Below are 109,276 nucleotides of genomic sequence, written 5' to 3' on the forward strand. Positions count from 1 at the left end.
AGAGCGAGTCAAGGGTGGCCGCGGTCATCGCGGTCATCGCGGGGGTACGCGCCGGGATCTGGAGGATCGCCGAGCCGACGTCGATCCGTTCGGTGCGGGAGGCGACCCAGGACAGGACGGTGGGGGCGTCGGATCCGTACGCCTCGGCGGCCCAGCAGACCGCGTAGCCGAGCCGGTCCGCCTCCTGCGCCACGGCGAGGTTGTCGCCGTCCATCCCGGCGCCCCAGTACCCGAGGTTGATGCCAAGCCTCATGCCGCTCCCCTTACCGATCAGTAACGTCACGTTCCGGGGACTCTAGCGCGCACCGCGGCCCGCCGTCATGAGCGGGTTGTCCACAGGCCCCCCGCGCACGGCCCGCGGCACCTAGCCTCGGGCGGTATGGGGAGCCTCGTGGAGCGGTGGCCTGTGCCGGAGCGCGCCGCCGTACGGCCTGCGCCGGCCGGTCTTCGGATGGCCGCCCAGGGACGGAGGACGCCGGCGCAGCGTACGGCGGCGTTGTCAGTGGCGGCGCTTACGCTTCCTGACGAGATCATCCGGGCGCCGGACGGCGTCCCGGCCCGGCCCACCACCATTTCCGATCACCACTGGAGCACGCTGTGAGCACCGACCGCCCCGCCGGCGAGACCGCGCCCGAGCAGAAGGCCGCGCCCGGCACCCCGCCCGCCCCCGCGGAGGCGGCCCCGGAGCCGGCCGCGTCCGGCGGCCCGGCGGAGGCGGCCACCCCGGAGGAGCCGGCGGGGACGGACGCCCCGGGCGGACCGGCGGACGCCTCGGAGGAGACGGCTGCCCCGGTGGGCCGGACCGAGGCTGAGCGGGCGGGAGCGGCTTCTCCTGGGGGCCGGGCGGAGGCCGGACCGGCAGGCGGTACGGGCGGGGCGCAGCAGGGCGCGGGGAGTGCCGAAGGGGCGCACGGCTCCGGTGGTGCGGTGTCCGGCCCGACGGCCCCGGGCGGAAAGGCCACGGCGGCGGCGCTGGCGGCCGCCGTGCGGGCGGTGGAGAGCGGGGAGCGCTCCGCCGCGTCGTTCTTCACCGAGGCGCCGCGGGTCCCGGCCGCCCGGCCCACGGCGGCACCGCCCCCCGCGGGCGCCGCGCGGCCTCCGCAGGGCACCCCGGGGACACCCGGCGACGCCCCGGCACGGGCGGCGGCCCCCGCCGGGGCGGCGCGGCCGGAGCCGGCCGCGCCGCCCCGTCCCCTGCCACCCACCGCCGAGGGCATCGACGGCGTACGCCAGGTGCTGGCGGCCGGCGGCGCCCCGGAGGCGCTGGCGGGCAAGGCGGCCGAGGTCCTCGGGGAGCGGGCCGGGCAGGCGCTGCGCGAGGACCCGTGGCAGCTGCTCGCGGTGCCCGGCGTCCGGCCCGAGCAGGCCGACACCTTCGCCCGCGCGCTGCTCGGCGCCGCCTGCGGGCCGGGCGACGAGCGGCGCGCCGCCGCCCTCGTCGGCTGGCTGCTGGAGCAGGCCGCGCTGGCCGGACACTCCGCGCTGGAGGCCGCCGCGCTGCGGGCGGCACTCGCCCAGCGGGCCGTGCCGGACCCGGACGAAGCGCTCCAGCACGCCCTCGCCGAAGGCGCCGCCCTCGTCTTCCAGGACCCCCTCGACACCGCGGGCCCCGCGCACACCGCCCCGGACGACGAGGAGGAGGCCCCCGTACGGGTGCTCCTGGGCCTCGACCGCTACGCCATGGCCGAGGAGAGCGTCGCCGAGGGCCTCACCCGGCTGCTCTCCACGTTCGAGGCGGCGGGAGACGGCGCACGCGGCGCGGCGCCGGAGGAGGCGGAGGCCGACGCGGCAGCCGTGGCCGGGCCGAAGACTCCGGAGGCCGCGGAGACCGGGCCCGGTGCCACGGCGGCAGCCGGGGAGGCGGTGCCGGAGGCCGGGGCGCCAGCCGCGGCGGCACCCCGGGACGCGGGGGCGGCAGGCCCCGAAACCACGGACGGCGGCAGCGCCCCCGCGGTGGCTGACGACACCACCCCCGCCCCCGGCGACGGCGGCGGCGGGAACGCCCCCGCAGCCGGGCCCGCGCGGCCGTCCGCCGCGGAGTGGGAGGCGGCGGCTTCGGCGGCGTCCTCCCCTTCCGCGGGGGAGCTGATCCGGGCGGTGGCCGACAGCGGCCTGGTGACCCACACCGGCGCCGAGGCGGCCCGTGCCGAGCCCGCCGCGCTGGTCGCCGCCGCCCGCGCCCTGGGGCTGCGCGCGTACGCCGCGACCCACACCGGCAACGGCCGCGCCCGGCTGGCCGCCCAGCTCCCCGCCCAGGACGCGGAGGCCGCGGTCACCGTCGCCGGGCTGCTCTCCGGCCAGGAGGGGCCGGGCCGGGACGCGGACGGGGCGCTCGCCCTCGATCTGCTCGTCGTCCTCGACGCCCCGCAGCTCGATCTGGAGACCGCGGCGGTGCTCATCGAGTCGCTGGCCGACGGGGTCCGGCTGGTGCTCAGCGGTGACCCGGGGGTGCTCTGGTCCGCCGGGCCCGGCCGCCTCTTCGCCGATCTGCTGGCCGCCCGCTGCTGCCCGCAGATCGCCTCGCGCACCCCGGACTTCGGCCCCGTCGGCGAGCTGGTCTCCGGTATCGGCATCGGGGAGCTGAATCCGGTGGAGGCGCCCGGCAAGGAGGTGGTGATCGTCCCCGTACGGGACGCACCGGAGGCGGTGCACCGCACGGTCCAGCTGGTGGCCGACTCGGTGCCCCGGGCACTGGGCGTTCCGTCACAGGACACACAGGTCATCACCGTCGGCCACGGCGGCTCGGCCGGCACCCGCGCGCTCAACGCCGCGCTGAAGGAACGGCTCAATCCGGGCCCCGGCCGGTTCGGCGGCTTCGACCCGGGGGACCGCGTCGCCCACTCCCCCGCCCCGGGGCGCACCGTGCCCGCCACGGTCATCGGAGCGGACGCCGACGGACTGCGGCTGGACTGCGACGGCGCGGTCCTCGTCGTCGACCGTGCCCGCGTCGAGGCCGGCGCCGTCCGGCACGGCTGGGCGCTCACCGCCCACCAGGCGGCCGGGATGCGCTGGCCCGCGGCCGTCGTGGTCCTGCCCGGCGACGCCGCCCAGGGCCTGAACCGCGCATGGGTCTACACCGCGTTCAGCCGCGGCGAACGCCATCTCTCGGTGGTCCAGGGCGTCGACCAGGCCCTCCCCCGCGCCGTCGCCGACATCCCGGCCAAGGACCGCACCACCCGCCTGCGCACCCTCCTCCAGCAACAGAACACGGAGCCCCCGGCGGAAACGCCCCTTCCGAACTGACCCACCCGCCCCGGGCGCCACCGCCACGCCCGGGGCGTACACGTGCCCGACCCGCCCGGCCCGGTACGAGGACTCCGGCCGAGGCCGCAGCCCCGGCAGGGTCCGCGTTCAGCCGCACGGCCGGGACGAACCGGTACGCGCCGCACTGATCCGCACGCTCCGGCCCCCACACAAGGGGCACCGCAGGTCCGGGCAGCACCGCACACCTCCGCCCCGCCCCCAACAGCGCGTCCGGGACGGCGCCCCGGCGACCAGGCAGACACCCACACGCGGCCTTGCCCCGGCCCCGCCACCCGGCACACACGACTGCCCCGGTCCGTCGGGAACATCTACGTTCCCGACGGACCGGGGCAGTACCGGATCCGGCCGGATCGACCGGATCGGATCGGACCGACCGGACCGGACCGACCTGGTTCAGGGCGGGTGCGCGGGGCTCACCAGGGCACCGCGCACCGGGGCCGGGCGCTCAGCGGCCCCGCTCGGTCCGCCCGCGGCCGTCCCCCTCGTCCTCGTCCAGCTCCTCGTCGAAGACCGAGCTGACGTCGAATCGGCAGACCACCTGCTGCGGATCGATGTCCTCGAACGGCTCGGACAGCCACTCCCCCGGCTCGGCCGGATCGTCGGCCGCCGCGACCCACAGCGTGGAGTCGCCTTCCTCCAGACCGAACTCCTTGTGCCGGGAGGCGATTTCGTCCGGTTCGAACTCACCGAAGAGGACCCCGAGCGCCGCGTACACGCTGGAGCCCGCCGCGGCACGGCCCTCCCCCGGGGCACGGGCGTCGTCCGCGGAGTCCGGGTCGAGATCGGCGACGCGCTGTGCCTGATGGAGCAGCCGCTGCGGATCGGCGACCGCGTAGTCCCGGCGGATCAGCACGCTCAGCGCGTTGGGCTCCTCCGGCCCCTGGTAGGCGGGGAGGTGGTCACTTCCGGGGATCTCGAAGGGAGTGACTTCGTCGTAGGTGTCGTAGAGCAGCTCGTCGTAGACCTCTGCCGCGGCGGCGAGTTCGTCGAACGCGGCGTAGACGGCGGGACCGTCCTGCCCCGCGCGGCGTTCCACCGCGTCGAGGTGACGGTCCAGTGCGGCTTTGACCGCCTCGGCGGCGGCACGTACCTCGGCAGCGGAAGGCTGCGCAGCATCAGACATAAGGCAGACGCTATCCGTACCGGGGCCGGTCCCGCACAATAGATGCGATGCCGGAATACGAATTCTGCGATGTGTACGTGCCGCGGGGGGTCTCCCGTAAGGCCGCCACACGCCTGCTGACCGACCACGCCGAGTACGGACACTGGGAGTTGGACCGCCTGCGGCTGAATCCCGACGGCAGCCGCAAGGTGCGGCTGCGCCGCCGGATCATCCGCCAGCTCCGCGCCACCTGGTGACCGTCCCCCACCCGGTGACGGTGCACACCGGCGGTACGCCGCGCCCACCGGGGCGCGGCGTACCGCCCTGTGGGCTGCGCACCCGCCGCCGCTCGGTAGCCGGACGCAACGGCGCCGCGCGACCGCTCGCAGCCATACCGCTCACGGACATACGGAACGGGCCCCGCCGGTGTGGCGGGGCCCGCTCCGTTCTGCGCTGCCGTGAAGGCGCTGCTCAGCCGCGTGCGGCGCGTGCCCTGCGGTAGAGCAGTGCGCCGCCGAGCATCAGCCCGGCGCTGGCCGAGGCCGCGTACCCGATCGATCCGGCACCGGTGTGCGCGAGCTCACGCGTCGGCCCCGGAGTAGTGACGATCTTGGCGTGCGACTCCGTCTGCGGCCGCGGTCCCGGTGTGGAGGGGTGCTCCTTCACCGGCTCACCGGGGCGCTGCGGCTCCGACGGCTTCTCCGGCTTCCCGGGCTTCCCCGGCTCGGCCGGGTGGGCCGGCCGGGTCGGGACCGCGTCGTTGCCGCACTCATTGCCGGAGGCGCCGTTGAGCGCGCCGATGACGTCGATGCTGTTGCCACAGGCGTTGACCGGGATGTCGACCGGCACCTGGACGTTGTTGCCGGACGCCACACCCGGCGAGCCGGTGGCGCCGCCCTCGGCGGACGAGCCGTGCGACGGGCTGCCGTGCCCGCCGCCCTGCTCCCCGCCCTGACCTGCGGGCTTGCCGCCCTGGTCGGACTGGCCGGCGCCCGGTGAAGTCCCGTGGGCGCCGGAGCCGTTGGCGCAGCTGTTGCCCATCGCGGGGTTCAGCAGGCCGACGACGTTGACGGTGTTGCCGCAGGCGTTGACCGGTACGTGGACCGGGACCTGCACGGAGTTGCCGGATGCGACACCGGGTGAGTGTGCCGCGCCTCCCCGGGCGCCCGCGTCGGCGTGTGCGTAGCCGACGGTGGCGGCCAGGATGCCGCCTGCGGCCGCCACGGTGATCAGGCCCTTGCGTGCGACCTGTCTCATAGGTTGTTCCCCTGCCTTGTGCCTTGCGAATGCGGACGGACGCGGGAGCGCACCGCCCGCCGAAATCCCCAGCGGCTCCGGAACGCGGGAGGCGCTCCGGAGCCGACCGGGTCGGACCCTTACGGGTGCAGAGCGACCTCAGTCGTTGATGCAGGTGTTGCCGAAGGCGGGGTTCAACAGCCCGATCACGGAGACCGTGTTGCCGCAGACGTTCACCGGGATGTGCACCGGCACCTGGATCACGTTGCCGGAAGCCACACCCGGGGAGCCGACGGCGACACCCGAGGCTCCCGAGTCGGCAACGGCCAGGCCCGCGCCGGCGAGCACGAATCCACCGGTGAGCGCCGCGGCAGCGACGACCTTCTTGATCATGTAAATCCTCCTACGTTGGCAGTGCGATCCCAGCCGCGGACCGCACAGCCTGTAACGAGACGGAGGGCGTTCAGGCTACGAACAAGGCACAGCATTCACTCTTTCCGGCGAAAAACCCCTAGATGTTGGGCAGTTCCCCCTCTCTGAGAGGGTCTCAGCTCGCGTCGATGAAGCGGTCCAGCACGCGGACGCCGAACTTCAGCCCGTCCACCGGCACCCGCTCGTCGACGCCGTGGAACATGCCCGCGAAGTCCAGCTCCGGCGGCAGCTTCAGCGGCGCGAACCCGAAGCCGCGGATGCCGAGCCGGTCGAACGACTTGGCGTCCGTACCGGCCGAGAGCATGTACGGCACGGCCTTCGCGATCGGGTCCTCGGCGAGCAGCGACGACTGCATCGCCTCGACCAGCGCTCCGTCGAAACTGGTCTCCAGGGCCTTGTCGGCATGGACGTCCTCGCGCTTGACGCGGGGGCCGAGGAGCCGGTCGAGATCGGCCAGGAACTCCTCTTCGTAGCCGGGCAGGAAACGGCCGTCGACATGGGCGGTGGCCTGGCCGGGGATGACATTGACCTTGTAACCGGAGCCGAGCTGGGTGGGGTTGGCGGTGTTCTTCAGGGAGGCGCCGATGAGCTTGGCGATGCCGCCGAGCTTCGCCAGGGTGTCCTCCATGTTCTCCGGGTCGAGTTCGGTGCCCAGCGCGTCGCCCAGTTCGTCCAGGAAGTGGCGGAGCGTCTTGGTGACACGTACCGGGAACTCGTGGCGGCCCAGCCGGCCGACGGCCTCGGAGAGTTCGGTGATGGCGTTGTCGCGGTGGATCATCGAGCCGTGGCCGGCGGTGCCGTCCACGGTGAGCTTCATCCAGTGCATGCCCTTCTGCGCCGTCTCGATGAGGTAGAGCCGCAGGTTCTCGTTGACGGTGAACGAGAAGCCGCCGACCTCGCTGATCGCCTCGGTGACGCCCTCGAAGAGAGAGGGGTGGTTGTCGACGAGGTGGCGGGCGCCGTACGTGCCGCCGGCCTCCTCGTCGGCGAGGAAGGCCAGCACGATGTCGCGGGGCGGCTTGCGGCCGGAGCGCATCCGGTCGCGGACGACCGCCAGCGTCATCGCGTCCATGTCCTTCATGTCCACGGCGCCGCGGCCCCAGACGCACCCGTCGGCCACCTCGCCGGAGAACGGGTGGTGGGTCCAGTCGTCGGCATTGGCCGGGACGACGTCGGTGTGGCCGTGGATGAGCAGGGCCGGGCGGGAGCTGTCCTCACCCTCGATGCGGGCGACCGTCGAGGCCCGGCCCGGGTGGGACTCGAAGATCTGCGGCTCCAGCCCGACCTCCGCGAGCTTCTCCGCGACGTACTCCGCCGCGACGCGCTCGCCGGGGCCGGAGTGGTCACCGTAATTGCTGGTGTCGATCCGGATCAGGTCCCGGCACAGGTCGACGACCTCGTCCTCGCCGGTGACCGTACGGGCCGGCTGTGACTCGCTCACGCTGCCTCCTTGGGTTCACGGCCGCGGCGCGCTCCCCCGAGGAGCCGCCCGCGGCGGGGTCCACCCGCCATCCTCCACCCCGGCCGGGCTCCGCCCAAGGCCGCAATGCTGCCGACATGCCCTGGTCACAGGCGCGCGCCGGGTGCGGCACGCGGGTGATCGAGCACCCCGAAAGGTTTGCTATTGTTTTCTCTGTCGGAACGGCCCAGGCCGCAACGGCAGACACCTTGTCCGGGTGGCGGAATGGCAGACGCGCTAGCTTGAGGTGCTAGTGCCCTTTATCGGGCGTGGGGGTTCAAGTCCCCCCTCGGACACCAGCGAAGACCCCAGTTGATCTGGGGTCTTCTTGCTTTTCCGGGCGGGGGCGGCGGTGTGGGCGCGCCCGGTAATTCCGGTGCGTCCGCAGGGCCCGCACCCGTAGCCTGCGCGCCGTCGGTGGAGTGGTGCGGGGAAGGGCGGGCGGATGCTGATCTTCGACGCGGATGACACGTTGTGGGAGAACAACGTGATCTTCGAGCGGGTCATCGAGGAGTTCCTGGACTGGATGGAGCGTCCCGGACTCGGGCGGGACGAGGTGCGGGCCGTGCTCGACGGGATCGAGGCGGCGAACGCGGTGACGTACGGGTACGGCAGCAAGGTTTTTCTGCGCAGTCTCGGGGAGTGTCTGGCGCGGCTGCGGGGGCGGGAGGCGAACGCGCGGGAGGCGGCGCGGATCGCCGGGTGGGCGGCGGCGTTCGACGGCGGGACGGTGGAACTGATCGACGGGGTGGAGCGGACGCTGGCGGAGCTGGCCGGGCGCCATGAGCTGCTGTTGCTCACCAAGGGCGAGACGGAGGAGCAGCGGCGCAAGGTCGCCGCGTCCGGGCTGGGCGGGCACTTCCGGGGCGTGCACATCGTGCCGGAGAAGGAGACCGCCACGTACGAGGGGCTGGTGCGGGAGTACGGCGTGGCGCCGGAGGAGGCGTGGATGATCGGCAACTCGCCACGGTCGGACATCCTGCCGGCGCGGTCGGCGGGGCTGAACGCGGTGTTCATCCCGCACGACCGGACGTGGGTGCTGGAGCACGCGGAGCTGGATCCGGCGGACGGGAAGGTGCTGCGGCTCGGGTCGTTCGGGGAATTGGTGCGGCATTTCTGAGCGGGCCCGGGGTGCGGTGACCGGCTCGGGGACGGTCGCGGTTCCTCTTCGCCCGGGGTTGTCCGGCGGCGCCGGAGGTGGTGCGGTGAGCGGGTCCGGGGCACGGCCCGGCTCCTTGCGTCCGAGGTTGCGCGGTGTCGCAGGTGGGGCGTGTACGGGAAGGGGTGGTGGCCCGTGGGTGGGGTCCGGGCGCACGTAGCATGGGCCGGATGAGTTCCAAGCGTTCCGGGCGGGTGGCCGCCGAGACTCCGTGCCGGGTCACCGTCTGCCGTGGTTGCTGCTGTGGTGACGGGGCGAAGGTGCCCGGTGTCGATCATGCCGGGCAGATTCCGCGGCTGCGGGCGGCGCTCGGGGGTGCCGCGCCGGTGCGGGCCTCGGAGTGCCTGGACGTCTGTGATCAGGCGAACGTGGTCGTGGTCCAGCCGTCGGCGGCCGGCCGGGCCGCGGGCGGGCGTCCGGTGTGGCTGGGGCTGGTCAACGACGAGGACGCGCTGGCGGACATCGCGGCGTGGATACGGGCCGGCGGGCCCGGTCTGGCCGAGCCGCCCGGGGTGCTCGATCTGTACACGTTCACGGTGTCGCGGCGGGTGCGGGCGGCGCTGGAGGACTGAGCGGGGCGGGGCGTCGCCGCTCACGGTGCGAGGGGCGACGGCCCGCCTTGGCCCGGAGGCCCGCCTTGGCCCGGAGGGCCGCCTTGGCCCGGAGGGCCGCCTTGGCCCGGAGGGCCGGAGGGCCGGAGGGCCGGAGGCCGCCCTTGCCCGGAGGCTGCCCTGACCAGTGGCCCGCCCTTCCCGGAGGCCCGGCCGCGCCCGGCGCTCCGTTCCGTACCGCGTGTTCCGTCGCTGCGGCGGCGCCGTTCCGGACGGTGTGTGCCGGGGATACGCGACGGGTCGTACGGGCGGGAAGCCGGTGCGGCGCCGTCGCGCATCCGCGGGTCAGGGCGGTGCGCGCCGCGGCCGGGGCGGGGCACCGGAGCGGGCCTGCCGGGTCACGGGTGCGCGGTGAAGGGCCCGTTCGGGGAAGGTCGCGCGTCCCGGTCGGAGTGCCTCGGGGAGGGCTCGCGGGGCGGTGCGCCGGGAGGGACCGTTCAGGCGAGGGCGCGTGCTGCCGCGCGGCCCGCGGTGCGGCCGGAGAAGAGGCAGCCGCCGAGGAAGGTGCCTTCGAGGGAGCGGTAGCCGTGGACGCCGCCGCCGCCGAAGCCGGCCGCCTCGCCCGCCGCGTAGACGCCGGGCAGAGGGGTGCCGTCGTCGGTCAGGACGCGGGAGGAGAGGTCGGTCTCCAGGCCGCCGAGGGTCTTGCGGGTGAGGATGTGCAGCCGTACGGCGATGAGCGGGCCGGCTTTGGGGTCGAGCAGGCGGTGCGGGGCGGCGGTGCGGATGAGGCGGTCGCCGAGGAACTTGCGGGCGCCGCGCATGGCCGTGACCTGGAGGTCCTTGGTGAAGGGGTGGGCCAGTTCGCGGTCGCGGGCGACGACCTCGCGGGTGAGCGCGGCCTCGTCGATCAGCGGTTCGCCCGTCAGGTCGTTCATCTGGCGGACCAGGGCGGGCAGGGTGCGGGCGGTGAGGAAGTCGGTGCCGTGGTCGAGGAACGCCTGGACGGGGCCGGGGGTGCCGCCGCGGGCGCGGCCGAGGACGTCGCGGATGGATTTGCCGGTCAGGTCGGGGTTCTGTTCGGAGCCCGAGAGGGTGAACTCCTTCTCGATGATCTTCCGGGTGAGGACGAACCAGGTGTGGTCGTGGCCGGTGCGCATGATGTGGTCGAGGGTGCCGAGGGTGTCGAAGCCGGGGAAGAGCGGCACGGGCAGGCGTTTGCCGGTGGCGTCGAGCCAGAGCGGGGACGGGCCGGAGAGGATGCGGATGCCGTGCTGCGGCCAGATCGGGTTCCAGTTGTCGATGCCCTCGGTGTAGTGCCACATCCGGTCGCGGTTGATGAGGCGGGCGCCGGCCTTCTCGGCGACGCCGAGCATCGCGCCGTCGACGTGGGCGGGGACGCCGGAGAGCATGTGGCGCGGCGGGGTGCCGAGCCGTTCGGGCCAGTTGGCGCGGACCAGCTCGTGGTTGCCGCCGATGCCGCCGGAGGTGACGATCACGGCCTGGGCGCGGAGGGTGAAGGTGCCGGCCGTCTCGCGGCTGCTGGGGGTGCCGCGTTCGGCGTCGGAGGGGACGAGGAGGTCGCCGCTGACGGTGTCGACGGCGCCCGCGGTGCTGGTCAGGCCGGTGACACGGTGGCGGAAGCGGAGGTCGACCAGGCCGCGGGCGGCGCCGGCGCGCACCCGGCGGGCGAAGGGGGCGACGAGGCCGGGGCCGGTGCCCCAGGTGATGTGGAAGCGCGGGACGGAGTTGCCGTGGCCGGTGGCGTCGTAGCCGCCGCGCTCGGCCCAGCCGACGACGGGGAAGAGGCGGACGCCCTGGCGGTGCAGCCAGGAGCGCTTCTCGCCGGCGGCGAAGTCGACGTACGCCTCGGCCCATTTGCGGGGCCAGTGGTCCTCGGGGCGGTCGAATCCGGCGGTGCCGAGCCAGTCCTGCCAGGCCAGGTCGTGGCTGTCGCGGATGCGCAGGCGGCGCTGCTCGGGTGAGTCGACGAGGAAGAGGCCGCCGAAGGACCAGTGGGCCTGGCCGCCGAGGGACTGTTCGGGCTCCTGGTCGAGCAGGATCACCTTCCGTCCCGCGTCGGCCAGTTCCGCGGTGGCCGCGAGGCCGGCCAGACCCGCTCCGATCACGATCACATCAGCGTCGTACGCCATCGTCAGCTCTCCTCACCGGGGCGCGCCGGACGCCCCGGACGCCGTGGTGGTCCGATCCTCCGCGCAGGCCGGTGCGGGCGTCAACAGTCCTACCGACCGGTCAGCACGGAGGGTGGGGCGGGTCGCGTGAGGCCGGCGGTGGGGCGCGGGGGCTCAGGCTCGGGGCCGGGCCCGGCTTCCGGAGGGCGCGGGGCCGGTGGCGGGGGTGCGGCCGGGCCCGAGGGGCTGCGTGCGGGGCGTCGTACGGGGACGGGTGAGGGTTCCGGGGCTCGGGGCCGGCCGGTGGGGGCGGCGCGCGGTGGAGTGGGGCCAGGGCAGGGTGCGGGTGGGGTGGATATCCTCGGGCTCACCTCCATACCGCCTGATACGAGGTGTATGTCCGTGTCCGTGACTGTGATCGTGCTGTCCGTCGGTGCGGCGTGCTGTCTGGGGCTGGGGTTCGTCTTCCAGCAGGCGGCGGCGCAGCACGCGCCGATGAAGGACTTCCTCTCGCTGCGGCTGCTGCTCGATCTGGCGCGGATGCCGCGCTGGCTGGCCGGGATCGGGCTGATGGTCTGCGGGATGGCGCTGGGCGCCATCGCGCTGGGGATGGGGGACATCACGCTGGTCGAGCCGTTGCTGGCGACCAATCTGCTGTTCGCGATGGCGTTGTCGCGGTGGCTGACCCGACAGCGGCTGGGGCGCAGCGGGTGGGCCGGGTTGTGGCTGCTGGCGGGCGGGGTGAGCGCGTTCATCGTGGCGGGACGGCCGCACGGCGGGCAGGCGACCGCCGATCCGCTGCGGCAGTGGCTGATCATCGGCGTGGTCCTGGGGACGGCGCTGCTGCTGACGGCGGTCGCGAAGCGGGTGTGGATGGCGCTGGAGGCGGCGCTGCTGGGCACCGCGGCGGGGCTGCTCTACGGGTTGCAGGACGCGCTGACGCGGATGAGCGGAGACCGGTTCACCGCCGGCGGCTGGGCGGCGGTGGCGACGAGCTGGCAGCCGTACGCGGTGGTGGCGCTCGGGGTGACGGCGCTGGTGCTGGTGCAGAGCGCGTTCGAGACGGCGCCGCTGCGGCTGTCGCTGCCGGCGCTGACGGCGGCGCAGCCGCTGGCCGGCATCGCGTGCGGGGTCGGGTTCCTCGGCGACCGGCTGCGGATGACGCCGGGCGCGCTGGCCTGGCAGGCGGCCGGGATCGTGGCGATCGTGGTGGGGATCGTGCTGATCGGCCGTCATCCGGCGATGCCGCCGGGGTCGGGGCCGCACCCCCGGGCACGGACGCTCGCACCGCGCTGAGGCGGCGGGCCCGACGGCCCACAGGCGGCGGGCCGGTGGTTGCATGGCGGTATGACCGATCAGCAACCGCTCGACGCGGACGAAGTGCTCGACATCGTCGATGAGCAGGACCGGGTGGTGGGCCGGGCGCCACGCGGCGAGGTGTACGCCCGGGGGCTGCGGCACCGCTGCACGTTCATCCTCGTCCGCGACCCGCAGGACCGGATCTTCGTCCACCGCCGGACGGACCGGAAGCTGGTCTTCCCCGGGTATTACGACATGTTCGTCGGCGGAGTGGTGGGCGCCGGGGAGCGCTACGACGACGCGGCGCTGCGGGAGGCCGAGGAGGAGCTGGGCGTCCAGGGGCTCGACCGGCCCGAGCACCGCTTCTCGTTCCTCTACGAGGGGGACGGCGGCCAGTGGTGGTCGGCGGTGTACGAGGTGCGGTGCGCGCTGCCGGTGGCGCCGCAGGAGTCGGAGGTGGCCTGGCACGCCTTCGTCACCGAGGAGGAGCTGGCGCGGCGGCTGGACGAGTGGCCGTGGACGCCGGACGGGCTCGCGGCGTACCGGCGGCTCGCGCGGTGGCGCGCCGGCGAGGGCCGCTGATGACGGAGGTCGGGGAGCCCGGGGGCGGGGCGACGGGGCCGGGCGGCGGGGCGCGCCGTCGCGGGCGGCCGGTGCGGGAGGCGGTGCGGCTGTGGTGGTCGCCGGCGCGCATCGGTGCGGAGGGCCGCACCCCCGACTACCGCTTCTCGCTGGCGAACGAGCGGACCCTGCTGGCGTGGCTGCGGACCGGGCTCGCGCTGGTCGGCGGCGGTTTCGCGGTGGATCAGTTCCTGCCGCGGCTGCATCCGGGGCTGCGGACGGTGTTCACGGTGGTGCTGCTGGCGGCCGGGGCGCTGTGCGGGGTGCGGGCGGTGCACCACTGGGTGCGGTGCGAGCGGGCGATGCGGCGCGGCGAGGATCTGCCGATGACGCGCTTCCCGTCGCTGCTGGCGCTGGTCGTGGGGGCGCTGGCCGCCGCGATGGTGGTGCTCGTCGCGGTCGGCTGGACGCGGTGAGCGGGGGCGCGGCGCGGGACCCCGGGCTCCAGCCGGAACGCACCCGGCTGGCCTGGCGGCGGACCACGCTCTCCTGCACGGTCGTGGTGGCGCTGGCCGTCCGGCGGCTGACCCGGGGCACGGCGCCGGGCGCGGCGGCGACCGTCGCCGTGGCGCTGACGGGCGTTGCCTGGCTGCTCTTCGGTCTGACGGCCCATCGCCGGATGCGGGCGCTGGCCACCGGCCGCCCGTCGGCCCTGCCCGCCCGCTGCGCGGGCCTCGCCGCCCTGTGCACGGTCGCGGTGGCGGTGCTGGGCGGGGTGGTGGTCGGCGGGGGGTGAGGGGAGCCGGCGGGGAACGGTGCCGGGCGGCGGGGGCCTTGTACGGGGCGGGCCGGGTTCGCCTCCCGCGGGTGAGCCTCACGGCGGGCGGGCCCGGCCCCGCGCCCGGCAGTGGACGGCGAGGGCCGCGGCAGGAGATCCGGCGAGGCGGCGGAGGCCGGGACCCGCGAAAGGGAGGCCGGAGCCAAGAGGTGAAGGCCGGGACCGCGAGGCGCGTACTCCCGTTGCTCAGCAGCGCCCCGGCCCTGCGCCGTAGCGCCCGACCGGTGGAAGAACGGCCAGGTCCGGCGGTCTCCCCCGGCCCGTACGTCCGCTCGTGGCGTCGCGCGTGGGCGGCGCGGCCGGGGCCGGGGGCGCGGCGGTACGGTGGCGCGGCCGCCGTGCCGGGGTGGCGCCATGGTCCGGCGCCGGGTCTCCGGGCGGCGGGTGGAATACCGTCACCCCGAGGAGCCCGCCCATGTGCCGCATCACCCGTCCCGCGTCCGAAGCCGTCCCCGAGGAGCCGGGGCTGACCGAGGTGGCCGCGGGTGTCTCCGCGTTCGTCCAGCCGGACGGCGGCTGGTGTCTGAACAACGCCGGGGTGGTGACCGACGGCGGGACGACGCTGCTGGTGGACACCGCCGCGACCGAGCGCCGGGCGCGGCTGCTGGCCCGGCGGATCGCGGAGAGCGGGGCGCCCGCGCCGCGTACCGTCGTCAACACCCACCACCACGGCGATCACACCTACGGCAACGCCGTCTTCGCCCCGGCGGCGACGATCATCGGGCACACCGCCTGCCGCAGCGAACTCCTCGCGGCCGGGCACCAGTTGGAGGCGGTGTGGCCGCAGACCGACTTCGGCGACATCGTGCTGACCCCGCCGTCGCTGACGTACACCGACAGCCTGACGCTGTACGTCGGCGACACCGAGGTGCGGCTGATCCACCCGGGTGTCGCGCACACCCGGGGCGACACGGTGGTGTGGCTGCCGCGGCAGCGCACCGTCTTCACCGGTGACCTGGTCTTCAACGGCGGCACGCCGTTCGTGTTCATGGGGTCGCTCGCCGGGTCGCTGCGCGCGCTGGAGCTGCTGCGGTCGCTGGACGCGACGACGGTGGTGCCGGGCCACGGGCCGGTGACCGGGCCCGAGGTGTACGACACCGTCGAGGCGTACCTGCGGTTCACCGACGAGCTGGCGCGGCGCGGTCACGCGGCCGGGCTGACCCCGCTGGAGGCGGCGCGCGGCGCCGACCTCGGACCGTTCGCGGAACTGGCCGAGAGCGAGCGGCTGGTGGCCAACCTGCACCGGGCGTACGCGGAGCTGGAGGGCGCGGAGCCCGGTGCGCCGCTGGACGTCCGGGCCGCGTTCGGCGACATGACGGTGATGAACGGCGGGGTGCCGGTGGCCTGTCACGCCTGAGCGGGCGGCGCGCCGGGAGGCGACGGCGCGCACCGGAAGGCGACCGGGGGCGCGGGGCGGACCGCTCCGCGCCCCCGTCGTACGGCGCCGCCCGCGTGCCGGGGCCGTGCTTTTCCGCCACCTCGGTGGCGCGTGACCCATCCCCCACGCCGGGGCACTGGACTCCATACCGACTAGTCGGCATGATCGTACGCGGGCGCCCGGCGACGGCCCCCGGGCCCGCCCCGCGCCGCCACCGCACCGCGCCGTTCGACCGTCCACTCCGCATGGAGGCCACCATGAGCAAGGGCACCCCTCCCCCGCCGGGCACGAACGCGCAGGCGCCGCCCGGACTCGACCCGGAGGCGCTCCGCCGCCACCTGGAGCGCGAACGGCCGGGCCTGACCGCCGGCCCGCTGCGCGCGGAGCTGATCCAGGGCGGACGGTCCAACCTCACCTACCGCGTCACCGACGGCACCTCCTCCTGGGTGGTGCGCCGCCCGCCGCTCGGCCACGTCCTCGCCACCGCGCACGACATGACCCGCGAACACCGGGTGATCAGCGCCCTGCACCCCACGCCGGTACCGGTCCCCGCAACGCTGCTGCTCTGCGAGGACACGTCCGTCATCGGCGCGCCGTTCTACGTGATGGAGCTGGTCGGGGGCGTGCCGTACCGGACCGCGGAACAGCTGCGGCCACTGGGCGCCGAGCGGACCCGGGCCGTGGTGTGCTCGCTCGTCGACACCCTCGTCGATCTGCACGCCGTCGATCCGGAGGCCGTCGGGCTGACCGGGTTCGGACGCCCGGACGGCTTCCTGGAGCGTCAACTGCGGCGCTGGGGCAAGCAGCTGGCCGCCTCCCGGGGCCGCGACCTGCCGGGCATCGAGACGCTGCACGAGGGGCTGGGCCGGGCACTGCCCGCCTCGCCCGCGCCCGCCGTCGTCCACGGCGACTACCGGCTCGACAACGTCCTGATCGGCGAGGATGACGCCCCCACGGCCGTCCTCGACTGGGAGATGTCCACCCTCGGCGACCCGCTGACCGACCTCGGACTGCTGGCGATGTACAGCTCCGACCTGGGGCTCGCCGAATCGCCGGTCTCCACCACGAGCGGCGCGCCCGGCCATCCGGCGCCGGACGAACTGATCGCCCGTTACGCGGAGCGCTCCGGGCGGGACACCTCCGCGATCGCCTGGTACACCGCGTTCGCGTGGTTCAAGCTCGCGGTGATCCTGGAGGGCATCCACTACCGGTACACGCTCGGGCAGACCGTCGGCGCCGGGTTCGACCGGATCGGCGAACTCGTGCCCGTCTTCATCCACCACGGACTCACCACCCTCAAGGAAGGCTGAGGCACCCATGGACTTCGCATTCGACGCCCGTACCGAGGAGCTGCGCACGCGGCTGCTGGCCTTCATGGACGAGTACGTCCTGCCCGCCGAGGCGACGGCGCACGAACAGCGCGCCGCGCTCGCCTCGCCGTGGCACACGCCGCCGGTGGTGGAGGAGCTGAAGGCCGAGGCGCGGCGGCAGGGGCTGTGGAACCTCTTCCTGCCCGACGCGGAGCTGGGCGCCGGGCTGACCAACCTCCAGTACGCCCCCCTCGCCGAGATCACCGGCCGCAGCCCGCAACTGGCGCCGACCGCGCTGAACTGCGCCGCGCCCGACACCGGCAACATGGAGGTCCTGGCGCAGTTCGGCGACGCGGCGCAGCGCAAGGAGTGGCTGGAGCCGCTGCTGGCCGGGGAGATCCGCTCGGCGTTCGCGATGACCGAGCCGGACGTCGCCTCGTCGGACGCGACGAACATCGAGACGCGGATCGAGAAGGCCACCGACGGCTCCGGCGACTACCTCATCAACGGCCGCAAGTGGTACATCTCCGGCGCGATGCACCCGGACTGCCGGATCTTCATCGTCATGGGCAAGACCGACCCGGACGGCGCGGACATCCGCCGCCAGCAGTCGATGATCCTCGTCCCCCGCAGCGCCCCCGGCCTGACCGTCAAGCGCGCCATGCAGGTCTACGGCTACGAGGACCACTACCACGGCGGCCACGCCGAGGTGCTCTTCGAGAACGTCCGGGTGCCCGCGACGCACCTCATCGGCGAGGAGGGCGGCGGCTTCGCGATCGCCCAGGCGCGGCTGGGCCCCGGCCGGATCCACCACTGCATGCGGCTGATCGGCATGGCGGAGCGCGCCATCGAGCTGATGTGCCGCCGCGCGGTCTCCCGCGAGGCGTTCGGCAAACCGCTGGCCCAGCAGGGCGTGGTGCAGGAGTGGATCGCGGACGCGCGGGTCGCGGTGGAGCAGCTGCGGCTGCTGGTCCTCAAGACCGCCTGGCTGATGGACACCGTCGGCAACAAGGGCGCGCACACCGAGATCCAGGCCATCAAGATCGCCACGCCGCGCACCGTCGTCGACATCCTCGACAAGGCGGTCCAGCTGTACGGCGCGGGCGGCGTCAGCCAGGACTACCCGCTGGCCGAACTGTGGGCCGCGGCCCGGACCCTGCGCCTGGCCGACGGCCCGGACGAGGTGCACCAGCGGTCGCTGGCCCGGCGGGAGCTGAAGCGGTACCTGTAGGGAGGCGGCGCCGCGGAGCGGTGCCTGGAGCGGCGTACGGCGTGCCGGGAGGGTGGGCGCGCCGTACGGGCCCTTGGGGTGGGGTCGAACGGATTCCGTAGGGGTGAGGTGGGCCCCCTGCGGGCCACAACGCCGGGCGGCGGGCCGGTGTTCCCGCCACGGGCGGCGAGGCACGGCGGGCACACGGGCCACGACGAGCGGGAAACGCCACGGCCACAGCCACAGCCACGGCCACAGCCACGGCCGCAGCCGCAGTCACGGCCAGCCCCGAAGCCACGCCCCCAGCGCAACGGATGAGAAGCACCCCGGAGCCCGGAAAACACACCGGCGGCGGGGCCCGTGACAACCACGGGCCCCGCCGCCGGTACGCTCCCCGTTCGTCCCTACGGCCGCAACGCCCGCAGCAGCAGCCCGGCCAGATGGTCCGCCACTTCCTGCGGGGTCAGCGGGCCGTCCTCGCGGTACCAGGTGCCGAGGTGGTGGACGGAGCCGAAGTGGTAGTCCACGACGAGGTCGGCGGGGACGTCTGCGGCGAAGACGCCGGTGCGCTGGCCCTCCTCGATCAGGGCACGGAACCGTTCGTGGTAGCGGCGGCGTTCGGCCCGTACCTGCTTGTCCTTCTCCGGGCCGAGGTGGTGCATCGACCGGAAGAAGATCTTGGTGTCGTCGAGGTTCTCCAGGGTGGTGACGACGACGTCGGCGGCGGCGTCACGCAGCCGCTGCTCCACCGGCGCGTCGGCGCCGGCGAAGTGGTCCAGGCGCTCCTGCTGGAGGCGGAGCACCCGGCCGTAGACCTCGTGGAGCAGGTCCTCCTTGGAGCCGAAGTAGTGGTAGAGGGCGCCCTTGGTGACGCCCGCCGCGTCGACGATCTCCTGGACGGAGGTGCGGTCGTAGCCGCGCTCCGCGAAGAGGTGGGTGGCGGTGGCCAGCAACCGCTGTGCCACCGGCTTCGTGCCGTCGCCGTCCTTCGTTGCGGCCATCGCCGTCACCTGTTTCCTTCGTCGTCGCGCGGGTCGTTCGCGGGAGCCGGGGCCGGTCAGCGGCCACCGGGGCGGGTGCGGTCACGCAGCTCCCGCCGGAGGATCTTCCCACTGGTGGTCTTCGGCAGCTCGGGCAGGATCTCGACCTCCCGGGGACATTTGTACGCCGCGAGCCGCTCACGGCAGTGGCCGGTCAGCTCCGCCGGGTCCGCCGTGGCGCCGGGCCGCAGGCTGACGTACGCCTTGACGCTCTCCCCGCGGTAGGAGTCCGGGATGCCGACGACGGCCGCCTCGCGCACCGACGGGTGGGTGTAGAGGACGTCCTCGACCTCGCGGGGCCAGACCTTGAAGCCGGAGGCGTTGATCATGTCCTTCTTGCGGTCGACGACGTAGAGCCAGCCGTTCGCGTCCATGAAGCCGATGTCGCCGGTGCGCAGTTCGCCGCCGGGTATCGCACGGGCGGTCGCGTCGGGCTGCCGCCAGTAGCCGGCGACGACCTGGGGGCCGCGGACCACGATCTCGCCGTGCGTGCCGAACGGGACCTCGGCGCCCTTCTCGTCGACGATCCGGACGACGGCGTCGGGGCCGGGCACACCGACGGCGAGGGTGCCGGAGGCCGGGTCGACGGGTGCCTCGCGGCCGGGCGGGACGGTGGAGAGCGTGGCGGAGGTCTCCGTCAGGCCGTAGCCGTTGTGGAGGTAGCGGCCGGATCCGGCGCGGAACGCCTCCACCAGGGCGGGCGGGACGGGCGCGCCGCCGGAGGCGATCATCGCGAAGGAGGAGAAGTGGTCGCGGGTGACGCCCGGGTGGGCGAGCAGCGCCATGAACGCGGTGGCGGGGCCGACGGTGAAGGCCGGGCGGTGTTCCAGGAAGGCGTCCAGGACGGTGCCCGGGTCGAAGCGGTAGGTGAGGGCGAGGGTGCCGTGGTTGGCCCAGGAGGCGGCCAGTTCGGTGACCATGCCGGTGATGTGGAAGAGCGGGGCGAGCGCGAAGTAGGTGGAGCCGGCGGGCAGGGCCAGGCCGGTGTGCTGCCGCTCGGCGTTGTAGGCGAGGTTGCCGTGGGTGTTGACGGCGCCCTTGGGGGTGCCGCTGGTGCCGGAGGTGTAGCTGATCAGCGCGGGGTCGGTGGCGGCCGGTCCGCCGGGGGCGGGTACGGGCCCGGCGGCGGCGCCGCGGGCCACCGTCAGCAGGTCGTCGGCGCCCGCCCGGGGGCCGAGGCGCTCCGGGCGCAGCACCCGGGTGTCGTCGCGGGTCTGGAGCCCCGCCTCGCAGGCGGTCAGGGCGATGCGGACGGACGGCTGGGCGGCGGCGGTGTCGCGGAGGAAGGCGTCCCAGGTGTGGTCGGCGCAGATGACGGCGGTGACCTCGGCGTCGGCGAGCACATGGGCCATCTCGCCCGCCTTGTACATGGGGTTGGCGGGGACGGCGACGCCGCCGGCCTTCCAGACGGCGAGGGCGGCGAGGACGAAGTGCGGGGTGTTCTGGAGCATCACCACGGCGCGGTCGCCGGGCCGGAAGCCGCGGGCGGCGAGGTGGGCGGCGACGGTGTCGGAGAGCGCGTCGGTCTCGGCGTACGTCAGGCGGGCGTCGAAGTAGGCGAGGGCGGTGCGGTCGGGTACGTGGCGGACCGCGTCACGGAAGGCGTGCAGCGGAGAGACGGGCGGGTCGACGGGCGCGCGCTGCGCCTCGGTGAGCTGCGCCAGCCACGGCTTGTCCTGGTAGGAGGTCATCGGATGCGGCCCTTTCGTCCTGGGCACCGGATCCGCCGTACGCGGCCCGGGGCCGGTGGCGTACGGGACCGGCCGGTGCCGGGTGCCGTGCGGGGAGGGACGGGGCGGCGGTCGGCCGCCCCGGGGTGGGCCGTGCGGGGGCGCGGCCCGGTCGGCAGGGGGCGCGTGGCGTCAGGCCGTGCGCCCTGGGCGGCTACCTGCCTTCGGTCTGCTCCAGCTTCTGCTGGAGACGGTTCATGCTGCCGAGCCAGCGGTCGGGTTCGGTGGCGCGGGCGGTGTAGTAGGCGGCGACCTCCGGGTGCGGCAGGACGAGGAAGCGGTCCTCGGCCATCGCGTCGAGGAGGGCGTCCGCGACGGCGTCCGGTTCGACGGCGGTGGGGGTGAGGACCAGTTCCCCGGCGGCGCCGGTCGCGGCGAGCATGTCGGTGCGCACGCCCTGCGGGCAGATGGCGTGGACCGCGACGCCGCGGTGGCGGTAGGTCAGGGACAGCCATTCGGCGAAGGCGTACGCGCCGTGCTTGGTGACGCTGTAGGGCGCCGCCTCGATCATGGTGAGGAGGCCGGCGGCGGAGACGGTGGAGACGAAGCGGCCGGCGCCGCGCTCCAGCCAGCCGGGCAGCAGCTCGCGGGCGGCGCGGACGTGTGCCATGACGTTGACGTCCCAGGCCAGGGCCCAGTCCTCCTCGGGCGCGGCGGGGCCGCCGCCGGTGCCGACGCCGGCGTTGGCGCAGAAGATGTCGATGGCGCCGCCGAGCGCCTCGCGGGCGGCGGGGACGACGGCGGAGGCGTCCCCGGGGACGGCGGTGCCCCCGATCTCCGCGGCGGTCCTCGCCGCCTTGGCCGCGTCGAGGTCGTTGACGACGACGCGGGCGCCCTCGGCGGCGAAGCGGCGGGCCAGGGCGGCTCCGATCCCCCCGCCCGCTCCGGTGACGACAACTGCCTTGTCCCGTACGGCTTCCACGCTGGCTCTCCCTACCGTCGTTCGGCTCTCCCCCGGGAGGAGACTAACCAGTCGGTATGTGGCAGCGGAAGAGCCGGACGCGCCATGTCCGGCGCGTTCCCCGGGGCGCGCGGGCGGGTTACGGTGCGCTCGGCACGGACCTGTCCGCTCACCGTCCCCGGAGGGCCGCACATGCCTCTGTCCCGACGTCTGCTGCTCGGCCGTCTCGCCGCGACCGGAGCCGCGGGCGCGGCGCTCGCCGCCGCGCCCGCCACCGCCTCCGCCGCGCCGCGCGGCGGCCCCGTCCGCCACCCGGTGCGGACCGGTTTCGACCGGCTCGCCGCCGACGGCTACCGCCTCCTCGACGGCCGGACCGTCGGCATCGTCACCAACCCGACCGGCGTCACGGCCGAACTGCGCCACATCGTCGACGTGCTGCACGCCGACGAACGGGTGCGGCTGCGCGCCGTGTTCGGCCCCGAGCACGGCTTCCGGGGCACCGCGCAGGCGGGCGGCTCGGAGGGCCGGTACGACGATCCGGCGACCGGGCTGCCGGTGTACGACACGTACGGCAGGAGCGCCAAGGAGCTGGCGGAGATCTTCACCGCGTCCGGGGTGGACACCGTCGTCTTCGACATCCAGGACGTCGGCGCGCGGTTCTACACGTACATCTGGACGCTGTACGACTGCATGGTGGCCGCGGCGCTGGCCGGGAAGCGGTTCGTGGTGCTGGACCGGCCCAATCCGGTGACGGGGCGCGACGCGGCGGGGCCGGTGCTCGATCCGGCGTACGCGTCGTTCGTCGGGCGCAAGCCGGTCGCGCAGGTGCACGGGATGACGGTGACGGAGCTGGCGCGGCTGTTCAACGACGTGTTCGTGGCGGCGGACGCGGGGCGGGCGGTGCGGCTGGAGACGGTGGCGATGTCCGGGTGGCGGCGCGGTGACTTCTTCGACGCGACGGGGCTGCCGTGGGTGCCGCCGAGCCCGAACATGCCGACGCCGGACACCGCGCTGGTCTACGCCGGGACCTGCCTGTTCGAGGGCACCAACCTCTCCGAGGGGCGCGGCACCACCCGCCCGTTCGAGCTGCTGGGCGCGGCGGGCGTCGACCACCGCTGGGCCGCGGCGGTGAACGGGCTCGCACTGCCCGGTGTGCGGTTCCGGGAGGCGTACTTCGCGCCCGCGTTCTCGAAGTTCGCGGGGAAGACGGTCGGCGGGGTGCAGCTGCACGTCACGGACCGGGCGGCGTTCGACCCGGTCCGTACCGGTATCGCGCTGCTGGTGACGGCGAAGCGGGTGTGGGACGGCTTCACCTGGCGGCCGGATCACGGCATCGACCGGCTGACCGGCTCCGCGACCGTCCGCACGATGATCGACAAGGGCGCGGGAACGGACGAGGTGGTCGGCGCCTGGCAGCGCGATCTGGCCCGCTTCCGGACCCTGCGCCGCCGCTACCTGCGGTATCCGTAGGGGCGCGGCGGAGGAACACACTCCATCATCTCGCATTTCGAGACAAATTATCCCACCCATTGACTGCACCACTCACCGGCCAAGAGCATGCGGCTCGTGGAAACCGATACGACACCAGCGAAGAACGGGCCGGGAACGGCGGACGCCGCGGCCACCGAGGAGGGCGGCGGGGAGAGCCTGCGCCGGGTGGCGGTGGCCTCCTTCATCGGCACGGCCATCGAGTTCTACGACTTCTACATCTACGGCACCGCCGCCGCCCTCGTCCTCAACGACGCGTTCTTCCCGGGGCTCGACCCGGTGAACGCCACCCTCGCGTCGTTCTCCACCTACGCGGTGGCGTTCGCCGCCCGGCCGCTGGGCTCCCTGATCTTCGGGCACTTCGGCGACCGGGTCGGCCGGAAGTCCGTCCTGGTGGCGTCGCTGCTGATGATGGGGTTGTCGACGGCCTTCGTCGGCCTGCTCCCGGGCTACGCCACGCTCGGCATCTGGGCGCCGCTGCTGCTGGTACTGCTCCGCTTCGTGCAGGGCATCGGTCTGGGCGGCGAATGGGGCGGCGCGGCGCTGCTCGCCGTCGAACACGCGCCGAAGCGGCGCCGCGGGCTGTACGCGGCGTTCCCGCAACTGGGCCCGTCCGTGGGGTTCTTCGCCGCGACCGGGGTGTTCTGGCTGCTGTCCGCGGTCCTGGACGACGCGGCGTTCCGCTCCTGGGGCTGGCGGGTGCCGTTCCTGCTGTCGTTCCTGCTGGTCGGCGTCGGTCTCTTCGTCCGGTTGAAGATCAGCGAGACGCCGGTCTTCGCGAAGGTGCGCGCCGCGCAGGAGGCCGGACGGGTCCCGGCGTTCGACGTCTTCAAGCGCCATCCGAAGGAGCTGCTGCTGGGCTCCGGCGGCATGATCATCGCGTACGGCCTCTTCTACACCGCGACGACCTACTGCCTGTCCTACACCACCGGCACCCTCGGCATCTCCCGGAACACGATGCTGGGACTGTCGCTGGTCGCCTGCCTCTTCCTCGCCGCGGGCACCTGGCTGGCCGCGACCCGCTCGGACGGCTTCGGGCGCCGCAAACTGGTCCTCGCCGGAACCGGCCTCGCCGTGGTGTGGGGCCTGGTCCTCTTCCCGCTGCTGGACACCGGGCAGCCGGCGCTGATCGCCCTCGGCATCGGCGGCGCGCTGTTCTGCATGGGCGTGGTGTACGGGCCGATGGGCGCGTATCTGCCCGAGCTGTTCGGCACGACGGTGCGGTACTCGGGCGCCTCGCTCGCCTACAACCTGGGCGGGGTGCTCGGCGGCGCCGTCGCCCCGCTGGTCGCCACCCGGCTCCAGTCGGCGTTCGGCTCCGCGTCGGTCGGCTGGTACGTCAGCGCGATGGCCGTGGTGTCCCTGCTGTGCGTCCTGGCGCTGCCGGAGACCCGCAGCCGCGAACTGGGCTGAGCCCGCTGCGCGCACGAGCCGGTCCGGGGCGGGTGCCCCGGACCGGCTCGTGCGCTGCGCGCGTGCGCGGGTCAGCGGTGTGCGGGGAACTCCACCACCTGCTGGTAGGTGGGGCGGTTCTGCCAGCTGATCGCGGTGTGGGTCAGCCCGCCGACGGCGCGGTGGATGATCGCGTCGGAGCACCACTGGTCGCCGGCCTTGCAGCTGTCATCACCCGGGTAGACCTGCTCTGCGGTTTTCCCGGCCGCCTCACGCAGGGTGTCGAGGAGGGTGTCCCGGCAGGCGGAGAGGGAGCCCTTGCCGCAGAACGGGCGGGCCAGCGGCGCCCGCACCTTGTCGCCGAGGACCGAGCGCAGGTCCTTGTCGACATAGCTCCACCAGCCGTACTGGAACGCCGACCCGGCGTGCGCGCCGGTCGGGCCGTGGCCCGCCGACGGCGACTCGTCGATGGCGAGGTTGGCGCCCAGCGCCTTGTAGAGATCGCCGCCCAGCTCCGGGGCGAAGGCCCCCTTGACCAGCAGCGGCCACCAGGCGTCCATGAGCCGGACCGCGTCGGGGTGGGTGTAGGTGTGCGATCCGGCGGCGGTCTCCCGGCGCTGGGAGCCGTCCCGGCGCCACGAGTCGAGCTGCTGTACCGCCTTCTTCAGCTGCGGGTCGGTGACCGGCGCGCTCTGGAGCACCCGCAGCAGCTCCGGCAGCACGTCCTCACCGCGCAGATCGGTGACGGCCGCCTCGGACATCGCCCGGGTCAGCGCGGCGCGGGTGACGCCGCCCTCGGCGGTGAGGGCCGCGACCCGGTCGTCGAGGAGGTCGGCGCGGTGCACCGGGCCGTTGCCGAAGCCCGCCGAGTCGTAGTCGGCGGCCTGCTTGTTGTTCCAGGAGATGTAGTAGTCCTGGTTGACCGACTGCGGGTGCTCGGCGGGCGGTGTGTAGTCGGTGAGGTTGTTCTCCGGCCGGTAGCCGCGCCACTCGTACTCCGGTGCCGCCTTGATCGGCAGCGCCGGGTCGGTCCTCGGGTTGCGGACGGGGTTGAGGCCGCTGTTGTAGTACGCGATGTCGCGGGAGTCGGCGTAGAACCAGTTGAAGGCGTAGCCGATGTGCTGCGCGGCCTGCTGGAACGTCGCCGCGTCGCGGACGTACGAGGGGTCGTTGAGCATCTGGAAGCCGATGATGGAGTCGGCCTCGTGGCGGTAGGTGGAGCGCAGCGCCGTGTAGGCGACGGGCTTGCCGCCGATGGTGGCGCGGTGGGTGACGGTGCCGTACTTGGTGCGGAAGACCTGCATCCGGTACGAGCCGGCGGCCGTCGGGTCGGCGATGGTCGGCTTCCAGGAGTTGGTCCGCTCCAGCTTCTCCATCGGGACGCACTGCCCGTGGTAGCGGTAGGCGACCGAGTCCTTGGTGGCCGGGGAGCCGTCGGTGTTGCACAGGTCGACGGCGTAGGTGTCGGTGATGTCCTGGCCGGCGGAGGTGGCGCTCCAGGCGTAGTCCTGGCCGCGGCCCAGCTGGACGTACATACCGACGCCGGCGAACGAGGCGCCGCGGGCGCTGATGCCCGGCCCCTGGATCTCCTGGAGCATCAGCAGCTGCGGGGCGAAGTAGCCGGTCTGCGGGCCGAAGACGGCGACGGGGTGGCCGCTCGCGGTGCGCCTGCCGGAGACCAGCAGGGCGTTGGACATACCCCGGTGCTGGGTGGGGTCGAAGCTGCCCTCGGGCAGGACGCCGTCCTTGAACAGCCCTTCCAGCTTCCGGTACTCGGCGGGCGCCTGGACCGGCTCCCGGGCGGGCTTCTTGTCGCCCGCCGCGCCGGTGCGGTCGTACACCAGCTGCTCGGGGGTGACCGATCCGCGGTCGGGCAGCGCCACGCCCTCGGCCTCGGCGGGCTTGACCGCGTACGGGAAGCTCTGGCCGTCGTGGAGAGTCTTGGTGGCCTCGGGGTCGTTGCGCTCGCGGAAGGACTCCCAGAGCGCGGTGCCCTTCTCGACGCCGTACTTCTGCTGCGCGGAGAGCAGCGCGAGGGCGGACGGGACCTCGCCGCCGCCGCCGTTGCCGAAGAGCCCGCCGACGACGGACGCGAGGGCAATCAGGTCGGTGAGCTTGAAGGGCTGGATCTCCCCGGCGTTGGTGACCGCGTCGACATGCCCGGTCAGCACGTACTCGCCGGGGAAGTAGCGGCCCTTCTTCGACTGCTCGCGGTAGGCGTTGATGCCGTCGACGTACGCCTGGGCGTCGGCCATCGCCTGCTTGCCGCGGGCACCGTTGGTGTCCCGGATCCGCTCGACCTGCGCCTGGAGATCGGCCTCGGTGTACGGGGCCTGCGGCCAGAACTCCTGCTCCAGGCCCTGGTTGGCGAGGGCGCCGCCGGCGAAGGAGGTCAGCTCACCGCGTCCGATGTGGCGGAAGAGGTCCATCAGCCAGAGGCGGTCCTGCCCCGCGGCGTACCCGGCGCCGAACTCGGTGCCGTAGCGGGTGGTGCCCTTGATGTGCGGGGTGCCGGTCTTCTTGTCCCGGGTGATGGTGACGTCGTCGCGCGGCGCGGTGACCTTGGCGACCTGGTCCTCGGGGACCCCGAAGGAGGCGTCGTTGAAGAAGTCGGTCAGGGTGTCGTCGGTGAGCGAGGTGTAGCCGCTCGCCAGGGCGCCGTACGGGGCGAGTTGGTCGTCGGAGTGCGCGGGGTGGGTGCCGAAGACCTTGCTCGCCAGGATCTCGGCGAGGGTCGCGTTGCCCGTCGCACCCGGCGGCAGGATGTCGGCGCACTGACCCCGGCAGTAGTCGGAGTCGTCGGGGCCGTCTGCCGCGATGGCGGTGGGGGGCGGTGCCAAGAGCGTGGCACCCAAGGCGAACAGGGCTGCCGCGGCGGCGGTCCTGAGCCTTCCGGTACGTCGTCGCATTCCTGCTCCTCGGGAGGCGGGTGGGCCGGACGTTACCGCCGGTTACGACCTCCCGGGAAGATGAACAACAGTCACCTTTTCGTATCCCTCGCGGGGCGCCGCACCACCCCTGCCCTTTTTGCCCCCGCACCCGGCATCCGCAAGGAAATTCGATGGATCCGGGCGGCCTTCCGCCACGTCCCTTCCGTGTCCAGTCGGGTCCTCCCCACGGAGGTGGGATGAATATGGCCGGTTTCAGAGCTTTCGCGACACAGGTCCGCGATCCGCGGCTCCTCGCCACACGGCGCCGCACCGCCCTGCGCAAATGCCTGGAGCGCTTCGCCCCTTACGGGCACCGCGCGACCTGGCACCACCTGTGCACCCGGGCCGGTATCGCCCCGCAGGACCGCGACCCCGACCCGGCCCGCCTGCTGGCCGCCCTCGCCGAACTGGAGGAGGCGCGCGCCCTGTGGCTCGCGTACGAGGCGGAGTGCACCGCGCGGCGCCGCCGGGAGAAGCGGGACGGCATCCGGCAGCCGGGCGCGCTCGACGCCTGGCACCGGCGCACCTGGGGCGGCTGCGAGATCGTGCCGTGCGCGGCGCCCCACCGGCATCCGGCGGCGCCCCTGGCGGCGGTGCTGCGCACCGTCATCGCGGCGATGGAGTCCGGACGCCCCCGGCACGACTGCCCGGTGTGCGGCTCCACCCGCTTCCACCCGCTCCCCGACCCCGACCGCCGCGCCGCCGGCCCGGTCTGCGCGGACTGCGGCGTGATCACCCCCGCCGCCCTGCTGACCCGCGAGACCCTGGCGGCCGCCCGGCGCGGGACGCCCGGCGCGGCCCGTGCTACGGGTACGGGTGGCGGTACCGGTGCCGGTACGGGGTCGGCGTCCGGGTCCGGGGCGCGTCTCGGGGCCTCGATAGCCGCCTGAACGGCCGGCCGCTCACCGCTGCGCCCCCGGGTGCTGCGGGTGCCGGCCGAGGTCACCGACACCGACGCGACGGCGGCCCCGGCCACGGCCCGGTGCCGGCCGGCCGCACTCGGCGCCGCCCGCCACGGCCGCCCGGCACTCCTCCACGGCGAGGAGGCCGGCACCTGGCCGGTGCTCCGCCTCGCCCTCCGCCTGGGCCTGGCCACCCGCATCAGCATCGGTATCGAGGACACCGTGCTGCTGCCGGGCGGCTCCCCGGCGCGGAGCAACGCGGAACTCGTCGCGGGCCGCACGGGAGTTGGGGGCGGGAGGGATTCCGCCGGGGGCGGTCCGGGGAGCCGGGGATACCTCGGCGGACGCGCGGGAGCCCGATCCCGGGGCCGGCCCCGGTGGTTCCACGGGCACCGCCGGGGCCTTCGCCGACAAGGGCGCGGACATTCGCCCCGCACACGCGGGGCGCACGCCGCCGAGGCTGAGCAGCGCCTGGCGGAGCTGGGGCCATCCCCGCACACGCGGGGCGCACCCTCTCTGACCAGCGGTCCTGCCTGCCGGATCAGAGGTTTCCTTCACTCTACGGGGGCGTCGGGAGTCAGCGCACCGCTTCCGGGAGCCACCTCACCGCCCCTCCCCGCCCCCGGCTCGCACCGTCCCGGGCTCCCCTCCGCGCAGTCGTCCGCCGCGTTCCCCGGCTCAGTCCTTCCCCGGTCCACGCGCAAGCGCTGGGCTCCCGGGCCCTGTTGGCCGAGGTTGTCGTACGGGTTGGAGAGGGCGCAGCGTTCCAGGGAGAGGCAGCCGCAGCCGATGCAGTCGGTCAGGTGGTCGCGCAGGTCGAGGAGTTGGCCGATGCGTTCGTCGAGTTCGGCGCGCCAGGCTTCGGAGAGCCGGGCCCAGTCGTCGCGGGTGGGGGTGCGGCCGTCGGGGAGTTCGGCGAGGGCGTCGCGGATCACCGCGAGGGGGATGCCGACCCGCTGCGCGGCGCGTACGAAGGCGACGCGGCGCAGGGTGTCGCGGGTGTAGCGGCGCTGGTTCCCGGCCGTGCGGGTGCTGCTGATCAGGCCCTTGGTCTCGTAGAAGTGCAGCGCGGAGACGGCGGCGCCGCTGCGCGCGGAGAGCTGGCCGACGGTGAGTTCGTGGACCTTGAAGGGAAGCTGAGGCACGGGCCCACCCTAGGACCCGGGGCCGGGCCCGCCGCCCGCCGGGCCGTCCACGGACCGGGCCGCCCCGAGCCCGGACCATCCGGAGGCCGGGCCGCGAACCGGCCACAACCCACCGCACCCGCCGCCTCACCCGCCGCTCCGTTGACAGCGGCAGCCCCACTCCGCATGCTGAGCAAGCGCTTAGCGTGAGGATCAACCAGTACAGCGCAGGGATCAACCAGTACACGGTCAGCGGCGACGGGCGTCCGGGAGGGCGTAGCCGGGCGGCGCGGGAAAATTCAGGAGGCGGACGGGATGGCTGAGCCCCGGGTGTTCGGATCGCTCGACGAGCTGCGGGCCGCGGTCGGCGAGGAGCTGGGTCCCAGCGACTGGCTGGAGATCGACCAGCGGCGGATCGACCGGTTCGCCGAGGCCACCGGTGATCACCAGTGGATCCATGTGGACGCGGAGAAGGCGGCGGCCGGTCCGTTCGGGACCACCATCGCGCACGGTTATCTGACGCTGTCGCTGCTGCCCGCCCTCGTCCCGCAGCTGATGCGCGTCGACAACGTGGCGATGGGCATCAACTACGGCACCAACAAGGTCCGCTTCCCCGCGCCCGTGCCGGTCGGGTCCCGGGTGCGGGCCACCGCGCGGATCGCGGAGGTCGCGGAGGTGCCCGGCGGGGTGCAGCTGACGACGGCGGTGACGATCGAGCGCGAGGGCGGCGGCAAGCCGGTGTGCGTGGCCGAGTCGGTCAGCCGGTTCACCTTCTGACCAGGGCGGACGGGAGGCGGGCGGGCGTCGCGCGCCCGCCTTTCCCGCGTCAGCCCTCCCCCGCGCCCACCATCCGCAGGACCAGCCCGGCGTAGAGGACACCGACCTCGTCGGGGGTGCGGCGGCCGTCGGCGGTGAACCAGCGGGCGACGTCGACGCAGAGGGAGAGGACGGCGAGGGTGGTGCCGGGCACGTCCTCGGCGCGGAACTCCCCGGAGTCCGCGCCGTCCTGGATGATCTGGCGCAGCAGCCGGTCGGTGCGGCGGCGCAGCGCGGTGATCTCGGCGTAGTGCTCGGGGCCGAGCGCCTGGAGTTCGTACTGGATGACGCGGGCGGTGGTGTGGTGCTCGGCGTGCCAGCGGACGAAGGTGCGGACGGCTCCGGCGAGGCGTTCGGCGGCGGTGCCGTCGGCGGCGGCCGCCTCGGCCATGATGGCGAGGGCCTTCTCGTGGCCGATGCCGCTGATGCGGTAGAGGAGTTCTTCCTTCGTGCGGTAGTGGATGTAGAGCGCGGCGGGGCTCATTCCGGCGCGGCCCGCGATGTCGCGGGTGGTGGTCGCGTGGTAGCCGCGTTCGGCGAACGCCTCGACGGCGGCGCGGACCAGGCGCCGCGCGGCGTCCGGGGCCACATCGGCCCACTCGTCGCCGGTGCCCGCCGCCTCCCGTGCCTCGGTGCCCATCGCACTCCCCGTTCTTCCTCCGCCCCGGACCCTCCACGGACGGACCGCACACCTTACCGCGCGGGTGAGCGGACGCTTAGCACATATATCCGCGGGGCGTCCCGGAATCGCCCGGCCGGACGCCACGGGAGAAGCGGGTCGCATCCGGCCGTACCGCCCCCCGTACGCCGTCCGTGCCCCGCTGATCAGCGGTGGGGCGGCCTCTACGATGGGGGCATGGCCCGCCCCCGCAAGCCCCTGCTGAGCCGTGCCCGGATCGTCGGCGCGGCGCTGGCGCTCATCGACGCGGAGGGGCTGGCGGCGCTGTCCACCCGGCGGCTCGCCGCCGAGCTGGGGGTGAGCGGTCCGTCCCTCTACAACCACTTCGCGACCAAGGACGAGTTGCTCGACGCGGTCGCCGACACCGTCATCGCGCAGGTCGACGTCTCCGCCTTCGCGGACGGCGACTGGCGCAGCGGACTGCTGGGCTGGGCCCGTTCCTACCGCGCCGCGCTCGCCGCGCATCCGCACATCGTGCCGTTCCTCGCGCAGGGCCCGGGGCGCCGCCCGGCGGGGCTGAAGATGGCCGACGCGGCGTTCGGCGGGCTGGTCGACGCGGGCTGGCCCCCGGCGCAGGCGACCCGGGTCTGTGCGATGGTCCGCTACTTCGTGGCCGGATCCGCGCTCGGCTCGTTCGCCCGGGGCTTCGTCGACGACCCGGGCGCGTACGACCCGGACGCCTATCCGCACCTCGGGCAGGCGCATCTGCTGGCGGAGCACCAGCGGCGGGTGGACGAGGGCGCGTTCGAGACCGGGCTGCTGGCGCTGGTCGACGGGCTGGCGCTGCACCATCCGCGACGCACTCCGCACCGTCGGTGACCAGCGGGTTCACCCGCGCACCCGCACCCGTCCCGCACAGCTTTTAGATGTAGAGTGCACCCGCCTCTGACCGGCAGGGGCGTTCCGGCCATCTGGAGGCATGGTGGGCCAGCAGAGCGGACACGAGGGCACCGCCCCGCGACCGGACACGGCCGCCCCCGGCAGGCGGCTGTGGAACTTCGCCCTGGCGGTGCTGCGCGGTCAGGCGCAGGTCGACTTCCTGCCCAGCGCCCTCACCGGCGCGTTCTTCACCGCCGCGCTGTTCGCCTCCGGCTGGCGGTACGGCGTCTACGGGCTGCTCGGAACGGCGGTGGGCACCGCGACCGCACGGCTGCTGGGCGTCGACCGGGACCGGATCACCGCCGGTCTGGAGGGCTTCAACGCCTGTCTGGTCGCGGTCGGCTTCGCCGTCTTCCTCGGCGCCGACCACCTCTCCACCATGCTGCTCGCGCTCGCCGGCAGCGCGGTGGTCACCGTCGTCACCGGCGCCGCCGCCCGCGTCCTGGCCACCTGGGACCTGCCGACGTTCACGCTGCCGTACTGCCTGATGGCCAGTTCCATGACGATCGCGGCGCCCGGCTTCGAGCACATCTGGCACAACGGTGAGGGGCTCGCCGCGCTGACCCACCCGGCGGGCGGCCCCACCACGCTCGGCTGGACCGATCTGTGGCACGCCTTCTTCGCCGACTTCGCGCAGATCTTCTTCATGCCGCAGTGGTACGTCGGCCTGATCTTCCTCGTCGGGATCTTCGTGGCCAGCCGCCGGGCCGGGGTGATGGCCTGCGTCGGCAGCGCGGTGGGCATCTTCACCGCCTGGGCGATGGGCGCACCGGCCGTCGACGTCGCCGAGGGCACCATGGGCTACAACGCGGTGCTGGTGGCGATGGCGCTGTGCGGGGTGTTCCTCGTCGCCGACGCCTGGAGCCTGGGGTACGCGGTCGCCGCGGCGGCCGCGGCGACCTGCCTCAGCTCGGCGATGGCGGCGCTCTTCGCCCCGTCCGGCGGCCACACCTTCACCTGGCCGTTCGTCCTCGTCTCGCTGGTCTTCCTGGTGGCCGCCCCGACCTTCCCGCGGTTGCGGCGGGTGGGCGCGGCGGCGCCCGCCGGTGCCGCGGACGGCGCCGGGGCGAAGACCGCCGTGGCGGTCTGAACCCGGCGGGCCCGTCCCCGTCAGCCCTGGCGCTCCCCGTGCGCCGGGGTTGACGCGGACCGGTCCGCACCGGACGGCCCGGTGCCCGCGGCGGCGCTCTCCGCGGACTTCGGCGGACGGCCCGCGATGCCCGAGGAGGCAAGCAGCAGGGCGCCGAGCATGACGAACGGGGCGGCCGTCCCGGCGAGTCCGGCGAGCAGACCGGCCGTGGCGGGCGCGGCGACCTGGCCGAGGCGGTTGCCGGTCAGCCGCAGCGCCAGCGCGGTCGAGCGGGCCCGGTCCGGCGCCGCCTGGACGACGGTCGTCATCGACAGCGGCTGCCCCACGCCCAGGCAGAAGCCGAGCAGGATGAGCATCACGCCCAGCGCCGCCACCGGCACGGGCAGCACCAGACCGCCGCAGAGCAGCCCGGCGAGCGCGCAGCTTCCGGCCATCAGCGTGGTCCGGCCCAGCAGGCGGATCATCGGGGTCATCACCAGGCGGCAGGCGATGGTCGCGGCGGCCCGCAGGCTCAGCAGCAGTCCGATGGTGGCCGGGGCGATGGCGCGGTCCTCGCCGATCACCGGGAGGTAGGCGGTGAGGATGTCGGTGGCCGAGAGGACCGCGAGGCTCATGAAGATGCCCGCCGCGACGCCCCGGGTGCGCAGGATGCCGAGGACCGGGACGGGCGCCGGCCGGTCCGCCGCCGCGGGCGCGTCACCGGGCGCGGGGCGGTGTTCGAGCCGCCACAGCGCCCCGTAGGAGGCGGCGGCGACGGCGGCGGAGAGCAGCAGCGCGCGGGCGCTGGTCGCGGCCATCGCGCCGGAGTGCCCGGAGATCAGCAGCCCGGCGGCGACCGGCCCGACGAGCTGGCCGAGGGAGGCACCGATGGTGAAGTGGCCGAAGTTACGGTCGCGGTCGACGGGGGCGCTGCGCCGGGCGACGATCGACTGCGCGCCGATGACGAAGCAGAGGTGGCCCAGGCCCATCACCCCGCTCCAGGCGGCCATCACCGGCAGCGATCCGGCCAGACCGCTGAGCGCGCAGCCGCCGGTGATCAGCGCGACGCCGGTGACCAGCAGCGGCGCGCACCGCCCGTGGTCGGTGCGGCGTCCCAGCGGTACGGCGACGAGCAGCGGGAGCAGGGCGTAGACGGCGGTGATGACGCCGATGGCGCGTTCGTCGGCGCCGAGTGCGAGGGCCCGGTAGGAGACGGCCGGCCGGGCCGTGCTCACCGCTCCCTGGGCGCAGGAGAAGGTGAGGACCAGCCGCAGCAGCCAGCCCCTGCCGGGCCTCGCGGGTTCCGTCACGGGATGCCGTCGTTCCTTTCCGGAGGAGGGGGCACGGGAGCGGGCGGGTCCGGAGGCACGCACCGGACCCGCCCGTACGGGCTCTCGGGTACCGCTAGATGATGCCGATCAGCAGGCCCGCGCACAGCACCACGAGCGAGGTGAGAGCGGCCCACTTCATGGTGAAGCGGGTGTGGTCACCGAATTCGACGCGGGCCATGCCGATGAGGACGAAGACCGCGGGGACCAGCGGGCTGGACATGTGCAGCGGCTGGCCGACGAGGGAGGCACGGGCGATCTCGACGGGGGCGACACCGTGGGCGGCACCGGCCTCGGCGAGGATCGGGACGATGCCGAAGTAGAAGCCGTCGTTGGACATCAGATACGTGAGCGGGATGCTCAGCACGCCGGTGACCAGGCCCATGTGCGGGCCCATCGCGTCGGGGACGTTGCCGACCAGCCAGCGGGCCATGTGCTCGACCATGCCGGTGCCGGTGAGGACGCCGGTGAAGACGGCGGCGGCGAAGACCATGCCGGCGACGTTCAGGACGTTCTCGGCGTGCGCCGCGATGCGCTCCCGCTGGAGGTTCATCTGCGGGAAGTTGACAGTGAGGGCGAGGGCCGCGCCGATCAGGAAGAGCACCGGGATCGGCAGGGTCTGGAGGATCAGCAGGGTCAGCAGCGCGACGGTGAGCGCGGCGTTGAACCAGTAGAGCCCCGGCCGCAGGGTGGCGCGCTGCGGGTCCAGGCCCTGGAAACCGTCGTCCGTGGTGACGCCGTCGGCGCCGTCGGTGGCGTCCGTACCGCCGGTGGCCGGTGCCGTACGGGCCGCCGCGCCGCCGCCGTTCGCGGTGCCCGCACCGGCCAGGACCTGCTCGCTCTCCACCGCCTCGGCCACCGTGTCCGCGGCGTCGAAGGTGACGGTGCCCAGCCGTCTGCGCTCGCGCCGCCCGAGGACGTACGCCAGGACGAGGACGGCGGCGAGTCCGCAGGCCAGGGCCGGGATCATGGGGACGAAGACATCGCCGGCGTCCAGCTTCAGCGCGGTGGCGGCGCGGGCCGTCGGGCCGCCCCAGGGCAGGGTGTTCATCACGCCGTTGGCGGTGGCGGCGACGCCGGTCAGGACGACCATGCTCATCTTCAGGCGCCGGTAGAGCGGGTACATCGCGGAGACCGTGATCATGAACGTGGTGGAGCCGTCGCCGTCCAGCGAGACGATCGCGGCGAGCACCGCCGTACCGACGACGATGCGCAGCGGATCGGCCTTGCAGAACCGCAGGATGCCCCGGACGATCGGATCGAAGAGCCCGACGTCGATCATCACGCCGAAGAAGACGATGGCGAACATCAGCATCGCGGCCGTCGGCGCCAGGTCGCCGATCCCCTTGACCACGTAATCGCCCAGGTGCGCGCCCTTTCCGACGAGTACGCAGAAGAGCGCGGGGATGAGTACGAGCGCCGCCATCGGCGACATCTTCTTCATCATGATCAGCACCAGGAAGGTGGCGATCATGACAAATCCGAGGATTGTCAGCACGGGAAACCTCACGTTCGCCCTTGAACTCCCGCCGGGATGGCGGTCGAGGTGACGTTAGGTGGCCGAAACTCGCGTTAACAAGGTCTTGACGTGTGAGCAATACGAGCAAAACACCAGGTCGCAGAGGTGAAACGGATATATGGGCCGCGCGGGTGCCGCCGGTGGCCCCTCGCCGCCCCGGCTCACCCGTCGAGGTAGCGGGCCAGATAGCCGCGCAGCAGCCGCTTCGTCTCGGTGACGATGCCCGGGTCGCCCTCCGGGGCCACCCGGAAGGCGAGCTGGAGCAGGGAGTCGGCCGCCTCCACGCCGACCAGGAAGGCGGTGCGCAGCCCTTCGCCGGAAGGGTCCAGCGCGAGGGGCGCGGCGAGCAGTCCGAGGAGGCGGTCGGCGACCGCGTGGTTGGCCCCGCGGGCGTCGCGCGGCGCCGGGACGGTGAACTCCACGAGCGCGAAGCCCGGCACCGTCCGCTTCATGGCGAGGTACTCGTCGACGACCACGTCCATCGCGCCACGCCAGCCGTCCGGTGCGTCCGGGCCGGTCAGCCGGGCCGTGATCCGGTCGGCGTACGCGTCGAGGTTGCGCCCGGCGAGCGCCTCGGTCATGGCGCGTTTGTGCGGGAAGAAGCGGTAGACGGAGCCGATCGGCACCCCGGCGCGCTCAGCGACGGCGCGGGTGCTCAGGCTCTCGTAGCCGCCCTCCTGGAGTTCGACGGCGCAGGCGTCGAGGATGCGGGCCAGACGCTGGGCGCTGCGGCGCTGGACGGGGACGCGGCGGAGCGGGGTGGGCTGCTGCACCTCTCCATCCTGCCCGGCGCGCCGCGAGGTGACCGGAAGTCACCCGGACGGGGCGCGCACCGCGGCGGGAGCCAGGGCCGCCGGGCGGAGCGCCGCCGGAGCCGCCGGGGGCCGCGCCGGACCCTCCGGAGCTGCGGGCCCTCCGGAGTACGGGGCCTTCCGGGCGGCGGGCCGTCGAGATCCGGCCAGGGCGTCCGGGAGTCTCCGTTGACGCCCCTCCCCGCCAATCCTAGGGTTTCCCATAGGATTCCAGGTTTCCTCGATCGGCGGGAGCGCACGATGACGGGTACGGGCACGGAGCGGACGGACGCGGCGGCCGGGGAGCCGGACCTCACGTACCTCACCGGATTCGGCAACGAACACAGCTCCGAGGCGGTGCCCGGCGCGTTGCCCGAGGGCCGCAACTCCCCCCAGCGGGCGCCCCTCGGCCTCTACGCCGAGCAGCTCAGCGGCTCCGCGTTCACCGAACCGCGCGACCGCAACCACCGCTCGTGGCTCTACCGCATCCGCCCCTCGGCCGCCCACCCGCCGTACACCCGCGTCGCGCGGCGCGGAGTGCGCTCGGCGCCGTTCACCGACTCCGTGCCCGACCCCAACCGGCTGCGCTGGGACCCGCTGCCCGCGCCGCAGGAGCCGACCGACTTCGTCGACGGCCTGTGGACGCTCGGCGGCAACGGCGACGCGACGCAGCGCACCGGTATGGCGGTGCACCTCTATCACGCCAACTCCTCCATGACGGACCGGGTGTTCGGCGACGCCGACGGCGAGCTGCTGATCGTGCCGGAGAGCGGCGCGCTGCTGCTGCACACCGAGTTCGGCGTCCTGCGCGCCGCCCCGGGCGAGATCGCGCTGATCCCGCGCGGCGTCCGCTTCCGCGCCGTGCTGGCCGGCGACCACGCCCGCGGGTACGTCTGCGAGAACTACGGCCGCCCCTTCCAGCTCCCCGACCTCGGCCCGATCGGCGCCAACGGCCTGGCGAACGCCCGCGACTTCCGCGCCCCCATCGCCGCGTACGAGGACACCGAGCGGCCCGTCGAGGTGCTCCACAAGTTCTGCGGCAACCTCTGGAGCGCGACGTACGACCACTCCCCCCTCGATGTCGTCGCCTGGCACGGCAACCACGTCCCGTACGTCTACGACCTGCGCCGTTTCAACGTCATCGGGTCGATCAGCTACGACCACCCGGACCCGTCGATCTTCACCGTGCTCACCTCGCCGTCCGACACCCCGGGGCTGGCCGGGGTGGACTTCGTGGTCTTCGCGCCGCGCTGGCTGGTCGGCGAGGACACCTTCCGGCCGCCGTACTTCCACCGCAACGTGATGACGGAGTACATGGGCCTGATCGAGGGCGCGTACGACGCCAAGACCGGCGGGCGCGGCGGGTTCGTGCCCGGTGGCGGCTCGCTGCACAACATGATGTCGGCGCACGGCCCGGACCGGGAGACGTTCGAGCGGGCGAGCGCCGCGGAGCTGGCGCCGCAGAAGATCGATGACGGTCTGGCCTTCATGTTCGAGACCCGCTGGCCGCTGACGCTGACCGGTCAGGCCGCCGGCGCCGACCACCTGCAGCGCGGCTACGACGACGTGTGGCAGGGTCTCCAGCGCCATTTCCGCCCGTGACACCGGGGGACGCCCTGTGACGACCTTCGCACCCGACTCGCTCGCGCTGAACCGCAAACTGCCCCTGTGGTACCAGGTTTCGCAGTCACTGCGCGCCTCCATACTGGGCCGCTCCCCGGACGCGCCGCTGCGGCTGCCGACCGAGGACGCCCTCGCCGCGCACTACGGCGTCAGCGTGCTGACGATGCGTCAGGCACTCAAGGAGCTGGAGACGGAGGGGCTGATCAGCCGGCACCGGCGGCGCGGCACGTTCATCGAACCGCACGCCCGGCGCGGCGCCCCGGTGCGGCTGCTCGGTTCGGTGGACGCGATCGTGGCCCAGCAGTCCGGGATGACCTCCCGGCTGCTGGAGCACGGCCCGGTGCCGGTGCCGCCCGATGTCGCGGAGTTCTTCCCCGGACTGCGGGAGGTCGCCGGGTACGTCCGGCTGCGCAGCGACGAGGAGAGCGGCGAGCCGACCAACCACGCCCGCAACTACGTCCACCCCGAGGTCGCCGCCCGTATCGATCCGGCCGATCTGGAGCACCGGCCGATGACGAAGGTGCTGCGGGACACCGTCGGCGTCCGGATCAGCCGGATCACCGACACCGTCGAGGCGCGGCTCGCCGACCCGGCGACCGCCCGGCTGCTGCGGGTGCCGCTGCTCAGCCCGATCCTGCACTACACCGGCGTCACCTACGACGAGTCGGGCCGGGCGGTCGACGTCACCCACATCCACTACCGCGGCGACCGGTTCTCCTTCACCGTCACCCTGGACGCCGACTGAGGCCGCGGGCCGCTTCCCGTCAGATCCGTTCCAGACTGCGGCCGGTGGTCCGCGGCCCGAGCAGCGCCACGTCCAGGCAGAGCAGCACCATCAGCGCCGCCGAGCCGGTGAAGACGCCCACCGGGCCCAGTTCGGTGAGGACGCCCAGCGCGACGAACGGCAACACCACCGACGTCAGGCGGGAGAGCGAGTACGCGATGCCGATGGCGCCGGCCCGCAGCCCGGTCGGGAAGATCTCGGTCTGGTAGACGTGGAAGGCGTTGGAGAAGACGTTGCTGCACACCGTCAGCAGGAAGCCGAAGGTGACGATCGCCCAGGGCGCGGCGGCGAAGCCGAAGGCCAGGCCGCAGGCGGCTGTGCCGAGTGCGGCGGCGATGATCAGCGTCCGGCGTTCGATCCGGTCGATCAGCGGGACGGAGAGCGCCGAGCCCAGCGGATAGCCGCAGTAGCTGAGCGCCGCGTAGAGCAGGGAGTCGGTGACGGTGTGGCCCTTGGCGGTCAGCACGACCGGCGCCAGGGAGCCGAAACCGTAGTAGCCGACGGTCTGGAGCACCTGGAAGATCCACCACATGACGGTCCGCCGCCGGTAGGCGCCGCGGAGCAACTCCCCCAGCGGCACCGGGCGCTCCGGCGCGCTCTCCGTCTCCGGCACCGAGGGCAGTGTCCCGCCGCCGGCCGCCGCCTCGTCCTCCAGCCGCGCGACGATCGCCTCCGCCTCCGCCTCCCGGCCCCGGACGGCGAGCCAGCGCGGCGATTCGGGCAGTCCGCGCCGCATCACCTGGATGAAGGCGGCGCCCAGCGCGCCCGCGATCAGCAGCCAGCGCCAGCCGTCGATGCCCAGCACCCGCTCCCCGGCGACCAGCCGCGCGCCGAGCAGCGCCGCGACCGGGACGCCCAGGAAGCCGACGGTGTACGCGTACGCCACGTAACGGCCGCGGACCGCGCGGGGCAGGAGCTCCGCGAGGTAGGTGTCGACCAGGACCAGTTCGGCGCCGAGGCCGAGGCCGGCGAGGAAGCGCAGCGCGAGCAGTGTGCCCAGGTCCGGGGCGAAGGCGGAGAGCAGGGAGAAGAGGGAGTAGGTGCCGAGGTTGACGAGGAGCATCCGGCGCCGCCCGAGCCGGTCGGCGAGGACCGACAGGACGTTGGCGCCGGCGAACATGCCGAGGAATCCGGCGGCGATCACCCAGGACTTCGCGGTGTGCCCCAGGCCCCACTTCTCGGCGAGGACGGCGGCGAGCACCCCGCCGAGGAAGATCTCGTACAGGTCGAAGAAGGCGCCGACGCCGACGATCAGCGTCATCCTGCGGTGGCTGCGGGTCGGCGGCAGCCGGTCGAGGCGGGCCGCGGTCCGCGCACCGGCGACGGCGGTCTGCGTCATGGGCGTTCTCCCTCCGTGCCCCGGGCCGGGCGCGGCGCTCTCCGCTCGGCCACCGGGGCGTCGGGCCAGGACCGTACCCGCCCACATCACGGAGCGGAACCCCGCGTTCACCCCCTGGGCACGGAAGGCCGCCACCGCCCCGCGGGCCGGACCCCGCCCGCGCGTCCTACGATGCCGGGGTCGGCCGAACGGTCCGGGAGGGACTTGCCTGTGACGGCGAAGCAGGACGCGCCACTGCTGTCCGATCTGCTGCCCTGGTCGGTGCCGCCGCTGCGGCCCGGCCGCACCTGGGTCGCCGGCCCCGATCCGGCGGCGTTGCGCCGCCGCTGGGAGACGCTGGCCGCCGCCGGTGACCCCGCCGAACGCGCCCGGCTGCTCCACCCCTCGCGCGCCCGCACCCCGTACACCGTCGTCGGCCAGCTGCCCGGCCAGGCCACCGCGACCGGTGCGCTGGCCGACGCACCGGGGAGCTGCCCGGAGCCGGTGCGGTACGCCCACGGCGGCCACGACCTGCGGTGGCTGCTCCCCGACCACCGGCTGCTCGACGTGGCCCGGCCGGAGCTGTGGCGGGTCGCCGACGCCCGGCAGCTCTTCGTCGTGGAGTGGGCCCCGCAGCCGCGTGGTACGCAACCGCCGCTGCTGTGCACGGCGGTACTGCCCGACGGGCGGTCACCGGCCGGCCGGGCCGGGCGGATCCGTCCGCTCCACAGACGGCCCGGCGGCGCCGAGCCGAACCTCGCACCGGGCCTGATCGCCCTGCTCACCGAGCGGCTGGCCCGCCCGGTGGCGCCCGTCGACGTCCTGGCCTGGGCGATGGCGGCGGCGCGCCCCGCCGCCGGCGGCTGCGCGGTGCCGCTGCCCGCGGACGCCGCGCTGTGGGAGCGCGGGGTGGCGCTCGGCGCCCGCCTGCTGTGGCTCCAGACCCGCGGGGCGCACGAGCGCGGCGGCCCGGCCGGCACCCGGCCCCGTATGCCGGGCGGCCGCCGCCCGTACGTCCGCGCCCCGCTGCCGCCCCGCGGACTGCCCGCGGACTGCGCGTACGACGCGGACGAGGAGGCGCTGCTGCTCGGCGCCGGGCGGATCGCGCCCGTCCCGGCGGGCGCCTGGGCGTACCACGCGGACGGGGTGCGGGTCCTTCAGGAGTGGTGTGCGGCGCGGTCGGCGGGGGCCGGGGCGGACGGTGCGGAGCCGCTGGCGGCGCTCGGTACGGACGGCTGGCCGCCGGAGTGGACGACGGAACTGCTGGAGCTGGTCACCGTGCTGGCGCTGCTGGCGGAGCTGGAACCGGAGCGCGCGGCGCTGCGGGAGGAGGCGGCGCGGGCGCCGGGCATCGGGGTGGATCAGCTGCGGGCGGCCGGGGTGCTGCCGGTTCCGGCGCGGGCCCGGCGCCCGGCGTCCGTCCTCGACCATCAGGAGGAGGGGCCGGGCGGGCAGTTCGCGCTGCTGTGAGCGCGCCGGGCAACGGGCCCGGAAAAGGGAGAACCACCCGTCAGGGGCGCCGGGTGGTGGGTGGCGGTGCCGTCCCGGGCCGGGTGGGCGGGGGGGGGCCGCCGTCCCGCACCGGGACGGCGTGGCCGCCGGGGTGCCGAGGTCAGCTGCGGGTCAGCCGTGGCCGCCGAACAGCGAACGCCGCAGCCTGCGCAGCGGCGCGAACAACGACACCCGTGCGCCGCGGCTGCGCCGCGTACGCATGTGATCACGAGCCGTCAATTCCTGCATCAGTGACGTGGCGCCCTGCGCCTCGCGCTGCGGGATGGCAGGGCCGCCCAGCACCGCGAGGTGACGGTCGAGGCGCGCACTGGACGCGCCGCTCTTGCAGGTGATGGCAGGGACTCGCGCCCTGCTGCGCACTGTTATCTGTTCCATGACTCTCCCCACCCGTACGAGGGCACCCGGCCCCGGGCAGGGTAACCCTATCTCTCCCCGAGGACACACGTGCAGACCGGCCATCGGTTTCACCTGCCTCGCCGTGGTGTTGTCCGACACCCTACGGAAGATCGCGTACGAGGGCGCGCGGAGGGCGAGTTGATCCCCCGGCGGGGCGGGGCCGGGCGGGGGAACGCGCCGCGGGAGGGCCCCCGATCGGGGAACCCTCCCGTACAGCCGAGTGGGCGCGGGTCAGGCGGCGGAGCGGAAGACCGGCAGGTAGCCGTCGGACTGACCGGCGGCCGTGGGGTGGTACGACTCGTCGATCGGCACGGTGACACTGTGCAGCCAGGGGCTTCCGGAGCACAGTTCGTGGCCGGCGAAGGTGGAGTTGACGTCGGCGAAGGTGAAGCCGTGGTCGGCGGCGCGCTCGGCGATGACGCCGTTGATCTCGTCGGCGGCGCCGTTGATGGCCGCGCGGGACTTCTCGGACAGGCCCACGGAGCAGCTGCCGTCGAGCTTGTAGAAGTGCGGGTAGCCCAGGACCACCACGTGGGCGGAGGGCGCCTTCTCGGATATGGCGCCGTAGACCCCGTCGAGCCGGCCGGGGAGCGTGTTGTCTATGTAGCCGACGGCCTTTTCGACGGCCGCCAGGCAGGCGCTCTCGCCCTGGAGGGCGCAGGTGGTCATGGTGTCCGTGAACCCGGCGTCGTTGCCGCCGACGCTGATGCTGACCAGGCCGGTCGAGGAGCTGAGCGGGGCGAGCTGGCCGCTGAGCACATCGTCGGTCTTCGCGCCGGAGCAGGCGGTGAAGTCGAAGGACGAGGGGGAGTTGGCGGCCGCCCACAGCGCGGCGTACGCCTTCGTGCTGCGTTTGCAGGAGCCGCTGGCGCTGTCGTAGCTGCCGGCGCCGACGCCTGCGGAGTAGGAGTCGCCGAGGGCCACGTAGCCGGTCGCGGCCAGGGGCCGTTCGGCGGCGGTGGCGGCGCTCGTGCCGGTGAGCGCGAGTGCCATGGCGGCGAAGAGGGCGGACGTCGCCTTGGCGACGCGGGACAGTCTCATGGAACCTCCCTGAGGCAGGATCTCTGCCGACTCGTTAGTAGCAGGACTGACGAGTAACCGGAAGTGCTCATGTCAAAAGTCGTGGAGAGTTCACGGCAAGTGCCCCGGTTTGTTGGGGGAGTTGTCCGCCAGAGAGCACGACTTCAGCCCCGTCCGCCTCATCCGCACCGGATACCCCGGCGCCCGGCGGAACGCAGCCACCGCGCCCGCTCCCCGAGGCTCCGGCGCGCCCCGCCCCGACGCCGCGCGGTGCCGCGCCCCGACGGGACGCAGCACCGCGGACACCGGGCGCGGAGCCCGGCGCCGGAGGGTCACCAGGACGACTTGGTGACCCCGGGGAGGAATCCGGCGTGCGCCTGCTCGCGCATCCGCACCCGGGACATCCCGAACTTGCGCAGATGGCCGCGGGGGCGGCCATCGACACTGTCGCGGTTGCGCACCCGCGTCGCGCTGGCGTCGCGCGGCTGGCGGCGCAACTCGGCGAGAGCGGCGGCGCGTTCGGCGTCGCCGGACGAGGGACGCCGGATGATCTCCTTCAGCTCGGCGCGGCGGGCCGCGTAGCGGGCGACGACCGCCTTGCGCCGTTCGTTCTTCGCGATCTTGCTCTGCTTGGCCATCAGACCTTCCCTCCTCGCGCGCGGATCCGCGCGACCGCCGCTTCGACACCGATGACGTCCACCGTCCTGATCGCACGGGCGCTGAGCGTGAGGCGGACGTGGCGCCCCTCACTCGGCAGCCAGTAGCGCTTGCGCTGGATGTTCGGGTCGAAGCGGCGGGAGGTGCGGCGGTGCGAGTGGGAGATCGCGTTGCCGAAGCCGGGCCCGGCTCCGGTCAGTTGGCAGTGGGCGGACATGAGACGGGTCACCTTTCCCTGGAACTGTTTTCGGTAATGAAAACCATTCCCATATAGTAGCGGTATGGCTCGCAACGAACTCCGCCCGGTCGCGAAACTCCGCTCCACCGCCGGGACCGGCTACACCTACGTCACCCGCAAGAACCGCCGGAACGACCCCGACCGCCTCGTCCTGCGCAAGTACGACCCGGTCGCCGGCCGGCACGTCGACTTCCGCGAGGAGCGCTGAGCGGCCCGCACCGCCGTGACGGACCGCACGGACCCCCGTACACACCGAAGACCCCGCACCCGCGAAGCAGCCGGAACAGACAGGAAAGACCCGCCATGAAGCCCGGAATCCACCCCGCCTACGGCCCCGTCGTCTTCCGCGACAAGGCCGCGGGATTCGCCTTCCTCACCCGCTCCACCGCCACCTCCGACGCCACCGTCGAATGGGAGGACGGCCGCACCTACCCCGTCATCGACGTGGAGATCTCCTCGCACAGCCACCCCTTCTACACAGGGCAGACCCGCGTCCTGGACACCGCCGGACGCGTCGAACGCTTCGAGCGCCGCTACGGTCTGCGGGACGAACGGCGGGGCGGCCGATGAGCGGCACCGGACACCGGCTGCCCGTCGTCCTCGTCGGCGGGCTGCACGCCGAGGCCCGGCAGGAGGTCGTCCGGCGGCTGCTGACCGCCGTACCGGACGCCGTCGCCCTCCACCACGACCTCACCGCCGCGTCCGGCGGCACCGTGCTGCGCACCCTCCGCGACGCCGCCGGCGAACTGTCGCGCGGTGAAACACCGCTGGTCAACGACTGTGCCTGCTGTGCGCTGCGGGAGGATCTGGTCCCCGAACTCCGGCGGCTGGCCGGCAGCGGACTGCACCGGCTGGCCGTCGTGGAACTGTGGGACTCGGTGGAGCCGCGCGCGATGGCCGAGGTCGTCGCGGCGCACGCCGGGCAGGAGTTGCGCCTCACCGCCGTCGTCACCGCCGTCGATCCGGCGCTCGTCCTGCCGGTCCTGGCCAACGGTGACGACCTCGCCGAGGCGGGGCTCGCCGCGACCGCCGCCGATCAGCGCACCGTCGGCGACACCTGGGCCCGGCAGCTGGAGTACGCGCCGGTCCTCGCCGTCGTCGACAGCCCGGACGCCGATGACGCCGACCACGCGCTGCTGGCCCAGTTGCATCCGACGGCGCGCCGGATCCCGGCGGCGTCCGGGCTGCTGGTGCGGGCCGCGCTCGGCGAGGACGGCGGGTTCGACGTGGACGCCGCGGCGGCGGCCCAGCATCCGGCGTGCGCGCTGCTGCCGCAGGAGGCGGACGAGTCCGGCGTCACGACCCTGGTCTGGCGCCGCCACCGCCCCTTCCACCCGGAGCGGTTGTACGAGGCGCTGGAGGACCTGGCGTGTGCGGCGGCCCGCAGCCGCGGCCGGTTCTGGCTCGCCGACCGCCCGGACACCCTGCTGTCCTGGGACGCCGCCGGGGGCGCCCTGTGCGTGGAGAACGCCGGGCCGTGGCTCGCCGCGCTGCCGGACGCCGCCTGGGAACTGGTGCCGCCGGTACGCCGCGCGGCCGCCGCCCTGGACTGGCACCCCGAGTACGGCGACTGCTGCCAGCACCTGGTCTTCACCGCCCCCGGCCTCGACCGGGACGGTCTGGCGCGGCTGCTCGACTCGTGCCTGCTGACGGACGCCGAGTGCGCCGCGGGCCGCGAGGCGTGGAAGCGCCTGCCGGCCGCCTTCGACGCGCTGCTGGAACCGGCCTCCTGAGCGCCCCGGGGCGCCCGCCACGGCTGCCCGGCAACCCGCCCCTCCCCCCACTCCCCCGCCACTCCCCGAAAGGTCCCGCCATGCCCCGCCGTCCCGCGCCCCGTAAGGCGTCCCGGCCCCGCTCCAACCCGCTCGACCGGGCGGGCATCACATACGTCGACTACAAGGACACCGCGCTGCTGCGGACGTTCCTCTCGGACCGCGGCAAGATCCGCAGCCGCCGGATCACCCGCGTCACCGCCCAGCAGCAGCGGCAGCTGACCCGCGCGATCAAGAACGCCCGGGAGATGGCACTGCTGCCGTACGCGTCCCGCTGACCCACCGGCACGTCCGCCCTTGCCCCGCCTTTGTCCAGGCGGGGCAAGGGCTTTTCGTCGCGCTCCCGGCGCATGCCCGGCCGCCCGGAAGGGCCCGACGGGGCGTCAGCTGGTGAAGTGGCTGGCGGCCAAGTACGACGTCCCGCTGGACCGGCGCCACATACTCGGGCACGACAACGTCCCCGGCCCCTCGGACGACACCCTCGCCGGTATGCACTGGGACCCGGGCAACGCCTGGGACTGGACGCGCTTCATGCGGCTGCTCGGCGCGCCCGTCGACGCGGGCGCGCGGGGCGTCGGCCCGGTCGGCTCGGCGGTCACCATCACCCCGGGCTTCGAGGAGAACCAGCAGACCTACACCGTCTGCCCCGCCGACGATCCGTCCGGCAAGGTGACGGAGTGCGGGCCGCGGCGCGGGCCGTCCAGCGCCCTGTTCGTGCGCAGCACGCCCGGCGAGGACGCGCCGCTGCTGCTCGACCCGGTCGTGCACACCGGCAAGGACGCCAAGGCCGGGACGGACGCCGTCGCGGACTGGAGCACCACCGTCCAGGCGGGGCAGCAGTTCGTGGTGGCCGGTCAGGAGGGCGACTGGACCGCCCTCTGGTTCGACGGCCGGAAGGGGTGGATCCACAACCCCGGCGGCCGGAACACCACTCCGGCGAAGGACGTGCGGATCGTGACGCCGGCCGGTACGGGCGCGGCCCATGTGTACGGCACGGCCTACCCGCAGGAGTCCGAGTACCCGGCGGAGGTGAAGCCGTCGAAGCAGACGCCGCTGACGGCCGAGAACTACGGCATCCGCGCGGGTCAGGCGTATGTCACCAGCGGTGAGCCGGAGGCCGCGGCGGACTTCTCGCCGTCCGACGGCAAGGTGGTGCACGGCGCGAAGCGGTACTACACCGTGCAGTTCAACCACCGGTACGTCCTGGTGGACGCCTCGGAGGTCACCGCGGCCGCGCCCGCGCGGCGCTGACCGCCGTCCCGCACGCACCGGCGCCCGGGACCGTCGCGGTCCCGGGCGCCGTCGTGTGCGGTGCGGCGGATCAGGTGCCGGGCTTGCGGCCGTAGACGAAGACGTCGTCGCCGGTGGACAGGAGCTTCCAGTACGCCTTGGCGTCGGCGGTGCGCATGTTGACGCAGCCGTGCGAGCCCGGGGCGGACCAGACGCTGCCGCTGATCGCGTGGAACGCCTCGCCGCCGTCGAAGAACTGCGAGTACGGCATCGAGACGTGGTACAGCGACGACACGTGGTTCTTGTGCCGCCAGTAGACCTTGTGCAGGCCGGTGCGGGTCTCGTTGCCGTTGCGGCCGGTGCGGACCGGCACCGGGCGCTTGACGAGGTGCCGGCCGTCCTGGATCCAGCTGATCTGCCGGGTCAGGTCGACGCAGGCGATCCGGCCGCGGTTGACGGGGCAACGCCCGGCGCGGTTGGGGTTCGAGCGGGCGTCCTGCTGCCGCTTGACGACCTTCATCATCTGCCAGGTGACGGGACCCGCGTAGCCGTACTGCGGGTGGATCGCGTGGCTCACCTGGAACGCGCGGATCGCCCGGCAGTCGCCCTGGGACTGCTTGCCGTCGGCCTTGCGGCCCAGGAACTTCTCGGCCTGCTTCTGGTACGGGCCCTGTGCGCCGCCGCACCAGGAGCCGGACGCGGCCTGCGCGGGCGCGGCGCCCAACCCAGCCAGCAGCGGGGCGAGCACCGTGCCCGCCATCGTGTACGCGGCGACCCGGCCGCGACGGCTCATCCTGAATCTCGCCATATGTCTGATCCCCACCTCAACTCGGCCCCGCCGTCGCCTCTTCGGCGCTACGGGCGGGCGCGGGGCGGACGGCGCCCGCCCCTCGACCCGGTTCAGATTAAACGGTGGGGCACAACCCGTGGGAGAGGCCGGAGAGCTGCCCGGCGTGCCGGTGCGGCCCGGTCACTTCCCGGCGACGGACGTCGTGACGGTCCCGGCCGGCTCGCCGGGGAAGGGCCGTTCGCCCTTCAGGTAGGGCAGGCGGTCCGTGCGGCCCTGGAGGTAGCGCTCGAAGAAGGCGGTCACACGGTCGCCGGTGATCCGCCGCTGGCGTTCCTCGGGCAGCCGCCGGTGGTCCTGCCGCGGGGTGTCGCGGTCGAGGTACTGGGTGCGGCAGGTGCCGGGGCGCCTGCCCGGTTCGGCGTCGTCGTGGGCGGCGACCTGACCGCTGGAGGGCGACCACTGGCGGTTGTAGAAGTCGTGGTTGCCGCCGGTCAGCGTGTACTTGTAGAGCGGCGCCCGGGTCGCGGCGCGGTTCTGCTCGAAGTAGTCGCCGGTGTTGACGGCGTCGCAGGTGCCCCACATCACGGCGAACGGCGTCCGGGTCACCGGCTCGCCGTCCCAGGTGGCGGTGGGCGCGAGGGCGAAGGCCGCCTTGATGCCGATCCCGGCGGGCAGGTCCGCGCGGTGGGCGTCGGAGATCTCCTGCATGACCCCGCCGCCGCCCATGGAGTGGCCGAGGAGTCCGACCCGTCCCAGGTCGAGACGGCCGCGGAAGTCGGCCCGTACGGGGGAGCCGTCGCGGGCGTCGGTGAGGGCGCCGCGCAGCGGTCCGTCGCCCGAGACGGTCAGGCGCTGCCAGAGCCGCAGATGGCGCTCGATGAGGGCGGCGCGTACCCGGTAGACGGAGTCGGCCTGGCCGGAGTCGGTGGCGTTGATGCCGTTGGTGCCGACCGAGACGACGACGAAGCCGCGGGCGGCCAGGGCGCGGCCGAGGTGGTCGTAGCCGGTGCTGCTGGGGATCGGTGCGGTGCCCCGGGCGCAGGGCCAGGCCCAGAGCGCCTCGGCGGCCTTGGCCATGAGGGCTTCCTGGCGGGCGGCCTCGGCCTTGTCGCCCCGCTCCAGGGCCTGTTCGCGGGCTGTCTCGGCGGCGGTGTGCCGGGCCTGCGCCCCGGCGTCGGCGCAGGTCTCCCAGTGGCCGTGCTGCATCAGGACCACGGGGTGCGGGCCGCCGGTGAGCCGCGCCGGGTAGTACACGGTGCCCGCGAGTTCGCTGCGGCCCTTGTAGCCGAGCGCGGCGGGCGGGGTGAACGCCCGGTCGCCGAGGTCGTAGCGGGCCTCCCGCACGGCGGGCGTGGTGGACGGCGCGGGTGCGGCGTGCACCGGCGCGGTGACGGCGGCGGCGCCGAGGGCGCAGCCCAGCGCCGTCAGGAACAGCCCGCGGCGGACGGTGGTTTTCTTCATGGTCGGGATCCTGATCGTGGTGCTGTACGGGTCGGGGCCGCGCGGCGGGACGTACCGGGGCGCGGGTGGGGCCCGGCGGCGGCGCGTACGGTGCCGCCGCCGGGCGGAGCGGTCAGCTCAGCCGCTCGGCCGTGTCGTGGAGCGGCTTCGTCAGCGCGGTGGTGAACTGCGGCCCGACGAGGTGCCGTACGCATCCGGGACCGGCCGCCTCCTCGCACGCCTTCCCCTTGGCGTCCATGAAGGCGGACTGGGTGTTCACGCCGATGACGTCGCCCCGCCCGGTGGCGGCGGAGAAGCCGTTCAGCCGGGGGCCGCCGCTGGCGCCGCCGCCCATCACGCACGCCGTGCCCCAAAGTCCCGCGGGCTCGGTGTGGTCCGGGGTGCCCGGGTACTGCCGGGGCCCGCCCGCGCAGTACGCGAGCTCCCGGCCGGTGTACTCGGGCAGCCCCTCGCGGGCCGGGTCGGCGGCGGCCCGGGGGTAGCCGAACTGGACGGCCGTACGGTGACCGGGCGCGTCGTAGGCGATTCCCTGGGCGGCGCCGGTGGCCTGCGTGAGGGTCTGGCCGCGCTCGTTGCGGCCGACGACGGCGAAGCCCTGGTCGTGAGCGTCGAACCGGGCGTGGATCTGGTCGTTCTCCAGCCAGACGGAGTTGACCACCGACCAGCGGACCACGAACGTGCCCCGGGGGGCCTCGCCGTCGTGGTACCCGGGGACGTACAGGACGTTGCGCTGCCATTCGTTGTGCTCACCGGCGAGATCGGTGGCGTTGAGGCAGTGGCCGGCGGTCACGACGGCGTTGCCGTTCGCGCTCTTCACCGCCGTCGCCGTGCAACTGGCGTCCTCCCCGTGGTCGGTGAAGAAGAGCCGCCCCACGGTGGCGGCGGTGTCCCCGCCCTTCTTCCAGGGCGCGCCGTCCTCCCCGGAGCGCGGCGGGACGTCCTTGAGCGGGGTGTTGAGCGCGGCGATGCGCTCGGGCGTCCAGTAGGCGCGTACCCGCTGCTCGTCCTCGGCGGTGGCCGCCGCCGGGTGCGCCAGCACCTTCCCCTCGGACGGGGAGCCGCCCGGCACCGGCGCCGCCGGAGCCGGCGGCACGTACGCCGCGGTGAGCCCGAACGCGACGGCCGCGGTCACCGCCGCCCGCCGCGCGAAGCGCCCGGACGCGGAGGGACGTACGGCGGCGCGCGCCGCCGGAGGTGCGCCGGTACGGGCACGGGTGTCGCGCATGGAACCTTCTTCCGTGGAGTGAGAGGTACGGGCCGGCCGCCGCCCTGGGGCGTGGCCGACGCGTACGGAGGTGGGAGGCGGTGGGCGGAAGGACCGTCAGCGCCTGGGCGCCACCGGGGCGGGGACGCCGTCGCCCGCCTCGCCGGGGACCGCGGCGGGCGCGGGGACGGGGCGGGCCGCCTTGCCGCCGGAGGCCGGGGACGGTGCCGGGACACCGGCCTCGTGGTGGGCCGGACGGCCCTTCCGCGCCGGGACGGGCTCGGCCGCCGGGTGCGCGGGACGGGCCTTCTCCGCCGGGACCGGCTCGGCCACCGGGTGCGCGGGGCGGGCCTTCTCCGCCGGGACGGGCCGCGCGACGGAGCCGCGGGCCGGGGCGGCGTGCGCGGGCCGGCCCCTCTCGGCGGGGACGGGCTCCGCCGCCGGGTGCGCCGGGCGGGCCTGCTCCGCCGGGACCGGCTCGGCCACCTCGGAGTCGCGGAGGGGGCCCGGACCGGACTGCGCCGGTACGGCGGCCGGGGCGGGGACGGGGCGCGGGCCCTGGGCACCGTCGGCGGCGTGGGCGGTCACTGCCGCGCCACCGCCGAGGACGGCGCTGATCACGGACGCTCCCAGCAGGACGCGCAGCCGTCCGGAGCGGCGGGCGGACTTCGGGGCGGGGCGTGCGGACATGGGAACCTTCGCTCTCTCGCGGTGTGCGGAGGACCGGCGTCCGCGCCGTTTCCGCCGTCCGGACACCGGCTCCCTGTTGGGGCCTCCACAGCGTGAGACGTGCGGCGGGCACCCCGGTTGCCGCCGGTTTCCCGAAGATCCACGCGAGGCGGAGTGAGGTGGGCCACATCCGCGAGCGGGGGCTCGGGCGGCGCGCACCGCCTCGCCCCGGCTGCCGGAAGCGGTCCGGGCGCCGCCCGCCACGGAACCGCCCCACCTGCCCCCGGAGGCGCCGTCGGTCCCGGCCGCCCGGAAGGCCGGCCGCGCGGCGGTCACCCCTCGCGGCGGCCCCAGCAGGTGATCAGGGGCGCGGGCATGACGGCGGCGTCCTCCTCGGCGAGCCAGGCCAGATGCGCGTCGAGTTCCGCGTCCGTCACAGCCCCGGACTCCGTCAGCGGGGCGCGGAGATGCCGTACCGTCGCCGCCTCCAGTTCCCGGCAGGCGGGCGAGGTCACCGGGAAGTACCCCTCGGCCCGCACGTCCGCCAGCCCCGCGCCGCGCAGCAGCTTCGGCAGGGAACGGCCGAAGGAGAGATCCGCGCCGCGCCCGGCGAGCAGCGCGCGGAAACCCCGGCGGACGCGTTCGGCCCGCTCCGCCGCCGGTCCCTCCTCGGCGGGGCAGGCGAGGGGCTGGAGCGCGGGGTCGGCGTCCTCCACCACCAGCCAGCCGCCGGGCCGCAGCGCCGAGGCGAGCCGTTCGAGGACGGCCGCCCGGTCCGGCAGATGCACCAGCACCAGCCGCGCGTGGACCAGATCGAGGCCGGTCGCGGGCGGCGCGTCCCGGGTCACGTCGTGCCGCAGCACCTCGGTCACACCGTCACCGGGGCCGGTCAGCCACGAGGTGTCGAGGTCCGTCGCCCAGACCCGGCCGGCCGGTCCGACGCGCGCGGCGAGCCCGGCGGGCACCGACGGGCCGCCCGCGCCCACCTCCCAGCAGCGCCACCCCGCGCCGAGCCCCAGCCGGTCGAGGTGGGTGAAGGTCCACGGGTCGAAGAGTTCCGCGAACGCGTCGAAGCGGCGCCCGGCCTCGCGCCGGGCGTTGTCGAGCAGATATCCGTCCTCAGCTCCCATCCCGCCATCCTCGCACCCGGTCCCGCTCCCCCACCGCCCCGCTCCGGGCACCCGCGGTGGCGACATCCGGCGGTGGCCCGCGGCGTGTGCCCTACGTTGCCCCTGGACACGGACGCCCCGGAAGCAGACCGGGCGCACCGCTCCCCGGCCCGGCCGCAGGACAGCGGGCCGCGCCGCACCGCCCCACCGCGCCCCATGGAACAGGTGATCCGCATGCCGACCGCTCCCACCCCGCAGACCGGCCCCGCCGACCCGGCCCACACCGTCCGGGCCCTTCTGCGGCGGGAGTTCCCGCACACCGACGTCACCGCGGTCCGCCCCCTGGAGCGGGGGTACACCAGCGGACAGTGGGTGGCCGACACCGGCGAGGGCCGCCTGCTGGTGAAGGTCCCGCGGCGGGAGCCGTCCGCCGCGCATCTGCGGCGGCTCGTCGCCGCCACGCGGGTGGCGGCCGGCCACGGCGTCCCGGTCGTGCGCCACCTGCGGCTGCTGCCCCACGAACCCTCCCTGGGCGGCCCGGTGCTCCTCCAGGAGTTCCAGGAGGGCGACGCCGCCGACGAGGTCTGGGACACCCTCGGCCCCGACCGCCGCCGGGCGCTGCTCCAAGACCTCGGCACCCTCGTCGGGCGGCTGCACACCGCCGAAGGACCCCACTTCGGTGCCGTGACGGAAGGCGCCACGGCACCGTCGCTGCCGGAATCGGTCGAGGCGGAGGTGGCGGCGCTGCTCCCGCAGGCCGATCCCGACCTGCTCGGCACCGCCGCCTTCCGCACCGCGATCCGCGCCACCCTGGCCCGTCTGGACCCCGCGGCGAGCGTCCCCGTCCTCGTCCACGGCGATCTGTGGCTGCCCAACCTCCTCGTCCGCGACGGCCGGATCAGCTGCGTCCTCGACTTCGAACACGCCGGATACGCCGACCGTTTCCGCGACTTCGGCAAGCTCGACGAGCACCTCTTCGGCGCGTACCCCGAAGGCCGCGACACCTTCCTCACCGCCTACGCCGCGGCACACCCGCTGCCGGACGACTGGCAGCACCGCGCCGCCCTCGGCCAGGCGCTGCACGCCCTCACCATGCACGTCTACTTCCGCCGCTGGACCCCCCGCTGGGCCCCGCAGTACGCCCGGCAGGCCGGTGAGTGGCTGGAGCGGAACGGGTGAGGCGGGCCGCCGGGGGCCGGCGCTGCGGCCCGCGTCCGCCCGGTCGGCGCCGGCACGGACGTCGTGCGGCGCGCCCTTCAGGGAACCGTCCTCGTGGTGGCCTACGGGAAAGCGGACAGGGATCGTCTCCGTCTCGTTCGAGGCCCACCGGTACGGGCGTGCGCTCGGGGAACAGCGCCTCGCCCCGACGGAGCCCTTCCCCGGACCGGGTGGGCCTCATCCGGCCGGCCGGGTGTCACCTCCGGACGCCGGAGCGGCCGGTGACGGCACCGTGGGGGCCGCCGGGGCGCCGCTCGGCTGCGGGGCCTCCGGCGGCTGCGTCACACCGCCGCGCATGGCGTCGAGGAGCTGCCGGGGGCTGCCGAGCTTCTTGCTGCCCCAGAGGGTCGCCGGGCCGAGCAGGAATATCAGGGCCGCGGGAACGACCGCCCCGGCGGGCACCCCGAGGCTGATCATGACGCCGACGAGGACGGCCGCGGCGGTGGCGCCCACCAGGACGATACGGCCGTCCGCCTGACGGACCTCCGCCTCCTCGTCCTCCGCCGAGGGCGGTTGGTGGGCGGGGAGTTCACTCTCGTCCAGGAGCGCGAGCCACCGCTCCTGCGCGAGGCGTTCCATGACCTTCGCGAGGAGCAGCGCCAACTCGGGCAGCGCCTCCTCGCCCTCTTCCAGAACCCGCGCGGAGCCGGCGTCGAGGGCGGCGGCCAGCCGGGCGGTGTGCTCGGTCAGTTGGCGCCTGCGCTCCGGGCTCACCCGCCCCGGGCCGGACTGCCCGAAGCCGACCAGCACCCGGCCGAAGCGGTGGATCTGCATGTCGAGACGGAGGAGCGAGATCTCTCCTTCCCGGGCCCGGTGGCAGCCCACCAGACACCGGCAGCAGTGGTAGAACGCCGTCCGGGCGCTCTCCTCACGGATGATCCCCCCGACCCTCCTCATCTCCATGGGCCACCAGAGGGCGGCGAAGACGAACAGCGCGAGGGCGAGGTAGAAGGGGTCCCGCTCGCCGAGCGTGGTGAAGTGCGATTCGTACGCCCGGCGGACGAGCGGGGCGGCGAGCGCGATCGCCGTGACGAAGGCGAGCGCCGGGAGGTGGACCGCGCTGGCCAGACCGAAGAGCGGGATGTTGCCGAAAGCCCGGGAGCCGTCCTTGATCTTCCACCTCAGGACCGGGCCCGGGACCGAGAACCGCACGCCGAAGGTCCGGCAGCTCAGCCGCACGCGGGCGAGGAGGTCGGCAGACAGCAGGTGCGGGAGGCCGAGTGTGAAGGGGAGCGCCGGCCCGTCCGCGTACCGCCAGGACCGCGAGAACGCCGCCACGACGGTGTTCAGCATTCTGCTGAACACCGCGGAAGCGACCACGATGACGAGGCATGTCGCCGCGAACTGGCACCAGTTGAGGGCTGTCACACGCCGAACTCTACGGCCGGGCACTGACAGCGGCCGGTCCGTACGGGATGCCACGACCGGACGCCGTCGACGGGCGGGCGCCGAGCCACCGGGGCTCGGCGACACCGCGTCCAGGCGTCACCCGGCGCCGCGGCTCCGCCCGCCCCGGCCCACGCGCCACCGCTCCCGGCCCGCGTCCGCCCACCGGGTCCGCGCGGCTCAGCGCACCCGTCCGCGCGGCTTCAGCGGTACGCCCGGCAGCGTCGGCGCGGGCAGGGGCGGGCCGTCGTAGCCGTGGACGGTGCCGAAGCGGTCGCCGTTGACCCAGTCGGCGCGGGCCTGCTCGATGTCCTCCTGGCTGCGGCCGACGAAGTTCCACCACATACCACGGGAAACACGGTTTAGCCCAGGTCAGGGCTATCCGGACCATCTGGCGGTCAGCAAACAGTCAGCATTGGACTCCGGAGTCAGCAAACCATGGCAACCAAAGCACTGGCCCGCGGCATGGGCACATTCTTCAAGGACTGCGCGCACCCCGAGTCTCGGTGGTCCAAGTGCCCGCACTCGTACACGATCAGGTACCGGAACGCGGCACGCAAACAGACGGAGGAGGGCGGGTTCTCCACTCAGGACCAGGCTATCGAGCGTTTGACGGACATCTACAACGAGAAGCGCAAGACTCCCCCATCAAAGGCCGAGCGCATCCAGAAGTACGGGCAGATGCGTTTCAAGGAGTACACCGAGGAATGGAAGGCTGGCCAACGGCACCTGGACGCTAGCTCCGTCCGCCACCTCGACTCGCTTCTCACGCACCACTTGTACCCGGCGTTCGCCTCCCGCCGGATGAACACCTTCGACCACAAGGTCGTCGACCGATTCATCCAGGACATGGAACGCAACGGCATCGGCAAAGCGACACAGACTAATACCTTCGACAAACTGAAGTCGATCCTGCTCGATGCCAACCGCCTCGGGATATTCGCCGACAGTCCTCTCGACGGTGTCGTCCCCCCACAGTACGACCCGAAGCGGGCAGTCATACCATCCGTCCAGCAACTGCACGACATACGCAACGCTGGTAACGACGCCTTCCTTCTCATCGCCGACCTGATGAGCGGTTGCGGGCTCCGCAACGGAGAAGCTGCGGCCGTCAACATCAACAACATGGTCGCCGACGACGTGTACCGGGTCTGCGAACAGGTCAACCAAACAACTAGCCAGTACGCAAAGCTCAAGCACCGCAAGGCCGACGAATACCGCGACGTTCCCCTCCCTCAGCGCGTCCGGAACACGATCCTCTGGTATGCAGACAAGTACGGCACCATGGACGGCTACCTGCTACGGCACCCCAAGAACCCGGCCCAGCCATACCTCCACCACCATCTCGATTTTCAGTGGCGTAAGGCGAAATCCTCGGGGATAGAGATTCCCGAGGGAATGACCCCCTACGGATTCCGTCACTTCTTCGCATCGAACTGCCTGGCCAATCGCATTCCGATCACTGACGTCGCCGAGTGGATGGGCCACCGGAGCCTCGATATCACCTTCAGGATCTACCGTCATCTCATGCCGGGCTCCATAGGCAGGGCAGCAAAGGTTCTGGACGTAGCACTGACCGCCTGACAGTAGTAGGGCGCCTCGCTTCAGAGGAAGCAAGGCGCCCTGCTCATGCAGCCCAGCCGACACCGAGAGGTATCACCAGCTGGACACCCTTTGTTGCCTGATCCACGCCTCGACCTCCGATACCTTGAAACGGATCTTCGCGTTCCGACCTTCCCCGAACTTGTACGCCACCAGACCGACCCGTGGAGCCTCCCGATACAGCCACTGGACAGATACATTCAAGTAATCGGCGGCCTGTTTTACATCCATAAATTGAACAGCCATGAGAACCCACTGACAGAAGTGTTTAGCACTACCCCGGCAACCCCGAGCAGCACCAATCTGCAGTTGATGGCACGATTTGGCGCGACCGAGAATTCTTGCTACAGAAGCTTCGCTCCAATCACTATCGCCATAACGGGGCGGCGAGGAGCGGTCGGCTGTCCTGGCAGCCGACCGCCACCTACGTCCGCGGAACCATGCACGCGCTAGAACTCTGGTTACGCTCCTCGGTCGCCCCGAAGGGCGACTGCCACATCGTCGACCGGCCCGCGGTCGCCCGCGTCTCCGTGGTTGCGATCCTCGGTCGCCCCCGAAGGGCGACCGCCACCGCAGCGCATGCAGACCTGGATGCCTTCCTCGGTGTTGCGACTCTCGGTCGTCCCGAAGGGCGACCGCCACGAGCGCGGCTGGCGCGGGACCGCGACGCCCCGGCGGTGTTGCGATCCTCGGCCGTCCCGAAGGGCGACCGCCACGACCTCGCGGGCGTAGCGGTGGTAGGCGTCGTGGTGTTGCGATCCTCGGTCGTCCCGAAGGGCGACCGCCACGATGTCGGCGGAGGCGGTGTGCCCGCACGCGTACGGTTGCGATCTTTCGGTCGTCCCGAAGGGCGACCGCCACTGCAGCGTGTGCCGGAAGCCGACGTACGCCTGACGTGTTGCGATCCTCGGTCGTCCCGAAGGGCGACCGCCACGCCACGTACTCGTGCACCGCCCCGAAGGCGCGGACGTTGCGATCCTCGGTCGTCCCGAAGGGCGACCGCCACGTCGGACTCCTCGCCGCGGACGACCGACGGCGGGAGGTTGCGATCCTCGGTCGTCCCGAAGGGCGACCGCCACCTTCCCGAGCAGCTCGCGAAGAAGCTCGCGGAGCAGGAGTTGCGATCCTCGGTCGTCCCGAAGGGCGACCGCCACCAGCCCCGGTGCGGCGTGGGCGCGGGGCGGCAGCGGGTTGCGATCCTCGGTCGTCCCGAAGGGCGACCGCCACCGCCGCCCTGCTCGGCAAGCCGCCCGCCGACGACTGGTTGCGATCCTCGGTCGTCCCGAAGGGCGACCGCCACCCCGACAGCCCGGCAATGCGCGTGTTGGAAGAGTTGTTGCGATCCTCGGTCGTCCCGAAGGGCGACCGCCACGTCGGACTCCTCGCCGCGGACGACCGACGGCGGGAGGTTGCGATCCTCGGTCGTCCCGAAGGGCGACCGCCACACCCTCCTCCCGCTCCCCGAGACGCGGACGGCGACGTCGTTGCGATCCTCGGTCGTCCCGAAGGGCGACCGCCACCGCGTGGGCGCCCTGGCTGCTGCCGCCGGCGCCGCAGTTGCGATCCTCGGTCGTCCCGAAGGGCGACCGCCACCAGCATGACCAGGACGCTCGCGCCGCACGGTACGGCGTTGCGATCCTCGGTCGTCCCGAAGGGCGACCGCCACCACACGCCGTACGGATGTACGCGGCGTCCAGCCACGTTGCGATCCTCGGTCGTCCCGAAGGGCGACCGCCACCGTCCAGCGCCTCGTCCTTGCCCTCGACGGCGAAGTCGTTGCGATCCTCGGTCGTCCCGAAGGGCGACCGCCACCCCCGCAGCGACTGTTCGAGGAGGGGCTGTTCATGGTTGCGATCCTCGGTCGTCCCGAAGGGCGACCGCCACCGCGCCGCCGACGAGCTGTTGCGATCCTCGGTCGTCCCGAAGGGCGACCGCCACGAGGTCGGTGTGGCGCTTGAGGCCCCTCGTCATCTCGTTGCGATCCTCGGTCGTCCCGAAGGGCGACCGCCACGAGCACGCCGTGTTCACCCGCCTCGCCCCGAAATCCGCGTTGCGATCCTCGGTCGTCCCGAAGGGCGACCGCCACCAGGTCCCCCCGCGTCGGCCACTCCATCTGTGTGACGAGTTGCGATCCTCGGTCGTCCCGAAGGGCGACCGCCACGAGCCCCTCCGCCTTCAGCTGCTGGAGGGCGCGGGGTTGCGATCCTCGGTCGTCCCGAAGGGCGACCGCCACGCCCGGCGCGCGGCCGCGGTCGACGCCCAGGCTGGTGTTGCGATCCTCGGTCGTCCCGAAGGGCGACCGCCACCTCCTGGTAGCCGATGTCCATGAGCTGCGCGACGGTGTTGCGATCCTCGGTCGTCCCGAAGGGCGACCGCCACCAGCAGGATCGCGGCCAGCCCCCCGCCCATCCACTTGTTGCGATCCTCGGTCGTCCCGAAGGGCGACCGCCACCTGATCGCGGCGGCCAACCAGACCGTGCCGGAGGCGTTGCGATCCTCGGTCGTCCCGAAGGGCGACCGCCACCACGCGGCCTCGGTCTGGGTGAGCAGGTCCAGCGAGGGTTGCGATCCTCGGTCGTCCCGAAGGGCGACCGCCACTTGCGCTGGTCGATCCGCAGCGTTTCGACGGTCTCGGCGTTGCGATCCTCGGTCGTCCCGAAGGGCGACCGCCACGGCGGCCGTCGACGTCACCGCGACGGTGTTCGTGATGTTGCGATCCTCGGTCGTCCCGAAGGGCGACCGCCACGGCATCTGAGCAGGGAGGTTACCGGAGTCGGCGGCTCTCTGCGGATCAGCGTTCTAGCGCGAAAGGTGAACAATCGGGCATTTTTCTTCGGCGCGGTCTGCGCGTCGTGTGTGCACTTGGGGTTCCGAAGCCGCGAAAGAAGTCATAGGACGAGGTCTTCGCGGTGAGACTGCACTTGAGCAATGCCGAGTGTCTGAACGTTGTCGAAGCCGTTCCGGGGAAGTCGGTAGAGACGGATGCTGTCGCTGTCGGGATCGATGGTGTTGCTGAGCTGATCCAGGAGCTGCAGGAGGCTCGCGTCGTCGCTGACGATTTCGAACACAGATTTCTGGACGCGGAGGCCATGCCCCTCACAGAGTTTGGCGACCTTGCGCAGTCGGCGGCGTCCTGCTGGGTCGGTGGTGTCGACATCGTAGGTGAGCAGGAGGTCCATCAGGCTGCTGTCCAGGGTAGGTAGCCGGGCAGTTCACCACGGAGGTGACGTGCCAGGATGCGGGCTTGGACGACCGGGAGGAGACCGGCGGGAACGGTTCGTCCTGCGATGGGGTGCTCCCAGGGGCGTGTCTTCCACTCCTGCCAGGCGCTCAAGAGGATTTTGCGGCCTTCTTCGGTGAGACGGACGGCGCCTCCGATGATGGTTTCGAAGTGCTCGGAACGTAGTTCGCGCCGGTTGAGCAAAGTGAGGGCGAAGCGGTCGGCGAGGACGGGGCGGAACTCTTCCATGAGGTCGAGAGCGAGTGCAGGCTTTCCCGGGCGCAGGCCGTGTAGGAAGCCGATGTAGGGGTCGAGGCCCACTTGTTCTGCGGCTCCGTGGACGAGGCTGCGCAGGAGTCCGTATGTGAAGGACAGCAGGGCGTTAACGGGATCGGTCGGCGGCCGGCGGTTGCGGTGGGTGAAGGCGGGGATGCCGGGGCTGGGTCGCAGTGCTTGCGGCAGGGCGGAAAAGTAGCTTCGGGCGGCGTTGCCTTCGACACCCATGACGTTGTCGAGGGAGTTGGAGGTACTGGTCGCGGTCAGGGCCTGGGCAAGGTCGTTGGTGGTGTCGCGGATGCGTTGTCGCACCGTGGGCTGGGCATCGCGAGCGGCGCGGAGCAGGATCCATCGACTGTTGCGGATTTTTCCGGCGACAAGGTTTTGAGCGATGGCAAGTCTTGCTGTCGTGTTGTCGTGGATTTGGTGCTGGGCGTGGCGGAGAAGGACGTTGCCTTGAACGGATCCGTCGAGGCGGGCCATGTAGCGGCCGCCTCTGGTCATCCAGGTGATGGGGCGGTTGTCCTGGGCGCAGCGGGTGATGAGTTCGGTGGAGAGGTTGACATGTCCGTAGACGACGATGCCGTCGATGCGGCGCAGGGGCAGGATGCGTCGTCCTTGGGTTTCGGGAAGATGCACACGGAGGGTGTCGTGCTCCAGGCGTAGGTCTGCGCCTTGTGTCTGGATGTAGAGGGTGTTGAGGAGTTCGGTGGTCACGCGTCGGTGTCCTGGAGGTCGTCGAGAAGGTAGAGGTCGGTGAGGGCTTGGTGGTAGCGGCGGGTGCCGGCGAGGAGTCGTGGCATGCATCCGGTGGCCATGGAGCAGCGTCGGCAGCGGTTGTCCGCGGCGGGCGGAGGGAGTTGGTGGGTGGTGTGCAGGGTGCGGACTGCTTCGGCCAGTTCGAGGACTTGGGTCCGGAGTGTGTCGGTGACGGGCAGGGGGTGGCGTCGCCGGTCGGCTGCTGAGTAGATCGCGGCTTCGGGGACCGGTCGGTGGAACATTTCTTCCAGGCAGATTGCCTGGGCTGCGGCCTGTACGTCGGCGGGGCCGCCTGGGTGGTAGCGGCCCGATTTGTGTTCCACGGGCAGGATGCGGCCGTCGCTGTGGAGTTCGACCGTGTCGCAGATTCCGGTGAGGCCGTATCCGTCGTGCCAGACGGGCAGTGCGTGGAGTGTGCGTACGGTGCCGCGTCCTCGGTTGCCGGGGGTGTCGACGCGTTGGTGGAGGAGGGTTCCTCGCACGGTGGCGGCGTCGTCGGTGAAGGCGTCTTCGAGGAGGATGAGGCCGCATTGTCTCGGGCAGTAGGCGTAGTGCTCCAGAGCGGAGAGGGTTACCTGGATGGGGTTTCCCTCTCCGCTCTGTGTGGTGGTTTGGGTCATCCGATGAGGGTGGTGAGGGTGATGCCTTCGGGCAGGGCGGCTTCGTTGACGTCTACCTGGTAGTCGCTGAATGCGCGGGCGGTGGCGTCGCCGGGGCCCTTGACGGTGATGCGGTCCAGGAGCTGGCGGGCGGGTGTGTTGCCGTACTTGTCGTTGTGGGTGAATACGTACAGGCCGCGGAGGTTGAGTTCGCCGCGGGCGGCTGCCCGGTCGTGGTCGAACATGAGGGTGAAGGCGCGCCAGAACATGGCGAGGTCGTCGCTGGTGACGCCGGTGCGGGAGGCCAGGGGGGCGCTGAAGTGGCCTTCACCTCGGTAGAGGCCGTATGGGACGATGTGCTTGGTGCCCATCTCGGTGGCCTTGCCGGTGTCGACATCTTCCTGCTTGGTGGGGGTAACTCGGGTGATCCCGTATTCGAGGGGGGTGACGGGGTCGATGGAGCGGGAGAAGGTGAGTTGGACGGGTCCGCGGACGCGGCCTGCCTGACGGTCTTTCTTTCCGGTGGTCATGACGGCGCCGAACATGCGGACATCGAAGAAGGTCTGACACATCCACTGCTGGGCGTCGAGCTTGCTGGCCTTGTCGCCGAGAGCTTCGGGTGCGTAGGCCCGTTCGTGCTGGGCGTTGAGGGCGACGCCGGCTTCGACGTAGATGTCGTAACCGGGCTTTTTGGTCTCCTCGTTGAGGAGGAAGACGGTGTCGCGGATTTTGCGCTTGAGGGCGACATCGGTGATCAGGCCCTGGCCGGAGACGGGGTCGGTGCGGGGCATGCCGCCTGCGTCGGGGTCTCCGTTGGGGTTGCTGTCGCGTGCCTCGACCAGGTATGCGAAGTCGATCTTGCGAGTGGGGTCAAGGTGCGGCGCGCTCACGGGATGGTTCTCCTCTACGTGGTGGTGTTCTGGTTTGCCCCGGTGGAGCTGACAGCCGGGGTTGGGGGTTGGGGTGTTGTGGTGACTCAGTCCGCGGGGTCGTCCGGCGAGTCGTCGTCGCCGTTCTCCTGGGCCTTCTTGTGGGCGGCGCGAGCCGCGTTGTCGGCAGCGCGCTGTTGGTCGTAGCCGATGACGAACCATGCCTGCTGGTCGGTGGTGAGCAGCGTCGGGATGCCGTTGTCAAGCTGGGCGAAGGCGGCGAATGCGTCGGAGAGGCGGGCGTCCAGGGCGTAGTAGGTGCCGCGCTTGTCGCGGCGCAGCCGCTTGAGGTGGCCCTTGGCGCCGACGCGGAGGTTGGTCAGCACGGAGGCGGGCGCGGTCATTGCGGTGCCGAAGTACTTCTCGCCGATGGTGGTGTTGATGTCGGGCAGCGCGGCGCGTTGGATCGCTTCCAGGACCGCGAAGGTGCGTCCGCACAGGTAGCCGGGTTGGTTGTTCTGGTCGTCGAGTTGGGGTGCGGGGCCGGTCACCTGGTGGTCCTTCCGGTTCGGGTGGAGTGCGAGGCGGAGCAGGGCGGTGCGGGGGTGGTCGACTCGTCGGTCGGCGCGGATGCGCTGCAGCAGGTGGGGCAGGAGTCGGGCCGGCATGGGGCCCCGGGTGAGGGCGGCATGCATCAGCTCGTTCTCCAGGCCCTTGGGGGCGCTGCGGGCGACGTACTTGGTGGCTTTGGCATCCCAGCGTCCGGCGGCGAGCGTCAGGTGCCATAGCGGCAGGTGGCGGTACCTGTCCTCCCAGCCGTCGTAGACCTGGTGGTGCGCGAACCAGGCGCCGAGGTGGTTACGTAGGCGGCCGATGGGGATGTCGAGCCAGTCCGACACCACTGCGCGGGCGTTGTTCAGCCCGAGCGTGAGCGCGTAGTAGGCGGTAGGGTCCAGGCGTCCGGCGGCCACCGGATCAGGACAGGTGTGCAGGGCGTCGAGCAGTTCGGCGACGTGTTCCTCGGTTGGGGTGTCCAGCGACTCGAAGAGGCTGTCGGCCGGTTCCTTGGTCCACCACACGGTCACCGCGTCGTTGCTGCGGCGGCGGTGGGTGTCGGTGGCGAGAAGCAGGTTGAGAGCAGCCATGGCACGGCTGCCGCAGCGCTCGCAGACGGGGGTGTTCACCAGCTGAAGGGCTCCGCCGCGTCCTTGTGCCGCGGCGTTGATGCTGACCAGCTGGGAGTCGCGGCCCAAGCCACTGGTGGGGATCGCTCCGGACTTGATGCTCTCGGGGATCGTGGTCAGAAGCTCCCCGTGTTCCCCGCACACCAGGCACAGCCCGCTGGTGCCACTGCCGGACTTGCGGGCGCGCACTGTGGCTGCCCAAGCGGTGTGTGCGGTGGGTAGTTCGTGCAGCCAGGTGCCGTCATGCGCCATCAGCGCGACGGTGTCCGCGGAGGTGATGCCGTCGGGAACGGGCACACGGTGCAGGCCACCGTCGGTGACGAAGGACCGCACGATCGTGGCGTAAGGGTCATCCGGGATGCTCTGGGTCCACGACAGCAGCAGGCCGGTGTATTCGGCCTGACGGCGCAGGGCTTCTTGCTTAGCCGCTGCGCTCGTGGCTCCGTCCGGGCCGGCCTTCGCGACTGCCAGTACGTATTGGGCGGTGTCGACCATCAGGTTCGGCGGCGGCTTCTTACCGGAGCGGTAGGCGTAGGGCGTCTTCCTCTGCAGCGGTTTTTCTTTCGTCCCCTTGACGGGGCGGCGGTCGTCGAGACGCCCGGTCGTTCCGTCGGAGCTGATCCGCAGCACCCATTGGATCTTCTTGGGACGGTAGTAAGCGGGCGGAAGGTCTCCATCCTCTTCGGCCCGCTCGGCGAACTCGGTCAGGCGGTTGAGCAGCATCGGCGCGTCACCCCGTCTGGGATCCGTCGGCACGCCAGCCGGAGCCGGCCGGCATAGCCACCTCACTCGCGCCCAGGGGCCGCTTCGGCACCTCCAGGACGCCCTGGTCCAGCTGGGCGTGGAACCAGCGGTAATGCTCGCCCCCGGATGCCGGGTAGGTGATGGAGTGCAGCATCACGCCCAGGTCCTCGTCCCGGGCGATGGGTGTGGCGTCGGTCCGCGGGCCGAAGGAGGCACTGAACTCGCGGCAGCCGAGGAATGGCTGGGCGAAACAGGCTCCCTTGTCCACGCGGCGACGTAGCTGCTCCCGGTATTTCTCCTCGCGCTGGCCCAGGCCGCGTTCGGTCAGGACGATCTGGGCGCGGATGCGGTAGTGCACGTCGCGCAGCAGCATGCTGTTGCGTTGATCCCGGTCTGCCTCAACGTCGTATCGACGGCTGGGGTCCTTGCGCAGGGCCGCGACCTCGCCAGCCGTGATCACGGACTTGACTTCATTGCGCCGGATCGAAGTCCACTCGATCGGGGACAGGACCTCGATTGAGCGCACCACGTAGTGGAATTCCGGCTTCCAGAAGATGGCTTCCAAGACTCCGGTCGCCGCGGAGGGACTCATCGCCGGGTAGGAGACCCGTTCCGCCTTCAGCTCCGGCCGCGTGAAGCAGGCCAGCGGTCCGGCCACCTCCACTACCAGGTCCGGAAACGCCCAGCCGTCGTTTCCCCGCCGATCAACTCGACTCGGGTGTACGGATGTTCGCGATGCCAACCTGCACAGCCCCTTCCTCATGCCCTCAACTGACCGCAGATGTCGCCTTGTTGCTGCTCCGCGCAGCAATGCCAGTGGGTGCACACCATAGGTGCACCCACTGACGATTACTCCTGACCTGCTGATTAGCCCACGAACAGGCGAATCTTCAGCCGCCCGTAGCGCGCGAGGATGAGGACGATGACGAGCACAGCCCCCACCGTCGGTCCAGGCGACGCCATAGCTTCGGGATCGATGTACATACGCACCCTCTCTTCATGAAGCTGTTTGGCTTTGCTTCTAGACGATGCCGGGTGGAGAGGGAAGCCGCTACAGGAAACACCGCGGGCGAGCAGAACTACGCACATCGTCGTATTGAGCGGACGGCAAACGAGCGGGCCCAGGAGCATGTGCTCCTGGGCCCGCTTCATCCTGGATGGACACAGCCAGAACAGATTCATGTTGCGATCCTCGGCCGACCGTGCGCATGCACCGGTCAGACCGCCACGTGCCCTTGAGGCCACCCGGCAATGGTGGCATGCCAGGGACAGGCGGACGGTGCACCATCCCTACAGGCTGAAGGCGCCGCGGTCTTCGAGGACGTCCGGGTCCAGGCCGCGCTGTTCGTGGTAGGCCCCGAGCCACCAGATGAGATCCCCGGTGACCGGCTGGGCGAGACCGGACCGCAAGGCCGCCTCCGCCTCCTGACGCGGCAAGGAGGCAGTGTGTGGTTGCAGGCTGCGCAGGACCTCGGGCCCGCAAGGGCGGAAAGGGTCACGCAACTGGGCAACGGCCGCTTCGATGGGTTCCCGGTCTTCTTCTCTCCGGATGACGACTACGGGAACGCTATGCCCGTTTTCGATCATCTGGAAGGCATCATCGACCTTGGGGAAATGCAAACGGCGGCGCAGCTCCTCGATCTCCTCTCCCAGTTCGCTCTGCAGCGCGAAGCGAACTGGGTAGTACCGGTCCAGTGCCTCAAGGTCGTCAGGCCGGGCGAGGTCCGGACCGAACTCGGAGTCGCTGGCCTGCAAGGCCACGCGGTAATCGTCACCGCGCGGTTGGCCGCCATCCGTGGCCCGGAAGATGACCACCGTCCCGCTATCCAGGCGCCCGTCACGGTTGCAGCGGCCGGCCGCCTGCTGCATCGACTCCGCTGGTGCCCATGCCCGGTACACACGGGCGAAGTCGAGGTCCACACCGGCTTCGATCAGGCTCGTCGACACCAGATGCACCGGCGCGCCGTCAGCGAGCATTTTCTTGACTCGGGCGATGACTTCTCGGCGATGCGCGCCCGTCATTCTCGTCGACAGGTGCCACACCTCTCCCGACTCGGCGCGCTGTTCGATGTGACGATGGAGTCGGGCGGCGTCCTTGGTCGTGCCTGCCACGATCAGCACCTGCCGATGTCCGGCTGCCTCATCGGCGATGCTCTCCAGGGTGACGTCCTCGCCTGTGCGCCACTCGTAGTCGACGCGGCGCAGCTCAGTGAAGAGGGCGGAGGGGTCGTCCACAACAGCCCGGCGTCCCAGTCCCTTCCACCGGGGCAATTCCCAGAACGACGGCTGGGTGGCCGACGCCAGCAAGACGGTGACTCCGTATTGCTCGACCAGCCCGCGCAGCACGCTCAGGATCGGGGTGATCAGGCGGTCTGGCAGAGCCTGGACCTCATCCAGCACGATCACGGAGCCGGCCAGGTTGTGCAGGCGGCGCATCTGCGACGGCTTCCGGGAGAACAGCGACTCGAACAAGCGCACCGTGGTGGTGACGACGAACGGCGCGTCCCAGTTCTCCGCCGCCAACCGGGCAGCATGCGCTCGCCGCTCCCACTCCTTCTGCTGCCGCTCGGACACCCCCTCGAGCGGCGCCTCAGCATCGAGGTCCACTCCGCTGTGGTGCTCCAGCACCACAGCTTCCTCTCCCGTACCGGGGTCGGGGTCCAGCAGCTGCCGGTAGACCGCGGCATTCTGCTCGGTGATGGAGATGTAGGGCACCGCGAGCACCACACGACGCATACCGTGTTTCGCCGCATGCCGCAGAGCAAACCCGCCGGCGGCCAGCGTCTTCGCCCCACCTGTAGGCACGTGTAGCACGTACACGCCTGGCTCCCCCGAAGCTGCAGCGCATGCCTGCTCGTACACCGACTGCCGCACCGCGTCCACCGAAGACGGTTCCCGGTCGGCCAGCATCTTGGTTCGCCGCAGCTCATACCGTTCCACCAGTGAGCCCATGTCTACGGGATCGCGCAGCCGCACCGCAGCATCTTCGAAGTGCGCGGAGGTGTCCAGGAAGTCTGCGTCCACCACACAGCTGAACAACATCCGCAGCAACAAGTCCAGCCGCAGCCGGCCCTCCGGCCTCGGCAGTCCCCTCAACCAGGCCGGCACCGCGAGGCGACTCTCCGGATGAATCTCCGGAACCACCTCTTCCACTGCGCGGATAGCTTCCTCCACGAGCTGGGCGTGCTCCCCACCGGGCCGCGCCTTCACCAGCTCGTCCTTCAAGCTTTCCACGTCCGGCAGCCCACCATGATGGCCGAAGACCACAGCGCCGAACGCCAACTGCGTGTACCGCTCTGCGAGCATCGTGCCCGCATGCTTGTGCGGTAGGCCGACCCGACCGCCACCACGCCGCTCCGCCGCGAGAAGGCCATCCCGCCACGCACAACTTCCCTTGCCCACATCATGAATCAACGCGAGATACGCAGCCAGCTCCCCCACACCGAACACCTCACCGAACCGCCGTGAGAGCTCCGCCGAGCCCCGCAGGTGCTCCTCCAGAGGATGCCGCCTACCCGACTTGTTACAGCTGTGCGCGTACAACTGCCTGCCGGATGCCGCCATATCCAATCCCCCTACGACGCAAAGCACTTCCGCGAACGGCTACCGGTTGCCAACCTACGAGCCATCACTGACAACAGAAGCCCACCTGCCCCGTAGACGGCTACGATCCGAAGCATCATTCAAATGTCGCGAGCACACCTCGGAACCTCTAGTGCACACGCGACACGCGGAGCGCACCGAAGCGGAATGATGCACTTCAACCCATTCGCTCCTCTAGGGCAGTCAACCGTACCCACCCGCTACTCTGAATCCCGCTGGTCAGTCAGCGTGGCGGTCGCCCTCCGGGGCGGCCGAGGATCGCAACCGTCCGTACGCGCGAGATGGTGACGCAGCCGTTGTCGTGGCGGTCGCCCTCCGGGGCGGCCGAGGATCGCAACCCGAAGTTCATCGTCATCCACGACACCAACTGAACGTGGCGGTCGCCCTCCGGGGCGGCCGAGGATCGCAACCTCTTGGTTGGGAACGGGACGGCCGGAGGGTCGGTGTGGCGGTCGCCCTCCGGGGCGGCCGAGGATCGCAACGCGATCTCGTCGAGGGCCCACAGGCAGGGAGGGTCGTGGCGGTCGCCCTCCGGGGCGGCCGAGGATCGCAACCAGACCTCCTCGTCGCCGCTCTTCTCCCGCGTCGCGGGTGGCGGTCGCCCTCCGGGGCGGCCGAGGATCGCAACTTCGAGCGCGGCGTAGGTGGGGTGCTTGGGACCGCCGGTGGCGGTCGCCCTCCGGGGCGGCCGAGGATCGCAACCGGCCACACCGGCTTCACCGGCACCAGCCTCGTCCTCGAGTGGCGGTCGCCCTCCGGGGCGGCCGAGGATCGCAACCTCCTCGGGAGCGGGCTGCCGCCGCGCGGCGTGCCGGTGGCGGTCGCCCTCCGGGGCGGCCGAGGATCGCAACATCTCGTCGCCCAGGCCCAGCGGGTCCCACACCCAGACGTGGCGGTCGCCCTCCGGGGCGGCCGAGGATCGCAACGCGTACGTCTCGCTGCGCTCCGCGGTCACCCACGCCGTGGCGGTCGCCCTCCGGGATGGCCGAGGATCGCAACGTCGGGAACCTCGCACTCCACCATGTCGTTCACGGCAGTGGCAGTCATCTTCGGGATGGCCGAGGATCGCAACATCTCGTCCAGCAGGCCACCGTGGATCAGGCCGCGCGTGGCGGCCGCTATTTCGGGACCCGGGATCGCGACTCAGGTGCTGAGCATGGTCTTCTCACGGTGTTCGGACTCTACGGCCTCGGGCGACATAGGAAGATCCGCCTCCGGTGGCTAGACGCGCTGATAGTGCGTTCAAGGCGTTGGGGCCTGGCTGGCCCCCGTCGAGGGCCACGCAAATCCCATGACCGGGGCTCCCTTGCCGGAATATTCCTGCCCCCGGTTTGATTGCTCCCCTTGCACTGCTCGTGGAGGGGGCCCGGTGACCGACCTGATGCTGTTTCGGCAGGATGCTGATGGCCGTGATGTAGAGCTTCGGGGTTCGACGGTGGCGTTGGAGGTTGAGCTTCAACGTCGGATCGAGGCCGGGCTGGAGGCGATGCTGGGGATCCGGTTCCTGGCGTCGGAGTACGTGACGGGGCCTTGGCATCGGGGGCGGATCGATACGCTCGGACTCGATGAGAACAACTCTCCCGTGGTGATCGAATACAAGAAGGGCTCTGAGAGCGGGGTTCTGTCGCAGGCTGTGTCGTATCTGTCGTGGCTGGAATCGGCGCACCACGAGTTCCAGGCCCTGGTCAAGGAGAAGTTAGGTGAAGAGGTCGCGGAGTCGGTCGACTGGCGCAACGCGCGGATGGTCTGTATAGCGGCGAGCTTCTCCCACCACGATCGGGTCGCGGTGCAGCGGCTGCGCGAGCGGATCGATCTGATCCGTTACCGGGTCTTCGACGGCGGGCTGCTCAGCCTGATGCTGGTCGACTCCTCCCCTGGAGTTCCGCATTCCGGTCCGGGCCGTCAACAGCGTCGGGGGGCTGATCTGACCGGCCCTGTCGGCTGTGTCAGCGGCGGCAGACCGTCACTCCAGGCGGCCCCGGTCACCGCGCCTCCCTCCTTGCAGGCCCTGTACGCCGAGTTGGACGAGGGCCTCACCGCGTGGGGTGAGGTCGAGGTGGTGCCTCTTCGGTGCTACATCGCCTACCGGCGGATGACGAACCTCGCCTCGGTGGTCTTCCGGCCGAAGCACGAGGTGATCTTGCTGTACCTCTCCCTTGATCCGGACAGGATCGACTGTGAGGAGGGCTTCACGCGCGATATGCGCGGCGTAGGACATCACGGGACGGGGGACGTGGAGGTACGGCTCGCGTCGGCAGGCCATCTGGAGAAGGCGGAGCCGTTGATCCGGATGGCGTTCCAGGCGGCCTGACAGGCGGAAGGGCGGCTGGGTGTATCGGATTCACGATGCACCCAGCCGCCCTCATTCCACCCGAGGTTCGCGAGTTCCGGTCTGATCTGATGATTCTCACGTTCACTGCTCTGGTCCAGCCAGGACGAAGTCATCCTGGTTCAGTTCCTCCTGGAGCCTTCGCTCAGCGATGTCGGCGTAATGCGGCGACAGTTCAACGCCCACGAACTTGCGGCCTTCGCGTAGGGCGGCGATGCCTGTGGTTCCGCTTCCGGTGAAGGGGTCGAGGACAGTGCCGCCTTCGGGGCAGATCTGGACGAGCTGCTGCATGACCTCGACGGGCTTCTGGGTGATGTGGACTCGGTCCTTGCGGGGCTGGGATGCGGTGAAGTCGCCGGGCAGGTAGAGATCGCGGTCCCGGTCGAGGGTGCCCTTGACACCCCAGGTGATGAACTCGGCCGACTGCTTGAAGCCGCCCTTGCGGGGGCGGCTGGCGGGCTTGATCCACGGGATGGTGCCGCTCCAGGTCCAGCCGGCCATCTGCAGGGCGTCGGAGGTGGTCGGCTCCTGGCGCCAGTCCGAGAAGACGACGGCAACCGCGTGCTCGGTGGACGCCCGGTACGCCTCGGTGAGCAGGGCGGTCAGCCAGCTTCGATAGCTGCGCTGGTCGCGATTTTCTCCGGGGAAGTTCTCCAGGTCGTGCGCGCTGTTGCTGGTGACGTACTTGGCGCGGGCGGTGCGGCCGGTGCGGTCCGAACTGGTGCGTCCGCCCGAGTTGTACGGCGGGTCGGTGATGACGGCGTTCACACTCTCGTCGGGCAGGTTCTTCAGCACGGTGAGGGCGTCGCCTCGGTGCAGCGTGTAGCTCATGCAGGGACCTCTTTCAGGGCACGGCGGGGCCAGGCCCGTTCTCTCCGGACGGCGCTCGACAACGGTGGCGTCGAGCGGGGTGCGCCGGAGGTTAGCCGCGTTTCCCGGCCGCGCCTAACGACCCGTCTCGTGCTCCGGGGGTGGGCGTGGGGGGCGTTTGGTGCGGCCGGAATTCCGTTCTACTGTCTCGCCTCGTCGCCGGGAAGGAGCCCCGCTCCGCCCCTACTGACCTGTGCTGAACAGGGCTTTTGCGTCTCATGCGCGGCTCGGACAGCCCGTTCTTCCCCGTTATCGACTCCGTGAGGAGCCTCTGTGTATCGCCTGAGATTACGAGCGCGGCTGGCTGCCGCGCGTGACCTGAGACCGGTGTCCGGGAGCTACCAACTCCCTGACCTGGGCCCGTCCTGAGAGGCGGATTCACATCGGCGCGGTGCCGACGGCTTTGCACGAGAAGTCGGCACCGCGCCTCCTACGAGTACCGAGGAGCCGCTGCGATGCAGCATGTCCTGATACGTCCACGCCCCGGCCCGGCGCCGTTCTCCGTCCGGAGCGGTCGTCCTGGTGAACGGTGGCGGCGATGAAGAATACCGTCGGCGCCGCGGTCGGGCTCTTCGCCACCGCACCGCTGTTGCTGGCTGTCCCGATCCTCGCCATCGGTGCCGGGAGTGCCTCCGCCGCCTGCCCGAGCGGCAGTTCACCGGGGGTTGATGCGTCGGCTGTTGCCGCTCAGGTGAAGGCGATCCTGGACGGCGGCGGCAAGGGGGCGGTCTCCGTTCCTGGATTGAGCCGTCCGTCTGATCAGGTTCCGAACGCGAAGACCATCCAGGCCACCGGGGTCGCGATGGGCATCCCGGCCCGCGGGCAGGTTGTGGCCCTGGCGACCGCGCTGCAGGAGAGCGGCCTGCGGAACCTGTCGTTCGGCGACCGTGATTCGCTGGGCCTGTTCCAGCAGCGCCCGTCGCAGGGCTGGGGAACGGCGAACCAGATCCTCGACCCGGTGCACGCCTCGACGAAGTTCTACGAGGGGCTGAAGAAGGTGCCGGGCTGGGAGTCGCTCTCCGTTGCTCAGGCCGCGCAGGCGGTGCAGCGGTCCGGTTTCCCCGACGCGTACGCGAAGTGGGAGCCGTTGGCCACCGCTCTGCAGAAGGCGATCGGCCCCCTGCTGCCGAGGGGCGACGCGGCGCCGAGTCCTTCACCGTCCGGCTCGGACGCCGCGAACAGCTCTGCGCCCGGTGCCGCGGGCGGCTGTACGGCCGGCGAGGACGGGACCGACTTCGGGACGTTCCCGCCCGGCGCGGTGCCGGCCGGGTACAAGATTCCGGCGGATGCTCCGCGAAAGGCCCGCACGGCGATCCGCTGGGCGCTCGGTCAGCTCGGCACGCCGTATCAGTGGGGCGGGCGTTGCACCGATTCCCACGGCGGCGACCCCACGGGCCGTTGCGACTGTTCCTCGTTGATGCAGCAGGCGTACAAGGCCGCCGGGGTGTCCCTGACGCGGACGACGTATACGCAGGTCAAGGAGGGCAAGTCGGTCTCGGCCGATGCTCTTGAGCCTGGTGATCTTCTCTTCACCGAGGGGACGGCCGCGGTCCCCGAGCATGTCGGGATGTTCATCGGCCGGGGTCTGATCGTCAACGCCCCGCACACCGGTGACGTGGTCCGCATCGCGACCCTCGCGTCCTGGAAGCCGCAGATCCTCGCGGCCCGCCGAGTCCTCTGACCGGCGCTCCTCCTCCCTCTCTCCTCTTTCACCGCCGCTTCGCCCTCACGGGCTTCAGCGTGCCCACATTCGAACTGGAGTTCTTGTCGTGGTTCTCGCCGACACACTCATCCAGCTGGCCTACGACCCCGGAATCAAGCCGAACAGCGGCGGGTTGCCCGGCCTGCCGGTCCTCAAGCAGGTGATGGGCTCCGTCTCCCTCTTCGCGATCATCGCGGTGGTCGGGGCGCTCGTCGTCAGCGCAGGCGTCTGGGCCTGGGGCCACCATTCCGGTGGTCACCAGGCCGAGGCCAACGGCAAGAAGGGCGTCCTGGTCAGCGCGGGCTGTGCGCTGTTGCTGGGCGCCGCGAACGGGACGGTCGCGTTCTTCAGCACGCTGGGAACGCAGGTCCACTGACCATGACGAAACGTTCCCACGTCCCTGCCTCCCGCAGCGGGGACCCCGGCGGCGCATCTCGCGTGCGCCGCCGGGCGCTGCTCGGCAGCGTCGTTCTGGCGGTGCTCGTCTCCCTCGCCGGCCTGACCGCATATCTCACCCGCGACGGCCGGAGCCCGTCCAAGGATGCGGCAGCACATGCGAGTTCAGCCGCTCCGACCACCTCGCCGTCCACGGCCCCCTCGCCCGGGACGCACCCCAAGTCCCTCCCGGTCCCGCCGACCACTCGTGACCCGGTCGTGTTCGGGAAGGCTGCCGCGGCGGCTCTGTGGTCCTACGACACCCGGGCGCACTCCCGGCGCGAGCTGCTGTCCGCGCTGCACGGGTGGCTGACGCCGGAGTCCAGGTACGCCGATCGGGCTTCCGTCGAGGCGATCGTCCCTTCGCCGGTGCTGTGGAAGGAGATGGCTGCCAACAGGCAGTTCGCCACGGCCACGGTGCACGAGGGCCACTTCCCCGACGCGTTCACCAAGGCCCTGAAGGCAGATCCCGGAGCGATCACTCGTACGTCCGTCTACGCCGTCACGGTCTCCGGCAAGCAGTCGATCGCCTGGAAGGGCTCGCCCGCCGCCGGCGCGGAGAGCCGCGTGGCCACCCTCGCGGTCCAGTGCCGACCGAACCATCCCTGCGCGCTGGTCGGCGTCATGCCGTCCGTCGCGCCCTGACCTCTCCTCCGGAAAGGAGGTATTGCCATGGGAGTCTGCGACCTCCCGCTGATGGACTCGGTGTGCGGCGCCGTCGACTTCGCCACCAACCCTGCCGGGACCGTCACCGACGGCATCGGAGCGTGGATCGCGAAGTCGGCGGGCGAGATGGCGGCCACCGCCTCAGATCTCGCGAGCAAGGCCGTCAACCAGACCACCGCCATCGACCTCGGTGCCGGGTGGTTCCGGGACAACTACGAGCTGTTGCTTCCCATCGGGCTTGCCCTGACCGTCGGCACGTTCTGCATCCAGCTGATGCTCGCGGCCTGGCGACGGGACGAACGCGCCCTCGCCCAGGCCGCGATCGGCACGATGACCGGTGTCCTGTTCTCGTTCTGCGCCATCGCCTTCACCTCCGTCGCCATCACCGTGGTCGATGCCTTGTCCGACGGCTTGTTCCAGGCCGCCAACACCTCTGTCGACGACGCGATCCGCCGCGTGATCAAGGTCAACGCGCTGGGGGCGATGTTCGGCTTCGGGTGGGGCGTGCCCACCTTGATCGCCTTCGGCTGTGCGATCGGCGCCTTCCTGTACTGGGGCGTGATGGTCGCCCGGAAGGTCGGCGTGCTGATCATGGTGGCGCTCGCCGTCTTCGCCGGGGCCGGCGGTGGCTGGGACGTCGCCAAACGGTGGCGGCGCGGCTGGATCGAGGCCACCGCCACCTTGGTGGTCTCGAAACTGCTGATGACCGTGGTCTTCCTGATCGGTGTCTCCGCCATGGGCGCGTCCGACGCGCACGACGGCATGAGCGCCCTGTCCGACGCGATGGCGGGCCTCGTCGTGATGGTCCTGGTGCTGCTGTGCCCGTACGCCACGTACAAGTTCGTCCACTGGGCGAGCGACGGCGGCGGCCAGGACGATCTGCACCGCACCGGAGTCGCCGGCCTGGCGGTCGCCGCCGGGGCCGCGAAGACCGCGGGCACCCTGGCCGTGCAGGCCGGGACCGGTACGCCCGCTCCGCAGGGGCCGAATCAGGTCCCCGGCGCGGGTGCCGACGGGGTCGCCTCCGGGATCAGCCCGTCGGGCGGGAGCCTCAGCAAGGAGGGGATCGACGCCGGTCCGCCCAAGGCCCGGACCAGCTTCCGCTACGGCGAAGACCCGAACGCCTCCGGCGACAAGGGGCGGGCACGCATCCAGCGCCCCGGCATCCCCGCACTGATCACCCGGCCCGGCGACGGCGACGCGGAAGTCTCCGATGCAGGCCCCGCCGACGCCTCCGGTGCCTCCGGTCTTCCCGCCGGTGCCTCGGCTCCAGCCGGGAGCATGACGCGGGTGGGTGCGGCGTCACCTGCCGGGCCGCCACCGGCTTCCGCTGGTCCGTCGGCGGCCGGTTCGCCGACGCCGACAAACTGGGTGTTCCCCAAGCAGCCGCCTCCGGGCGCCTGACCACCACAACAGGGGCGGGCTGTGCCCCGCAGCCCGCCCCTCCCTCAGCCGACCACCGGAAACGGAGACCGCTGTGCCCTCCAGAAGAGCGCCCTACTCCCCCACCTCCACCCGCTCCCCTCCTCTGGAATCGCCATGTCTGACAAGCCCTCGGCCGAAGCCGTCACGGCCACCGTGAAGTTCCCCCACCGCAGCAGGCGCGGCATCCTGCTCGGCCTGACCGCCCCGCAGCTGATCACCGTGGGCGTCGTCGGCCTTCTCCTGTTCGCCGTGATCTTCACGCGCGGCGTGACCGGTGCTCTCCAGCTCATACCCCTGTGGGCCGCCGCCGTACTGTTCATCTTCTCCCGCTACCGCGGCCGGGCCCTGGCCGAGTGGGCGCCGATCGTTGCCCGTTACGCCCTTCGCCGGATGCGAGGTCAGCTGGTCTGGCTCACCCGGCCCTCCCGCCGTCCGGTCCGCGAAGGACTTCTTCATCTGCCCGGGACCGCGGCCAGCCTGCGGGTGCTCAGCGCACCCGACGGCCGGTACGGCGCGGTCCACAACCCGCACACCGGCACGCTGACCGCCGTCGTCAAGGTGTCCTCCCGCGCCTACGCGCTGCTCGATCCGGGGACGCAGAACGCCAACGTCAGCGGCTGGGGCCGCGCGCTGGCCGCGCTCGCCCGCACCGGCCACATCGCCCGGATCCAGGTGATCGAACGCACCGTCCCGGACTCCGGCGACGCGCTGCGCCGGTACTGGGAAGAGAACGGCCACCCCGACGCTCCGGTGGCCGGGGCGATCTACGGTGAGCTGATCCAGAGCGCGGGGCCTGCCGCAGCGCCCCACGAGGCGTACGTCGCGATCTCGCTGGACACCAAGGCCGCGCGGCGTCTGATCAACCAGGCTGGCGGCGGCCTGACCGGCAGCTTCAGCGTGCTGGCGCAGTTGACGTCGACGTTCGACCAGGCCGCACGCACCGCCGGACTCAACCCCACCGGATGGCTCACCGCCCGCGAGATCGCCGCCGTCGTGCGCACCGCGTACCACCCCAAGGCCCTCTCTGCACTGGACCGTTGGTCCCCCACCGGGCGCCCCGAGGCCGATCCTGCTGCTGCCGGACCGGTCGTGGTCGTCGAGAAGGCGGACCACATCGCGACCGACTCGGCCGTCCACGCCACGTACTGGGTGGAGAACTGGCCCCGGACCGAGACGTCGGCGGGCTTCCTCCACCAGGTCCTGTTCACGGCCGGGGTCCGGCGGACCCTGTCGCTGTCGTACGAGCCGAAGGACCTGGACGCCGCCCTGCGCGATGTGCAACGCAAGAAGGCCAGTGTGATCGCCGACGCCGCCGAGCGGGCCCGGCGCGGCCAGGTCGATTCCGAGGCGGACTCGGTCGAGTACCAGGACATCAAGTCCCGTGAACGGCAGCTCATCTCAGGCCACGCGGATGTCGCCCTGACCGGTCTGCTGACCGTCTCGGCCGACTCCGAGGAGGAACTCCGTTCCGCGTGCGCTGTCGTGGAGACCGCGGCCGTCGGCGCCCAGATCGATCTGCGGCCGCTCACCTGGCAGCAGGCCGAAGCGTTCACCGCCGCCGCCATGCCGCTCGCCCTCGCCGCCTGACCTCGGCCCCCACACCTCCGAGAGAGCACCCTCATGTCCCGCACCACCAGCCCGACCGCGCAGGACTTCGTGCCCTTCGCAACCGCCGCGCTCGACTTCCACCGCGCCCTAAACATCCCTGCCGGGCCCCTCGTCACCTCCCGCGACGAGCTGGACGCCCTGCACGCCCACCTCGTCGCGCTGCACGACGTGCTCGACGCCCATGCCACCCGCACCGGACAGCTCATCCCGGCCGAAGGCGACCAGCTCCGGACCGCCCGCACCCGCATCTGGCAGGCCGCCGACCACGTCCACGCCGCCTTTCACGCGGCGCCGCGGCCGGACTCCGGCGAAGTGCCCGAACCCGAGGCGTGCCGGGCCGGGCTGCCCGAGGGGGCACCCGAGCTGACCATCTGCCAGCGCCACCAGCACACCGCGCACCTGGTGCGCCGCCGCACCACCCCGGCCGACCTGCACGCACCCTTCACCGGCCTCACCCGCCGCTGAACCACCCCTTTCTGGAGAAACGCTCATGCCCCGCCCCCGCGCCAGTGCTTCTCACCTGTTCGTCCCCCGAAGGGCGTCCCGTGCCCAGCAGCGTGCCGCCCGTACCGGTTTCGCCGAGGCCCGCCGTCAGGCCCGTCTCGCCGGAGCCCCGCCCCGCCACCGCGCCGAGCAAACCCGGGATCCGGAACTTCGTCCGACGTACCCGCCGGCTGGGCGCCCCGGCCCTTCCTCCGCCCGCGGCGGCAAGCTGCGCCTGCCCGCCCACCGGATGACCACCGCCACCGTGTCCGGGGCCTACCCGTTCCTCGCCGAGGGCGGCCTGGGTGCGGACGGCATCTTCATCGGCCGGGACGTCCACGCCGAGGCGGCGTTCTGCTACGACCCGTTCTCGCTGTACAGCAGCGGACGGGTCGAGGGCTTCACCAATCCGAACGCCGTCCTGGCCGGGATCATCGGCATGGGCAAGTCCGCGCTCGCCAAGTCCATCGCCACCCGGGCAATCGCCCACGGCTACCGGATCTATGTCCCCTGCGACCCGAAGGGCGAGTGGACCGCCGTCGCACAAGCCCTCGGCGGCCACAGCATCGCCCTGGGCCCGGGGCTCCCGGGCCGGTTGAACCCCCTGGACGCTCCGGCCCGGCCCCCCTCGGTGAGCGAGGAGGACTGGTCGGCCGAGGTCCGCAAGCGGCGCCTGCTGCTCCTGGCCGGCCTGGCACGCACCGTACTCAAGCGCGATCTCCAGCCGATGGAGCACACCGCGCTGGATCTCACCCTCGACCTGGTCGTCACCGAGGCCGACGCCGGCGGCACGGTGCCGCTGCTCGGCAACATCGCGCACACCCTCGGCTCGCCCGAACGCCTCGACCGCGCCCTCGGCGACCAGGCCGGCCGTATGGGGGCCGCCGCACAGGACCTCGCGCACGCCCTGCGCCGACTCGTGCACGGCGACCTGAGCGGGATGTTCGACGCCCCGTCGACGGTGTCGTTCGACCCGACCACCCCCATGCTGTCCATCGACCTCTCCCGCCTCGGCGGCGCCGGCGACGACACCGCCCTGGTCCTGGCCATGACCTGCGCCTCGGCGTGGATGGAGAGCGCCCTCGCCGACCCCGACGGCGGACAACGCTGGGTGATCTACGACGAAGCCTGGCGGGTGATGCGCCACATCGGCCTGCTGGAGCGCATGCAGTCGCAGTGGAAGCTCAGCCGAGGTCTCGGCATCGCCAACCTGATGATCATCCACCGCCTCTCCGACCTCCTCAGCGCAGGCGACGCCGGCTCCCGCGGCCGGGTACTGGCCGAAGGACTGCTGGCCGACTGCTCCACTCGCATCATCTACCGCCAGGAACCCGACCAGCTGACCGCCGCAGCTTCCCTGCTCGGCCTGACGGGCGTCGAGACCCAGGCTGTATCCGCCCTCACCAAGGGCCGGGGCCTATGGAAGGTCGCAGGCCGGTCCTTCATCACCCAGCACCTCCTGCACCCGGCCGAACGCGAACTGTTCGACACCGACGCCCGCATGGCCGCCTAGTCCAGGCCCTCCCCGTCACCACTCACCGCCCGCCCCTGGTGAGCAGCAACGCCGAAAAGTGAGAACCATGATCAATTCCCCCTCGTCGTCGTCCGGGTTCCGTGAGGAGCAGATGGAGACGGCTTCAGACCCCTTGGCGTGGCGGCAGCACGTTCCTGCGCTGGCCGCCGCCGCTGCGGGCATCCGGCGAGCATCCGATGCCTGGGACGCGGTCTCGGACTCCTTCTGCGACGACGTGGGCTGGCCCATCGATGAGAAGGGCTACGAGGCCGGCAAGGTCGCACGCGACGCCGAAGCATGGAAACACGTCGAGATCTTCCTCGACCACGGCCCCGAGGTCCTGGCCGGTGTCCGCGCCGCCGCCCGGGACGCCGACTACGCCGAGGGGCCGATCAGTAACGGCCTCCGCCGACTGCGCGGCATCGACACCACGCTGGAACGGGCGGGTCGGCTCCATGAGGAGTGGGAGCAGGTCATGGCCCTCATGGACGCCTCACAGCCCGGCTCGCGGGAACTCTACGGCGACGAAGCTCGGAAGATCCGCAACGGCGAAGGGTGGCACTACGCGGACGAGTTGTCGTACCAAGGCGCGGCGCTGGCTCAGGCGGCCGACTACCTGGTGACCCGGGCCGATCAAGATCGCTCCGCGTCACCCGACCGTGCCCAGGCAGCCCGTGCACGATCCACGACCGGCACCCGCCCGGCGCCGCCCACGATTCCTCTGGCCCCGCCCACGGCGCCCCCGGCAGCCCCGCGTCGCTCCCGCTGACGCTCTAGCACCGACTTCCGGCGAGGCCAAATCCGCCGATCGCCGCATCCTCGTGGAACACCACCTCCCCTACCCGCCCCGGTCGTCGACCGCATCCCCGCCTCGGAGCACGCCATGCCCCGCACCAGCAGAACCACCCCGGCCTCCGCACCCCTTCCCCGAGCCTGCACCGGACGGATCTACCATGCCCACCCCCGCTCAAGAGCCGCTGCCCGACATCGCCGTCGGCCACCACCCCGACTTCGGCATCGTCGCCACGAACCCGAAACAACTCCCCGCCGGCACCTGGATGCTGGAACGGCTCGACTTCCACCCCGTCCCGGACCACCCGACGCTGTACGCACTGGCTGACCAGCAGTACAACGGACAGGCCCGTGCCACCCGGGCCGTGGCGCTGCTGCGCAAGGCCGGCTACCAGGTCGACGCGGACGGGGCGTTCGACCCCGCGCCGCACTCCGGCGCGGTCTTCACCCGTGAGCGGGCCCTGCGGGCGGAGCCTGACGTCGCGTTCGCCGAGCATCCGCAGCTCGGCGTCGTCGCGGCCACTGGCGACCACTCCTCCGCGCTCGGCGGACGACGCCTCCTGGAAGAGCACGGCTGGCGGCACAGCCCGGATCTGGACATCTACACGCTGCCCGCCGCCACCGACCGCCGCGAGGCTCTGGAAAAGGTCGCCAACGCCACGGTGTCGATGCAGCGGGCCGGCCTCCGGGTAGCCGTACAGCCTCTTCTCACCCAGGACGCATCAGCGCGCCGCTCCCCTGTGCCCACGCCCGCGGCCCGCCACGAGCCCGGTCAGGGTTTCGCCGCCCGCGCATCCCCTCTCGGCGCCGCCGCGCTCGCCGCCAGCCCGGCCCGCACGGGACTCCCGGGCAAGCCGCCGGTTCCCGCCCCCGCCGTCACCACTGCGGCCGGAGGGCCGGTCAACCCGCGCATCTCCTTCTCCCGTACCCGCTGACCCTTCCGTAAGGAGCAGTTCCCATGGCCGTGAAGACCATCTGGCAGATCGCCCACTCCTGCGGCCACCCGGCCGAGCGCGACCTGTCCGACCGGGCGGCCGACCGCCGCGCGGGCTTCGCCGAATGGCTCGCCAAGCAGGAATGCACCGACTGCTGGCGGGCCTCCAAGGAAAACGACGAACAGGAAAAGGCCGCCTGGCTGAAGGCCAAACGGGCCGAAGAGCAGGCCGCATCCGAAGCCTGGTCGCAGCAGTACCGGATGCCCCCGCTGGAGGGGACCGAGCGAGCCGTCGCCTGGGGCGTGCGCTGCCGCCACCAGGTCCTGGCCGCCGCCTACACCGCCCTCGTCCTCGAAGGGGAGACCGACGAGACGGAGTGGGCCGAGATCGAGGAGACCGCCCGCACCCTCACCCGTGCCGGGTGGTGGATCGACCAGCGAGCCTCCGAACCCGACGACCTCACCGAGCTGCTCCACGCCGCCACCACGGCAGACCGGCCGACCGAAAACCCCTACTTCTGACCTGCTGGTGCCCACCTCAGCCGGGCACCAGCCCTCGCCCCGCACACCTCACGCAGGAGAGCCACGTGCCCCGCCCCTCCATCACCATCACCGCCGAGCCCAGCGGCAGCGTCACGGCGAAGGGCGCCGATGACGACGTCTCCGCGACGCTCCTCACACACGCCGGGTTCCAGCAGATCGAGGACTGGTACGGCCGACGCCACCGTCTCCCCACCACCACGCCCGCCGCTGAACGCGTGGCCATCGCCACCCACGCAGCCGAAATGCTCCACGCCGCCCGCTACGACGTCGACCTCGACCACCGACTCGACGCCACACGGATGGCCACCCCTGCACGTCCGCTCGGGCCGTACACCGCCGGGGCGGAACTCCTCCGCATCACCGACCAGATCAGGTCCGCCGAGAACGGTGAAGACCTTCGACGAGCGGTCGACCACCTCCTGCATCCCGAACACGGCGCGCTGGAACGCGCCCGGGAAGCACTGGAAGCGGCAAGCGAGCAGATCAACGATCTCGACGACAGCGTGTACCGGGTCGCCGACCAATTCGGCGTCGCCGCCGAACTCGTCAGCGCAGCACAATCGGAACTCGTCGAATACGAGGCCGCGTTGGGCCGTATCAATTCCGCGCAGCAGGCCCGGGGCGCGACTCGGGCGCGCTCTGCGCCGCCCCCTGACTCCCGAAGTGCCGCCCTCTCCCCCTCACCGGCAGCGGCCAAGGCCAAGGTCTCCCCGACCCCCGGCGCCGGGGGCGCCGCCCCTGCCGTACACCCGCCACAGGCCCCCGGACCGCGGACACGGTGAACCGGACCGCCAGCTTCCTTCCCGAACAGGAGTCGCCTCGATGACCAGCAGAAGAGCGCCCCGCGCCCCGCCCCCGACCCGCCTGCGCTCACCCAGGACCCAGCATGCCCGCCCCGTGTACCAGCGCGCCCTCGGCCACCACCGGGGTCGACGCGCTCCTCTATCTCCTCTTCGGTGTCCTCGGCACCGCCTTCACCTTCGGCTCCCTGGCCTGGACCTCAGGGAACATCACCAACTCCCTCTTCGGAAACGGAGATTGGGTGGACTTCAGGGTCGTCGATGCCCTGCTGCACCCCGACGGCCTGTGGCCGCACCTGGGCTCCACCGCCCTGTTGATCGGCACACGGATCATTCCCGCTCTGATGTCCATCGGTCTCGCCGTCGTCGGCCTCCTTCTGTGGATGCGGATGCGTGGCGGCGCGAAGACCGGCCTCGCCCGCAAGGCGGACCTCGCCCCGCTGACGGGCAAGGAGATCGCCACCAAGGCCCAGAGCCTGCGGCCGAGCCTGAGCGGCAGGGAGTGGAAAAGAGCTCGCGCCGGCCGACCGTGGCATCCTCGTCGGCACGCTCTCGCCGGGCCGTGCCGAGATCCGCGCCTCCTGGGAGGACGTGATCGTCGCGATCATGGCGCCACGCAGCGGAAAGACCTCCGCTCTGGCGATCCCCGCGATCCTCGCCGCCCCCGGACCGGTACTGCTCACCTCGAACAAGGCGGCGGCTGACGCGTTCACCGCGACGGTCGACGCCCGCGCCGAGGTCGGCACGGTCTGGACGCTCGACCCGCAGCAGATCGCCCACCATCCGCGCCAGATGTGGTGGGACATCCTGGCCGACGCCCGCGACCTGGCCGGGGCGAAACGTTTGGCCAAGCACTTCGTCACCGCCAGCGTGGACGAGTCGAGCGGCTCGGACTTCTGGTCCACCGCCGCGAGCAACACGCTCGGCGCACTGTTCCTGGCCGCCGCGAGCCACCGGCGGCCGATCACCGACGTCCTCGCCTGGCTCGCCACTCCGTCCGACCGGGCCCCGGTGGACCTGCTCACCGATGCCGGCCACCATGCGGTCGCCGCCCAGCTCCAGGGCACCGTCTCCGGCGCCACCGAAACCCGCGACGGCATTTATGAGACGAGTCGGCAGTACGCGAGCTGCCTGCTCGACCCGGATGTCGCCGCGTGGGTCACGCCGCACAAGGATCTCCCCGAGTTCCAGCCCTCTGCCTTCGCCACGTCCCGCGACACCTTGTTCCTCCTCAGCAAGGACGGCGGCGGCAGCGCCTCGGCGATCATCGCCGCGGCAGCCGACGCGGTGATGCGTGCGGCCGTCGTCGCCGCCGAACGCTCCGGAGGGCGGCTCGACCCGCCTGCCCTGTGCGTCCTCGACGAGGCCGCCAACGTATGCCGGATCAGCGATCTCCCCGATCTGTACAGCCACTTGGGCAGCCGGGGCGTCATCCCGATGACGATCTTGCAGAGCTACCGGCAAGGTCAGCGGTGCTGGGGCGAGGCGGGCATGGACGCCCTCTGGTCCGCGGCCACCATCAAGATCGTCGGTTCCGGAATCGATGACCCCGATTTCGCCGACCGTCTCAGCAGGCAGGTGGGCGACCACGACGTGCAGACCGTCTCCGTGTCGGACAGCGGCAGCGGCAAGTCCACCTCCGTGAGCATGCGCACCGAGCGGGTCCTGCCTCCCGACGCGATCCGCGCCCTGCCCAAGGGCAAGGCGTTGCTCCTGGCCACCGGCATCCGCATCGCCATGCTCAACCTCCGCCCCTGGTACAAGGAGCCCTGCGCCAAGGTGATCGGCCCGGCCTCGGCCCGTGCGACGAAGGCCATCACCGAACGAGCCATCGTGAAGTCCCACAGCCGCGACGACTTCGGGCTGTCGGCATGAGCACGCTCACGCCCCGCCCCGAGCGGCTCGCCCACGCGCCGGTCCTCCTGCACGACGGTCGGTGGTGGTGGGTCAGCGGTCCCGGAGCGATTTCCGTCACCGACCCCGCGTTCACCAGCACGCTGAACGGGTTCTCCCAGGCGATGGCGGCGGCCGACCGGGCGGTCGCCGCCCTCCATGCCCGCCGGAGCGGGACCGACACCCTCACAAGTGCCAGGGGACGGCGATGAGCCCGCTGGTGACCGCGGAGCAGGCGGTACTCGGTGCCGTCCTGCTCGATCCGGGCCAGCTCTCGTACCTGGACTGGCTCGCACCGGATCACTTCTCCCGCCCCGTCCACCGAGCGCTGTTCGCCGCGCTGCGCACGCTCCGCGACGACGGCCACCCCGCGCTGGACGAGCAGCCCGTGCCGCTGTCGTGGGTGACCGATACGGTCGACGAGGCCGGCCTCCACGTTCGGGGGCTGACCTCGTCGTACGCCCACACCCTGATCCAGTCCTGCCCGCACCCCGCACACGCTCCGGTGTACGGCCGCATGGTGCTGGAGGGCGCGATCCACCGCACCATCACGGAACACGCAGTCCGTCTGCACCAGGCAGCGCGCGCCGACGCGCTGCGGGGTGACGTCGAGGGAGCCCTGCACCACTCCGACATTCTCACCGGGGTACTCGGCGATCTCGCACGGCGGTGGGGCACCGAACCACGCCCCGTCGCGCCCGCCACCGAACCGGTCGCGCCACCGGTTCGGGCCGACCGCATCGTCGAGGACGAGCGCTTCCTTCTGGCCGTCCTCGTTGAGCAGCCGAACGCAGTGGGCCAGGTAGTCGGGTGGCTGCGGCCGGGCGACTTCGCCGACCCGGCCCACGGGCAGCTCTACCGCTGCCTCGGCGCGCTCCACCACCGGGGCGAGCCCATCGACCGGATCACACTGCTCTGGGAAGCTCAACGGCGCGGCCTGCTGGCCGACGGCACACTCTCCGGGGACCAACTAGCCGCCCTCTGCGACGGCGGGGGACCTGGCAGCGCAGAATGGCTCGGGGAGCAGGTCATGCGCTCCTCGGTCACCCGCACGGCAGCCACCGCCGCACGCGCCATCCGTGCCTTGGCGGAGAACGAGACTCTGGCCCCCGGGCAGCTCATCAACCACGCCCTGCACGCGCTCGGCCCGCTCGACGACGTCCGTACCCGCTGGCAATCCGCGAACGGATGTCCTCCTCCGGCGCAGACGCCACCGACTCCTTCGCCGAACCGACCTGCCCCTGCGCAGGTACATGCCGCCCTTGCGCGCAGCACCCCGCGCTCCGCCTCGCCGTCCCCGGCCCGGATCAGCCCTGCGCCCAGCCCTGCCCACGTGCGACCGCCCTCTCGCAGCCACGGTTGACGCCTCCCCCTGCCCCTCGCTCGTCCTCTCCCTAGGGATTCACCATGAGCAATACCCGCGTCACCGACGCCCTGGCGCTGCGCGCCATGGCCTCAACCTTCGATGCCCAGCGCGGCAAGCTCCCGGTCGAGGGAGACCCTCACCGTTCGCCCGACGGTGTCACCGTCGCCAGGCAGATTTCCGAACTCGGCAAGTTGATGACTGACTTGGGCAACGATCTCCTCTTCCGCGCCGCCGACCATGGCCGGGACGCCCACACGTTGCGGGTCATCGACGGCTTCGCCGGTGCCGTGCGGCCTGCGGGCGAGGCGGCATCCGCTTTCGAGGCGGTGGCCCACCAGCTCTCCTTCCTGGACCTGACCGAGCACCACCGTGACCAGCCCGATGTTCGAGATGCCCGCGAAGCGGCCACGCAGGTGGTAGGCGAGTCCCTCGAAACGGCGGACCACGTTCTCCGCGATGCCGCCAACTCCCTTCACATCGCAGTGGAAGCGGTGTCGCCTCAGTCCGCGCGCCTCCAGGCCGCCCGCCGCCGATCCGCCCTCGCAGCCTCCGCTTCACCTCCCGCACCCGCCACCACAGCAGCGGCTCCTGCGGCCCGAACCGCTCGGAGCCGGTGACGTGAAGACCACCATCGCGCGTCCTGCGCTGATCGGGTCGCTCTGTTCGGGGTACGGCGGCCTCGACCTGGGGGTGCAGGCCGCTCTCGGCGGCACTGTGGCCTGGCACGCCGAGGTCGATCCGAACACCTCACGCATCCTGGCTCGCCACTGGCCCGGCGTTCCGAACCTGGGTGACATCACGACCATCGACTGGGCCTCCGCTCCCCAGGTGTGCGTCCTGACGGCCGGCTTCCCCTGTCAAAGACGTCTCGGTCGCCGGCCGCCGGGCCGGACTCGCCCCTCACACCCGCTCCGGGCTGTGGCTGCACGTCGCCCGTGCGGTCGAAGCCCTCCGACCCTGCCTGGTGATGATCGAGAATGTGCGCGGCCTCCTCACCTCACCCGCCGGTTCCCCTGGCGACGTGGAATTCTGCCCGTGGTGTCTGGGAGACACCCCAGGTCAGCCTCCTGTGCGGGCACTCGGTGCCGTACTCGGCTCCCTGGCCGACCTCCGGTACGACGCGAGGTGGCTCGTGCTTCGGGCCTCCGACGTCGGAGCCCCGCACCGCCGCGAGCGGATCTTCCTCGCTGCCTGGCCCTCCGAACACCCTGCTCAAGACACCGACCAGCAACCTCGCGAAGAACGGCGGCTCGCAGCATCCCTCGAAGAGGAAGAGCGGGGGCCACGGTCCGAACCTGGCCGACGAGGTCGAATGGCTCCTGCCGACGCCGAAGGCGACGGACGGAACCAAGGGCTCACCCAACCAACGGCACGGCAACGGGGACTTGACCTTGCCGAGCGTGGCGGCATCGCTCCCTCCCCCGCCGCGGGCCGGAAGCCCCGGAACACCGACCGGGCAGGCGCCCCCTCCGCCCGTAGCGGTTCTGTCGCTCTGGACGGAATCAGCTCCGGAAACCGGGGAGCAGCCCAGCGATGGGGAGCGTACGCAGGAGCCATCGCCCGATGGGAGAGGCTCACCCGTCCCGCGCCGCCGCCCACCGACGCGGCCGGACGGCTCCGCGCCGAGTTCGTGGAGTGGATGCAGGGCCTGGACCCCGGCTGGGTCACCGCCACCCCGGGGCTCGGACGGCCAGCTCAGCTCACCGCCCTCGGCAACGGCGTCGTACCCCAACAGGCGATCCGGGCAGTGCAGTTGCTCGCACCACCTTTCCCCCGATGTTCCCGCTGCACAGCGGCGTAGCGCCTACTACCGGATTTCCCCGGCCGGACCAAATCGCGGTTTTTCCGGACCCTCTCCCTGCCACCGACCGCAGAGGGAGCACGCCCATGCCCGACACCAGCACGGCCACGCCCGGCCCCGAAGAACCGTTCCGCGTTCCCGACGGCGATCTCGACGACCTCGCCAGCACCCTCGCCAAGACCATGGCCGAGGTCCGGCAGCACGGCGTCATCCTCGACCGCCTGGGCTCCGAGTCCGCGCCCGACACCACCGCCACCGAACCGACCGACAGCTCGCCGGCCTCGGAGCCATCCGGGGCCGGCGAGGGCGACCCCGCCTCGGTGTTCATCCTCGCGCTGGGCGGTGAGGCGTACTCCGCCGAACTCGCCTCCCTCAGCGACTGGGTGAACTACGTCCTCCTCCCTGTGTACGGCCGGGAGATCAGCACGAACCGCCCATGGTGCGCGCAGTGGCACGAACACCCCGAGGCCGTCGCCCGGCTCCATGGCCTCTGGCTCGCCTGGCAGCAACTCACCGACATCGAGGCCGGCCTGTCCGGCCCCTCGACGTGGCACCGCGATCACCTCGACCAGACCCTGGCTCACCTCCGCGCCCCCGACGGCCCCTTCGCCGCGTGCACCACCAGCCCAACCCGCCCCAACCACCGCGTGCTGACCACGCCCGCGCCCGAACAGCTGGGGCTCACGGCATGAACAACGACCTCGACTTCAACCTCGATGGCTTCGAGCCCGCCGACGCGGACTCCGAGCACGCGGAAAACCAGTTCTGGCCCGGTGGGCTCACCGTCCTGGCCGAACACCACACCCCCAACGGCACGCACAGCTTCGTCCTCGCCCACGACGTATCAGCCACCTGGCACGCGGCCTTCGCCCCCCAGATCCGCACGATTGCGGTCGCACGGAATGTGGACCACCGCACATTCACGTTCGATTCCGCGTACCACTCCAGCTTGTCCTTCGCGCAGACCTGGCTGATCGAACGCGGCTGCCCGCCCGAGCGGAGCCGTTTCAGCGACAACGTCACGAAACCCGCCGACGATCTCACCGCGCAGGTGGAGGAGAAGATCCTCACGTCGGGCGCCCGGTACGAGGTCCTCGACAGCGCCACTTCGGACTTCGACCTGTGTGAGACGTGGACGCTGACCTGCGACTCCAGCACCGGTCGAGAACCGATTCGCGTCTTCCTCGAACAGGGAGACTTCGACTCATATACGTACACGCTGCGCGAAAGCGCCTTCGCTGACGAGGAAGCCGCCCGGCACTGGCTCCGAACTCGCACCGCCCTTAGCCGGTCCGCCGGTACCTCCGCCCTACCGAAGCCCGTCCTCGACGCCGTCGGCGCACCGTCGGCGGGAACGGCACGTCGACCGAGCCCTGGGAGGTCGTTGTGAGCCGAGCCCGCTTCGCCTTCGCCGCACACCCCGAAGCCATCAAGGACCTGCGCAAACTCCCTGACCGGATACGCGACTTGGCTCTACTGGAGCTGCAGCACCTGGTACACGGAAGCGACGACTGCCTGCCGCTCAAGGGCCGTCTGGCGGGGTTCCACAAGGTCTACGTCGACCCGTCCGTCTCCTACCGGATGGTCATCCAGTTCCGGCCGGCCCCACCCACCTCGAATCATCAGCGCGAGATCTACCTCGTCGCTGCCGGTAGCCGGAAAGGCTACGAGGTCTACCACTCGGCCCAGCTACGCGCCGACGTCCACCAGGCCGCCGAGAAGGGACCGGCAGCCGAGGCGCGTGTGCGGGCCGCTCGGTCTCGTTCTCCCGACGCGGCCGACCGGCCGACGGCGATCCCGGCGACGTCGCCAACAGCAGTCCGACCCACTACCGGCCCCCGAAAGGTTCCCCAGCGATGACCACCGACCGCACTGTTCCGACCCGTGCCGAGCTGGCGGGGCTCCTCACCGAGGCCGCGCACAGCGTCTCCGGGATGCTCACTGCCGAGTACCCGACAGCCGCCAGCCGCTCCTACCTGCACCCCGTGCTGGGCGCGCTCTCCGCCGGCCCCCGGGTCATCGGCGAGTTGACCGACCGGCTCGAAAGTTTCGTGGCCGAGGACCTGGGTCCCGCCACACCGGCGGGCCTCTTCACCTTGGCTTCGTACGCCTCCGCGCTGGGGTGGCTCACCGAGTCCCTCGCCGAGCTGACCGCCTCGGTCGACCAGATCTGCGCCCACTTCGGCATCCCCGGGGATCCCTCGGCCCCGATTTCGACGCCACCCGTCGACGAGGAGCAGGACAGCGAGTTCGACTTCGCCCTCTCCGCCTCGCTGCTCGCGGCCTCCCGCATCACCGACGCCTGCAGGGAGATCTCCAGCGGCCTCCTCGAAGATGCCGGACACATCCGCGGCGAGGCCACCGACCACGTAGCGGTCAGCGACGAGCCCAGCAGCCTTCCTACGTTGGTCCGTTCACTGCTTGCCCGGATGGAAGCCGCCGAATGAGCCCCCTACGGCGCCGCTGATCAGCAGCCCGGTATCGGCCGGGTCCACGGCGGCGCGAGGCGGCACTTCCCGCCTGTTCGCCACCTTCACGGTGGTTCCCGGTGACGCCGTCGCTCCTCCGTCGCCCGCAACCAGCGCGGTCAACCAGCAGTCCCGTTCCCGCTGTACCCCGCAGAAAGAACGTCGCCATGTACACCCCCTCACAGTCCTCCCCCGCCTCGATCGGCGCGGTCGATGCCCAGCGTGTCGAGGATGCCCTGTCTCTGATAGCGCCGAAGTGGACCAATTGGTCGGTTCAGACCCTGGCGGAGCAGGGCCGTCCCATGCGTATACGTGACGTCGCCGTCCGGCTCCCCTTCATCCGCGAGCAGCTGGTCGGCAAGCGGCTGGCTCAGATGCACGCGGATGGACTCGTCACCCGGGTCAACGGTCGCCATGGGGCTCCGTACCAGCTCAGTGCCTTCGGCGGATCACTGTCCCAGGTACACGCCGCCCTTTCGGACTGGTCCCAGAGCAACCTGTCGCTCGGCGATACGGCTGGCGCCGAGCGAGTCGAGGACGCGGTGCGACGCCTGCACCTGCGGCATTCGACCGCCGTGATCCAGGCCCTCGATGCGGGCGCCGCGCGGCTGAGCCACGTCGCCGAAGCCACCGGGCTCGACCTCGTCACCACCCAGCAGCGGCTCAACCGACTTCAGGTCGATGGCCTGGTCACCCGCGCCGGACCGCGTTATGGCGCCCCGTACTCCCTGACCGACGCCGGACGGGCACTGGGCCCCGTTTACACAGCCGTCGAGCACTGGAGTAGTCCCGTGGCCGCACAGAAGTACTCGGCCCCTGCACCCGTCGCGGCAGCTGCTCGGACCCACCCGTCCGTCCCGCAGAGGCCGGAAGGACCCCGCACCGCGGCGGCGCTGCGCCGAAGCGCTGCCGCGCCGAGCGCCCTGTTCAGCCACGCACCGCAGCCACAACCGCGGGTACCGGCAGCGATCACCGCCCTGTCGAAGCCCGCTCGCGGCCGGTGAACCGGGTGACTCCGAGAACTGACCGCGTCCCTCGAACTTCTCTGCGGCGCCCGCGTGCAGTCAGCCAGACCACCCGCTCCGCGCGCGCTCCCCTGCACCATCGGAGCCTCGATCATGAGTAGCCAGCACTCCCACCCCCAAGATCCCCACCAGCAGGTACTGGTCAGTCCGATGTACCTGGCCGGCTCCAACGGAACCGGCGACGCCGGATTCGCCCCCGTCGCCCAGTGGCCCCACCACTACCTCGACGAGGGCCCCTGCCAGCTCCTCGTCACCTCGCCCGACCAGAGGGTCCGGATCGGCTGGTTCGGCGACGACTTCGAGTTGTGGAAGATCACCGCGTCCGAGGACGCCGTGTCCCCACCTCGCTGGACGGCAACCTTCAACCATGTCGCCCCGGCCGAGATCGTCGCCGGTCTCACCACCGCCCTGGCCCGCGACTACGCCGAATCCGACCCCTACGACGGCAACGGACGCTTTCTGGCGAACCCGTCACCGTACTGGGCCGACTCCGTCCAGCCGCTGACCGATGCCGGCTGGACCCGCGGCGCGGCCGAGCGCGGCACCGTCGAGATCATCGCCCCTGACGAGCAAGCAGGCGTTCTGATCGACAACCGCCTGTCCGGCTGGGACGACGAAACCGTCACGCTGTGGGCCGGCCCGCCGGGCTGGTGCACACGCGCGGAGGCGGTCTTCACCGCCCGCACCCCGTCCCACCTGATCGCCGCGACGGCGGCCGAAATGGCCGGCGCGGCCCCGGCCATCCGTGAACGGCACCAGATCAACCGGGAGTTGGAGGACCTGGTCACGCTGACTCCCGTAGCTCCCCCTGTGCCTCGGGCTCCGACCCCGCTCGATGTACGCCGTACCGCGGTCGCGCAGGCCGTCGAACGCGCGCGCTTCCCGCGGACGGCCACTGACCTTCGGGTCATGGCCGCCCGCAGCCGTACGGCCTCCTCAGCACAGAACCGGCCGGGCAGCCCCGCACCTGCCCTCGGGGCCAAGCCGCTGGTCAACCCGTCGGTCCCACGCCGGAGTCGCTGACCTGGTTCCGGGACCGTGCTACGGGCCTCGGCCAGGTGTGCCCGGCCGGGCCGCTTCGCCGGCTGCTGCCGCCGGCGGCGACCGGCCCGGGGCCATGTCTCTGCGTGATCAGTCGAGTTCCGCGTCGTCCTCGTCCCGGTGGACCTGCCCGCTGTGGGGGCCCAGCGCGCGGGCAAGCTCGTCCAACGTCAGCTCGGCGCGGCGCCCGTCTGCGGCCCGGCCTTCCACCACCGCGTCCTCGTCCCCCCACTCGTCGGACTGCGCGCCCACGGCCCACTGACCGTCGGCGACCATCGCGGTGTCGCCCACCGTCCACGGTCGCCCGGCAGCACGGATCTTGCGTTCCAGACCGGCCCCGTCCCAATGTCTGCTTGGCTCGTCCACTCCTGCTCCTCCTCCGGCCTCGTGCAGCCCGTTGCCGCAACCCAGGTACGACAACCACATCCGCCGGTCCATTCCCGGACGGTGAACTACCTGCCGTCGGCTCCAGTTCGCCCACGGCAGACGCCTCTTCCCGGGAAAGGACTACGTACGTCGGCGCACTGCATGTCAACGTACGGGGGCCCGCAAAAACCGCAGGTCAACGAAGGGGTAGTCCAACCGTGAACGCCTGCAGCACCCTCCTCCCCGCCATCGTCCGCCCTGCCGGGGAAAACCGAGGCTGGCTCTCTTCCGATCACAGCGCGACGCCGGTGCTCGGTCTCCTCGACAGCCTTGGCTGGGCCCGCGTCGACACTCCCGAGGCCAATGTCCACGCGACGAGCCCCGACGGCCGCGTCTACATCGGCTGGCTCCCCGAAGACCCTGCCGCGTGGGGGCGCAAGATCGTCTGGCAAGTCCGGGTACAACCCCACGAAGGTGCCCCGTGGACCCAGGAGTTCGGCCTGGACACCCCCGCCGAGGCGGTTGCAGGGTTCATCGCCGCCCTCATCGCCCACCGTTAACCACTTCTCCACGACCGGCGGAATCCCGCGAGTCGAACCGGGTCCCTCGCTCGGCACCAGCCCGTCAGCGCCTCCGTGCCGCCATGCTGCCCGACCCCGGTCTCTTCAACACGTGCCCGTGCACCGGCGCCCCAACACCGACCCGCTCCCGGAGGACCTCGTGCCCCACTACCTGACCGTCGGTCATCTGCTCCGCCAGCTCCAGGCCCTCGACCCCAACCTGCCGGTCCGCCTCGCCGTCAACCCCGATTTCCCCTTCACCCACTACCTGGCGGCGAAGGTCGTCGTCCGGGACGGCAAGGCGTTCATCGCTGACGACGGCCAGGAGGACTACCTCCCGGTGGAGGCCAGCGACGCCCTCGCCTGGGCCTGATCACCCCACTACCCCTGGAGTTCTCCCATCTCGTCGCACCCCCACCCTTCTCACGCCCTCCCGCTGCACGTCCTCGCCGTACGCCCCGTGCCGGACACCGTGCGCGGTGCGCTGGTCCAGCGCGTCTCCGCTCGCCCCGACGGGCCGTTCGACATCACCTGGTTGTCCGCCGACGCACCGAGACTCCCTCATGGCCGCATCCGCCTTCACTGGGAGCCCGCCCCGACCGCAGGCTGGAACATCACCGCTCACCTCGGCCTGGCCACCACCGAGGTCCATCTCGCCTCCTGGCGTGCCGCCCCGGACGACTGGCCACGCCTGGTCCGGCCCACCCTCCACGAGGTACTCGGCCTGTGCGCCGCCCTCAAGGTCGCGACCGCCGCCCTCGATCTCTCGAACCGCCTCACCCAGACCTGACCGAGCCGCAGAAGGCCGCCCCTGCCGATCAAGCAGGGGCGGCCTTCTGCGTGCCCAACCAGGGCTGTCCCTACAGCACCGACGGCCGAGGGCCAGGAGCGACCTGTACTCAGCTTCATAGCGGGACATCGGGCTGACCGGCGCTCGCGCCCAGCCGTAGGCTGACGTCATGGCATTCGATTCGCCGATGCCTTCGCCGCCGTTCCCTTCGCCTGACCACACTGCGCTCCCGGTGATCGTCGGTAACGCCATCGCCTCATTCCGAGACGGCGAAGCCTCGGTGGAGGAGGCGATGCTGCACGCGGCCGCCCACGGCTGGTACGAGGGTCACATCCAAGGCGAAGACGAGTGCTCCGGTTGCGACTTCCGGGGTGAACTGCCGAAGAACGGCTCCCGCGGCTGACGATCGTGCGAGCCGGGGTGGGTTTCCCACGTGTCAGCAACCCACCCCGCCTTTGTCGTCGGTCGCTCAGTCGAGGTAAGTGCCGACGAAAGCTCCGTCGAAGCCGAGTGCGGTGAGTGCCTGTTCGGTGCTGGGGTAGGTCGTTACGTCCGGGATGGCGATCAGGGCGTCGAAGTCGGCGCGCGTGATCTCGGGCTCGAGCCACTGGTTGCTGCACCGGCAGACGATCCAGACGTTGCGGCGGTGGTTGATGAGCAGCCAGTCGCGTCGGGCGCGGCAGGCCGAGCACGTCACGGGGATTCCGCGGAGGGCCAGCTCGGGCGGGTGGCTCAGGCAGCGCGTCGTATCAGGGCCGCTGGGGGGCTGCGTCTCGTGTTCGAGTTGCAGCAGGGGGTCGATGGTCTCCGGGACGACGGGCGGGGCGGGGGCCGGCGCCGCGGGGCGGGCGGTGGTTCTGGGCACGAGCGTCATCTCCCGGTAGGGGCTTTCTGTTCCATCCGTAACAGCCGGTGGAATCGGTTGTCCAGGGGGTTCTCGGGGCATGGCAGGGCGATCATCGCTCTGCCACGCCCCGATCAACGGCGCGGCGGGCGCCGGCGCGGATCGGAGACGGTGGGGCGGTTTGTTTCCGCGGGTGCCGTCAGGGTGCGGTTGGCCGAGGACGTGGGCTGGCTGGTACCGGTCTTCGGGCGGCGGGGCGCTTCGCCCGGGTGCGCGGGAAGGCGGGCGAGGCGTCGCAGACGCCAGACGAGGACGTCGTGCACGTCCTCGGCGGTGTCGAGTTCGCGCAGGTCGATGGCCTCCTGGAGGAGGGCCTTGGGGTCGTGGCCTGCTTGCTCAGCCTGGGCGAGAGTGGCGACCAGGGCGTCGGTCTCCGTCAAGCCGCCCGTTCGTAGCCAGCCCTCCCCCAAGGCGGTACGGATGGTGGCCTCGTGGGTTCGGCGTTCGGCTTCGGGCAGGGCACGGCCTTGGTTACGCAGTGCCTGTAGGGGTGTGGCGGCGGCTTGGCGGTAGGCGGCTCGTAGGTGCTCGGCGGTCTGTCGGGAGGCATGGGCCTGCTGGGCGTGGCCGCGGGCGGAGTGCCAGCGGGCGGCGGCCAGGGCGACGAGGACCAGGGTGGAGGTGAGCATGGCGGTGGTGCCGCCGTCTTCGCCGCGGCCGAGGGCGCTGCCGGCCTGGATGACGTTCCGGGCCGCAGAGCGGAGTGCCCGGGTCTCGGCGTGTTCCGCTCGGACGTGGCTGCGGGTGGCACGTTCGAAGGCACGGGCCGCGGCGCCCAGTTCGGTGCGGGTGGCGACCGGGGAGGTCTGGACGACCGCGTCCAAGAGCTCGCCGACCCCGACGAGCTGCACGGCGGCCTCGTCTTCGTCGTTGTCGAGCAGGAGGGTGGCGTACTCGGCGACGTCGGTGGCACTGCGGCGGGCGCGGGCGGGCGACGACCAGTGGTGACGGCTGCTGGAGGCGGAGGGCGTCGTCGGGCCGGGAAGTTCGTCGGCGAGGCGGCGGCGGATTTTCGGCAGGGAGAGGTCGGGGGCGAGCTTGGAGCCGGAGTACCAGATCGGTTCGCGGTCGCGGTTGCGGTCGCCGGGGAGCGCGACGTTGTAACCGAGGGCGTCGCCGGACGGGGCGTTGCGGATCTTCACGCGCAGGCCCGCCTCGCGGAGCCGGGTGAAGAACTCTTCTTCGGTGGCGGCTCCGGCGAGGGCTTGGCGGACGGCTTCGCGGAGCGTCTCGCGTGGGGCTTGGGGGCGGCCGGTGCGCTCGGCCTTGAAGCGTTCGGCGCTCGTCGGGTTCTGGGCTGCGGTGCCGTCGCCGGGCTTGAGTCGTCGCAGCTCCCATTCCTTTTCGATGCGGCGGCACTCGGCCTGGGCCTTCTTGAAGTCGTAGTTCATCCTGGGGCGGCGCAGGTCGCCCCGGACCATGGTGGCGACGATGTGGATGTGGTCGTCCGCGTGCCGGACGGCGACCCAGCGGCAGCCGTCCGGATCGTCTTCGGTGGCGAGGTTGACGGCGCGGACCAGGCGTCGGGCGACGGTGTTCCACTCGGCGTCGGACAGGTGCCGGTCGCCGGGATCGGTGCGGACCGAGCAGTGCCAGACGTGCTGAGCCGGCGCTTCCGCTCCGGCCTGCTTGACACGCAGGTCCAGAGCGGCGGTGAGGCGAGTGAGGGTGACCTTGGGGTCAGGGTCGGGGCTGGTGTCGCGGCCGGGGTCGGGGGCGAAGCCGTCCCAGCTCCCGACAAGGTGCGGGTCGATGTGTTCGTCGCGTTTGCCGGGGCCGTACAGGTAGACCAGGAGGCCGTGGGTACGGGAGCCGCGTCGGATCTTGGGAACCATCAAAGCCGCTTCTTCACTAGGGCGTCGGCCATGTCATCGACGCGGGCCAGGAGGCGGATCAGGGTTGTCAGGGCGTGGTCGAGGTCGCCGGGGCGGGGCTGGCCGCCGGCGTTGTGGACGTAAGCGATCTGGTTGATGTTGTTGCCGATCCGGGCCAGGGCGGTGCGCAGGGCGACCAGCTCGTCGATGGCCGTGTCGAGCTTTTCGTTGGTGTGTACGGGGATGGCACCGCGGGCGGCGGAGAGGCCGGCGGCGGCGAGGAATCGGGCGACGGTGACGCCGCGTTGCTTGGCGGCGGCGGTGATCTCGGCTTTCTCGGTGTTGGAGAGGCGGGTGGTCGTCTTGCGGGTGCGCTGGCTCGGGTTGCGGCTGCGGCGGCGCGGGGTGCGGTCGGGGAAGGCGGGCGTGCTCGGGCTCGGCTGGTCGCGGTCGTCGTTGTCGTCGGCTTCTCCCCCTCCGGCCGGCGCCCCCTGGTGCTGGTTGCTTGGTTGGTCCCCGTGCGCCCTCGCTCGGGGGCCGGCCGGGTTTCCCTCGCCCTCCTGGGCGGGGGCAAGTGCGTACGACGGGCCGTAGGACCGTCGTACGCGACAACTTGCTCCGCCAGGAGCCGTCGTGGGGCCACGGTGCTGTCCGTCCGTGGTGGGGGCTGGGTCGTTGGCGGTCACCGGCGTGTCTCCGGATTCTGCTGGCGGATGTCGCGGACGAGTTCCTCGATCCAGTCCATCGCGAGGACCGGGTGGTGCAGGGTCCACGGGCGGCTGTCCCGGGTTCGCTGCACGATCCACGTGGTGTTGGGGCCGGCTTCGGTGTGGTGGAGGTGGCCGTGCTGGTGAAGAACGGTCAGCCAGGAGTCGACCTCGGCGGGGGTGGCCGGGCGGGTGCGCATCAAGGTTCTCCGGTTCGCTGCGGAAAGTTGTGGGACACGTGTCCGGGAGGGGCGGGTGACCGGCCGGGGTCTCCGACTGGTCACCCGCTTCCGGTGTTGGTCGGTTAGTTCCGGGCGGGGGTGACCGGCTGTCCGTGCTGTTCGCGGAGCTGAACCATGAGGGCGGTCAGTGTGTCGTTGGACAGCGGGATCTGCTGTCCTCGGATCGCCTGGGCGACCACCTTGCGGGTCAGCTTGTCCTCGGCCCTGGCCGCTGACCGGGCGATCTTCAGCAGTTCCTCGGTGTCCGGGTCCGGCCGCCGGTCACCGGGCGCCCGGGTGGCCCGGTCGGTGACCGGTGAGGCGGGGGTCTGCGTCGGACCTTCCTGGCCGCCGGTCGCCGGGGCGGTGCCGCCGGGATGGTCGGTGACCGGCCGTGTGGTGTCCGGCCCTCCGGGAAGGTGAGCGGCCTTGTCCGGCTGGCCCTGGCCACCGGTGACCGGCTTGCTGTCGCCGGGGAGTGACCGGGAGCCGGGTGCTGGTTTGTCCAGGGACAGCCGTGACCGGTCGGTCGGAGTGGTGACCGGTTGATCGGCCTTGTCCTGACCGGCCACCGGCTGTTGCTGGCTGACTCGGTCGGTCCGGGTGTTCCCGGAGTCGTCGCCACGGGCGTGGTGACCGAGGGTGTCGTGGTCGCTGTCCTTGACCGGGCCTCGGGCGATGAGGATGTAGAGGTGGACGGCTCCGGCCAGCGCCAGCGGGGCGATGGTGGACAGCACGGCGACCACCGTGTCCCCGAGCCGGAGCCCGGTGCCCGCCGCCGCTTCCTCGTTGAGCCGCACCGCGTGAAGTGCGTTGGCCCAGATGCTGGCGGCGGTGGCCGTGCTGAAGAGCGTCCATACATACGCCCGGGAGCGCAGCGGCGCGGCGCGCAGGACGAGGAGGGCGCGGACGCCGTAAGCGATGAACCCGTCGATCACCAACGGGAAGAGGTACGTCAAGAAACCACGGATGTGGATGGCGGTGGCCATCTGCTGGAGCGCGTCGTAGGACAAGGCGCATCCTGCGCCGCCGAGGATCGCGACGACCGTGCGGTCCAGGGTGTTGATGTGTGTCGGCCGTGGCGTGCTCATGGTGCTCACGCCGCCGTCCCGAAGTCGTCGCGGTCCAGCTCGCTGTCGGTCTTCGTGGTTTGTTCCAGGGTGCGGTTGCGCAGGGCCCGGCGGGTTTCGCGGTACAGCTTCTGGGCGTGCTCCTCGGTGATCTTCAGGAGCCACGCGAGGCGTTGTACAGGCAGGCCGTGTCGGTAGGCGGCGTGGACGACGGCGCGGCGTTCGGTCTTGGTGAGGTGGACGTCGCGTCCGGCGACGGTGGCGTTGACGCGGCTGTAGTCGAGACGGCCGGCCAGATTTTCGTGCAGGTGTTGTCGCTCTTCCTCCGTCGTGCCTCCCCTGATGCCGTGGCGGTCGCCGGTTTCGAGGGCGACGTCCAGGCAGGTGCGGCGGACCGGGCACTGGCCGCACAGCGCTTTCGCGGTGGCGATCTTGTCGGTCTCGTCCGGCTCAGGGAAGAAGGTGTCGGGGTCCACCGGGTTGTACTCGGTGCGCTGGCAGACGGCCTCGTCCTGCCAGGTGTGGTCGCCGAGTGACCGGTGGCGGGCAGGGGTGATCGTCGTGGTGGTCATGCGGGGTGCTCCGATTGCTCTCCGCGCGCAGGGCGTCGGCGGAGGAGTGCGGTGGGTCGGGAGAGTGCATCGGGCGCGCGGCGGGCGCGGCCCGGCGTGGCGGTCTGCGGCGGTCAGTCCGCGGTGCGGTGGCGTCTGCGGTCGACCGGCTCGAACTCGACCCGGATGGTCATCTGCGCGAGCCGGGAGGCGACGCGGTCGCCGAGGTAGGCCCGGAGGTCGCTGATGCGCAGGTTGGTGGTGATCAGCGTCGGGAGCATGTGGTTGTACCGGCGGTTGACCAGCCGGTACGTCACTTCCTCGGTCCACTCCGTGGCCTTCGCGGCGCCGAGGTCGTCGAGGATCAGCACGGGGCAGCGGCTGACGGCCGCCAGTTCCCGTTCGCTGTCCACCCCGGCCCGCGGGCGGAGGTCGGCGTACAGGTCGGCGGCGGTGGTCGCGCGCCAGCGCACGCCGACGCCGCTCTGCACCAGTCTCCGGAGCGCGCCGTACGCCTGGTGGGTCTTGCCCGCGCCGACGACTCCGGCCATCAGCAGGCTGGGGCCGGTGGCGGCCTGTCGCCGGGCTCCCCGGCTCGGGGCGACGGCTGCTTCGGCGACGTCCCGGGTCCAGGCCAGCACCTGGGGGTGGTCGGCAACGGCATCCTGGTAGCGCGCGGGCAGCCCGGCGGACAGGGCATCGAGCCGGGAGAAGGGTTCGGGCTCGTCGGTCGGCGCGGCGACGGTGGTCGGGTCGATGCTGCGGGCCGCCAGGATTCGGGCCATCCGGTCCAGGGCGCCTTCGCCGAGGGTCTGCGGTTCGCGGGTACGGGTGCCCATCACAGCTCCTCGGCGTAAGCGGCGGCAGCGTCGACCGGGTTGGTCCACGCCTGATGGGCGGGCAGGTTAGAGCCGAACCCCGGCCGGACCAAACCACCGGAGCGTGCATTCATAACCTCGTTGACCATGCTGGTCAGGACGCTCGGGTGCTTCGGGGTGGCGGCGAACTTCGACAGCCCGGCCCGGATGGCCTGCGGGTCGATGCCCTCGGCCAAGAGCTTCTTGACGACCCGCCCGAGGTGTCCGATCACGTCGCTGGGCGGGCGCTTGTCACACGTGCTGACGTACTCGCCGACGAGCTGGTTGGCCGAGACCTGGGTGGCGGGCGCTGTGCGCCCCGTAGGGAAAGAAGATCCAGGATCCAAGATCCTAGATCCAGTACCCGAACCCTCCCCGAGGACTCCCCGAGATTTCGGGGAGTCCTCGGCGAAGGTCGCTTGACCTGCAGTTTCGGCTTCCCGGCGAGGAGTGGCGGCGGTTTCGACGAGGTCGCCCTGCTGGGCGGTCGGAGCCGCGCTTCGGGGCTCGGGGACTGACGACGCGGCCGGTGCGGGCCGATCGAGGGTTCGGCGAGGGTTCGGCGAATCCTCGCCGAACCCTCGGGGAAGGGCGGGCGACGCCTCGGCGCAGGTCCCCTTGCAGGGGCCGCACCAGTCCGCCGCATGGTGCTGCGGGCAGGCAGGCAACCGGGACTGGCTGGGCTTGTCGATCTTCTGGTGCTTGGACCAGGTGACGATGTGCAGGTACCGCCTGCCGTCGCAGCCGGTGTAGCGGCAGAGGAGATCCGCATTGGCGAGCTGCTGGAGGTCGTCCTCTACATGAACGCTGGTGTGCTCGGCGCGCAGGGGCCAGAGGAGCCCCGCGATGATGGCGGCGTTGTCGCGGTGACGACCGTGGTCATCGGCCTGGGTGAGGAGGCCGAAGAAGGTCCGCTCGGCCTCGACGGCCACCTCGGCGAGCGACTCGGAGGTGAACGCCTCCGGCTTGATGGTTCGTATCCGCGCCACGTCAGCAGCCCCCGTCAGCAGCGAGATCACCGGCGGTGAGGGCTGCTGTGGCGAGGTCGAAGGTGTAGACCCAGCTCCGATCCAGGTCGGGCCAGGCCCGCAGAATCCAGCGGGCCGCCACCTTGGCCGTCGTCCGGTTCAGGTCGATCGTCTCCCCGGCCGCGTCCTTCGCGATGGCGTGCGGGTGGGGCCAGGGCTGCCTCGGGTCGTGGAAACTAACGCGGATGGTGGCCGCGCCGGGGATCATGTCGGCGAGCTGAACAGCGAGACGATTCTGTCGCGCTGCGTCCGGGCAGGCCGGGCTTCCGCCGTCGGCGGTGTACATGCGATACTCCGTCTTTCGTAGGACGCGGCGCGACGGTTCTCGTGCAAAAGCCCCGTCGCCCGCGAGATGTGAATCGGTACTCCTCGGAGTGCTGGCCCGGCGTCTGGGAGTTGGTAGCTCCCGGGCGCCGGTCTCAATTCCACCCGGCGGACTTCACGGTCCGCGCATGTGTCCCCCCTCCCTTGCCTGCCCGGATGACGCTTCCGTCTTCGCGGGGACCAGGAACATACGAGTACCGCCCCTCCAAGTCCAGCCTGAAAGATCAGCCGGACACACTCCTGCTGTGCGGTGAGAGATCCGTCTCAGCCCGAATCTGATTTCGGGAACCGCTGGACGGCCGCGCACCCAATCGCGATTCACGGCTTCAACTTCCCAACCATCCATGGACCGATCACTCCGGCGAACTTACTGGTAAGGACGATTTAAAGCGCACTGAGCACAGACAGTCAACGCGCCAAAAACGCGGGACTACGCGCGTAGAAGTGAGAGCGAAATATCTTTGATCAACTGACGTCAGATCACCTTGGAAACCTACCTGCATGGTTGGGGTAACAGGACGCACCCATAAGCGCTGGCGCCACCTCGACGATCAAGGGAAGTCAGCAACAAATTCAATGACCGGAAATTTTTTTCGTATTCGGACATACGAAAAAAATTTCCGGTTCCAATGTCCGTATCGCACCCCTGTGAGACGTTCGCCGGGGCAGCGAGTTGCCGATTTACAGAATCGTCTTCACGCGACCCCATCTTCGCTCCCCCGGTCCGGCAAGATCGATTCCCCTTTACGTACAGTCGTAGTGCCGCTTTCGGTAGGGGCACTACGACACCTACCGCTCGGGGAGGCGGCAGGCACGGCACAGCGCATGAAAGGAAAGGCAGGAATGACTCCCCGGGATGTGGAGCAAGCGACGCCGCCCCTGTATCAGTGGACGCTCGGGAATCTGCTGCGCGCCTGGCGTGCGGAGGCGAGCCGGCGGCGCGGCCGGGTGATCACGCAGCCGGAAGTCGCTGAGGCGATCGGGCGCTCCGGGCGGTGGTACCAGGCACTGGAGGCCGGGCAGGGCCGGCGGCTCACCCGGGAGCAGTGCCTCGGGATCGCTGATCTTCTCCTCCTCTCCCATGACGAGGTGCGCGCGCTCATGCTCTGCAACATGGGTGGTGTCGTGCGGCCGGAAGGCCCGGACCTGGACGCCCCCACGCTCCGTTCGTTGCAGTGCGTCCTCGATCAGCAGCCCCATCCCGCGTGGCTGCTCGGTCCGACGTGGGATGTCCTCGCGTGCAATACGGCTCTGGCCAGGTGGTTGCCCTGGGCGACGGAGCACGGCGCGAATCTCATGCGCTGGGGTCTCTCTGCAGGGCAGGAGGCCCTTCTCGATTGGGAGGACCAGGCCAGGGCGTATCTCGCGATGCTGCGGTTCACTTCGATCCAGTACCCCCACGATCTCGGAGTGCGCGCAATCATCGACGATGTGGTCGGCGCCGACCCGTACCTCGTCGGGCTGTGGAACGGGTCGGCGGACGTGACCGAAGGCGGGGGACCACTCCGGTACCGGGTACGTCCGGGCATTAACGACGACAAGTCCGTTCTACTCGAATGCACGACGTTGTTCTCGGCGGCGTCTCCGAACTGCCGGCTGGTGATCCTGGTGCCGATCGAGGAGGACGAAGACGGCCTCGGCGGGACGAGCCTGCAGGCGGCGTGATGCCTGATGGAGGGTGCACCGCCCGAGGGAAGCCGTCTGCGGACGGCGAAGACGAACCCCCTCGGCGGGCCAGGCCCGTTAAAGGGGAGTTGAGGTGGCGCGGTGTCTGGGCTTTTCCCTACTGTGCGCCCGCAGGTGAGTGGTGATCGATAACCGCTCCGTGGCGAAGGGAGAGCCGTGAACTGCCCTGTGGACGGCAAATTGGTACGGGACGAGATCCCGCGGATCATCCAAGAGAGCGGGGCCGACCCGCACTGGTATGTCGCAGGGCCGCAGGAGTACCGCAGGAGACTACGACACAAGATCTCCGAGGAGGTCCGCGAAGTCCTGGGCGCCGACGAGTCGTCGGCACCGGATGAGCTGGCGGATGTGATGGAAGTCGTACATGCCCTCGCCGCAGACCTCGGAGTCGGACCGGAGGAACTGGAAACGATCCGCAAGAACAAAGCAGCCGCGCGTGGCGGGTTCGCGGGCAGGGTTGTGTGGATGGGGAACCGCTGAGCGGTTGCGCTTCGAGGGCTCCGAAGGTGTGGGCGTGCCGTGCGACGGGAGCCGGTGGGCGCGCCCTGGACTCCCCGGGCGGCAATCGAACTGACTGACGAATTGATCAAGTGGGAAACGCAGGCGTGGGAGGAAATCCAGGCCGGCACGCTTTCGGTGGACACGGCTCAGAAAGTTCATGAGCTGGTGGTCGCTCACGCGGCGGCCACGGGACAGGCGCGGATCGATGTCGAGCGGGAGCTGAAGCGACGGGTGCGGTGCCCGGAGCCCGAGGGCGAGGCGGAGTAGAGCCTGCTCTCGTCAGGCGGAGACGAGGGCCAGTCCCGGGATGACGAGGCGGCCAGGGTCTGCCGTCAGGTCGGTGAGGCGCAGGTCGGCGGGGGACGCTGCCGTGAGGCGGAGTTCGTTGATCAGGAGTGCGGCTGCGTGGGCTGTTTCGTCGGAGCCGAGGACGTCGTGTCCCCACCAGCCGGCCAGCGGGTGGTCCCACCCTCGCCGCAGCATCTCGTCGTGAGGCGTCGGTTCGGGTCCGGCCCGGTCGTCCACCAGGATGGTCAGGTCCGGGCCGCTCTGGGCGACGCCCACCGCCCGTTCCGTACGTTCGCCGCTCCCGGCACTCCGGATGTTGAAGCCGAAGTGCCCGCGGGGAGGGAGGACCTGCGGGGCGTAGACGGCGCAGCTGCGCAGGAGTGCGGCGAGGGATGCTTCCAGGGTCAGCCAGTCCGGGGCCGCGGGGAGACGGGGCGGTGGCGGCCATGGTGGGTGTAGGTGCAGGCGCCACATGTACGGCAGGCGGGCGAAGTCGATGTCGTGGAGGTCGGGCTCGAAGTGCTGCCGTTCGGCTTCCGCCAGGTCGTGTGGTTCCCGGACGGTCAGGTGCAGGGTGGTCGCGGTGTTCCGTGTCAGGAGGAGGGTGCGGTCCTCCATGGTCCAGCGGACGTACGGTCCGCGGACGGCTCCCCCGTAGACGACCGGGTCGCCGATGCGGCGGCGCACCGCCTCGATGACGGAGCGGACGGCGCCGGGGCCGTCCGGTATCGGCTCCGGGGGCGCGTCCGTGTCGGCGTGGGCGAGGTGGCGACACGCGATGTCCGCCGCCTCGTCCAGGCCGGATATTCGCCCAGTCATGCGAATATCGTGAGCCATTGGGTGCATTTGCGCATATTTGAGCGCTGAGGGGCCCGTCGTGACCGCAGGCGTCACCAGGCGCATCACCAGGCGGTCAGGTCGATCATGCGTGTGCAGTGCGGGTCGTCGTTGTCGGGCGCGGCGCGTTCGTGTTCGGTGATCAGGGAGGGGATGGCGGCCAGGAGCGCGGTCAGGGGGCCGGTGGGGTTCACCTCCGCAGCGGTCACTGTGGGGTCTTCTTCGCTGTCCAGGTAGAGGCGTAGCCGGTCGCGGTTGCGGAAGAGGAAGCCGCGAAGTCGTGGATCGGGTGGCTCTTCTTCGGCGGGCTGGGCGAGGCTGCGCAGCAAGGTAAAGGCGTTGTCGTCCGGGGTGGGGGCGGCGGCTGCGGATTCCATGGCATGTGCGGGGACGCGTACGAGGGTCATGCCCATGAGGGTGTCGAGTTGGTCGTTGGAGTAGATCTGCGTTGTTGAGTACAGGGTGCGCAGTGTGCTGGTGATGTCGTCTGCGGTGACCGGTTCGCCCTTGACGTGGAGGGGGAACTCGTAGGCGATGAGCGGGTGCGGAGTGCGGGTGGAGGTCTCGGCGCCGGTGACGATGCGGATGGTCTCCGCGGGCGGTGGGACGGGCAGGATGCCGCGGATGGTTGCGGTGGCGATGAAGGGGGCGTGGATGTGGTGGAGCAGCAGGCGGGTGAGTTCTGCCTGCTGCTCCGCGGTCTCGTCGCTCATGGCTATTGATTGATCCAGTTCGGGCACTTGTTGGTGCCCTTGCAGTAGGCGGTGATGACGCCGACCTTCTCGCCTGCGCCGGCGTCGTATCGGCCGTCGGCCGTCTTGCGCCCGTACTGGGCGATGACGACGATCTTCACCTGGCGGCCGTTGTTGAGGGCGTAGCCCCAGTATTCGAGGCGGGCGCCGTTCTTCTTGTCGACCTTCCCGGCTACGGCGCCGTTGATGATCTTGCACTTCTTGATGTTGTGCCGACCGGAGAAGTGGCTCCAGCCGAGTTCGTGGTTGCCGATCCGGGTGGGGATGACGCGGCCGTCAGGGTCGGTCTGCCGGCATTTGGTGCTCTTGTTCCAGTAGGGCGCCGCCTGGGCCGGGGAGGTCATTCCCGCGAGGAGGGCGGTCGCCGCGGCGATGACTGCGCCGAGCTCGGTGATCTTCCGCATGGCCGCATCCTGACAAGAATGGTGACGTTCGGTCGCTACGCATTTACGCCAAGTGTTCAAGTGGGGTGCGGGGTCGGTCAGCTGTCGCTGAGGACCTGGTCGCGTTCGGCGGCCCAGGCCAGCGAGTGGCGGATGCCTTCTTCGATGGAGTGCTGGGGTTTCCAGTCCAGGAGACGGGTAGCGCGGTCGCTGCGGGTGTAGGCGCCTGCGATATCGCCGGGGCGGGCGGGGCCGCGTTCGAGGACGACGGGGGTGTCCACGACGGCGTTGAACGCGGTGACGAGTTCGAAGACGGTGGTGCCGGTGCCGGTCCCCAGGTTGATGGCCAGGGACGTGGCGTCGCCGAGGACGGTGTCGAAGCGTTGCAGGGCGGCGATGTGGGCGGCGGCGAGGTCCCAGACGTGGACGTAGTCGCGGATGCCGGACCCGTCGCGGGTGGGCCAGTCGGTGCCGGTCACGGTGAAGGAGGCGCCGTCGTCGTGGGCCTCGATGAGCTTGCCGAGCGCGTGGCTGGGACGACGGAGCTGAAGGCCGGTGCGCATCTTCGGGTCGGCGCCGATGGGGTTGAAGTACCGCAGGGAGAGGATCTTCAGCGGCTGGGTGGCGGCGATGTCGGTGAACATCGCCTCGCACACGGACTTGGTGCGGGCGTAGGGGCTCTCCGGCGCGTGCGGGGAGTTCTCGTCGACGGTGAAGGTGTCGTCGGCCTGGTAGATGGAGGCGGAGGAGCTGAAGAGCATGCGGCGGCAGCCGTTGCGGATCAGGTGGGAGGTGAACGCGAGGCTCTTGGCGACGTTGTTGGTGTAGTAGCCGACGGGGTCGGCAACCGAGTCGGGGACGACGACGAGTGCGGCGCAGTGGACGACGGCGTCGATGTCGGGGTGCTCGGTGAAGACGCGGTCGATGAGCGGCCCGTCGGCGATGTCACCTTCGTAGAAGGTGCGCCCGCGGGTGAATTCGCGGCGCCCGGTGGAGAGGTTGTCGAGCAGGATGGGGTGGATGCCGGCGTCGAGGCAGGCGGAGGCGATGGTGCTGCCGATGTATCCGGCGCCGCCGGAGATCAGGATCTTCATGGCGCGAGCGTAGTCCTCGTTGCGGGTGATTTCGGGTAGTTGCGGGGCGCCTGGCGTCGGCGCCCCGCAACGGTGCCGTCGGTCAAGTCGCCTTGCTGCTGGTGGTGTTGAGGGCGCAGCGGAAGCCGATGGTGTGGTTGGAGTAGGCGGGGTCGGTGGTGAACCGTTCGGTGGTGCGGGTCTGGTAGCGGAAGTGCATCCATCCGCCGCCACGTACGACGCGGTAGTGGTGGGCCGCGGCGTGGTAGATCGGCTCGTAGGTGCGGGCGGGGTCGTAGAGCGTGTAGGAGTCGGCGGTCCATTCGCTGACCTGCCCGGCCATGTCCCCGACGCCGAAGGGTGAGTCGCCGTCCGGGGAGCGTGTGCCGACCGGTTCTGTGCCGGGGACCGTTGCGTGGCGCGCGAAGTGGCCCGTCCACCAGGCGCGCCACTGGGTGAAGTCGGCGACCGGGGCGTCGGGGGTGTCGGAGGTGTTCGCCCGGCGGGCGTCCCAGGTGTTGCCCCAGGGCCAGCAGCGCCAGGTCGGTCCGTGGGCGGCGTACTCCCATTCGGGCTCCGTCGGCAGGCGTTTGCCCGCCCAGCGGGCGTACGCGGTGGCGTCGGCGTGGTCGACGTGCACGACCGGGTGGTCCGCACGGTCGTCGAGGGTGTCGTGCGGGCCGCCGGGGTGGCGCCAGCAGGCGCCGGGCTGCGGTATCCAGTAGTTCTCGCCGTAGACCAGGCCGAAGCCGCGGCGTTCAGCGGCGGTGCGGTAGCCGGTGGCGGCGATGAACGCCGCGAACTGGGCGTTGGTCACCGGGTACCGGTCGATGAGGAACGCGTCGATGGCGGTTGTGTGCTGGGGGGCCTCGTCCTCGAACCAGGAACGTCCGTAGTGCTGGGCTCCGCTGAGGGTGTCGAGGTGGTCCTCGGGGGCTCCGATGGTCGCGTGGGCGGCGGGGATGAGGACCATGCCGGTGGTGTCGAGGGCGGTGGCGGTCATGTCAGCCTCCAGCCATGGCGGGGAGCACGGTGAGCGTGACGTCTTCGGTCAGGTGGGTGTCGAGGCCGTCGAGGTCGCGCACGTTGGTCTTGCCGAGGAAGACGTTCGTCCACGGCACCGGCTGGTCCTCGCCGTCCAGGAGCCGTGGGGTGAGCACCGGGTAGGCGGAGGCAAGCCACCTCAGTGCGGCGCCCACTGTGGAGGCGTGGCACTCCAGTACCGAGGCGCCGGGGGTGAGGGCCAGCCAGGCTGTGGGGATCGCGAACCGCACGAGCGGGGCCGTGGCCAGGTCGGCGCCGCGGCGCATCGCGTCGACGGTGGCGCGCAGGCCGTCGTCCAGCGAGGTGGTCGCTGTCCAGCCGAGGGCTTCGCGGGCGAGGGTGATGTCCGGGCAGCGCGTGGTGCCTTCGGCGTGCTGCGCGGCGACGGTCGTGACGGTGCCGGAGCCGACGGTCTTGACGACCAGCTGGGCGAGGTCGGCGATGCTCGTGCCCTGCGGGGCGCCGAGGTTGAAGGGGCCGGGGGCGTCGCTGTCGAGCATGGCCAGCAGGCCGGCCACGAAGTCGTCGATGTAGCACAGGCTGCGCACCCCGTCGCCGTGGACGGTGAGTTCCCCGCCTGCGAGGGCGGCCTCCACGAAGGCGGCGACCACGCGGCGGTCGCCGCGCATCATGCCGGGGCCGTAGACGTTGAAGGGCCGGACGATGCCGGTGTTCACCCCGTATTCGCGGCGGTAGGCCGCCGCCATCGCTTCCAGGAACCGCTTCGCCTCGGCGTACCCGGACATCGGGCCGGTCGGGTCGACGTTGCCCCAGTAGGACTCATGCTGCGGCTGGACGGTGGGTTCGCCGTACACCTCTGCGGAGGACGCGAGCACGATGCGGGCCCGGTACCGGCGGGCGATCTCCAGGGCGTTGATGGTTCCGGCCGCCCCGGCCATCAGGGTACGGACGGGGTGGTTGCGTACGTGAGCGGGGCCGATAGGGCTGGCCAGGTGTACGACCCCGGTGACGGGCTCGGGCCACTCCAGCGGCTCGATGATGTCGTGTTCGATGAGGGTGAACTGGGGGTGGGCGAGCAGGGTGTCGAGTGCGGGGAGACGCCCGGCGGCCAGGTTGTCGACCGCGGTGACGCGCGCACCGCGTTGGAGAAGAGCGGAGCTGAGGTGGCTGCCGATGAAACCGGCGCCCCCGGTGACCAGTACGTGTTCGTTCACGGCTGTCCCTTCATGGAGTTGTGGTCGTCTTCGCGGCACGCCACAGGGGCGGCTGCCAGGCCGCGGCGCGCTCTGGCGCCGGGTTGCGTTGGGGTTGTCCTGCGCCGTGGCGCTGAACACGACGGCGGTGACCGGGCGGTGGGCATGGACTTCCTCGGAACGAGGGATGCGGAGGGCGGGCGGGGTGTCGATGCCGTGGGTGACGGCGGGGGCCGGGGCGCCGTGGCGAGGCGGCGCGGCTACGTCTCGTCGGTGTCCTGGAGCTTTTCGGCGGCGAGCGCGGCGCTGGTGGCGTCGATGCCCTTGAGCGCCAGCTGTTCGAGGTCGACGGTGCCGTCCGGGTTCGTGGGCTCACCTCGTCCCGGGAAAGGCAGGGGGTCGCCGTTGTATCCCATCAAAACCATGGTTTTCCCTTTCGGTGAGAGCGATAGAGGAAGGAAAGTGCGATGCGGGTGCTTGTAGGTTCCTGTCAGCATTTTCCGGAGGATGTCATCGAGATGGTTTTCCAAACTCCGGATTCCCAGTGCATGGCGGCTGTCATGCGGTAAGGGCCCGCAGGGGTGCCTGTGTAGGTTTGGCCGGTGGTGGGATCCATTGCGGAAAGACTGCGGTCGTCGACGCAGTAGCTCAAGTAAGCAGAATTGTTTTCGTCCAGGGTTTCTACGTACGGGTCGTAATACCGGACGGTGCCCACGGGGATGCGGTGGCGGCTTCCTGCTTCGCGAACGACTGTACGCGTGAACTTGGCGGCTGCTTCGCTGTAGTAGTACCGGATCTCCGGCGCGTCGGCCCAGGCTTTCGCGAGGGCCGAGTAGCTGGCGAGGACGGCCCGTTTCCCGTCCAGGAGTACCGGGGCGTCCGGATCATTCTCGGTGGGCCACGAGTTGAA

At 71.8% G+C, this 109,276-nt stretch carries 109 protein-coding genes, 1 tRNA gene, 5 pseudogenes and 2 CRISPR repeat arrays (2 of these 117 cut by a window edge); of the genes and pseudogenes, 60 read left to right on the plus strand and 55 right to left on the minus strand.

Annotation, left to right across the window (positions count from 1 at the left end; translation table 11 throughout):
- Positions 1–253, minus strand: the beginning of a protein-coding gene (locus ACZ4M8_RS16070) for an LLM class F420-dependent oxidoreductase (RefSeq protein WP_467607520.1). 797 nt of this gene lie to the left of the window's left edge; the window shows 253 of its 1,050 coding nt (coding positions 1–253); its start codon is at positions 251–253; its stop codon lies beyond the left edge, outside the window.
- Positions 254–597: 344 nt separating this feature from the next.
- Here ACZ4M8_RS16070 and ACZ4M8_RS16075 point away from each other — a divergent pair, with 344 nt between their 5' ends.
- Complete coding sequence (locus ACZ4M8_RS16075) at positions 598–3,243, plus strand: helix-hairpin-helix domain-containing protein (protein ID WP_467607522.1); 2,646 nt, start codon at positions 598–600, stop codon at positions 3,241–3,243.
- Between the two features lie 466 nt (positions 3,244–3,709).
- On the opposite strand, the gene ACZ4M8_RS16080 is transcribed toward ACZ4M8_RS16075, so the two are convergent.
- Complete coding sequence (locus tag ACZ4M8_RS16080; RefSeq protein WP_467607525.1) at positions 3,710–4,387, minus strand: hypothetical protein; 678 nt, start codon at positions 4,385–4,387, stop codon at positions 3,710–3,712.
- Positions 4,388–4,434: 47 nt separating this feature from the next.
- Here ACZ4M8_RS16080 and ACZ4M8_RS16085 point away from each other — a divergent pair, with 47 nt between their 5' ends.
- Positions 4,435–4,623: a DUF5703 family protein gene (locus ACZ4M8_RS16085; RefSeq protein ID WP_006607658.1), complete on the plus strand. Its 189-nt coding sequence runs from the start codon at positions 4,435–4,437 to the stop codon at positions 4,621–4,623.
- 214 nt (positions 4,624–4,837) lie between these two features.
- Here ACZ4M8_RS16085 and ACZ4M8_RS16090 read toward each other — a convergent pair whose 3' ends face one another.
- The 3 genes from ACZ4M8_RS16090 to ACZ4M8_RS16100 form a co-directional block, all read right to left on the minus strand.
- Positions 4,838–5,623 (minus strand): chaplin, encoded by a 786-nt coding sequence (locus ACZ4M8_RS16090; protein WP_467607528.1) that lies wholly within the window; start codon positions 5,621–5,623, stop codon positions 4,838–4,840.
- A 138-nt stretch (positions 5,624–5,761) separates the two neighbouring features.
- Positions 5,762–5,995, minus strand: a complete 234-nt coding sequence (locus ACZ4M8_RS16095; RefSeq protein WP_467607531.1) for a chaplin — start codon at positions 5,993–5,995, stop codon at positions 5,762–5,764.
- Between the two features lie 154 nt (positions 5,996–6,149).
- On the minus strand, positions 6,150–7,475 hold the full coding sequence (locus ACZ4M8_RS16100; RefSeq protein ID WP_467607533.1) for a M20/M25/M40 family metallo-hydrolase: 1,326 nt from the start codon (positions 7,473–7,475) through the stop codon (positions 6,150–6,152).
- A gap of 229 nt (positions 7,476–7,704) precedes the next feature.
- On the opposite strand from ACZ4M8_RS16100, the gene ACZ4M8_RS16105 reads away from it, so the two are divergent.
- The 3 genes from ACZ4M8_RS16105 (at position 7,705) to ACZ4M8_RS16115 (ending at position 9,224) form a co-directional block, all read left to right on the plus strand.
- Positions 7,705–7,792: transfer RNA gene (locus ACZ4M8_RS16105), tRNA-Leu, on the plus strand.
- Positions 7,793–7,938: 146 nt separating this feature from the next.
- A complete protein-coding gene (locus ACZ4M8_RS16110; protein WP_467607535.1) occupies positions 7,939–8,613 on the plus strand; it encodes an HAD family hydrolase in 675 nt (224 codons plus the stop codon).
- 209 nt (positions 8,614–8,822) lie between these two features.
- Positions 8,823–9,224 (plus strand): (2Fe-2S) ferredoxin domain-containing protein, encoded by a 402-nt coding sequence (locus ACZ4M8_RS16115; RefSeq protein WP_467607538.1) that lies wholly within the window; start codon positions 8,823–8,825, stop codon positions 9,222–9,224.
- A gap of 476 nt (positions 9,225–9,700) precedes the next feature.
- On the opposite strand, the gene ACZ4M8_RS16120 is transcribed toward ACZ4M8_RS16115, so the two are convergent.
- Positions 9,701–11,356 carry an FAD-binding dehydrogenase gene (locus ACZ4M8_RS16120; RefSeq protein ID WP_467607541.1) on the minus strand — a complete coding sequence of 552 codons (1,656 nt, stop codon included), beginning with the start codon at positions 11,354–11,356 and terminating at the stop codon, positions 9,701–9,703.
- Between the two features lie 375 nt (positions 11,357–11,731).
- Here ACZ4M8_RS16120 and ACZ4M8_RS16125 point away from each other — a divergent pair, with 375 nt between their 5' ends.
- The 7 genes from ACZ4M8_RS16125 (at position 11,732) to ACZ4M8_RS16155 (ending at position 17,952) form a co-directional block, all read left to right on the plus strand.
- Complete coding sequence (locus ACZ4M8_RS16125) at positions 11,732–12,631, plus strand: DMT family transporter (protein ID WP_467607544.1); 900 nt, start codon at positions 11,732–11,734, stop codon at positions 12,629–12,631.
- Between the two features lie 51 nt (positions 12,632–12,682).
- Positions 12,683–13,216: an NUDIX hydrolase gene (locus ACZ4M8_RS16130; protein ID WP_467607546.1), complete on the plus strand. Its 534-nt coding sequence runs from the start codon at positions 12,683–12,685 to the stop codon at positions 13,214–13,216.
- Complete coding sequence (locus ACZ4M8_RS16135; protein ID WP_467607548.1) at positions 13,216–13,671, plus strand: YidH family protein; 456 nt, start codon at positions 13,216–13,218, stop codon at positions 13,669–13,671. The genes ACZ4M8_RS16130 and ACZ4M8_RS16135 overlap by 1 nt, the downstream gene beginning before the upstream one ends.
- Positions 13,668–13,991 (plus strand): DUF202 domain-containing protein, encoded by a 324-nt coding sequence (locus ACZ4M8_RS16140; RefSeq protein ID WP_467607550.1) that lies wholly within the window; start codon positions 13,668–13,670, stop codon positions 13,989–13,991. Before ACZ4M8_RS16135 ends, ACZ4M8_RS16140 begins: the two co-directional genes overlap by 4 nt.
- A gap of 457 nt (positions 13,992–14,448) precedes the next feature.
- Positions 14,449–15,390, plus strand: a complete 942-nt coding sequence (locus tag ACZ4M8_RS16145; RefSeq protein WP_467607552.1) for an MBL fold metallo-hydrolase — start codon at positions 14,449–14,451, stop codon at positions 15,388–15,390.
- A gap of 278 nt (positions 15,391–15,668) precedes the next feature.
- Entirely contained in the window at positions 15,669–16,721 is a 1,053-nt protein-coding gene (locus ACZ4M8_RS16150) for a phosphotransferase family protein (RefSeq protein WP_467607553.1), read from the plus strand.
- 7 nt (positions 16,722–16,728) lie between these two features.
- Positions 16,729–17,952 carry an acyl-CoA dehydrogenase family protein gene (locus ACZ4M8_RS16155; RefSeq protein WP_467607556.1) on the plus strand — a complete coding sequence of 408 codons (1,224 nt, stop codon included), beginning with the start codon at positions 16,729–16,731 and terminating at the stop codon, positions 17,950–17,952.
- Positions 17,953–18,335: 383 nt separating this feature from the next.
- Here ACZ4M8_RS16155 and ACZ4M8_RS16160 read toward each other — a convergent pair whose 3' ends face one another.
- The 3 genes from ACZ4M8_RS16160 to ACZ4M8_RS16170 all read right to left on the minus strand — a co-directional run bounded on the left by ACZ4M8_RS16160 (position 18,336) and on the right by ACZ4M8_RS16170 (position 21,623).
- Positions 18,336–18,932, minus strand: a complete 597-nt coding sequence (locus ACZ4M8_RS16160; RefSeq protein WP_467607559.1) for a TetR/AcrR family transcriptional regulator — start codon at positions 18,930–18,932, stop codon at positions 18,336–18,338.
- 56 nt (positions 18,933–18,988) lie between these two features.
- Positions 18,989–20,662, minus strand: coding sequence for a class I adenylate-forming enzyme family protein (locus tag ACZ4M8_RS16165; protein ID WP_467607562.1), 1,674 nt, complete (start codon positions 20,660–20,662; stop codon positions 18,989–18,991).
- 193 nt (positions 20,663–20,855) lie between these two features.
- Positions 20,856–21,623: an SDR family oxidoreductase gene (locus tag ACZ4M8_RS16170; RefSeq protein WP_467607564.1), complete on the minus strand. Its 768-nt coding sequence runs from the start codon at positions 21,621–21,623 to the stop codon at positions 20,856–20,858.
- Positions 21,624–21,794: 171 nt separating this feature from the next.
- Here ACZ4M8_RS16170 and ACZ4M8_RS16175 point away from each other — a divergent pair, with 171 nt between their 5' ends.
- Together ACZ4M8_RS16175 and ACZ4M8_RS16180 are read left to right on the plus strand one after the other, a co-directional pair.
- Entirely contained in the window at positions 21,795–23,072 is a 1,278-nt protein-coding gene (locus tag ACZ4M8_RS16175) for an exo-beta-N-acetylmuramidase NamZ family protein (RefSeq protein WP_467607566.1), read from the plus strand.
- 96 nt (positions 23,073–23,168) lie between these two features.
- Positions 23,169–24,503, plus strand: a complete 1,335-nt coding sequence (locus ACZ4M8_RS16180) for an MFS transporter (protein ID WP_467607568.1) — start codon at positions 23,169–23,171, stop codon at positions 24,501–24,503.
- 71 nt (positions 24,504–24,574) lie between these two features.
- Here ACZ4M8_RS16180 and ACZ4M8_RS16185 read toward each other — a convergent pair whose 3' ends face one another.
- Entirely contained in the window at positions 24,575–27,391 is a 2,817-nt protein-coding gene (locus ACZ4M8_RS16185) for a penicillin acylase family protein (RefSeq protein WP_467607571.1), read from the minus strand.
- Positions 27,392–27,615: 224 nt separating this feature from the next.
- Between ACZ4M8_RS16185 and ACZ4M8_RS16190 the strand changes: the two genes are divergently transcribed.
- Together ACZ4M8_RS16190 and ACZ4M8_RS16195 are read left to right on the plus strand one after the other, a co-directional pair.
- Positions 27,616–28,302 (plus strand): hypothetical protein, encoded by a 687-nt coding sequence (locus ACZ4M8_RS16190; RefSeq protein WP_467607573.1) that lies wholly within the window; start codon positions 27,616–27,618, stop codon positions 28,300–28,302.
- Positions 28,303–28,314: 12 nt separating this feature from the next.
- Positions 28,315–28,587: pseudogene (locus tag ACZ4M8_RS16195) on the plus strand (3-keto-5-aminohexanoate cleavage protein); the annotation flags it as partial.
- Between the two features lie 281 nt (positions 28,588–28,868).
- On the opposite strand, the gene soxR reads toward ACZ4M8_RS16195, so the two are convergent.
- Positions 28,869–29,459, minus strand: coding sequence for a redox-sensitive transcriptional activator SoxR (soxR, locus tag ACZ4M8_RS16200; RefSeq protein WP_467607575.1), 591 nt, complete (start codon positions 29,457–29,459; stop codon positions 28,869–28,871).
- Positions 29,460–29,753: 294 nt separating this feature from the next.
- On the opposite strand from soxR, the gene ACZ4M8_RS16205 reads away from it, so the two are divergent.
- Positions 29,754–30,215 carry a MaoC family dehydratase gene (locus ACZ4M8_RS16205; RefSeq protein WP_467607576.1) on the plus strand — a complete coding sequence of 154 codons (462 nt, stop codon included), beginning with the start codon at positions 29,754–29,756 and terminating at the stop codon, positions 30,213–30,215.
- 49 nt (positions 30,216–30,264) lie between these two features.
- Here the strand turns inward: ACZ4M8_RS16205 and ACZ4M8_RS16210 are convergent, their stop codons facing one another.
- The gene (locus ACZ4M8_RS16210; RefSeq protein WP_467607577.1) at positions 30,265–30,894 is read right to left on the minus strand and encodes a TetR/AcrR family transcriptional regulator; all 630 of its coding nucleotides are present in this window, start codon (positions 30,892–30,894) and stop codon (positions 30,265–30,267) included.
- Positions 30,895–31,110: 216 nt separating this feature from the next.
- On the opposite strand from ACZ4M8_RS16210, the gene ACZ4M8_RS16215 reads away from it, so the two are divergent.
- Together ACZ4M8_RS16215 and ACZ4M8_RS16220 are read left to right on the plus strand one after the other, a co-directional pair.
- Complete coding sequence (locus ACZ4M8_RS16215; RefSeq protein ID WP_467607580.1) at positions 31,111–31,752, plus strand: TetR/AcrR family transcriptional regulator; 642 nt, start codon at positions 31,111–31,113, stop codon at positions 31,750–31,752.
- Positions 31,753–31,852: 100 nt separating this feature from the next.
- On the plus strand, positions 31,853–32,902 hold the full coding sequence (locus ACZ4M8_RS16220; protein ID WP_467607581.1) for an urea transporter: 1,050 nt from the start codon (positions 31,853–31,855) through the stop codon (positions 32,900–32,902).
- Positions 32,903–32,922: 20 nt separating this feature from the next.
- On the opposite strand, the gene ACZ4M8_RS16225 is transcribed toward ACZ4M8_RS16220, so the two are convergent.
- The 3 genes from ACZ4M8_RS16225 to ACZ4M8_RS16235 form a co-directional block, all read right to left on the minus strand.
- Positions 32,923–34,191, minus strand: a complete 1,269-nt coding sequence (locus ACZ4M8_RS16225; protein WP_467607584.1) for an MFS transporter — start codon at positions 34,189–34,191, stop codon at positions 32,923–32,925.
- A gap of 94 nt (positions 34,192–34,285) precedes the next feature.
- Positions 34,286–35,707, minus strand: coding sequence for a CitMHS family transporter (locus tag ACZ4M8_RS16230; protein WP_467607585.1), 1,422 nt, complete (start codon positions 35,705–35,707; stop codon positions 34,286–34,288).
- A gap of 182 nt (positions 35,708–35,889) precedes the next feature.
- On the minus strand, positions 35,890–36,501 hold the full coding sequence (locus ACZ4M8_RS16235; RefSeq protein ID WP_467607588.1) for a TetR/AcrR family transcriptional regulator: 612 nt from the start codon (positions 36,499–36,501) through the stop codon (positions 35,890–35,892).
- Between the two features lie 279 nt (positions 36,502–36,780).
- Here ACZ4M8_RS16235 and hmgA point away from each other — a divergent pair, with 279 nt between their 5' ends.
- Complete coding sequence (gene hmgA, locus ACZ4M8_RS16240) at positions 36,781–38,121, plus strand: homogentisate 1,2-dioxygenase (protein ID WP_467607589.1); 1,341 nt, start codon at positions 36,781–36,783, stop codon at positions 38,119–38,121.
- A 16-nt stretch (positions 38,122–38,137) separates the two neighbouring features.
- Positions 38,138–38,887 (plus strand): GntR family transcriptional regulator, encoded by a 750-nt coding sequence (locus ACZ4M8_RS16245; protein WP_467607592.1) that lies wholly within the window; start codon positions 38,138–38,140, stop codon positions 38,885–38,887.
- A gap of 19 nt (positions 38,888–38,906) precedes the next feature.
- Here ACZ4M8_RS16245 and ACZ4M8_RS16250 read toward each other — a convergent pair whose 3' ends face one another.
- Positions 38,907–40,265, minus strand: a complete 1,359-nt coding sequence (locus ACZ4M8_RS16250; protein ID WP_467607593.1) for an MFS transporter — start codon at positions 40,263–40,265, stop codon at positions 38,907–38,909.
- 210 nt (positions 40,266–40,475) lie between these two features.
- Here ACZ4M8_RS16250 and ACZ4M8_RS16255 point away from each other — a divergent pair, with 210 nt between their 5' ends.
- On the plus strand, positions 40,476–41,714 hold the full coding sequence (locus tag ACZ4M8_RS16255) for a type ISP restriction/modification enzyme (RefSeq protein ID WP_467607595.1): 1,239 nt from the start codon (positions 40,476–40,478) through the stop codon (positions 41,712–41,714).
- Between the two features lie 153 nt (positions 41,715–41,867).
- Here ACZ4M8_RS16255 and ACZ4M8_RS16260 read toward each other — a convergent pair whose 3' ends face one another.
- The 4 genes from ACZ4M8_RS16260 to rpmB all read right to left on the minus strand — a co-directional run bounded on the left by ACZ4M8_RS16260 (position 41,868) and on the right by rpmB (position 44,046).
- Positions 41,868–42,131, minus strand: a complete 264-nt coding sequence (locus ACZ4M8_RS16260) for a hypothetical protein (protein ID WP_078654008.1) — start codon at positions 42,129–42,131, stop codon at positions 41,868–41,870.
- A gap of 252 nt (positions 42,132–42,383) precedes the next feature.
- Positions 42,384–43,193, minus strand: a complete 810-nt coding sequence (locus ACZ4M8_RS16265; RefSeq protein ID WP_467607597.1) for an SGNH/GDSL hydrolase family protein — start codon at positions 43,191–43,193, stop codon at positions 42,384–42,386.
- Positions 43,194–43,504: 311 nt separating this feature from the next.
- Positions 43,505–43,810, minus strand: coding sequence for a 30S ribosomal protein S14 (gene rpsN, locus ACZ4M8_RS16270; protein WP_399093202.1), 306 nt, complete (start codon positions 43,808–43,810; stop codon positions 43,505–43,507).
- Complete coding sequence (gene rpmB, locus ACZ4M8_RS16275; protein ID WP_467607600.1) at positions 43,810–44,046, minus strand: 50S ribosomal protein L28; 237 nt, start codon at positions 44,044–44,046, stop codon at positions 43,810–43,812. The genes rpsN and rpmB overlap by 1 nt, the downstream gene beginning before the upstream one ends.
- A gap of 64 nt (positions 44,047–44,110) precedes the next feature.
- Between rpmB and rpmG the strand changes: the two genes are divergently transcribed.
- The 5 genes from rpmG (at position 44,111) to ACZ4M8_RS16300 (ending at position 47,090) form a co-directional block, all read left to right on the plus strand.
- Positions 44,111–44,275: a 50S ribosomal protein L33 gene (rpmG, locus tag ACZ4M8_RS16280; protein ID WP_467607601.1), complete on the plus strand. Its 165-nt coding sequence runs from the start codon at positions 44,111–44,113 to the stop codon at positions 44,273–44,275.
- A gap of 95 nt (positions 44,276–44,370) precedes the next feature.
- Positions 44,371–44,637 (plus strand): type B 50S ribosomal protein L31, encoded by a 267-nt coding sequence (locus tag ACZ4M8_RS16285; RefSeq protein ID WP_467607603.1) that lies wholly within the window; start codon positions 44,371–44,373, stop codon positions 44,635–44,637.
- A complete protein-coding gene (locus ACZ4M8_RS16290; RefSeq protein WP_467607605.1) occupies positions 44,634–45,800 on the plus strand; it encodes a CobW family GTP-binding protein in 1,167 nt (388 codons plus the stop codon). The genes ACZ4M8_RS16285 and ACZ4M8_RS16290 overlap by 4 nt, the downstream gene beginning before the upstream one ends.
- A gap of 80 nt (positions 45,801–45,880) precedes the next feature.
- Complete coding sequence (gene rpsR, locus ACZ4M8_RS16295; protein ID WP_467607607.1) at positions 45,881–46,117, plus strand: 30S ribosomal protein S18; 237 nt, start codon at positions 45,881–45,883, stop codon at positions 46,115–46,117.
- 112 nt (positions 46,118–46,229) lie between these two features.
- Positions 46,230–47,090, plus strand: coding sequence for a hypothetical protein (locus ACZ4M8_RS16300; RefSeq protein ID WP_467607609.1), 861 nt, complete (start codon positions 46,230–46,232; stop codon positions 47,088–47,090).
- A 70-nt stretch (positions 47,091–47,160) separates the two neighbouring features.
- Here ACZ4M8_RS16300 and ACZ4M8_RS16305 read toward each other — a convergent pair whose 3' ends face one another.
- The 5 genes from ACZ4M8_RS16305 to ACZ4M8_RS16325 form a co-directional block, all read right to left on the minus strand.
- Positions 47,161–47,862: a L,D-transpeptidase gene (locus ACZ4M8_RS16305; RefSeq protein WP_467607611.1), complete on the minus strand. Its 702-nt coding sequence runs from the start codon at positions 47,860–47,862 to the stop codon at positions 47,161–47,163.
- Between the two features lie 177 nt (positions 47,863–48,039).
- Positions 48,040–49,320 carry an alpha/beta hydrolase gene (locus tag ACZ4M8_RS16310; RefSeq protein WP_467607612.1) on the minus strand — a complete coding sequence of 427 codons (1,281 nt, stop codon included), beginning with the start codon at positions 49,318–49,320 and terminating at the stop codon, positions 48,040–48,042.
- Positions 49,321–49,432: 112 nt separating this feature from the next.
- Complete coding sequence (locus tag ACZ4M8_RS16315; protein ID WP_467607615.1) at positions 49,433–50,545, minus strand: trypsin-like serine peptidase; 1,113 nt, start codon at positions 50,543–50,545, stop codon at positions 49,433–49,435.
- A gap of 96 nt (positions 50,546–50,641) precedes the next feature.
- Complete coding sequence (locus ACZ4M8_RS16320; RefSeq protein ID WP_467607618.1) at positions 50,642–51,214, minus strand: hypothetical protein; 573 nt, start codon at positions 51,212–51,214, stop codon at positions 50,642–50,644.
- A gap of 311 nt (positions 51,215–51,525) precedes the next feature.
- Positions 51,526–52,323 (minus strand): methyltransferase domain-containing protein, encoded by a 798-nt coding sequence (locus ACZ4M8_RS16325; protein WP_467607619.1) that lies wholly within the window; start codon positions 52,321–52,323, stop codon positions 51,526–51,528.
- 213 nt (positions 52,324–52,536) lie between these two features.
- On the opposite strand from ACZ4M8_RS16325, the gene ACZ4M8_RS16330 reads away from it, so the two are divergent.
- Positions 52,537–53,481 carry a phosphotransferase family protein gene (locus ACZ4M8_RS16330; protein WP_467607622.1) on the plus strand — a complete coding sequence of 315 codons (945 nt, stop codon included), beginning with the start codon at positions 52,537–52,539 and terminating at the stop codon, positions 53,479–53,481.
- Between the two features lie 216 nt (positions 53,482–53,697).
- Here the strand turns inward: ACZ4M8_RS16330 and ACZ4M8_RS16335 are convergent, their stop codons facing one another.
- Both ACZ4M8_RS16335 and ACZ4M8_RS16340 read right to left on the minus strand, forming a co-directional pair.
- Positions 53,698–54,888, minus strand: coding sequence for a hypothetical protein (locus ACZ4M8_RS16335; protein ID WP_467607624.1), 1,191 nt, complete (start codon positions 54,886–54,888; stop codon positions 53,698–53,700).
- Positions 54,889–55,086: 198 nt separating this feature from the next.
- A pseudogene (locus ACZ4M8_RS16340) lies at positions 55,087–55,251 on the minus strand (pirin); the annotation flags it as partial.
- 120 nt (positions 55,252–55,371) lie between these two features.
- Here ACZ4M8_RS16340 and ACZ4M8_RS16345 point away from each other — a divergent pair.
- Positions 55,372–56,490 carry a tyrosine-type recombinase/integrase gene (locus ACZ4M8_RS16345; protein ID WP_467608046.1) on the plus strand — a complete coding sequence of 373 codons (1,119 nt, stop codon included), beginning with the start codon at positions 55,372–55,374 and terminating at the stop codon, positions 56,488–56,490.
- A 72-nt stretch (positions 56,491–56,562) separates the two neighbouring features.
- On the opposite strand, the gene ACZ4M8_RS16350 is transcribed toward ACZ4M8_RS16345, so the two are convergent.
- The 9 genes from ACZ4M8_RS16350 to ACZ4M8_RS16390 form a co-directional block, all read right to left on the minus strand.
- Positions 56,563–56,754, minus strand: a complete 192-nt coding sequence (locus ACZ4M8_RS16350) for a helix-turn-helix domain-containing protein (protein ID WP_467607626.1) — start codon at positions 56,752–56,754, stop codon at positions 56,563–56,565.
- Positions 56,755–57,405: 651 nt separating this feature from the next.
- Positions 57,406–59,254: a CRISPR direct-repeat array (repeat unit 37 nt; unit sequence GTTGCGATCCTCGGTCGTCCCGAAGGGCGACCGCCAC).
- Between the two features lie 142 nt (positions 59,255–59,396).
- Positions 59,397–59,687, minus strand: a complete 291-nt coding sequence (gene cas2 / locus ACZ4M8_RS16355; protein WP_467607627.1) for a CRISPR-associated endonuclease Cas2 — start codon at positions 59,685–59,687, stop codon at positions 59,397–59,399.
- Positions 59,687–60,721: a type I-C CRISPR-associated endonuclease Cas1c gene (gene cas1c / locus ACZ4M8_RS16360; protein ID WP_467607630.1), complete on the minus strand. Its 1,035-nt coding sequence runs from the start codon at positions 60,719–60,721 to the stop codon at positions 59,687–59,689. The genes cas2 and cas1c overlap by 1 nt, the downstream gene beginning before the upstream one ends.
- Positions 60,718–61,383 carry a CRISPR-associated protein Cas4 gene (gene cas4, locus ACZ4M8_RS16365; protein ID WP_467607631.1) on the minus strand — a complete coding sequence of 222 codons (666 nt, stop codon included), beginning with the start codon at positions 61,381–61,383 and terminating at the stop codon, positions 60,718–60,720. Before cas4 ends, cas1c begins: the two co-directional genes overlap by 4 nt.
- Positions 61,380–62,252, minus strand: a complete 873-nt coding sequence (gene cas7c / locus ACZ4M8_RS16370; RefSeq protein ID WP_467607632.1) for a type I-C CRISPR-associated protein Cas7/Csd2 — start codon at positions 62,250–62,252, stop codon at positions 61,380–61,382. Before cas7c ends, cas4 begins: the two co-directional genes overlap by 4 nt.
- An 86-nt stretch (positions 62,253–62,338) precedes the next feature.
- Positions 62,339–64,138, minus strand: a complete 1,800-nt coding sequence (cas8c, locus tag ACZ4M8_RS16375; RefSeq protein ID WP_467607634.1) for a type I-C CRISPR-associated protein Cas8c/Csd1 — start codon at positions 64,136–64,138, stop codon at positions 62,339–62,341.
- 7 nt (positions 64,139–64,145) lie between these two features.
- Positions 64,146–64,817 carry a type I-C CRISPR-associated protein Cas5c gene (gene cas5c, locus ACZ4M8_RS16380; protein WP_467607636.1) on the minus strand — a complete coding sequence of 224 codons (672 nt, stop codon included), beginning with the start codon at positions 64,815–64,817 and terminating at the stop codon, positions 64,146–64,148.
- Between the two features lie 209 nt (positions 64,818–65,026).
- Positions 65,027–65,341: a hypothetical protein gene (locus ACZ4M8_RS16385; RefSeq protein ID WP_467607637.1), complete on the minus strand. Its 315-nt coding sequence runs from the start codon at positions 65,339–65,341 to the stop codon at positions 65,027–65,029.
- 108 nt (positions 65,342–65,449) lie between these two features.
- Positions 65,450–67,723, minus strand: coding sequence for a CRISPR-associated endonuclease Cas3'' (locus tag ACZ4M8_RS16390; protein WP_467607639.1), 2,274 nt, complete (start codon positions 67,721–67,723; stop codon positions 65,450–65,452).
- Positions 67,724–67,990: 267 nt separating this feature from the next.
- A CRISPR array of direct repeats spans positions 67,991–68,761; the repeat unit is 37 nt; unit sequence GTGGCGGTCGCCCTCCGGGGCGGCCGAGGATCGCAAC.
- Positions 68,762–69,131: 370 nt separating this feature from the next.
- On the opposite strand from ACZ4M8_RS16390, the gene ACZ4M8_RS16395 reads away from it, so the two are divergent.
- The gene (locus tag ACZ4M8_RS16395; RefSeq protein WP_467607642.1) at positions 69,132–70,073 is read left to right on the plus strand and encodes a DUF5655 domain-containing protein; all 942 of its coding nucleotides are present in this window, start codon (positions 69,132–69,134) and stop codon (positions 70,071–70,073) included.
- A gap of 102 nt (positions 70,074–70,175) precedes the next feature.
- On the opposite strand, the gene ACZ4M8_RS16400 is transcribed toward ACZ4M8_RS16395, so the two are convergent.
- Positions 70,176–70,922 carry a DNA-methyltransferase gene (locus tag ACZ4M8_RS16400; RefSeq protein WP_467607643.1) on the minus strand — a complete coding sequence of 249 codons (747 nt, stop codon included), beginning with the start codon at positions 70,920–70,922 and terminating at the stop codon, positions 70,176–70,178.
- Positions 70,923–71,499: 577 nt separating this feature from the next.
- On the opposite strand from ACZ4M8_RS16400, the gene ACZ4M8_RS16405 reads away from it, so the two are divergent.
- The 23 genes and pseudogenes from ACZ4M8_RS16405 (at position 71,500) to ACZ4M8_RS16515 (ending at position 91,438) form a co-directional block, all read left to right on the plus strand.
- Positions 71,500–72,642 (plus strand): C40 family peptidase, encoded by a 1,143-nt coding sequence (locus ACZ4M8_RS16405; protein WP_467607646.1) that lies wholly within the window; start codon positions 71,500–71,502, stop codon positions 72,640–72,642.
- Between the two features lie 88 nt (positions 72,643–72,730).
- Positions 72,731–73,039 carry a DUF6112 family protein gene (locus tag ACZ4M8_RS16410; protein WP_030284936.1) on the plus strand — a complete coding sequence of 103 codons (309 nt, stop codon included), beginning with the start codon at positions 72,731–72,733 and terminating at the stop codon, positions 73,037–73,039.
- 2 nt (positions 73,040–73,041) lie between these two features.
- Complete coding sequence (locus tag ACZ4M8_RS16415; RefSeq protein ID WP_467607648.1) at positions 73,042–73,743, plus strand: hypothetical protein; 702 nt, start codon at positions 73,042–73,044, stop codon at positions 73,741–73,743.
- 27 nt (positions 73,744–73,770) lie between these two features.
- Complete coding sequence (locus ACZ4M8_RS16420; RefSeq protein ID WP_467607650.1) at positions 73,771–75,168, plus strand: SCO6881 family protein; 1,398 nt, start codon at positions 73,771–73,773, stop codon at positions 75,166–75,168.
- Between the two features lie 135 nt (positions 75,169–75,303).
- Positions 75,304–76,776, plus strand: coding sequence for an SCO6880 family protein (locus tag ACZ4M8_RS16425; protein ID WP_467607651.1), 1,473 nt, complete (start codon positions 75,304–75,306; stop codon positions 76,774–76,776).
- Between the two features lie 33 nt (positions 76,777–76,809).
- Entirely contained in the window at positions 76,810–77,262 is a 453-nt protein-coding gene (locus ACZ4M8_RS16430) for a DUF6238 family protein (protein ID WP_467607654.1), read from the plus strand.
- 25 nt (positions 77,263–77,287) lie between these two features.
- Complete coding sequence (locus tag ACZ4M8_RS16435; protein ID WP_467607656.1) at positions 77,288–78,793, plus strand: ATP-binding protein; 1,506 nt, start codon at positions 77,288–77,290, stop codon at positions 78,791–78,793.
- Between the two features lie 112 nt (positions 78,794–78,905).
- The gene (locus tag ACZ4M8_RS16440; RefSeq protein ID WP_467608047.1) at positions 78,906–79,562 is read left to right on the plus strand and encodes a hypothetical protein; all 657 of its coding nucleotides are present in this window, start codon (positions 78,906–78,908) and stop codon (positions 79,560–79,562) included.
- A 184-nt stretch (positions 79,563–79,746) separates the two neighbouring features.
- Positions 79,747–80,520 (plus strand): hypothetical protein, encoded by a 774-nt coding sequence (locus ACZ4M8_RS16445; RefSeq protein WP_467607657.1) that lies wholly within the window; start codon positions 79,747–79,749, stop codon positions 80,518–80,520.
- Positions 80,521–80,543: 23 nt separating this feature from the next.
- Positions 80,544–81,041 carry a hypothetical protein gene (locus ACZ4M8_RS16450; protein ID WP_467607659.1) on the plus strand — a complete coding sequence of 166 codons (498 nt, stop codon included), beginning with the start codon at positions 80,544–80,546 and terminating at the stop codon, positions 81,039–81,041.
- 65 nt (positions 81,042–81,106) lie between these two features.
- Positions 81,107–81,844: a hypothetical protein gene (locus ACZ4M8_RS16455; protein ID WP_467607661.1), complete on the plus strand. Its 738-nt coding sequence runs from the start codon at positions 81,107–81,109 to the stop codon at positions 81,842–81,844.
- 104 nt (positions 81,845–81,948) lie between these two features.
- Positions 81,949–83,737, plus strand: a pseudogene (locus tag ACZ4M8_RS16460) (type IV secretory system conjugative DNA transfer family protein).
- Positions 83,734–83,967: a hypothetical protein gene (locus ACZ4M8_RS16465; protein WP_467607663.1), complete on the plus strand. Its 234-nt coding sequence runs from the start codon at positions 83,734–83,736 to the stop codon at positions 83,965–83,967. Before ACZ4M8_RS16460 ends, ACZ4M8_RS16465 begins: the two are co-directional and overlap by 4 nt.
- Positions 83,964–85,118 carry a DnaB-like helicase N-terminal domain-containing protein gene (locus ACZ4M8_RS16470; protein WP_467607664.1) on the plus strand — a complete coding sequence of 385 codons (1,155 nt, stop codon included), beginning with the start codon at positions 83,964–83,966 and terminating at the stop codon, positions 85,116–85,118. The genes ACZ4M8_RS16465 and ACZ4M8_RS16470 overlap by 4 nt, the downstream gene beginning before the upstream one ends.
- 44 nt (positions 85,119–85,162) lie before the next feature.
- On the plus strand, positions 85,163–85,738 hold the full coding sequence (locus ACZ4M8_RS16475; protein ID WP_467607666.1) for a hypothetical protein: 576 nt from the start codon (positions 85,163–85,165) through the stop codon (positions 85,736–85,738).
- 73 nt (positions 85,739–85,811) lie between these two features.
- Positions 85,812–85,913, plus strand: a pseudogene (locus ACZ4M8_RS16480) (DNA cytosine methyltransferase); the annotation flags it as partial.
- Positions 85,914–86,034: 121 nt separating this feature from the next.
- A pseudogene (locus ACZ4M8_RS16485) lies at positions 86,035–86,922 on the plus strand (DNA cytosine methyltransferase); the annotation flags it as partial.
- An 86-nt stretch (positions 86,923–87,008) separates the two neighbouring features.
- Positions 87,009–87,614 (plus strand): DUF4913 domain-containing protein, encoded by a 606-nt coding sequence (locus ACZ4M8_RS16490; RefSeq protein ID WP_467607667.1) that lies wholly within the window; start codon positions 87,009–87,011, stop codon positions 87,612–87,614.
- Positions 87,611–88,312 carry a glycosyl hydrolase gene (locus ACZ4M8_RS16495; protein WP_467607669.1) on the plus strand — a complete coding sequence of 234 codons (702 nt, stop codon included), beginning with the start codon at positions 87,611–87,613 and terminating at the stop codon, positions 88,310–88,312. Before ACZ4M8_RS16490 ends, ACZ4M8_RS16495 begins: the two co-directional genes overlap by 4 nt.
- Positions 88,309–88,782: a type II toxin-antitoxin system RelE family toxin gene (locus ACZ4M8_RS16500; protein ID WP_467607671.1), complete on the plus strand. Its 474-nt coding sequence runs from the start codon at positions 88,309–88,311 to the stop codon at positions 88,780–88,782. The genes ACZ4M8_RS16495 and ACZ4M8_RS16500 overlap by 4 nt, the downstream gene beginning before the upstream one ends.
- Positions 88,779–89,369: a hypothetical protein gene (locus tag ACZ4M8_RS16505; RefSeq protein ID WP_467607672.1), complete on the plus strand. Its 591-nt coding sequence runs from the start codon at positions 88,779–88,781 to the stop codon at positions 89,367–89,369. Before ACZ4M8_RS16500 ends, ACZ4M8_RS16505 begins: the two co-directional genes overlap by 4 nt.
- Before the next feature lie 188 nt (positions 89,370–89,557).
- A complete protein-coding gene (locus ACZ4M8_RS16510) occupies positions 89,558–90,394 on the plus strand; it encodes a winged helix-turn-helix transcriptional regulator (protein WP_467607674.1) in 837 nt (278 codons plus the stop codon).
- Between the two features lie 114 nt (positions 90,395–90,508).
- Positions 90,509–91,438, plus strand: coding sequence for an SPDY domain-containing protein (locus ACZ4M8_RS16515; RefSeq protein WP_467607676.1), 930 nt, complete (start codon positions 90,509–90,511; stop codon positions 91,436–91,438).
- Between the two features lie 108 nt (positions 91,439–91,546).
- On the opposite strand, the gene ACZ4M8_RS16520 is transcribed toward ACZ4M8_RS16515, so the two are convergent.
- Complete coding sequence (locus tag ACZ4M8_RS16520) at positions 91,547–91,822, minus strand: hypothetical protein (RefSeq protein ID WP_467607677.1); 276 nt, start codon at positions 91,820–91,822, stop codon at positions 91,547–91,549.
- Between the two features lie 218 nt (positions 91,823–92,040).
- Here ACZ4M8_RS16520 and ACZ4M8_RS16525 point away from each other — a divergent pair, with 218 nt between their 5' ends.
- From ACZ4M8_RS16525 to ACZ4M8_RS16540, 4 genes are all read left to right on the plus strand, one after another.
- The gene (locus ACZ4M8_RS16525; RefSeq protein WP_467607679.1) at positions 92,041–92,382 is read left to right on the plus strand and encodes an SPDY domain-containing protein; all 342 of its coding nucleotides are present in this window, start codon (positions 92,041–92,043) and stop codon (positions 92,380–92,382) included.
- 112 nt (positions 92,383–92,494) lie between these two features.
- On the plus strand, positions 92,495–92,755 hold the full coding sequence (locus ACZ4M8_RS16530) for a hypothetical protein (RefSeq protein WP_467607682.1): 261 nt from the start codon (positions 92,495–92,497) through the stop codon (positions 92,753–92,755).
- 87 nt (positions 92,756–92,842) lie between these two features.
- Entirely contained in the window at positions 92,843–93,172 is a 330-nt protein-coding gene (locus ACZ4M8_RS16535) for an esterase (protein ID WP_467607683.1), read from the plus strand.
- Between the two features lie 169 nt (positions 93,173–93,341).
- Positions 93,342–93,575 carry a hypothetical protein gene (locus tag ACZ4M8_RS16540; RefSeq protein ID WP_467607686.1) on the plus strand — a complete coding sequence of 78 codons (234 nt, stop codon included), beginning with the start codon at positions 93,342–93,344 and terminating at the stop codon, positions 93,573–93,575.
- Between the two features lie 66 nt (positions 93,576–93,641).
- Here the strand turns inward: ACZ4M8_RS16540 and ACZ4M8_RS16545 are convergent, their stop codons facing one another.
- The 9 genes from ACZ4M8_RS16545 to ACZ4M8_RS16585 all read right to left on the minus strand — a co-directional run bounded on the left by ACZ4M8_RS16545 (position 93,642) and on the right by ACZ4M8_RS16585 (position 100,532).
- Positions 93,642–94,046, minus strand: coding sequence for a hypothetical protein (locus tag ACZ4M8_RS16545; protein ID WP_467607688.1), 405 nt, complete (start codon positions 94,044–94,046; stop codon positions 93,642–93,644).
- A gap of 104 nt (positions 94,047–94,150) precedes the next feature.
- Entirely contained in the window at positions 94,151–95,911 is a 1,761-nt protein-coding gene (locus ACZ4M8_RS16550) for a relaxase/mobilization nuclease domain-containing protein (RefSeq protein WP_467607689.1), read from the minus strand.
- Entirely contained in the window at positions 95,911–96,576 is a 666-nt protein-coding gene (locus tag ACZ4M8_RS16555; protein ID WP_467607691.1) for a MobC family plasmid mobilization relaxosome protein, read from the minus strand. The genes ACZ4M8_RS16550 and ACZ4M8_RS16555 overlap by 1 nt, the downstream gene beginning before the upstream one ends.
- Entirely contained in the window at positions 96,573–96,797 is a 225-nt protein-coding gene (locus ACZ4M8_RS16560; protein ID WP_467607693.1) for a hypothetical protein, read from the minus strand. Before ACZ4M8_RS16560 ends, ACZ4M8_RS16555 begins: the two co-directional genes overlap by 4 nt.
- Positions 96,798–96,901: 104 nt before the next feature.
- Positions 96,902–97,918, minus strand: coding sequence for a DUF2637 domain-containing protein (locus ACZ4M8_RS16565; RefSeq protein ID WP_467607696.1), 1,017 nt, complete (start codon positions 97,916–97,918; stop codon positions 96,902–96,904).
- Positions 97,915–98,460 carry a WhiB family transcriptional regulator gene (locus ACZ4M8_RS16570; RefSeq protein ID WP_467607697.1) on the minus strand — a complete coding sequence of 182 codons (546 nt, stop codon included), beginning with the start codon at positions 98,458–98,460 and terminating at the stop codon, positions 97,915–97,917. The genes ACZ4M8_RS16565 and ACZ4M8_RS16570 overlap by 4 nt, the downstream gene beginning before the upstream one ends.
- A gap of 113 nt (positions 98,461–98,573) precedes the next feature.
- Positions 98,574–99,278 carry an ATP-binding protein gene (locus ACZ4M8_RS16575; protein WP_467607699.1) on the minus strand — a complete coding sequence of 235 codons (705 nt, stop codon included), beginning with the start codon at positions 99,276–99,278 and terminating at the stop codon, positions 98,574–98,576.
- Positions 99,278–100,285 (minus strand): hypothetical protein, encoded by a 1,008-nt coding sequence (locus ACZ4M8_RS16580; RefSeq protein WP_467608050.1) that lies wholly within the window; start codon positions 100,283–100,285, stop codon positions 99,278–99,280. The genes ACZ4M8_RS16575 and ACZ4M8_RS16580 overlap by 1 nt, the downstream gene beginning before the upstream one ends.
- Before the next feature lies 1 nt (position 100,286).
- Positions 100,287–100,532 carry a transcriptional regulator gene (locus ACZ4M8_RS16585; RefSeq protein WP_467607700.1) on the minus strand — a complete coding sequence of 82 codons (246 nt, stop codon included), beginning with the start codon at positions 100,530–100,532 and terminating at the stop codon, positions 100,287–100,289.
- A 959-nt stretch (positions 100,533–101,491) separates the two neighbouring features.
- Here ACZ4M8_RS16585 and ACZ4M8_RS16590 point away from each other — a divergent pair.
- From ACZ4M8_RS16590 to ACZ4M8_RS16600, 3 genes are all read left to right on the plus strand, one after another.
- On the plus strand, positions 101,492–102,313 hold the full coding sequence (locus ACZ4M8_RS16590) for an MmyB family transcriptional regulator (RefSeq protein ID WP_467607702.1): 822 nt from the start codon (positions 101,492–101,494) through the stop codon (positions 102,311–102,313).
- A 177-nt stretch (positions 102,314–102,490) separates the two neighbouring features.
- Positions 102,491–102,814, plus strand: coding sequence for a nucleoside triphosphate pyrophosphohydrolase (locus ACZ4M8_RS16595; protein WP_467607704.1), 324 nt, complete (start codon positions 102,491–102,493; stop codon positions 102,812–102,814).
- 39 nt (positions 102,815–102,853) lie between these two features.
- Positions 102,854–103,102 carry a hypothetical protein gene (locus tag ACZ4M8_RS16600; protein WP_467607706.1) on the plus strand — a complete coding sequence of 83 codons (249 nt, stop codon included), beginning with the start codon at positions 102,854–102,856 and terminating at the stop codon, positions 103,100–103,102.
- Between the two features lie 12 nt (positions 103,103–103,114).
- Here ACZ4M8_RS16600 and ACZ4M8_RS16605 read toward each other — a convergent pair whose 3' ends face one another.
- The 8 genes from ACZ4M8_RS16605 to ACZ4M8_RS16640 form a co-directional block, all read right to left on the minus strand.
- Positions 103,115–103,942, minus strand: coding sequence for a hypothetical protein (locus tag ACZ4M8_RS16605; protein WP_467607708.1), 828 nt, complete (start codon positions 103,940–103,942; stop codon positions 103,115–103,117).
- Between the two features lie 83 nt (positions 103,943–104,025).
- Entirely contained in the window at positions 104,026–104,673 is a 648-nt protein-coding gene (locus ACZ4M8_RS16610) for a hypothetical protein (protein WP_467607710.1), read from the minus strand.
- A 2-nt stretch (positions 104,674–104,675) separates the two neighbouring features.
- Positions 104,676–105,116: a hypothetical protein gene (locus ACZ4M8_RS16615; RefSeq protein WP_467607711.1), complete on the minus strand. Its 441-nt coding sequence runs from the start codon at positions 105,114–105,116 to the stop codon at positions 104,676–104,678.
- Positions 105,117–105,193: 77 nt separating this feature from the next.
- Positions 105,194–106,189, minus strand: a complete 996-nt coding sequence (gene galE / locus ACZ4M8_RS16620; RefSeq protein WP_467607713.1) for a UDP-glucose 4-epimerase GalE — start codon at positions 106,187–106,189, stop codon at positions 105,194–105,196.
- 82 nt (positions 106,190–106,271) lie between these two features.
- The gene (locus tag ACZ4M8_RS16625) at positions 106,272–107,171 is read right to left on the minus strand and encodes a formylglycine-generating enzyme family protein (protein ID WP_467607715.1); all 900 of its coding nucleotides are present in this window, start codon (positions 107,169–107,171) and stop codon (positions 106,272–106,274) included.
- A gap of 1 nt (position 107,172) precedes the next feature.
- Entirely contained in the window at positions 107,173–108,387 is a 1,215-nt protein-coding gene (locus ACZ4M8_RS16630; protein ID WP_467607716.1) for an NAD-dependent epimerase/dehydratase family protein, read from the minus strand.
- 239 nt (positions 108,388–108,626) lie between these two features.
- Positions 108,627–108,791: a hypothetical protein gene (locus ACZ4M8_RS16635; RefSeq protein ID WP_467607718.1), complete on the minus strand. Its 165-nt coding sequence runs from the start codon at positions 108,789–108,791 to the stop codon at positions 108,627–108,629.
- 65 nt (positions 108,792–108,856) lie between these two features.
- On the minus strand, positions 108,857–109,276 hold the 3' portion of the coding sequence (locus tag ACZ4M8_RS16640) for a hypothetical protein (protein WP_467607720.1). It continues 198 nt past the right edge of the window; the window shows 420 of its 618 coding nt (coding positions 199–618); its start codon lies beyond the right edge, outside the window; the stop codon is at positions 108,857–108,859.

This window comes from Streptomyces sp. NPDC027185, from assembly GCF_055567035.1.

Excerpts from the sequence above, each read along its gene's own strand:
- ACZ4M8_RS16080 (WP_467607525.1), bottom strand. The coding sequence starts at position 4,387 with ATGTCTGATGCTGCGCAGCCTTCCGCTGCCGAGGTACGTGCCGCCGCC.
- ACZ4M8_RS16085 (WP_006607658.1), top strand. The coding sequence starts at position 4,435 with ATGCCGGAATACGAATTCTGCGATGTGTACGTGCCGCGGGGGGTCTCC.
- ACZ4M8_RS16090 (WP_467607528.1), bottom strand. The coding sequence starts at position 5,623 with ATGAGACAGGTCGCACGCAAGGGCCTGATCACCGTGGCGGCCGCAGGC.
- ACZ4M8_RS16095 (WP_467607531.1), bottom strand. The coding sequence starts at position 5,995 with ATGATCAAGAAGGTCGTCGCTGCCGCGGCGCTCACCGGTGGATTCGTG.
- ACZ4M8_RS16110 (WP_467607535.1), top strand. The coding sequence starts at position 7,939 with ATGCTGATCTTCGACGCGGATGACACGTTGTGGGAGAACAACGTGATC.
- ACZ4M8_RS16115 (WP_467607538.1), top strand. The coding sequence starts at position 8,823 with ATGAGTTCCAAGCGTTCCGGGCGGGTGGCCGCCGAGACTCCGTGCCGG.
- ACZ4M8_RS16120 (WP_467607541.1), bottom strand. The coding sequence starts at position 11,356 with ATGGCGTACGACGCTGATGTGATCGTGATCGGAGCGGGTCTGGCCGGC.
- ACZ4M8_RS16125 (WP_467607544.1), top strand. The coding sequence starts at position 11,732 with ATGTCCGTGTCCGTGACTGTGATCGTGCTGTCCGTCGGTGCGGCGTGC.
- ACZ4M8_RS16130 (WP_467607546.1), top strand. The coding sequence starts at position 12,683 with ATGACCGATCAGCAACCGCTCGACGCGGACGAAGTGCTCGACATCGTC.
- ACZ4M8_RS16135 (WP_467607548.1), top strand. The coding sequence starts at position 13,216 with ATGACGGAGGTCGGGGAGCCCGGGGGCGGGGCGACGGGGCCGGGCGGC.
- ACZ4M8_RS16145 (WP_467607552.1), top strand. The coding sequence starts at position 14,449 with ATGTGCCGCATCACCCGTCCCGCGTCCGAAGCCGTCCCCGAGGAGCCG.
- ACZ4M8_RS16150 (WP_467607553.1), top strand. The coding sequence starts at position 15,669 with ATGAGCAAGGGCACCCCTCCCCCGCCGGGCACGAACGCGCAGGCGCCG.
- ACZ4M8_RS16155 (WP_467607556.1), top strand. The coding sequence starts at position 16,729 with ATGGACTTCGCATTCGACGCCCGTACCGAGGAGCTGCGCACGCGGCTG.
- ACZ4M8_RS16160 (WP_467607559.1), bottom strand. The coding sequence starts at position 18,932 with ATGGCCGCAACGAAGGACGGCGACGGCACGAAGCCGGTGGCACAGCGG.
- ACZ4M8_RS16165 (WP_467607562.1), bottom strand. The coding sequence starts at position 20,662 with ATGACCTCCTACCAGGACAAGCCGTGGCTGGCGCAGCTCACCGAGGCG.
- ACZ4M8_RS16175 (WP_467607566.1), top strand. The coding sequence starts at position 21,795 with ATGCCTCTGTCCCGACGTCTGCTGCTCGGCCGTCTCGCCGCGACCGGA.
- ACZ4M8_RS16185 (WP_467607571.1), bottom strand. The coding sequence starts at position 27,391 with ATGCGACGACGTACCGGAAGGCTCAGGACCGCCGCCGCGGCAGCCCTG.
- ACZ4M8_RS16190 (WP_467607573.1), top strand. The coding sequence starts at position 27,616 with ATGGCCGGTTTCAGAGCTTTCGCGACACAGGTCCGCGATCCGCGGCTC.
- ACZ4M8_RS16205 (WP_467607576.1), top strand. The coding sequence starts at position 29,754 with ATGGCTGAGCCCCGGGTGTTCGGATCGCTCGACGAGCTGCGGGCCGCG.
- ACZ4M8_RS16210 (WP_467607577.1), bottom strand. The coding sequence starts at position 30,894 with ATGGGCACCGAGGCACGGGAGGCGGCGGGCACCGGCGACGAGTGGGCC.
- ACZ4M8_RS16215 (WP_467607580.1), top strand. The coding sequence starts at position 31,111 with ATGGCCCGCCCCCGCAAGCCCCTGCTGAGCCGTGCCCGGATCGTCGGC.
- ACZ4M8_RS16220 (WP_467607581.1), top strand. The coding sequence starts at position 31,853 with ATGGTGGGCCAGCAGAGCGGACACGAGGGCACCGCCCCGCGACCGGAC.
- hmgA (WP_467607589.1), top strand. The coding sequence starts at position 36,781 with ATGACGGGTACGGGCACGGAGCGGACGGACGCGGCGGCCGGGGAGCCG.
- ACZ4M8_RS16250 (WP_467607593.1), bottom strand. The coding sequence starts at position 40,265 with ATGACGCAGACCGCCGTCGCCGGTGCGCGGACCGCGGCCCGCCTCGAC.
- ACZ4M8_RS16260 (WP_078654008.1), bottom strand. The coding sequence starts at position 42,131 with ATGGAACAGATAACAGTGCGCAGCAGGGCGCGAGTCCCTGCCATCACC.
- ACZ4M8_RS16265 (WP_467607597.1), bottom strand. The coding sequence starts at position 43,193 with ATGAGACTGTCCCGCGTCGCCAAGGCGACGTCCGCCCTCTTCGCCGCC.
- rpsN (WP_399093202.1), bottom strand. The coding sequence starts at position 43,810 with ATGGCCAAGCAGAGCAAGATCGCGAAGAACGAACGGCGCAAGGCGGTC.
- rpmB (WP_467607600.1), bottom strand. The coding sequence starts at position 44,046 with ATGTCCGCCCACTGCCAACTGACCGGAGCCGGGCCCGGCTTCGGCAAC.
- rpmG (WP_467607601.1), top strand. The coding sequence starts at position 44,111 with ATGGCTCGCAACGAACTCCGCCCGGTCGCGAAACTCCGCTCCACCGCC.
- ACZ4M8_RS16285 (WP_467607603.1), top strand. The coding sequence starts at position 44,371 with ATGAAGCCCGGAATCCACCCCGCCTACGGCCCCGTCGTCTTCCGCGAC.
- ACZ4M8_RS16290 (WP_467607605.1), top strand. The coding sequence starts at position 44,634 with ATGAGCGGCACCGGACACCGGCTGCCCGTCGTCCTCGTCGGCGGGCTG.
- rpsR (WP_467607607.1), top strand. The coding sequence starts at position 45,881 with ATGCCCCGCCGTCCCGCGCCCCGTAAGGCGTCCCGGCCCCGCTCCAAC.
- ACZ4M8_RS16305 (WP_467607611.1), bottom strand. The coding sequence starts at position 47,862 with ATGAGCCGTCGCGGCCGGGTCGCCGCGTACACGATGGCGGGCACGGTG.
- ACZ4M8_RS16310 (WP_467607612.1), bottom strand. The coding sequence starts at position 49,320 with ATGAAGAAAACCACCGTCCGCCGCGGGCTGTTCCTGACGGCGCTGGGC.
- ACZ4M8_RS16315 (WP_467607615.1), bottom strand. The coding sequence starts at position 50,545 with ATGCGCGACACCCGTGCCCGTACCGGCGCACCTCCGGCGGCGCGCGCC.
- ACZ4M8_RS16320 (WP_467607618.1), bottom strand. The coding sequence starts at position 51,214 with ATGTCCGCACGCCCCGCCCCGAAGTCCGCCCGCCGCTCCGGACGGCTG.
- ACZ4M8_RS16325 (WP_467607619.1), bottom strand. The coding sequence starts at position 52,323 with ATGGGAGCTGAGGACGGATATCTGCTCGACAACGCCCGGCGCGAGGCC.
- ACZ4M8_RS16330 (WP_467607622.1), top strand. The coding sequence starts at position 52,537 with ATGCCGACCGCTCCCACCCCGCAGACCGGCCCCGCCGACCCGGCCCAC.
- ACZ4M8_RS16345 (WP_467608046.1), top strand. The coding sequence starts at position 55,372 with ATGGGCACATTCTTCAAGGACTGCGCGCACCCCGAGTCTCGGTGGTCC.
- ACZ4M8_RS16350 (WP_467607626.1), bottom strand. The coding sequence starts at position 56,754 with ATGGCTGTTCAATTTATGGATGTAAAACAGGCCGCCGATTACTTGAAT.
- cas2 (WP_467607627.1), bottom strand. The coding sequence starts at position 59,687 with ATGGACCTCCTGCTCACCTACGATGTCGACACCACCGACCCAGCAGGA.
- cas4 (WP_467607631.1), bottom strand. The coding sequence starts at position 61,383 with ATGACCCAAACCACCACACAGAGCGGAGAGGGAAACCCCATCCAGGTA.
- cas8c (WP_467607634.1), bottom strand. The coding sequence starts at position 64,138 with ATGCTGCTCAACCGCCTGACCGAGTTCGCCGAGCGGGCCGAAGAGGAT.
- ACZ4M8_RS16385 (WP_467607637.1), bottom strand. The coding sequence starts at position 65,341 with ATGAATCTGTTCTGGCTGTGTCCATCCAGGATGAAGCGGGCCCAGGAG.
- ACZ4M8_RS16390 (WP_467607639.1), bottom strand. The coding sequence starts at position 67,723 with ATGGCGGCATCCGGCAGGCAGTTGTACGCGCACAGCTGTAACAAGTCG.
- ACZ4M8_RS16400 (WP_467607643.1), bottom strand. The coding sequence starts at position 70,922 with ATGAGCTACACGCTGCACCGAGGCGACGCCCTCACCGTGCTGAAGAAC.
- ACZ4M8_RS16405 (WP_467607646.1), top strand. The coding sequence starts at position 71,500 with ATGAAGAATACCGTCGGCGCCGCGGTCGGGCTCTTCGCCACCGCACCG.
- ACZ4M8_RS16415 (WP_467607648.1), top strand. The coding sequence starts at position 73,042 with ATGACGAAACGTTCCCACGTCCCTGCCTCCCGCAGCGGGGACCCCGGC.
- ACZ4M8_RS16420 (WP_467607650.1), top strand. The coding sequence starts at position 73,771 with ATGGGAGTCTGCGACCTCCCGCTGATGGACTCGGTGTGCGGCGCCGTC.
- ACZ4M8_RS16425 (WP_467607651.1), top strand. The coding sequence starts at position 75,304 with ATGTCTGACAAGCCCTCGGCCGAAGCCGTCACGGCCACCGTGAAGTTC.
- ACZ4M8_RS16430 (WP_467607654.1), top strand. The coding sequence starts at position 76,810 with ATGTCCCGCACCACCAGCCCGACCGCGCAGGACTTCGTGCCCTTCGCA.
- ACZ4M8_RS16435 (WP_467607656.1), top strand. The coding sequence starts at position 77,288 with ATGCCCCGCCCCCGCGCCAGTGCTTCTCACCTGTTCGTCCCCCGAAGG.
- ACZ4M8_RS16440 (WP_467608047.1), top strand. The coding sequence starts at position 78,906 with ATGGAGACGGCTTCAGACCCCTTGGCGTGGCGGCAGCACGTTCCTGCG.
- ACZ4M8_RS16445 (WP_467607657.1), top strand. The coding sequence starts at position 79,747 with ATGCCCACCCCCGCTCAAGAGCCGCTGCCCGACATCGCCGTCGGCCAC.
- ACZ4M8_RS16450 (WP_467607659.1), top strand. The coding sequence starts at position 80,544 with ATGGCCGTGAAGACCATCTGGCAGATCGCCCACTCCTGCGGCCACCCG.
- ACZ4M8_RS16465 (WP_467607663.1), top strand. The coding sequence starts at position 83,734 with ATGAGCACGCTCACGCCCCGCCCCGAGCGGCTCGCCCACGCGCCGGTC.
- ACZ4M8_RS16470 (WP_467607664.1), top strand. The coding sequence starts at position 83,964 with ATGAGCCCGCTGGTGACCGCGGAGCAGGCGGTACTCGGTGCCGTCCTG.
- ACZ4M8_RS16475 (WP_467607666.1), top strand. The coding sequence starts at position 85,163 with ATGAGCAATACCCGCGTCACCGACGCCCTGGCGCTGCGCGCCATGGCC.
- ACZ4M8_RS16490 (WP_467607667.1), top strand. The coding sequence starts at position 87,009 with ATGCCCGACACCAGCACGGCCACGCCCGGCCCCGAAGAACCGTTCCGC.
- ACZ4M8_RS16495 (WP_467607669.1), top strand. The coding sequence starts at position 87,611 with ATGAACAACGACCTCGACTTCAACCTCGATGGCTTCGAGCCCGCCGAC.
- ACZ4M8_RS16505 (WP_467607672.1), top strand. The coding sequence starts at position 88,779 with ATGACCACCGACCGCACTGTTCCGACCCGTGCCGAGCTGGCGGGGCTC.
- ACZ4M8_RS16510 (WP_467607674.1), top strand. The coding sequence starts at position 89,558 with ATGTACACCCCCTCACAGTCCTCCCCCGCCTCGATCGGCGCGGTCGAT.
- ACZ4M8_RS16515 (WP_467607676.1), top strand. The coding sequence starts at position 90,509 with ATGAGTAGCCAGCACTCCCACCCCCAAGATCCCCACCAGCAGGTACTG.
- ACZ4M8_RS16540 (WP_467607686.1), top strand. The coding sequence starts at position 93,342 with ATGGCATTCGATTCGCCGATGCCTTCGCCGCCGTTCCCTTCGCCTGAC.
- ACZ4M8_RS16545 (WP_467607688.1), bottom strand. The coding sequence starts at position 94,046 with ATGACGCTCGTGCCCAGAACCACCGCCCGCCCCGCGGCGCCGGCCCCC.
- ACZ4M8_RS16550 (WP_467607689.1), bottom strand. The coding sequence starts at position 95,911 with ATGGTTCCCAAGATCCGACGCGGCTCCCGTACCCACGGCCTCCTGGTC.
- ACZ4M8_RS16560 (WP_467607693.1), bottom strand. The coding sequence starts at position 96,797 with ATGCGCACCCGCCCGGCCACCCCCGCCGAGGTCGACTCCTGGCTGACC.
- ACZ4M8_RS16570 (WP_467607697.1), bottom strand. The coding sequence starts at position 98,460 with ATGACCACCACGACGATCACCCCTGCCCGCCACCGGTCACTCGGCGAC.
- ACZ4M8_RS16575 (WP_467607699.1), bottom strand. The coding sequence starts at position 99,278 with ATGGGCACCCGTACCCGCGAACCGCAGACCCTCGGCGAAGGCGCCCTG.
- ACZ4M8_RS16585 (WP_467607700.1), bottom strand. The coding sequence starts at position 100,532 with ATGATCCCCGGCGCGGCCACCATCCGCGTTAGTTTCCACGACCCGAGG.
- ACZ4M8_RS16590 (WP_467607702.1), top strand. The coding sequence starts at position 101,492 with ATGACTCCCCGGGATGTGGAGCAAGCGACGCCGCCCCTGTATCAGTGG.
- ACZ4M8_RS16605 (WP_467607708.1), bottom strand. The coding sequence starts at position 103,942 with ATGACTGGGCGAATATCCGGCCTGGACGAGGCGGCGGACATCGCGTGT.
- ACZ4M8_RS16610 (WP_467607710.1), bottom strand. The coding sequence starts at position 104,673 with ATGAGCGACGAGACCGCGGAGCAGCAGGCAGAACTCACCCGCCTGCTG.
- ACZ4M8_RS16615 (WP_467607711.1), bottom strand. The coding sequence starts at position 105,116 with ATGCGGAAGATCACCGAGCTCGGCGCAGTCATCGCCGCGGCGACCGCC.
- galE (WP_467607713.1), bottom strand. The coding sequence starts at position 106,189 with ATGAAGATCCTGATCTCCGGCGGCGCCGGATACATCGGCAGCACCATC.
- ACZ4M8_RS16625 (WP_467607715.1), bottom strand. The coding sequence starts at position 107,171 with ATGACCGCCACCGCCCTCGACACCACCGGCATGGTCCTCATCCCCGCC.
- ACZ4M8_RS16635 (WP_467607718.1), bottom strand. The coding sequence starts at position 108,791 with ATGGTTTTGATGGGATACAACGGCGACCCCCTGCCTTTCCCGGGACGA.